The sequence below is a fragment of the Flavobacterium branchiophilum FL-15 genome, from assembly GCF_000253275.1.
GTDB classification, from domain to species: domain Bacteria; phylum Bacteroidota; class Bacteroidia; order Flavobacteriales; family Flavobacteriaceae; genus Flavobacterium; species Flavobacterium branchiophilum.
Map to the genome: position 1 here is coordinate 3,163,185 of NC_016001.1, position 115,343 is coordinate 3,278,527.

General features: G+C 33.0%; 106 protein-coding genes and 1 tRNA gene (2 of these 107 cut by a window edge). 64 read left to right on the top strand and 43 right to left on the bottom strand.

Going from position 1 to position 115,343, the window contains the following annotated elements; genetic code table 11:
* The 4 genes from FBFL15_RS13715 to FBFL15_RS13730 form a co-directional block, all read left to right on the top strand.
* On the top strand, positions 1-34 hold the 3' end of the coding sequence (locus FBFL15_RS13715) for an agmatinase family protein (RefSeq protein WP_014085147.1). It extends 1,049 nt beyond the left edge of the window; 34 of the gene's 1,083 nt are visible here — the last part of the coding sequence; its start codon lies off the left edge, out of view; the stop codon is at positions 32-34.
* Between the two features lie 599 nt (positions 35-633).
* Positions 634-1,947, top strand: a complete 1,314-nt coding sequence (locus FBFL15_RS13720) for an ammonium transporter (protein WP_014085148.1) — start codon at positions 634-636, stop codon at positions 1,945-1,947.
* Between the two features lie 297 nt (positions 1,948-2,244).
* Entirely contained in the window at positions 2,245-3,279 is a 1,035-nt protein-coding gene (recA, locus tag FBFL15_RS13725) for a recombinase RecA (RefSeq protein ID WP_014085149.1), read from the top strand.
* Between the two features lie 12 nt (positions 3,280-3,291).
* The gene (locus FBFL15_RS13730; protein ID WP_014085150.1) at positions 3,292-3,702 is read left to right on the top strand and encodes a hypothetical protein; all 411 of its coding nucleotides are present in this window, start codon (positions 3,292-3,294) and stop codon (positions 3,700-3,702) included.
* Positions 3,703-3,706: 4 nt separating this feature from the next.
* Here the strand turns inward: FBFL15_RS13730 and FBFL15_RS13735 are convergent, their stop codons facing one another.
* The 5 genes from FBFL15_RS13735 to FBFL15_RS16405 all read right to left on the bottom strand — a co-directional run bounded on the left by FBFL15_RS13735 (position 3,707) and on the right by FBFL15_RS16405 (position 9,639).
* Positions 3,707-4,186 carry a regulatory protein RecX gene (locus tag FBFL15_RS13735; RefSeq protein ID WP_014085151.1) on the bottom strand — a complete coding sequence of 160 codons (480 nt, stop codon included), beginning with the start codon at positions 4,184-4,186 and terminating at the stop codon, positions 3,707-3,709.
* A 1-nt stretch (position 4,187) separates the two neighbouring features.
* Positions 4,188-5,438 carry an ABC transporter permease gene (locus tag FBFL15_RS13740; RefSeq protein ID WP_014085152.1) on the bottom strand — a complete coding sequence of 417 codons (1,251 nt, stop codon included), beginning with the start codon at positions 5,436-5,438 and terminating at the stop codon, positions 4,188-4,190.
* Positions 5,439-5,557: 119 nt separating this feature from the next.
* Positions 5,558-6,853, bottom strand: a complete 1,296-nt coding sequence (locus tag FBFL15_RS13745; protein WP_014085153.1) for an OmpA family protein — start codon at positions 6,851-6,853, stop codon at positions 5,558-5,560.
* Positions 6,854-6,880: 27 nt separating this feature from the next.
* Positions 6,881-9,397 (bottom strand): T9SS type A sorting domain-containing protein, encoded by a 2,517-nt coding sequence (locus FBFL15_RS13750; RefSeq protein ID WP_014085154.1) that lies wholly within the window; start codon positions 9,395-9,397, stop codon positions 6,881-6,883.
* A gap of 80 nt (positions 9,398-9,477) precedes the next feature.
* The gene (locus FBFL15_RS16405; protein WP_223302311.1) at positions 9,478-9,639 is read right to left on the bottom strand and encodes a hypothetical protein; all 162 of its coding nucleotides are present in this window, start codon (positions 9,637-9,639) and stop codon (positions 9,478-9,480) included.
* 636 nt (positions 9,640-10,275) lie between these two features.
* Between FBFL15_RS16405 and asnS the strand changes: the two genes are divergently transcribed.
* The 3 genes from asnS to FBFL15_RS13765 all read left to right on the top strand — a co-directional run bounded on the left by asnS (position 10,276) and on the right by FBFL15_RS13765 (position 14,045).
* On the top strand, positions 10,276-11,709 hold the full coding sequence (gene asnS, locus FBFL15_RS13755; RefSeq protein ID WP_014085155.1) for an asparagine--tRNA ligase: 1,434 nt from the start codon (positions 10,276-10,278) through the stop codon (positions 11,707-11,709).
* Positions 11,710-11,785: 76 nt separating this feature from the next.
* A complete protein-coding gene (gene rpoN, locus FBFL15_RS13760; protein WP_014085156.1) occupies positions 11,786-13,252 on the top strand; it encodes an RNA polymerase factor sigma-54 in 1,467 nt (488 codons plus the stop codon).
* Between the two features lie 40 nt (positions 13,253-13,292).
* Positions 13,293-14,045: a LytR/AlgR family response regulator transcription factor gene (locus tag FBFL15_RS13765; protein ID WP_014085157.1), complete on the top strand. Its 753-nt coding sequence runs from the start codon at positions 13,293-13,295 to the stop codon at positions 14,043-14,045.
* Here the strand turns inward: FBFL15_RS13765 and FBFL15_RS13770 are convergent, their stop codons facing one another.
* Positions 14,046-15,416, bottom strand: a complete 1,371-nt coding sequence (locus tag FBFL15_RS13770) for a saccharopine dehydrogenase family protein (protein ID WP_014085158.1) — start codon at positions 15,414-15,416, stop codon at positions 14,046-14,048.
* A gap of 150 nt (positions 15,417-15,566) precedes the next feature.
* Between FBFL15_RS13770 and fbp the strand changes: the two genes are divergently transcribed.
* From fbp to FBFL15_RS13795, 5 genes are all read left to right on the top strand, one after another.
* The gene (gene fbp, locus FBFL15_RS13775) at positions 15,567-16,568 is read left to right on the top strand and encodes a class 1 fructose-bisphosphatase (RefSeq protein ID WP_014085159.1); all 1,002 of its coding nucleotides are present in this window, start codon (positions 15,567-15,569) and stop codon (positions 16,566-16,568) included.
* Positions 16,569-16,681: 113 nt separating this feature from the next.
* Complete coding sequence (locus FBFL15_RS13780; protein ID WP_014085160.1) at positions 16,682-17,044, top strand: hypothetical protein; 363 nt, start codon at positions 16,682-16,684, stop codon at positions 17,042-17,044.
* Between the two features lie 9 nt (positions 17,045-17,053).
* Positions 17,054-17,863, top strand: a complete 810-nt coding sequence (locus FBFL15_RS13785) for a hypothetical protein (protein WP_014085161.1) — start codon at positions 17,054-17,056, stop codon at positions 17,861-17,863.
* Positions 17,856-18,347: a Rab family GTPase gene (locus FBFL15_RS13790; RefSeq protein ID WP_014085162.1), complete on the top strand. Its 492-nt coding sequence runs from the start codon at positions 17,856-17,858 to the stop codon at positions 18,345-18,347. Before FBFL15_RS13785 ends, FBFL15_RS13790 begins: the two co-directional genes overlap by 8 nt.
* Entirely contained in the window at positions 18,344-19,879 is a 1,536-nt protein-coding gene (locus FBFL15_RS13795; RefSeq protein ID WP_014085163.1) for a hybrid sensor histidine kinase/response regulator, read from the top strand. Before FBFL15_RS13790 ends, FBFL15_RS13795 begins: the two co-directional genes overlap by 4 nt.
* A gap of 9 nt (positions 19,880-19,888) precedes the next feature.
* Here the strand turns inward: FBFL15_RS13795 and FBFL15_RS13800 are convergent, their stop codons facing one another.
* On the bottom strand, positions 19,889-20,320 hold the full coding sequence (locus FBFL15_RS13800) for a TerB family tellurite resistance protein (protein WP_014085164.1): 432 nt from the start codon (positions 20,318-20,320) through the stop codon (positions 19,889-19,891).
* A 127-nt stretch (positions 20,321-20,447) separates the two neighbouring features.
* Between FBFL15_RS13800 and FBFL15_RS13805 the strand changes: the two genes are divergently transcribed.
* From FBFL15_RS13805 to FBFL15_RS13815, 3 genes are all read left to right on the top strand, one after another.
* Complete coding sequence (locus FBFL15_RS13805) at positions 20,448-21,041, top strand: HupE/UreJ family protein (protein WP_014085165.1); 594 nt, start codon at positions 20,448-20,450, stop codon at positions 21,039-21,041.
* Between the two features lie 59 nt (positions 21,042-21,100).
* Entirely contained in the window at positions 21,101-21,535 is a 435-nt protein-coding gene (locus tag FBFL15_RS13810) for a deoxycytidylate deaminase (RefSeq protein WP_014085166.1), read from the top strand.
* A 98-nt stretch (positions 21,536-21,633) separates the two neighbouring features.
* Positions 21,634-23,220 (top strand): S41 family peptidase, encoded by a 1,587-nt coding sequence (locus tag FBFL15_RS13815; protein ID WP_014085167.1) that lies wholly within the window; start codon positions 21,634-21,636, stop codon positions 23,218-23,220.
* A 512-nt stretch (positions 23,221-23,732) separates the two neighbouring features.
* On the opposite strand, the gene FBFL15_RS13820 is transcribed toward FBFL15_RS13815, so the two are convergent.
* From FBFL15_RS13820 to FBFL15_RS13840, 5 genes are all read right to left on the bottom strand, one after another.
* Complete coding sequence (locus FBFL15_RS13820; protein ID WP_014085168.1) at positions 23,733-24,473, bottom strand: hypothetical protein; 741 nt, start codon at positions 24,471-24,473, stop codon at positions 23,733-23,735.
* A 156-nt stretch (positions 24,474-24,629) separates the two neighbouring features.
* Positions 24,630-25,307 carry a tRNA pseudouridine(55) synthase TruB gene (truB, locus tag FBFL15_RS13825; protein ID WP_014085169.1) on the bottom strand — a complete coding sequence of 226 codons (678 nt, stop codon included), beginning with the start codon at positions 25,305-25,307 and terminating at the stop codon, positions 24,630-24,632.
* On the bottom strand, positions 25,307-26,110 hold the full coding sequence (locus FBFL15_RS13830; RefSeq protein WP_014085170.1) for an undecaprenyl-diphosphate phosphatase: 804 nt from the start codon (positions 26,108-26,110) through the stop codon (positions 25,307-25,309). Before FBFL15_RS13830 ends, truB begins: the two co-directional genes overlap by 1 nt.
* 1 nt (position 26,111) lies before the next feature.
* A complete protein-coding gene (locus FBFL15_RS13835; RefSeq protein ID WP_014085171.1) occupies positions 26,112-26,348 on the bottom strand; it encodes a DUF3098 domain-containing protein in 237 nt (78 codons plus the stop codon).
* A gap of 59 nt (positions 26,349-26,407) precedes the next feature.
* Positions 26,408-27,280 (bottom strand): cell division protein FtsX, encoded by an 873-nt coding sequence (locus FBFL15_RS13840; RefSeq protein WP_014085172.1) that lies wholly within the window; start codon positions 27,278-27,280, stop codon positions 26,408-26,410.
* A 490-nt stretch (positions 27,281-27,770) separates the two neighbouring features.
* Here FBFL15_RS13840 and FBFL15_RS13845 point away from each other — a divergent pair, with 490 nt between their 5' ends.
* Positions 27,771-31,334: a leucine--tRNA ligase gene (locus FBFL15_RS13845; RefSeq protein WP_014085173.1), complete on the top strand. Its 3,564-nt coding sequence runs from the start codon at positions 27,771-27,773 to the stop codon at positions 31,332-31,334.
* Between the two features lie 86 nt (positions 31,335-31,420).
* Here the strand turns inward: FBFL15_RS13845 and FBFL15_RS13850 are convergent, their stop codons facing one another.
* Together FBFL15_RS13850 and FBFL15_RS13855 are read right to left on the bottom strand one after the other, a co-directional pair.
* Entirely contained in the window at positions 31,421-32,467 is a 1,047-nt protein-coding gene (locus tag FBFL15_RS13850; RefSeq protein ID WP_014085174.1) for a sensor histidine kinase, read from the bottom strand.
* Positions 32,467-33,153 (bottom strand): response regulator transcription factor, encoded by a 687-nt coding sequence (locus FBFL15_RS13855; RefSeq protein ID WP_014085175.1) that lies wholly within the window; start codon positions 33,151-33,153, stop codon positions 32,467-32,469. Before FBFL15_RS13855 ends, FBFL15_RS13850 begins: the two co-directional genes overlap by 1 nt.
* A gap of 238 nt (positions 33,154-33,391) precedes the next feature.
* On the opposite strand from FBFL15_RS13855, the gene FBFL15_RS13860 reads away from it, so the two are divergent.
* The 7 genes from FBFL15_RS13860 to FBFL15_RS13890 all read left to right on the top strand — a co-directional run bounded on the left by FBFL15_RS13860 (position 33,392) and on the right by FBFL15_RS13890 (position 41,374).
* Positions 33,392-33,724 (top strand): T9SS type A sorting domain-containing protein, encoded by a 333-nt coding sequence (locus tag FBFL15_RS13860; protein WP_014085176.1) that lies wholly within the window; start codon positions 33,392-33,394, stop codon positions 33,722-33,724.
* Positions 33,725-33,907: 183 nt separating this feature from the next.
* On the top strand, positions 33,908-34,999 hold the full coding sequence (locus FBFL15_RS13865) for an SPFH domain-containing protein (RefSeq protein ID WP_014085177.1): 1,092 nt from the start codon (positions 33,908-33,910) through the stop codon (positions 34,997-34,999).
* A 23-nt stretch (positions 35,000-35,022) separates the two neighbouring features.
* Complete coding sequence (locus tag FBFL15_RS13870; protein WP_014085178.1) at positions 35,023-36,090, top strand: TFIIB-type zinc ribbon-containing protein; 1,068 nt, start codon at positions 35,023-35,025, stop codon at positions 36,088-36,090.
* A 372-nt stretch (positions 36,091-36,462) separates the two neighbouring features.
* Positions 36,463-37,011, top strand: coding sequence for a DUF262 domain-containing protein (locus FBFL15_RS13875; RefSeq protein ID WP_014085179.1), 549 nt, complete (start codon positions 36,463-36,465; stop codon positions 37,009-37,011).
* 5 nt (positions 37,012-37,016) lie between these two features.
* Entirely contained in the window at positions 37,017-38,024 is a 1,008-nt protein-coding gene (locus tag FBFL15_RS13880) for a DUF3696 domain-containing protein (protein ID WP_014085180.1), read from the top strand.
* A gap of 1 nt (position 38,025) precedes the next feature.
* Positions 38,026-38,889 (top strand): hypothetical protein, encoded by an 864-nt coding sequence (locus FBFL15_RS13885; protein WP_014085181.1) that lies wholly within the window; start codon positions 38,026-38,028, stop codon positions 38,887-38,889.
* A 1-nt stretch (position 38,890) separates the two neighbouring features.
* Positions 38,891-41,374, top strand: coding sequence for a hypothetical protein (locus FBFL15_RS13890; RefSeq protein ID WP_014085182.1), 2,484 nt, complete (start codon positions 38,891-38,893; stop codon positions 41,372-41,374).
* A gap of 79 nt (positions 41,375-41,453) precedes the next feature.
* Here the strand turns inward: FBFL15_RS13890 and FBFL15_RS13895 are convergent, their stop codons facing one another.
* The 3 genes from FBFL15_RS13895 to FBFL15_RS13905 all read right to left on the bottom strand — a co-directional run bounded on the left by FBFL15_RS13895 (position 41,454) and on the right by FBFL15_RS13905 (position 44,544).
* Positions 41,454-42,491, bottom strand: coding sequence for an NADP(H)-dependent aldo-keto reductase (locus FBFL15_RS13895; RefSeq protein ID WP_014085183.1), 1,038 nt, complete (start codon positions 42,489-42,491; stop codon positions 41,454-41,456).
* A gap of 181 nt (positions 42,492-42,672) precedes the next feature.
* The gene (locus FBFL15_RS13900) at positions 42,673-43,638 is read right to left on the bottom strand and encodes an OmpA family protein (RefSeq protein ID WP_014085184.1); all 966 of its coding nucleotides are present in this window, start codon (positions 43,636-43,638) and stop codon (positions 42,673-42,675) included.
* A gap of 141 nt (positions 43,639-43,779) precedes the next feature.
* Positions 43,780-44,544 (bottom strand): exodeoxyribonuclease III, encoded by a 765-nt coding sequence (locus FBFL15_RS13905; RefSeq protein ID WP_014085185.1) that lies wholly within the window; start codon positions 44,542-44,544, stop codon positions 43,780-43,782.
* Between the two features lie 289 nt (positions 44,545-44,833).
* Between FBFL15_RS13905 and FBFL15_RS13910 the strand changes: the two genes are divergently transcribed.
* Positions 44,834-46,636, top strand: a complete 1,803-nt coding sequence (locus FBFL15_RS13910; RefSeq protein WP_014085186.1) for a GNAT family N-acyltransferase — start codon at positions 44,834-44,836, stop codon at positions 46,634-46,636.
* A gap of 497 nt (positions 46,637-47,133) precedes the next feature.
* Here FBFL15_RS13910 and FBFL15_RS13920 read toward each other — a convergent pair whose 3' ends face one another.
* The 5 genes from FBFL15_RS13920 to FBFL15_RS13940 form a co-directional block, all read right to left on the bottom strand.
* Positions 47,134-47,883, bottom strand: a complete 750-nt coding sequence (locus FBFL15_RS13920) for an HvfC/BufC N-terminal domain-containing protein (protein ID WP_014085188.1) — start codon at positions 47,881-47,883, stop codon at positions 47,134-47,136.
* Positions 47,880-48,701, bottom strand: a complete 822-nt coding sequence (locus FBFL15_RS13925) for an HvfB family MNIO-type RiPP peptide maturase (protein ID WP_014085189.1) — start codon at positions 48,699-48,701, stop codon at positions 47,880-47,882. Before FBFL15_RS13925 ends, FBFL15_RS13920 begins: the two co-directional genes overlap by 4 nt.
* A 69-nt stretch (positions 48,702-48,770) precedes the next feature.
* A complete protein-coding gene (locus FBFL15_RS13930; protein ID WP_014085190.1) occupies positions 48,771-49,106 on the bottom strand; it encodes an HvfA family oxazolone/thioamide-modified RiPP metallophore in 336 nt (111 codons plus the stop codon).
* A gap of 220 nt (positions 49,107-49,326) precedes the next feature.
* Positions 49,327-49,524: a hypothetical protein gene (locus FBFL15_RS13935; protein WP_014085191.1), complete on the bottom strand. Its 198-nt coding sequence runs from the start codon at positions 49,522-49,524 to the stop codon at positions 49,327-49,329.
* 41 nt (positions 49,525-49,565) lie between these two features.
* Positions 49,566-50,141, bottom strand: a complete 576-nt coding sequence (locus FBFL15_RS13940; protein ID WP_014085192.1) for a MarC family protein — start codon at positions 50,139-50,141, stop codon at positions 49,566-49,568.
* Positions 50,142-50,393: 252 nt separating this feature from the next.
* Between FBFL15_RS13940 and FBFL15_RS16415 the strand changes: the two genes are divergently transcribed.
* The gene (locus FBFL15_RS16415) at positions 50,394-50,738 is read left to right on the top strand and encodes a hypothetical protein (protein WP_148267924.1); all 345 of its coding nucleotides are present in this window, start codon (positions 50,394-50,396) and stop codon (positions 50,736-50,738) included.
* A 430-nt stretch (positions 50,739-51,168) separates the two neighbouring features.
* Complete coding sequence (locus FBFL15_RS13950) at positions 51,169-53,391, top strand: TonB-dependent receptor (RefSeq protein WP_014085193.1); 2,223 nt, start codon at positions 51,169-51,171, stop codon at positions 53,389-53,391.
* A 54-nt stretch (positions 53,392-53,445) separates the two neighbouring features.
* On the opposite strand, the gene FBFL15_RS13955 is transcribed toward FBFL15_RS13950, so the two are convergent.
* Positions 53,446-53,898: a helix-turn-helix domain-containing protein gene (locus FBFL15_RS13955; protein ID WP_014085194.1), complete on the bottom strand. Its 453-nt coding sequence runs from the start codon at positions 53,896-53,898 to the stop codon at positions 53,446-53,448.
* Positions 53,880-54,434: a hypothetical protein gene (locus tag FBFL15_RS13960; RefSeq protein WP_014085195.1), complete on the bottom strand. Its 555-nt coding sequence runs from the start codon at positions 54,432-54,434 to the stop codon at positions 53,880-53,882. The genes FBFL15_RS13955 and FBFL15_RS13960 overlap by 19 nt, the downstream gene beginning before the upstream one ends.
* Before the next feature lie 462 nt (positions 54,435-54,896).
* On the opposite strand from FBFL15_RS13960, the gene recO reads away from it, so the two are divergent.
* Positions 54,897-55,610 carry a DNA repair protein RecO gene (gene recO, locus FBFL15_RS13965; protein ID WP_014085196.1) on the top strand — a complete coding sequence of 238 codons (714 nt, stop codon included), beginning with the start codon at positions 54,897-54,899 and terminating at the stop codon, positions 55,608-55,610.
* A gap of 7 nt (positions 55,611-55,617) precedes the next feature.
* Here the strand turns inward: recO and porZ are convergent, their stop codons facing one another.
* Both porZ and gdhA read right to left on the bottom strand, forming a co-directional pair.
* Positions 55,618-57,915: a type IX secretion system anionic LPS delivery protein PorZ gene (gene porZ / locus FBFL15_RS13970; RefSeq protein ID WP_014085197.1), complete on the bottom strand. Its 2,298-nt coding sequence runs from the start codon at positions 57,913-57,915 to the stop codon at positions 55,618-55,620.
* Positions 57,916-58,041: 126 nt separating this feature from the next.
* The gene (gene gdhA, locus FBFL15_RS13975) at positions 58,042-59,385 is read right to left on the bottom strand and encodes an NADP-specific glutamate dehydrogenase (RefSeq protein ID WP_014085198.1); all 1,344 of its coding nucleotides are present in this window, start codon (positions 59,383-59,385) and stop codon (positions 58,042-58,044) included.
* 391 nt (positions 59,386-59,776) lie between these two features.
* On the opposite strand from gdhA, the gene FBFL15_RS15860 reads away from it, so the two are divergent.
* The 3 genes from FBFL15_RS15860 (at position 59,777) to FBFL15_RS14000 (ending at position 62,317) form a co-directional block, all read left to right on the top strand.
* Entirely contained in the window at positions 59,777-60,550 is a 774-nt protein-coding gene (locus FBFL15_RS15860) for a THC0290_0291 family protein (protein ID WP_014085199.1), read from the top strand.
* Between the two features lie 91 nt (positions 60,551-60,641).
* Complete coding sequence (locus FBFL15_RS13995) at positions 60,642-61,607, top strand: bifunctional riboflavin kinase/FAD synthetase (RefSeq protein ID WP_014085200.1); 966 nt, start codon at positions 60,642-60,644, stop codon at positions 61,605-61,607.
* A gap of 71 nt (positions 61,608-61,678) precedes the next feature.
* The gene (locus tag FBFL15_RS14000; RefSeq protein WP_014085201.1) at positions 61,679-62,317 is read left to right on the top strand and encodes a queuosine precursor transporter; all 639 of its coding nucleotides are present in this window, start codon (positions 61,679-61,681) and stop codon (positions 62,315-62,317) included.
* On the opposite strand, the gene FBFL15_RS14005 is transcribed toward FBFL15_RS14000, so the two are convergent.
* From FBFL15_RS14005 to FBFL15_RS14075, 15 genes are all read right to left on the bottom strand, one after another.
* Positions 62,310-62,657, bottom strand: coding sequence for an iron chaperone (locus FBFL15_RS14005; RefSeq protein WP_014085202.1), 348 nt, complete (start codon positions 62,655-62,657; stop codon positions 62,310-62,312). The two genes, FBFL15_RS14000 and FBFL15_RS14005, sit on opposite strands and share 8 nt — an antisense overlap.
* Before the next feature lie 5 nt (positions 62,658-62,662).
* Positions 62,663-63,259: a lipoprotein signal peptidase gene (locus FBFL15_RS14010; RefSeq protein WP_014085203.1), complete on the bottom strand. Its 597-nt coding sequence runs from the start codon at positions 63,257-63,259 to the stop codon at positions 62,663-62,665.
* A 90-nt stretch (positions 63,260-63,349) separates the two neighbouring features.
* On the bottom strand, positions 63,350-63,730 hold the full coding sequence (locus FBFL15_RS14015; RefSeq protein ID WP_014085204.1) for a TraR/DksA family transcriptional regulator: 381 nt from the start codon (positions 63,728-63,730) through the stop codon (positions 63,350-63,352).
* A gap of 6 nt (positions 63,731-63,736) precedes the next feature.
* Positions 63,737-67,213, bottom strand: coding sequence for an isoleucine--tRNA ligase (gene ileS, locus FBFL15_RS14020; protein WP_014085205.1), 3,477 nt, complete (start codon positions 67,211-67,213; stop codon positions 63,737-63,739).
* 210 nt (positions 67,214-67,423) lie between these two features.
* Positions 67,424-67,705, bottom strand: a complete 282-nt coding sequence (locus tag FBFL15_RS14025) for a F0F1 ATP synthase subunit delta/epsilon (protein WP_014085206.1) — start codon at positions 67,703-67,705, stop codon at positions 67,424-67,426.
* Positions 67,706-67,780: 75 nt separating this feature from the next.
* A complete protein-coding gene (gene atpD, locus FBFL15_RS14030) occupies positions 67,781-69,292 on the bottom strand; it encodes a F0F1 ATP synthase subunit beta (protein WP_014085207.1) in 1,512 nt (503 codons plus the stop codon).
* Positions 69,293-69,516: 224 nt separating this feature from the next.
* Entirely contained in the window at positions 69,517-71,076 is a 1,560-nt protein-coding gene (locus tag FBFL15_RS14035) for an SGNH/GDSL hydrolase family protein (RefSeq protein WP_014085208.1), read from the bottom strand.
* A gap of 28 nt (positions 71,077-71,104) precedes the next feature.
* Positions 71,105-73,948, bottom strand: a complete 2,844-nt coding sequence (locus FBFL15_RS14040; protein WP_014085209.1) for a TonB-dependent receptor — start codon at positions 73,946-73,948, stop codon at positions 71,105-71,107.
* 105 nt (positions 73,949-74,053) lie between these two features.
* Positions 74,054-75,901, bottom strand: coding sequence for a glutamine--fructose-6-phosphate transaminase (isomerizing) (gene glmS / locus FBFL15_RS14045; protein WP_014085210.1), 1,848 nt, complete (start codon positions 75,899-75,901; stop codon positions 74,054-74,056).
* Between the two features lie 12 nt (positions 75,902-75,913).
* A complete protein-coding gene (locus FBFL15_RS14050) occupies positions 75,914-77,557 on the bottom strand; it encodes a BamH family beta-barrel-assembly machinery protein (RefSeq protein WP_083839267.1) in 1,644 nt (547 codons plus the stop codon).
* 61 nt (positions 77,558-77,618) lie between these two features.
* Entirely contained in the window at positions 77,619-78,425 is an 807-nt protein-coding gene (locus FBFL15_RS14055; RefSeq protein ID WP_014085212.1) for a glycogen/starch synthase, read from the bottom strand.
* 137 nt (positions 78,426-78,562) lie between these two features.
* A complete protein-coding gene (locus FBFL15_RS14060; protein WP_014085213.1) occupies positions 78,563-78,922 on the bottom strand; it encodes a YraN family protein in 360 nt (119 codons plus the stop codon).
* Between the two features lie 13 nt (positions 78,923-78,935).
* Entirely contained in the window at positions 78,936-79,400 is a 465-nt protein-coding gene (locus FBFL15_RS14065) for a DUF2752 domain-containing protein (RefSeq protein ID WP_044032325.1), read from the bottom strand.
* Entirely contained in the window at positions 79,375-79,758 is a 384-nt protein-coding gene (locus tag FBFL15_RS14070; protein WP_014085215.1) for a DUF4234 domain-containing protein, read from the bottom strand. Before FBFL15_RS14070 ends, FBFL15_RS14065 begins: the two co-directional genes overlap by 26 nt.
* A 49-nt stretch (positions 79,759-79,807) precedes the next feature.
* On the bottom strand, positions 79,808-80,764 hold the full coding sequence (locus tag FBFL15_RS14075; protein WP_014085216.1) for a 2-hydroxyacid dehydrogenase: 957 nt from the start codon (positions 80,762-80,764) through the stop codon (positions 79,808-79,810).
* A gap of 481 nt (positions 80,765-81,245) precedes the next feature.
* On the opposite strand from FBFL15_RS14075, the gene FBFL15_RS14080 reads away from it, so the two are divergent.
* From FBFL15_RS14080 to FBFL15_RS14090, 3 genes are all read left to right on the top strand, one after another.
* Positions 81,246-83,165: a M1 family metallopeptidase gene (locus FBFL15_RS14080; RefSeq protein WP_014085217.1), complete on the top strand. Its 1,920-nt coding sequence runs from the start codon at positions 81,246-81,248 to the stop codon at positions 83,163-83,165.
* A 78-nt stretch (positions 83,166-83,243) separates the two neighbouring features.
* Entirely contained in the window at positions 83,244-84,569 is a 1,326-nt protein-coding gene (gene rseP / locus FBFL15_RS14085; protein WP_014085218.1) for an RIP metalloprotease RseP, read from the top strand.
* A 78-nt stretch (positions 84,570-84,647) separates the two neighbouring features.
* Positions 84,648-84,721: transfer RNA gene (locus FBFL15_RS14090), tRNA-Asn, on the top strand.
* Between the two features lie 345 nt (positions 84,722-85,066).
* Here FBFL15_RS14090 and FBFL15_RS14095 read toward each other — a convergent pair.
* Positions 85,067-86,434, bottom strand: coding sequence for a DUF5458 family protein (locus tag FBFL15_RS14095; RefSeq protein WP_014085219.1), 1,368 nt, complete (start codon positions 86,432-86,434; stop codon positions 85,067-85,069).
* A 2-nt stretch (positions 86,435-86,436) separates the two neighbouring features.
* Complete coding sequence (locus FBFL15_RS14100; protein ID WP_014085220.1) at positions 86,437-86,904, bottom strand: type VI secretion system contractile sheath small subunit; 468 nt, start codon at positions 86,902-86,904, stop codon at positions 86,437-86,439.
* 149 nt (positions 86,905-87,053) lie between these two features.
* On the opposite strand from FBFL15_RS14100, the gene FBFL15_RS14105 reads away from it, so the two are divergent.
* The 31 genes from FBFL15_RS14105 to FBFL15_RS14255 form a co-directional block, all read left to right on the top strand.
* On the top strand, positions 87,054-87,473 hold the full coding sequence (locus FBFL15_RS14105; RefSeq protein ID WP_014085221.1) for a GPW/gp25 family protein: 420 nt from the start codon (positions 87,054-87,056) through the stop codon (positions 87,471-87,473).
* A gap of 11 nt (positions 87,474-87,484) precedes the next feature.
* Positions 87,485-89,239, top strand: a complete 1,755-nt coding sequence (locus tag FBFL15_RS14110) for a type VI secretion system baseplate subunit TssF (protein ID WP_014085222.1) — start codon at positions 87,485-87,487, stop codon at positions 89,237-89,239.
* A gap of 4 nt (positions 89,240-89,243) precedes the next feature.
* Positions 89,244-91,688: an AAA family ATPase gene (locus tag FBFL15_RS14115; protein WP_014085223.1), complete on the top strand. Its 2,445-nt coding sequence runs from the start codon at positions 89,244-89,246 to the stop codon at positions 91,686-91,688.
* 11 nt (positions 91,689-91,699) lie between these two features.
* The gene (locus tag FBFL15_RS14120; protein ID WP_014085224.1) at positions 91,700-92,782 is read left to right on the top strand and encodes a hypothetical protein; all 1,083 of its coding nucleotides are present in this window, start codon (positions 91,700-91,702) and stop codon (positions 92,780-92,782) included.
* Between the two features lie 5 nt (positions 92,783-92,787).
* Positions 92,788-93,300 carry a DUF4280 domain-containing protein gene (locus tag FBFL15_RS14125; protein ID WP_014085225.1) on the top strand — a complete coding sequence of 171 codons (513 nt, stop codon included), beginning with the start codon at positions 92,788-92,790 and terminating at the stop codon, positions 93,298-93,300.
* A gap of 10 nt (positions 93,301-93,310) precedes the next feature.
* The gene (locus FBFL15_RS14130; protein ID WP_044032327.1) at positions 93,311-95,584 is read left to right on the top strand and encodes an OmpA family protein; all 2,274 of its coding nucleotides are present in this window, start codon (positions 93,311-93,313) and stop codon (positions 95,582-95,584) included.
* Positions 95,585-95,683: 99 nt separating this feature from the next.
* On the top strand, positions 95,684-96,007 hold the full coding sequence (locus FBFL15_RS14135) for a hypothetical protein (protein ID WP_044032328.1): 324 nt from the start codon (positions 95,684-95,686) through the stop codon (positions 96,005-96,007).
* 19 nt (positions 96,008-96,026) lie between these two features.
* Complete coding sequence (locus FBFL15_RS14140) at positions 96,027-96,848, top strand: hypothetical protein (protein WP_014085226.1); 822 nt, start codon at positions 96,027-96,029, stop codon at positions 96,846-96,848.
* On the top strand, positions 96,845-97,579 hold the full coding sequence (locus FBFL15_RS14145) for a hypothetical protein (RefSeq protein ID WP_014085227.1): 735 nt from the start codon (positions 96,845-96,847) through the stop codon (positions 97,577-97,579). Before FBFL15_RS14140 ends, FBFL15_RS14145 begins: the two co-directional genes overlap by 4 nt.
* A gap of 13 nt (positions 97,580-97,592) precedes the next feature.
* Entirely contained in the window at positions 97,593-98,075 is a 483-nt protein-coding gene (locus FBFL15_RS14150) for a hypothetical protein (protein WP_014085228.1), read from the top strand.
* Positions 98,065-98,520 carry a hypothetical protein gene (locus FBFL15_RS14155; RefSeq protein WP_014085229.1) on the top strand — a complete coding sequence of 152 codons (456 nt, stop codon included), beginning with the start codon at positions 98,065-98,067 and terminating at the stop codon, positions 98,518-98,520. Before FBFL15_RS14150 ends, FBFL15_RS14155 begins: the two co-directional genes overlap by 11 nt.
* A gap of 20 nt (positions 98,521-98,540) precedes the next feature.
* Positions 98,541-99,194 (top strand): hypothetical protein, encoded by a 654-nt coding sequence (locus FBFL15_RS14160; protein ID WP_014085230.1) that lies wholly within the window; start codon positions 98,541-98,543, stop codon positions 99,192-99,194.
* A gap of 63 nt (positions 99,195-99,257) precedes the next feature.
* Positions 99,258-99,923, top strand: coding sequence for a hypothetical protein (locus FBFL15_RS14165; protein ID WP_014085231.1), 666 nt, complete (start codon positions 99,258-99,260; stop codon positions 99,921-99,923).
* Between the two features lie 201 nt (positions 99,924-100,124).
* A complete protein-coding gene (locus FBFL15_RS14170) occupies positions 100,125-100,895 on the top strand; it encodes a hypothetical protein (RefSeq protein ID WP_014085233.1) in 771 nt (256 codons plus the stop codon).
* Positions 100,896-101,073: 178 nt separating this feature from the next.
* Positions 101,074-101,640, top strand: coding sequence for a hypothetical protein (locus tag FBFL15_RS14175; RefSeq protein ID WP_044032330.1), 567 nt, complete (start codon positions 101,074-101,076; stop codon positions 101,638-101,640).
* Positions 101,641-101,709: 69 nt separating this feature from the next.
* On the top strand, positions 101,710-102,402 hold the full coding sequence (locus tag FBFL15_RS14180; RefSeq protein WP_014085235.1) for a hypothetical protein: 693 nt from the start codon (positions 101,710-101,712) through the stop codon (positions 102,400-102,402).
* A 92-nt stretch (positions 102,403-102,494) separates the two neighbouring features.
* The gene (locus FBFL15_RS14185) at positions 102,495-102,791 is read left to right on the top strand and encodes a hypothetical protein (protein WP_148267927.1); all 297 of its coding nucleotides are present in this window, start codon (positions 102,495-102,497) and stop codon (positions 102,789-102,791) included.
* On the top strand, positions 102,748-103,653 hold the full coding sequence (locus FBFL15_RS14190; protein ID WP_014085237.1) for a hypothetical protein: 906 nt from the start codon (positions 102,748-102,750) through the stop codon (positions 103,651-103,653). Before FBFL15_RS14185 ends, FBFL15_RS14190 begins: the two co-directional genes overlap by 44 nt.
* Positions 103,654-103,728: 75 nt before the next feature.
* The gene (locus tag FBFL15_RS14195) at positions 103,729-104,556 is read left to right on the top strand and encodes a TssN family type VI secretion system protein (protein WP_148267928.1); all 828 of its coding nucleotides are present in this window, start codon (positions 103,729-103,731) and stop codon (positions 104,554-104,556) included.
* Between the two features lie 31 nt (positions 104,557-104,587).
* Complete coding sequence (locus FBFL15_RS14200; RefSeq protein ID WP_014085239.1) at positions 104,588-105,706, top strand: hypothetical protein; 1,119 nt, start codon at positions 104,588-104,590, stop codon at positions 105,704-105,706.
* 41 nt (positions 105,707-105,747) lie between these two features.
* Complete coding sequence (locus FBFL15_RS14205) at positions 105,748-106,290, top strand: hypothetical protein (protein ID WP_148267929.1); 543 nt, start codon at positions 105,748-105,750, stop codon at positions 106,288-106,290.
* 3 nt (positions 106,291-106,293) lie between these two features.
* Positions 106,294-107,427 carry a hypothetical protein gene (locus FBFL15_RS14210; protein ID WP_014085241.1) on the top strand — a complete coding sequence of 378 codons (1,134 nt, stop codon included), beginning with the start codon at positions 106,294-106,296 and terminating at the stop codon, positions 107,425-107,427.
* A gap of 7 nt (positions 107,428-107,434) precedes the next feature.
* Entirely contained in the window at positions 107,435-108,343 is a 909-nt protein-coding gene (gene tssD / locus FBFL15_RS15865) for a type VI secretion system tube protein TssD (protein ID WP_014085242.1), read from the top strand.
* Between the two features lie 14 nt (positions 108,344-108,357).
* Positions 108,358-108,948, top strand: a complete 591-nt coding sequence (locus tag FBFL15_RS14220) for a DUF6714 family protein (RefSeq protein WP_014085243.1) — start codon at positions 108,358-108,360, stop codon at positions 108,946-108,948.
* Between the two features lie 79 nt (positions 108,949-109,027).
* Positions 109,028-109,474 carry a hypothetical protein gene (locus FBFL15_RS14225; RefSeq protein ID WP_231847471.1) on the top strand — a complete coding sequence of 149 codons (447 nt, stop codon included), beginning with the start codon at positions 109,028-109,030 and terminating at the stop codon, positions 109,472-109,474.
* 1 nt (position 109,475) lies between these two features.
* Positions 109,476-109,946: a type VI secretion system transmembrane protein TssO gene (locus tag FBFL15_RS14230; RefSeq protein WP_014085245.1), complete on the top strand. Its 471-nt coding sequence runs from the start codon at positions 109,476-109,478 to the stop codon at positions 109,944-109,946.
* Entirely contained in the window at positions 109,936-110,871 is a 936-nt protein-coding gene (locus FBFL15_RS14235; protein ID WP_014085246.1) for a PKD domain-containing protein, read from the top strand. Before FBFL15_RS14230 ends, FBFL15_RS14235 begins: the two co-directional genes overlap by 11 nt.
* Before the next feature lie 2 nt (positions 110,872-110,873).
* Positions 110,874-112,763: a type VI secretion system Vgr family protein gene (locus FBFL15_RS14240; protein WP_014085247.1), complete on the top strand. Its 1,890-nt coding sequence runs from the start codon at positions 110,874-110,876 to the stop codon at positions 112,761-112,763.
* Between the two features lie 2 nt (positions 112,764-112,765).
* Positions 112,766-114,289, top strand: a complete 1,524-nt coding sequence (locus tag FBFL15_RS14245; protein ID WP_050881314.1) for a polymorphic toxin-type HINT domain-containing protein — start codon at positions 112,766-112,768, stop codon at positions 114,287-114,289.
* 3 nt (positions 114,290-114,292) lie between these two features.
* A complete protein-coding gene (locus FBFL15_RS14250) occupies positions 114,293-114,856 on the top strand; it encodes a hypothetical protein (RefSeq protein WP_014085248.1) in 564 nt (187 codons plus the stop codon).
* A gap of 37 nt (positions 114,857-114,893) precedes the next feature.
* A protein-coding gene (locus FBFL15_RS14255; protein ID WP_262493588.1) for an HINT domain-containing protein crosses the window boundary here: on the top strand, positions 114,894-115,343 show its 5' portion. Its footprint extends 204 nt past the window's final position; 450 of the gene's 654 nt are visible here — the first part of the coding sequence; its start codon is at positions 114,894-114,896; the stop codon falls past the right edge of the window.

The window sequence follows — 115,343 nt, forward strand, 5'->3', positions numbered from 1 at the left end:
GGATGTTGGTCAGACGATTCAGTTCAAAAAATAAAAACTTTACATCATTAAAAAAAAAATTTGATAGCGGGATATTTTCGCTATCATTTTTTTTATTTAATATACCATCAAAATAGCTTTCGTTTATACCAACTGTATTTATAATACCAAATATATTTATAAAATAGTCCAAATATACGTAGTTCTTTTAGAAAAAATTTTCAAAAATTATCGTTGCATTGCTGGGCTACGGAACTATTTTTTTTGACTCATTTTTGCGAAAAGAACCAATAGATTGGGCTATTTTTTTATTTTATTTGGTATAATATAGGATACGACCCTTGTAATAGCAAACAAGCAAAGCTGGTTGTTTGTTTGAAAAAAATTTCATAAAAAATCTTGGCTCACATTTTTAAAACTAAATCCAAAAAAACACAAATTAGAGGAAAAAATTAAAAATATTGATGTCAATCCTGTATTAAAAAACACATTGCTTATCAATAATTTAATTTTTTTATCGTTTTTTTAAAGCTACCCTGTAATTTTAAGGGGGTTAAATTTATAAAATAACAAAAATGAAGTCAAATTTTAAATTTATTTGGGGGTGTAGATGGTTTTTTTATACTTTTACCAAAAATTTTAAAACATCACACAATGAGAAAGATTATTTTAAGCGTGATTTTGATCACTTTAATGGTACTAACATTATTTTCAAATGTTTTTTTAACTCCAAGTCCACTTCCAACAGAAACGATTAAATTTGATACTGGCGACACCGCTTGGATGTTGGTTTCGACTGCCTTGGTTTTATTAATGACTCCAGGGTTGGGATTTTTTTATGGAGGAATGGTTGGCAAAAAAAATGTTATCAGTACGATGTTACAAAGTTTTATGGCCATGATTATCGTTACGGTACTTTGGGTTGTTATTGCTTTTGGACTCAGTTTTGGTCCTTCCATCCATGGCATCATCGGAAATCCGCTTCCAAATATGTTTTTTCAAGGTGTTGGTACAAATACAGCATGGAGTCTCGCACCAACTATTCCATTTATGCTTTTTGCATTGTATCAAGCCAAGTTTGCCATCATTACACCAGCATTAGTTACTGGTGCATTTGCAGAGCGAATTCGTTTTTGGGCCTACTTATTGTTTATGGTATTGTTTATTTTACTAATATATGCACCATTAGCACATGCAACTTGGCATCCAGAAGGGATGTTGTTTAAACTAGGCGTTTTGGATTTTGCTGGAGGTACCGTTGTTCACATGAGTGCAGGTTGGGCAGCTTTAGCTGGTGCCATGTTTCTTGGAAAACGTAAAGTACAAAAAGTTAGTCCAGCTCGTATCACTTATGTTTTGTTGGGTACCGGTTTATTGTGGTTTGGTTGGTTCGGTTTCAATGCAGGATCTGCAATGGGAGCCAATGGATTAGCAGTTCAAGCCCTTGGTACTACAACCGTAGCCGCAGCCGCAGCTGGTATGGCTTGGGTGTTTTTAGATAAAATTTTAGGCCATAAATTATCTGCTATGGGAGCATGTATTGGTGCCGTAGTAGGGCTAGTTGCCATTACTCCAGCAGCTGGTTTTGTAAGCTTATCTCATGCTATTTTTATAGGAATAGCGGCTAGTGTAACTAGTAATTTTGTGGTAAGCAAATTCCCTAAAGGGAAAATAGACGACGCTTTAGATGTATTTGGATGTCATGGCGTTGGCGGTATGGTTGGTATGGTTTTAACTGGAGTTTTTGCTTCAAAAGCTGCAAATCCAGCACTAACCGAAGAAGGACTTTGGTTTGGTCAAACCAACTTGTTTTTCCATCAAATCGAGGCATTAATTGGGGTATCTATTTTTGCTTTTACAGCTTCTTACGCTTTATTTTTTATAGTAAATAAAATAACGCCATTAAGAGTAAGCGAAGAAAAAGAAGAACTTGGTCTTGACATTACACAACACGGCGAAAATTTATAATTTGTTATTTGTTTAATATAAAAAAGGGCTTTCATTACAGAAAGCCCTTTTTTATATAAATATTTAAACATAATAATGATATAATAATACGTGTTTTCTAATAAATAATCGATTTAAAAATGAGGGCACAAACCATAAACTTGGTTGAAAAAACAAAACAAACTTCAGAAATATAATTATTTTTACGGATTAAATTAATATATGGATGGACACATAAAAAAATAATATTTTACAAGATAAAAAAATAATATTTAAAAAAAAATCATTAATTTTACTCCAAATAATATCATCAATATAATGGCAGCAAAAGATACAGCAGACAAAACTTCTAACGAAAAAGAAGCAAGATTAAAAGCCTTACAACTTACATTAGACAAGCTCGACAAAACCTATGGCAAAGGAACCGTAATGAAAATGGGCGATCGAGCTATTGTAGAAGTAGAAACCATTTCATCAGGATCGCTTGGTTTAGATTTAGCCCTTGGCGTAAATGGTTATCCTAGAGGTAGAATCATAGAAATTTATGGTCCAGAATCGTCTGGTAAAACTACATTAACATTACATGCCATAGCAGAAGCCCAAAAGGCCGGGGGAATAGCAGCATTTATTGATGCTGAACATGCTTTTGACAGACATTATGCCGAAAAATTAGGGGTAGATATTGAAAATTTGATTATTTCACAACCTGATAATGGAGAACAAGCATTAGAAATCGCCGAAAATTTAATTCGATCTGGTGCAATAGACATAGTTGTAATAGATTCAGTAGCAGCATTAACTCCTAAAAGTGAAATAGAAGGCGAAATGGGCGATTCAAAAATGGGTTTACATGCACGATTAATGTCACAGGCTTTAAGAAAATTGACGGGTACCATTAGTAAAACCAATTGCACTGTATTCTTTATCAACCAATTACGAGAAAAAATTGGTGTTATGTTTGGTAATCCAGAAACTACTACGGGTGGAAATGCTCTTAAATTTTATGCTTCTGTTCGATTAGACATTCGCCGTTCGGCACAAATCAAAGATGGTGAAAACGTTTTAGGTAACAGAACAAAAGTAAAAGTGGTGAAAAACAAAGTGGCTCCTCCCTTCAAAACAGCAGAATTTGACATTATGTATGGCGAAGGCGTATCAAAAACAGGTGAAATATTAGATTTAGCTGTAGAATTTGAAATCGTAAAAAAAGCAGGTTCGTGGTTTAGTTATGGCGAAACGAAATTAGGCCAAGGTAGAGATGCTGTAAAAGCACTAATCAAAGATAATCCAGAATTAGCTGATGAATTGGAAGAAAAAATTAAATTAAAAATCAAAGAAAGTAACGTTAATTAATTTAAAAATAACATGAAAAAGATTTTATTAAGTTTTGCAATCGGTGTTACACTTGTTTCTTGTAGCAAACAAGAACCATACCAATCTATCGAATATTATGATACTTTACCCGTAGAATCTGTAGTAATGCCCACAACATTCAAAGTAGATAGTGTTTCAAACATAACACTAAAATACAGAAAGCCAACAACTTGCTATGTTTATCAAGGATTATATTACGAAAAAAATGGATTTACTAGAACAGTAGCTATAAATACAATCAATTATGAACATGGAAACTGTATAACCGAAACGCAAAACCTCTATGAAACAGCGGTCAATTTTAGACCAGTAGCCTCTGGTACATATACCTTTAAATTTTGGACAGGAACCAGTACAGCAGGAGTAGATCAATTTGCTACTTATCAAGCAATTGTGCCATAATATGTCAAATTGATTGACTTTCAAGTTCTTTTACTTTTTCATAAACCAATTGGCTTTCAAATCCACGACGAAGCAAGTAATCGCAAAATTTTTGCCGCTTTTTTAACTTGTTCTTTTCTGTAATTGAAAGCCAATTTTTATTGGCTATATTATCAAATGTTTGACAATACTCTTCGTCTGATATTTCTTGCAAAGCTTTGTCTATATTGTATTTAGAAATGCCTCTACATTTTAATTCATTCACTATTCTAATTTTTCCCCAATGTTTCATTCTGTGCTTGCCCCTAGCAAAAGCACAAGCAAAACGTTCTTCATTAAGAAAATTATTGGTAATCAAATAAACCAAAATTTCATCGATTTCGATAGTAGTCATTCTCAAATCTAGAAGTTTGCTTACAACCTCCTGATGACAACGTTCTTGATAGGCACAAAAATACTCAAGTTTTTGAATAGCTTCTTTTATAGTTGGAAATTCTTTAGACATCTTACATACCAGTTCTAATAGCTTCCACAGGATCCAATTTTGAAGCAGCAATAGCAGGCAAAATACCCGATATCAAACCAATAATAGCAGCAATCATAGTACCTAAAACCATGTTTTTTGTACTTAAAACAAATTCAAAATCTAAAACATTGGTTAAAATAAGCGTAATAAACCAAACAAATAAAAGCCCCATCATACCTCCAATAATACATAAAATAACTGCTTCAAACAAAAATTGAAAGAGAATAAATCTATTTTTAGCTCCTAATGACTTCTGGATACCAATTAAATTAGTCCGTTCTTTAACAGATACAAACATAATATTCGCAATTCCAAATCCTCCAACCAATAACGAAAACCCAGCAATAATCCATCCTCCAATATTCAAATTAGAAATTATACCATCAAGAAAATCAGTAAACCCTGAAAGCACATTAATAAAAAAATTGTCTATTTCTCCAGTTTTCAAAGCTCTCATGGTTCTAACTTTTTGCGATACATCGGCTTTAAAGGCATCCATATCAATACCCTTTTGAGGTTTAATTAATATTACTGGAGTTAAAAAATCTGCATTATCTCCATAAGTACGTCTCAAAAAATTAGCGGGTATAAAAATAGAAGAATCATTACTATCTCCAAACATACCTTCTCCTTGTTTTTTCAACACACCAATAACTGAAAAACGTTGCCCGTATAATCGAACTTTTTGACCAATTGGATTATAATTTTCAAATAAACTTAAAGCTACATCGTGCCCTAAAACCACTAATGCAGCACCAGAATTAGATTCAGATTCATTATAAAAACGTCCTAATTGAAAATCTAATTTCTGAATATCATCAAACTCGTCTGATACGGGTACAACATTCAACTGATTGACAGTATTAGATTCAAATTTAATACTTTCAGATTTTGTAAAATATTGAAAACAAATATTTTCAGCCAGACTTAAATTATTTTTTAAAAATTGGTATTCTTCAAAAGTAACATCAGGAAATTGTTCTCTTTTCCATTTAGGAATTTCAGAAGGTCCAAATGAAAAACGCATCACATACATGGTGTTTTTATCCAAACTACTTAAATCTTTTTTAATTTTTTTATCTAAAGAATCAACAGCCGCCAAAACAGCTATAATAGAAAAAATACCAATTGTAACACCCAATAAAGATAAAAAAGTACGTAACTTATTATTTCGGAGTGCATTAATAGCAAATCTGAAACTCTCATTTAATAATCTAAGATAAACAAACATATACAAAAATTTAGTATCGATTAATAATAATTAGTATATAAAAAGAAGTTAAAGTTACAAAAAAATAAAAAAAAAGGCTGTGTAAACACAGCCTTTTTTTAAATTTAAATAAGATCTTCTTATTCTAATACTAAAGAAACTCTTCTAGATAAATCCATTCCTATTGAAGATGGATCATTTGTATAAGTTTTATCAATACCTTCGCCTGTAATAGATATTCTGTCAGCAGCAATACCACTTGCTACTAAAGTTTGATACAATTTTTGAGCTCTACGTTCTGACAACTCTTTATTTTTAACATTATTTCCTCGCTTATCAGTATATCCTACTAACTTAACTTTAGCATCAGGATAGAAATTCATAAACTTAATAATATGGAAAATATTATTTGTAGATCCCGCGTTTGGTGTATCTTTATTAACATCATAAAATACATTCAAATAACCTTTATCTGCCAAATCTCTAATTGCATCTGACTTAGTAACAACACCATTTGAACCATTTTCTCCATTAATACCACCTGTAATTGGAGCAGTAATTGCATTACCATGTGAATCAACAGCGATACCAGGAGGTGTATCATTTTGCACATCCAAATAATCTGCAATACCATCTTTATCTGTATCTTGCAACATCGTTTCAAGAGAAGATAGTTTATTAACTGCCGCATCAACTGTAGCAGCAACAGTAGCTTGTTCCACATACCAATCAGCATGTTTCTCTTTACTTCCTAAATAATAAGTTAAACCAACAGAAGTATTATACATTAACCCAGATAAATTATCGCTTCTATTATTTGCAGTATTATCTAAAAAGTTTGAATACCCATCCCATGAATAATGTTGTCTAAAATTAGAAATTGCACTAACATCAGCAGTAATAACAAACTTTTTTGAAACTCTAAATTGTGGAGTAACACCATATATAATACCACCATTATCTTCTGTAGTCTCTTTAAACGGCCCTATTTTTGGAGTTAATTGAGCTACTTGAATACCTCCGTGAAACAACAAACCTATTCTTGATGTAAAACTTTCAAAATTTAAAACTCTACCAACATTAATAACCGTTTGAACACCAATTCTATATTGTATGTTTTCAAAAGTAGCAGGAGAATATGAACCAGATCTGTTATTAATATTATCATATCCAAAATCTAATTTTAAACCAAATTTAGGATTAACCATATATCTAATACCAAATTCATAGTGATTAAACTTTGGGTTTGCAAAATAAGTATTACCGTCTGAATTATTAAAACCAGTCGTAAAAGGCCTTATGGGTTTATTACCACCCGCAGCAACTTCAACAGACCATTGATTGTATGGTTTATCTTCTTTTACTTTTGAATTATCTTGTGCAGTAGCATACTGTCCAAAAGCAATTAATGTAAATGCTATTAACGATTTTTTCATTTTATTATGTAAAGGTTGTAGGTTAAATTATTTTTTATTGATTAATTTTTGAGAAACTATAGAACCATTATCTAATTTAATTTTAACAATGTAAAAACCCTCTGCATAATTAAAAGCTTTCTTTATTGATTTTTCGTTATTAATATTAACAGATTGTAATTTTTTTCCTGTAATATCGTATATTTCAACATTTGTCATAGCTAATGAAGCTGCAATATTTAAATTCTCATCTTTAATAAATGCTAAAACTTGATTAGTGTTAAAAGTATTGTTATCCAATGCAGTATTTTGATATACAACTTCAAATCTATCATCTGTAGATGATGTTGTGGTTGTAAATGTAAAGTCACCATTAGCGAAATCATGATAGGTATTGTTTAATTTATCATGTAAAAACACATTAACTGTACCATTTGCAAATACACCTTCTTGTTCAGTTATTCCTATTTTATAGGTTTCAGCAACTGCTGTTGCAAATTCAGGTGATGAAGTTGAAGGAAGTTTTACTCCAACTGGAACTACATCTGTAGATTCAAATGCTGGACGACCATTAATTGCTAATTTATATATTCCAGATAAAGTGTACATTGAAGTAGCGTTAGCAGAGCCACTTTCTGCATCATATAATCTATCATAACCCGTAGTAGCCTCATTTGAATAAGCTATTAATATTTGACTAAATATACCTAAATTAGTATTTGTCATGTTCAACTTAAATCTATTTCTCTCAAAGTTAGATGTATCATTATTTGTATTTTCATTTGCTGTTCTAAAGAAATTATTATTTCCAGATGTAACTCTCATACAGTTTGTAAAGGTAACATCACCAGCGGTAGTACATCTAACCATAAATCCTTGAGCAGAAGCTATTTTCCCAGAAATTGTTTGAGATATTGGAGATGTATTTACTGATCCAGAAGGATTATAAATTGCATAATCAGCATTTGTGTAGGCAGCATTTATGCCACTTATTGTAGCTGGTGCGGTTTTAGAAGTCCATAATTTAACAAAACCATCAATTTTTGTATTTTCTCTTAAAAACATATCAACATCAATAGCACTTGGATATGGATTTGCTAATAAATTGTAATTTTTTGTACTTGAAGTGAAAGCACTTTTTGTAACCGGAACTACTACATCTCCATTATTTGCAGTTCCTGCAATTTTTAATTTTACTATACCTGTATTACTACCAGCTGTATCAAAAGGTGCAATAGGATTAACCATTGTAATAAAACCTTTACCATTTTCGATAGCTGTCAAAGCTTGCCATCCATAAGTAGCAGACCCATAAGCACCCGTTTGACCTGGTACCCATTTGTATTTATCTAAGAAAACATTTGATGTTGCTGTTGGAGCTGCTGCTATTGCAGTTGTGAAACTTTCAGCTGCTGCTAATTGCGAGAAGAAGTTTGAATTTACAGGTGTACCCCAATAAATATAATCATATCCTCTCATCGCTCTTGATACTTTTGTTAATTCTATTGATGGTGCAGTTGAAGCGCCATTTCTTTGAACTATACTTGCCTCACTTGCTAATATTATTTTGCTTCCACCTGATGTTGTAACTTCATTTACTATTTCTAATACATCTCCATTTGCTAATTTTAAATCTGCATTTAAATTCAATTTATTACATACAAATGATCCTGGTGAATTGGTTGAGCCAGATATTGTAGCAGTTGATTCTAAAGTTGGTACTCCATTAGACCATGCTGATCCATCCCAAGTTGTTGAATGAGATCCTAATGCTACAAGAGTTTGACAAGCTCCTTTTTTTGAACCTAAGGCAAAAAATTGAAATGATGTACCAGACAAATCAATATTCAAGGTAGAAGTTATCGACCCTTTTGATCCAATTGCACTAGCAGCGTTATCAAAGAAATTGTTTGTATCTACAGTTGATGGAATTTGAACCCAATCAGTTCCATTATAACCCACTATAGTAATATCAGATGTAGAAGGTGTTCCAGTAGTCCCAGTTAAATCTGTGGTTAAATTTTCTGTCCAAGCTAATGATAGTTTACCTGTTTTGGTTGCTCCTGTCAATTGTTTGATATCCCAATAACCTGTTGAGGACACTTTTGAAACAGTTCCATCAAAAGTTAAATCTGTGTAAGCAGATGTATAATAAGCCGCCGCAACCTCTCCAGCTACTGACGCATCTACCTTTGCAGGTGCATAAGTAGTAGTCTGTCCAATTTGATAAACAAATGCTGATGCAGTATTGGATTTGGTATAACCGTCGTTAAAATGTGTAGCTACTGATGCAGTTGCTGTTGTTGCTCCATCTCCAAATGATAAAACACCATAAGTAGATGCTGTTCTTGTTGTAGTCGTTGTTCCTGTAGTAGGGTCTGTTGGTGCTACACCAAAATTATAAACTCCAGATTGAACATAAAACAATCCTGAATCGGCTATGTATAAGGTACCATTATTTTGTACTTGAGCCGAAATGTTTTGTGAAGCAAAAATAGCAAGCATTATTAATAAAGCTGGTGAAAAAATTGCTTTTAAATTTGGTAAAAATGTATTTTTTTTCATAATTTTTTTAAGATTAACAGTTGTAAAATATCGAATTATTTAAGTAGGATTTAATTCTTTTTTTTTAAAAAATTATTGTTTTATAATTTACTTTTGTTTTTGTTTAAATTGTAATAGTAAACACCCGCAATTACTAAACCTATTGTTAGCAATAACATAATGTTACCGTCTATAGGAGCTCCTGGTGGAGGTGGTGGTGCATCTGTTCCACCTGGATCTACTTGAGCTTTTAATTCTAACATGTTTAAAAACATGAATAGTGTAGATGCAAATTTCATAAAACTGATTTTCTTTAAAACTTTCATTTGGTTTATTGGGTTTAATATTTTTGAATTATTTACATTAAAATTTAATTTTCTTAACTCTTGTTTATTTTACAATTAATCTGTTGGTGCAAACTTATGATTAATTGCTTATATAACAGGGCAAAGGTATGTTTTTATATTGAATATATAATATATAAATTAACAAGCGTATCAAAAATAAGAATAAATGTTTTCAATTTTGGCATTATCGTTTTATTGGTTACTTGATTTTTTTAAGAAATAATAAAACATATTATAAATTTTACACTTAAAATTCATTTAATCGTTTGTTTTAATCTTTTTATCGATGCTTTTTTTGTCCAAATACACCTTTTTAGCATAATAAATCAATAGATCAATTTCTTGTTTTTTTTTAGATTCTACATTTTAATTTTTAAATTTCATTTTATTATTTTAAAGAATACTATACTTAATTTATTTTATTACTCTTCATTTTTACATTCTCAAATTCATGATTTGAAATAATAATTCAAACTATCCATTTTTAATTTTGAAACAAATGAATTATATTTGCAAAATAATATAAGCAATAATCAAATAAATTAATAAATAATGAAACGTACAAAAGTAAAGGAATTATTGAATAGTACTAGCACCTTAAAAGAAGTTTTGGTAAACGGATGGGTTAGAACTTTTAGAAACAATCAATTTATTGCTTTAAATGATGGTTCTACTATACATAATATACAATGTGTTGTTGATTTTGAAAACACATCTGATACAATTTTAAAAAGAATTACAACTGGAGCTGCAATTTCGATAACGGGTGCTTTGGTTGAAAGCCAGGGCGCTGGTCAAAAATATGAAATACAAGTTGCCCAATTGTCGATTTTGGGTGATTCTGATCCTGAAAAATTCCCGATGCAACCTAAAAAGCATTCATTAGAATTTTTAAGAGAAAATGCCCATCTTCGTGTTCGAACGAATGTTTTTGGTGCCATCATGCGTGTGAGATCGGTATTGTCTTTTGCTGTTCATCAGTACTTTCAACAAAAAGGTTTTGTTTATGTAACTACTCCTATTATAACAGGTTCTGATGCTGAAGGAGCAGGTGAAATGTTTAGAGTATCTGCCCTACCTTTTGATAATACTCCTAGAAATGAATTTGGAAAAGTTAATTATAAGGAAGATTTTTTTGGTAGAGAAACCAATTTGACTGTTTCTGGACAATTGGAAGGCGAAACGTATGCCATGGCCTTAGGACAAATTTATACATTTGGCCCTACATTTAGAGCTGAAAATTCTAACACTTCCAGACATTTGGCCGAATTTTGGATGATTGAACCCGAGGTAGCTTTTAATGACTTGGACGACAACATGGATTTGGCTGAAGATTTTATTAAATATGTTGTAAACTATGCTTTAGATCATTGTTTGGATGACTTAAAATTTTTAGAATCACGATTGATGGATGAAGAAAAATCAAAACCTCAATCGGAAAGAAGCGACATGAATTTGATAGATAAATTGCACTTTGTGAGCAACAATCAGTTCAAAAGGGTTTCTTATACAGAAGCTATCGCTATTTTGAAAAACTGTAAACCAAATAAAAATAAAAAATTCCATTACATTATAGACGAATGGGGAGCCGATTTACAAAGTGAGCATGAAAGGTATTTGGTAGAAAAGCACTTTAAATGTCCAGTAATATTATTTGATTATCCAGCAAATATCAAAGCTTTTTATATGCGTTTGAACGAAGATGGTAAAACCGTTAGAGCTATGGACATATTGTTTCCTGGCATTGGTGAAATTGTTGGTGGCTCTCAAAGAGAAGAACGTTTTGATGTTTTGGTCGAAAAGATGAAAGCCTTAGGTATTGATGAAGAAGAATTATGGTGGTACTTAGATACCCGCCGATTTGGAACCGCAGTACATTCTGGTTTTGGGCTTGGTTTTGAAAGGCTAGTGTTATTTGTTACAGGTATGACAAATATTAGAGATGTTATTCCGTTTCCAAGAACACCACAAAATGCAGAATTTTAATCAATAACATGTTAATAATAATGGTTTTAAGGTAATATTATATTTTGCGTTAAAACCATTTTTTTCAAATCAAGAGATGCTAAAACAGAGTTTACAATTCAAATTATCCCAAAAATTATCTCCGCAACAAATTCAGTTGATGAAATTGGTTCAATTGCCAACACAAGCATTTGAACAACGATTGCTTGAAGAAATGAACGAGAATCCTGCTTTGGAAATGGGTTTAGATGCTGAAGAGCTTTTTGAAAAAGACGAATTTGATAATGAAAATGAGGATTTTGATTATGAGGATAATGAAAATATTGATACGGATGACATTAATATAGATGAATATTTGTCTAATGATGAAATACCTGATTACAAGACTCAAAGTAATAACTATAGCGAGGACGAAGAAGAAAAATCAAATCCATTAGCTTCTACCATTAGTTTTCATCAAGATTTGATTAATCAGTTGAATACCTTTATATTGAGTGATGACGAACGTCAAATTGCAGAATTTTTAGTTGGTAGTATAGACGATATGGGTTACATTCGTAGGAGTATTGCAGATATAGTAGATGACATGGCTTTTACTCAAGCGATATATACCGACGAAAAAACGGTATCTAAAATTATGCAAATCATCCATCAATTAGAGCCTACTGGTGTTGGGGCAAGAGATTTGCAAGAATGTTTGTTGCTTCAACTAAAACACAAAACGCCTACTGAATATGTATCGATAGCTATTGAAATTATAGAAAATCATTTTGATGTTTTTACAAAAAAACATTATGAAAAATTGGTAGCTAAATTTGAAATTTCTAATGAGCAATTGAAAAAAGCCATCTATGAAATAGAAAAATTAAACCCAAAACCTGGAAGTTCCTTTACAGGCAATACAAAAATAACAGAACAAGTTGTTCCGGATTTTATTATTCGTATTCAAGATGAAGCATTAGAACTATCGCTAAATAGTCGCAATGCTCCTAGTCTTCATGTTTCAAAGGATTATCAGGACATGCTTCAAACCTATAAAAGCAGTCAAGACAAATCAGTTGCACAAAAAGATGCGGTTCAATTTATCAAACAAAAATTAGACTCAGCAAAATGGTTTATTGATGCCATAAAACAAAGACAAGAAACTTTGTTTGTTACTATGAATGCCATTATGCACTTTCAGCATGATTATTTTTTAGAGGGCGACGAAGCAAAACTAAAGCCTATGATTTTGAAAGATATAGCCGATATGATAGGTTTAGACATTTCTACGATTTCGAGAGTTGCAAATAGTAAGTATGTAGATACTCCTTATGGGACAAAATTATTGAAAGAATTTTTTTCTGAAGCTATGAAAAATGATCAGGGTGAAGATGTATCGACAATTGAAATTAAAAGAATACTCAAAAATATTATTGCAGACGAAGACAAACACAAACCACTAACCGATGATCAATTAGTAGATATATTAAAAGAGAAAGGCTACCCAATTGCTAGGAGAACAATAGCTAAATATAGAGATGTTTTAGAAATACCCGTGGCCAGAATGCGAAAAAAAATGTAATTAAACATTAAAGCAATTTTTTTAAAATAACCCTTATGGTATGAACAGTTTAAAAGCAATATTAGTTGATGATGATTTTAAAAGCAATGAGCATTTAAAAATTTTATTATCCAATTTTTTTCCAAAAATTGAGTTAGTTGCTGAAACTTTGACTATTTTGGAGGCTAAAAAAGAAATTATTGAACGCAAACCCAATATTTTATTTTTTGGATTAATAAATGAGGAAAATGCCATTGAAGATATTAAAAAAGCCATTGATTTTAACGATATACATTTGATAGTTTTTTCTTATGAAAAAAAACACGCTTATGATTTTTACCTCCATGATGCCGCAGATTTTATACTTAAACCTTTATTAATTGAACAATTGATAAGATCAATTAATAAAGTAGAAAAAAGCATTACAAGAGCATTTATGAATGATGCCAACCTATATTCAAATTCGATTAATTATTCAAAACCTATTGAATTTATTGCAATTTCTACTTTAGATAAAATAGAATTTTTTAAGCTTGATAAAATCATTTTTTGTGAGGCCGAAGGCAAATATACTCGGTTTTATTTTGAGGATGGACAAAAAATATTGTCAAGTAAAAATATAGGTGAATACGAAAAAAATTTAGATAAAAATATTTTTTTTCGCACACATAATACATTTATTGTCAATATAAACAAGGTAAAATATATCAATAAAAAAGAAGGGTATTGCTGCGAAATGATTAATAATATTACTATTCCAATTGCCAAACGGAGGATTGATGAATTTAATAAATTTATCCGAATAAAGGAATAACTATACCATCAAACGATCTGGATTATATCCAATATAAGGCATCTCGGTTTCGTTAAATTGGATTCCAAAATTTTCAAGTTCTGTCAATAGGGGTTCATATATTTCTTTTTGTAAAGGCATTTGCACTCCTACTGTTTTGATTTTACCATTTAAAATTAATAAAGCAGCCATTGCAACTGGCAAGCCTACAGTTTTCGCCATTGCAGTATAAGTTTGATCATCGCCAATGCAAACCATTTTGGAGTCAATTTGTTTTTGTTGACCATCAATTTCATATCCAAATTTATGATACATTACAATCATATCTTTGTCTTCTTCTTTCAATGTCCAACTATCCGATAGTATTTTCTCTAATATTTGAGCAGGTGTAGCATGATGTAGATTTATCAATTTATTGGGGTTAAACAAATCCAATTCTAATAATTTGTCCCACATAATGTCGTCTTGCTCAATACCAAGCACCAAGCGTGTTTTGATTTCGACAGAATCTGAAGGATGATAAGGAAGGAATAAATTGACAAATTCACGGTAACTCATGCCATAAGAGTTTTCTACTTGATATGAATCGTCTGTCATTCCTAGTTGTACAAACATATTCCATGCTTTAGAAAAACCAACTCTTCGAATCGTACCTCTATATAATGTAAGAATCCCGTCTAACCCATAAGCACTTCGGTATTTTAGCGAATCTCTGTTGGCATACCCTTCAAATCTGCCATATCCTTCGACTTCCAAAAATTCTGTTCGTCTAAACAATTTATGATAAGGAATGTATTTGTCTTTTCCTTCTTGTATAAATTTGGCGGCACCTCCTTGACCGGCCAAAACAACATTTCGTGGTGCCCATGTAAACTTGTAATTCCATAAATTGTTGTCCGAATCTGGTGCTACTAATCCACCACAAAAGGATTCAAACAAAATCATTTTGCCCCCTTTTTCACGTATTTGATCAATCACTTTCATGGCGCTTATGTGGTCTATACCTGGATCTAAACCTATTTCGTTCATAAAAATCAATCCGTATGCTTTGGCTTGGTCGTCGAGCATTTGCATCTCGGCACTAATATAAGATGCCGTTACTAAATTTTTTTTAAACAAAATACAATCTTTGGCAATTTCGATGTGTAAATGAGCTGGTAACATTGATATTACAAGTGTAGCAGCCGCAATATGTTGTCTTCTTTGGGATTCGTTTCGAATATCTAAAGCAATAGGTGTTGCATTAGGATGGTTATTCGTTTTTTTTTGAGCCAACTCTAAAGATAAATCAGCTATTACAAGATGTAAATGTTCTGATTCTGATTTATTAAGTAAATACTGTATTAAAGTTGAAGCTGATTTTCCGGCACCAATGATAAGAAGATGTCTCATAATGTTTTAAATATAACACAAATATATAAAATTGTTATAATTTTTGCAAATAAATTTAAAAAAAAATAAATTAAAAAATAATAACCCCATTGTATTGAAAAATATAATTAAAAAAACGATATTTGCCAAACTAACTATAACGATTTCGTAATGGAAGAACGCAACAAAACATTAGGAGAATATATTATTGAAAATCAAAAAGATTTTCAATATTCTACAGGGGAATTATCTCGTATTATCAACTCCATTCGATTAGCTGCAAAAGTAGTTAATTACAAAGTGAATAAAGCTGGTTTAGTGGATATTGTTGGGGCAGTTGGCGAACAAAATATACAAGGAGAAGACCAACAAAAACTAGATGTATATGCTAACGAAGTTTTCATTCAAACACTCATCAATAGAGAAATAGTGTGCGGCATTGCCTCTGAAGAAAATGATGATTTTATAACGGTTTCAGGAGCAGATAATGGGCATAATAATAAGTATGTTGTATTAATGGATCCATTAGACGGATCGAGTAATATAGATGTAAATGTATCTGTAGGTACCATTTTTTCAGTTTATAGACGCATAACACCCGTTGGAACACCCGTAACATTAGAAGATTTTTTACAAAAAGGGGTTTATCAAGTGGCTGCAGGTTATGTGATTTATGGGACCTCTACGATGCTCGTTTATACCACAGGACATGGCGTAAACGGATTTACACTAAATCCAGCCATTGGAACATTTTATCTATCGCATCCCAATATGAAATTTTCTGAAGATGGTAAAATTTACTCCATAAACGAAGGGAATTACGTTCATTTTCCAAAAGGAGTTAAAGATTATATTAAATACTGTCAAACAGAAGAAGGTGATAGACCCTACACCTCAAGATACATTGGAAGTTTGGTTTCAGACATTCATCGAAATATGATCAAAGGGGGGATATATATCTACCCAACAAGCTCAAAATCGCCCAATGGTAAATTACGATTGTTGTATGAATGTAATCCTATGGCTTTTATCGTGGAGCAAGCTGGCGGAAAAGCATCTAATGGCTATCAAAGAATCATGGAAATTCAACCAGATAGCTTACATCAAAGAGCCCCATTTTTTTGTGGAAGTTATAATATGGTAAAAAAAGCCGAAGAATTTATGTCTATTTAGTCAATTTAAGTTTATAAATAAATCCATTTTTTTAAATTGAAAAAAAAAGTTTGAAATATTAATAAAATAGTCTAAATTTGTTTGTAAAAAAAACCCAAACGACAAACAGTAACATGACTAAGAATACCGAAAAAGAAAAATTGGCACAACCAGACCATTCTTTGGAGTCTGCTCAAAGATTAGAGGCCATAAAAAATTTGATATTTGGTGAAAATATTCAACAAATAGATGAAGATTTTTCAAGTATCAAACAATTGATAGAACAACGCAAAGAAGCATTAGAAGATTATATAGAAGCCACCCGAAAAGAACTTCTACAAACAATAGACAACCTATCGACTGATTTGAATATTCGAATAACCGATTTAGAACAAAATTTGTCTGATCAAGTTGCCAATTTAAACCATAAAAAAGTAGATAGAGCTACTCTTGGTCAATTGTTAGTCAATTTAGGTGAAAAAATAATGAAAGACTAATCGTTCGTTATGAATGATGCAGAAAAATTAGAAAAGCTTAAAATCCTCCTACTACAAGAGGACAGGGACTTTGCAAACCAAATTTTTGAAAAATTAAGTTACCTAGAATCTGAAATAAGCGAGGAGGCCCTTTTGTCAAAAAGAGTCGATCCTATAATTGACAAAAAATTAGCCACTTATACAGTAGATATACCCGAAAAGCTTGGGCCTTCCATTACAGAAGCATTGTCCGAACAAATCAAAAATTCACAAGACCAAGTGGTTGAAGCATTGTTTCCCATAATTGGTAAAATGATTAAGAAATACATTCAACAAGAAATTAAAATTTTGTCGGATAATATTAACAATCAGGTGCAAAGGAATTTTTCTGTAAAAGCATTAAAAAGAAAGATAAAATCATTTTTTACTGGCATAAGTGAACAAGAAATTGTATTAAGTGAACAAAATCATCCAAAAATTCAACAATTGTTTATAATTGAAAAAGGATCTGGAATTATATTAGCAAGTCATTCAAAAACAGAAACGATAGACCAAGACATGATTGCTGGCATGCTTACGGCTATTAAAAGTTTTGTAGAAGATGCCTTTCAGGCTGGAAACCAAAATTTGGAAACCATTGAATATGAATTATATACCATTCAAATTCAAAATTTTTCAAACTATTATATTGCAGTCGTGGTATCGGGTAGTTTTAATAATAATTTTAAAAGCACCTTGGAAGATAAGCTGATGACATTTGCAAATTTGCATATAAAAAACAATACCGATAACAAAACCTATATCAACCAACAATTAGTAACCTTTTTTGATCATGAGTAAAACCAAAAAAATAGTACTTACCGGTCATTTTGGTGTAGGTAAATCCTCACTTATAAGACGATTTGTTCAAAATGAATTTTCAGATGATTATCATGTAACCATTGGTGTACATATCCTTAAAAAAACAGTGGCATTAAACAACGACGAAATAACGCTTGTAATTTGGGATATTGAAGGCAAAGACAGTGTCGAAAAAATTAGAAGTTCATACTTAATTGGTACCTCTGGATTCATACATGTAATAGACCCCACACGAGGTCAGACCTTTTCAGAATTGCAAAACGAAATTAAATATTTAAACAAAAGTTTTCCAAAAACACCCATAATTACAGTTTGTAATAAATCAGATTTGATTGCCATAGACGAATTTGAAGCTTTATTAAAAACCAAAAATTTAATAATCGATTATTTTACGAGTGCCAAATTGGGTGAAAACGTTGAAAAAATATTTCAAGAAATTGCCTCTAAAATTACAGCAAAATGATAGACGAAATAAAAAATCAATACTTGTCAAAAATTACACAAGTAATACTTTTAGATAAAAGCGGCCATATTTTAGAGTCTGATGATATTTTATTCAAAGCTTCCAAAACAACATGTATTACAGAATTGCATCCTTTTTTTGAAATAATAATTCAGTCCATCAAAGAAAATTACGACAATATTATTTTTAATTGCATCCATTTAGAAATTGATCAAACAAAAGGGAGCTATGATATCATTTTAAATAATAGTCAAAACAATGCCAATCCATTCATAATTATTGTAGATTTTACAGAGCATTATGAATCATTTCAAAGTATTGCTCAAGAAAAAAACGAGTCTGTTTTAAGTTTTCATTATGAAAAAATAAAAAACGACCAACTTTTAGCCGAAAAAAAATTTAAAGACAAATTTATAGCCAATATTAGCCATGATTTGCGAACACCAGTTGCTGCAATTTTAGGCTTTTTGGAATTATTTGAAAAAGTCAATATCAATACAAGTCAGCGCGACATTATCCAAACGATCAATAAAACTAGTCTTCATTTGAAAGGATTAGTCGATGATTTATTAGACATTTCTAAAATAGAGTCGGGCGAATTTATACTAAAAAACAAGCCGCTAGACCTAAAAGATATGTTTAATCAATTAGAAAAAATATACCTCTTGAAGGCTGCTGCAAAAAATATTGATTTGACTTTTGATATTGAAGAAAAAATCCCAAAAAATATAATTGCCGACAGGGTAAAGTTATTTCAAATATTTACAAACTTACTTGACAATGCTATAAAATTTACAGACGAAGGAAGTGTGAAATTGATGGTAAAAGAGAATTTTAGAAGTTCTGATAATTTAAGTTTAAATGTACAGGTTTTGGATACAGGCATTGGTATTCCTATTAGAAATAGAAATAAAATATTTGAAAGTTTTACTAAATTACATTCAAAAAACATTGATGGTTTAGGAATAGGACTATCTATTGTATATAAAATTGTACAATTGATGAATGGCAGTATCAAAATCCAATCCATTAGAAAAAAAGGTACTATTATTGAGGCAAATATCCAATTGAAAATAGATGTTCAAGTATATTCCAGAGTAAAACCTAAAGAATTAAAAGAATATACCAACGCTGATTTTAAACGTAAATACAATATTTTGATTGCCGATAATAGCGAAATAAATCAGTTATTGATTATGAAAATATTAGTTAATCATGGCGGGTTTTATTTTGATATAGCCGAAAATGGATTGCAAGCAGTTGATTTGTTTGAAAAAAACGACTATGATTGTATTTTGATGGATGTAGATATGCCTTTTTTAGACGGCATTGAAGCGTCAAAAATGATAAAAAATCATGAAGACATCAAAAAATCGAAAACACCTATCATTGCACTGTCTGCAAATCCAAACGATACTGAAAAATTAATTTGTAAGTCGATTGGCATTAAAAACTATTTAACAAGACCTCATACCAAAGACGAATTGTTTGAAAGTTTGTATAAAGCATTAAAAATAAAAGCCCTAAAATAGGGCTTTTTATTATTTATTCATGTGCTCCATTTCGTACATAAATGTTTCGGCATCTACATTTTGATCTACCAAAGACAAGGCTTTGTCAATAATATAATTTACATTGCCAGGTGTAAAACCTAAAGCTAACCCAAATTTTCTTAATAAAACATCTTGATTATCGTTCAATTCATGGTCTTTATGAACCATTCGAGCCAAATCGTACAAACGTTCTAAACGTTGGGCATGTAAATAAGGTGGATTGATTGGAAATTTTAAAGGGTTTTCAAGGATTTCTGCATACTCTGCTTCTGAAATTTCTAATTTTGTTGCCAATCTGTCTAAAAAAGATTGTTCTTCTGCAGAAACTACTCCGTCTGCAAGTGCCACGCGAACAATGGCTGCAAAATGACCTTTATTTCTTTGTTTGAATTCGCTATCGAATAAATCTGAAAATGACATAATATTTGTTGTTTATTAGGCAAAGATAATCCTATTTCGTTTTTAAATAAAAAGAAATGAGCAAAGATTTTTGAAAATAATACAAAATATATTGTATTTTTGAAAACCTATTTAGATGTATCAAAATATGACAGAATTTTACGTATATTTTCAAATTGGTTTACAGCATGTTCTCAATATAAATGCTTATGACCATGTCTTGTTTTTAATGGCACTTACAGTACCTTATACATTTGAGGCTTGGAAAAAAATAGTTTGGTTGGTTTCAGTTTTCACAATAGGACACACACTGGCTTTAGTGTTGTCTGTTTTTGGCATTTTGAATGTTACGGCTCGTTGGATTGAATTATTAATACCAATAACCATTTGGCTTACCGCTTTTTCAAATATTGTCAATTTGGGCAAATCTACCAAAAACAGTAGCAACCACTATCTAACAATGGTTACACTGTTTTTTGGCATTGTGCACGGACTCGGTTTTTCTAATTATTTCAAAAGTATATTAGGGGGTACTACCGTGTCCAAAATAGCCCCTTTATCGAGTTTTGCACTTGGCATAGAGGCTTCGCAAATGTTGGTCGTTTTTATGGTATTGTTAGTTGGTTATTGCGTGCAAACGCTAACAAAATTGTCAAAACGAGATTGGATTTTAACCCTATCGGCATGTATAGTTGGAATTACGTTGCCATTAATTTTGCAAAATGAATTTTGGAAAAATTAACATCAATTGTAAGTGATTAATTTTTATTTTTAACAATACAGCGTCAAGAAAATAGCATTATGAACAATAAAAAACAAATAAAATACGACAAAGCCTATTTGCGAATAGCTAATGAATGGAGTAAATTGTCCTATTGCAAACGAAAAAAAGTGGGTGCTATAATTGTAAAAGACCGTATGATTATTTCAGATGGCTACAATGGTACTCCGTCTGGGTTTGAAAATTGTTGCGAGGACGAAACTGGTTTAACCAACTGGTATGTGCTTCATGCAGAGGCCAATGCTATTTTGAAAGTAGCCGGTTCTACACAATCCTGCCAAGGAGCAACTTTATACATCACCCTTTCGCCGTGCAAAGAATGCAGTAAACTTATCCATCAATCTGGAATAAAAAGAGTCGTTTTTCAAACGGGTTATAGAGACACTTCGGGTATAGATTTTCTTGAAAAAGCGGGTGTTTTAGTAGAACAAATGGACAATTTATCCGAAATCTAAATTTGATTATTTAATTTAAAGACGTCAAAACATTGATAGATACTACTTTTTTATTAAATTTGTTATAATAATATAAAAATCGAAATTTTTTTTAAAAAATGAAAATTAGCCCAAAATACAATCCCATTATAGCCGTACTACTGATTGTAGTGGGTATTTTTATAGGTAGTTTTTTCAATTTTCCAATACAATATCAATATTTTTCAAAAAATCATCATAAAAACAAATTAAACAAGTTAATCCATTTTATCAATAGCGAATATGTAGATGATGTAAACACCGATTCTATAATAGACGAAACCGTAGATAATATATTAGCCAAATTAGACCCACATTCTGTATATATTCCTGCAAAAGAACATTCGATTGAAGCTCAAAACATGAAAGGTGATTTTGTGGGTATTGGAATTAATTTTTATTTATTAAAAGACACTATAGCCGTTATAAAACCTATAGAAAACGGTCCGGCAGCAAAGGCAGGCATACAATCTGGAGACCGAATATTGTATGCAAACAACCAAAAAATATTTGGAAAAAAAATCAATAGCGAAAAAATTTATCATTTATTTAAAGGTCAGACTGATACAGATGTAAAATTGATAGTTTATAGAAAAAATGCTAAAAAAAATCTGGTTTTTAATGTAAAAAGAAACACAATTGCTATCAAAAGTGTTGAAAAAGGATTGCTATTGACCTCTAAAACGGGCTACATCAAAATCAATCGTTTTGCCGAAAAAACCTATAAGGAATTTAAACACGAGTTAGAAGATTTAAAGCAACGTGGCATACAAACTTTAGTAATCGATCTTAGAAACAATGGAGGAGGCTACATGGAAATGGCAACTCAAATTGCGGATGAATTATTGAAAGACCAACAATTGATTGTATTTACAAAAAATAAAAACAACGACATTCAAAAAACATTTGCCACAAGCAAGGGCATATTTGAAACTGGCAATTTATTTGTATTGATCAACGAAAATAGTGCTTCGGCAAGCGAAATTTTAGCAGGAGCCATTCAGGATAACGACAGAGGCACCATAATTGGTCGTAGGTCATTTGGCAAGGGATTGGTACAACGAGAGATGGGTTTTGACGATGGATCGGCCGTTCGGCTCACCATCGCAAGATATTATACTCCTACAGGCCGCTCTATTCAAAAACCTTACAATAAAGGCAAAAAAGAATATTATAAAGATTTTGAAAAACGATTTGAAAGCGGCGAATTGTATGAAAAAGACAATATACATGTAAATGATACCTTGAAATTTAAAACACCAAAAGGTAAAATCGTATATGGCGGTGGCGGTATTGTACCCGATATTTTTGTGCCGCTAGATGGCGAAAAAGGCGACGAAAGTTTGGAATATTTGATGCAATCTGGAATAATTGGACAATTTGTTTTTGAAGAATTGGATAAAAATAGACACGAATTTCAGGGCTTAAAATTTAATGATTTTTTAGAAAAGATCAAAAAAAATGACACCTATATCATTAGATTTCAGCATTTTATAACCCAAAGCGGTACTTCTTTCAATGTACTAAAACGTAAAAACTGGGTGGCAAAATATTTGTATGCAGAATTTGCTCGGCAATTATTCAACGATACCGACGGATTTAAAATATTACTTACAAATGATTTGATGATTCAAAAAATAGTAATTCCAAATAAATTTTCAAAATAAATCAACTTGTAATCATCCTTCTGTTTTTATAGATTTAATCCAAATTTTGTGTTGAAAATTTATTATAATATAAAACTACATTCATGTTTAAATAGGTATGTAAATACATGTAATTTGATGTATTTTTGGTACTCATCAATATGTAAATTTTTATTATTAAAATTATAAATACAGAAATATAAAGCTTACATAATGTAGTACAAAGCAGCAACCCCAAGCGAGAGCGAAATAGCAAAACAAGTGGTTTTTTAGACAAAAAAGTAACCTTGCTTGACTACGCAACTGTTTTATTTTTAACTCATTTTAGCATAAAAGCACCTATACATTGGTCTATTTTATAGACATATTGATTATAAAACCCAAATAAGTCCTAGCGTTCTTGAAAAAAAACAAGTCTAAAGACATAAGCATCTTTGAAATAGTTATACAATTAGCTTTGCTTTATCATATTTTGCTATACAAAAATCGAATTCGACTACTTTATCTTGGCATTTAGGTTTATCAATTTTAATCTATTGTTTTTCAGGTATTGGCACTGCTTCTACACCGCCTTGCATCATCATGTTTTCAAAATCTTTAAATGGATCTACATATATTGTTGTAAAATAGTAGTTGTTTTTTATTTTTTTGGAATCAAATGCCACTTGTTTGAAACTATTTTGATGGTTTGAAATGATGCTAAAATACAATGTTGTTTGCGGATTGTCTAAAATAACCTGTGAAGAAAAACCACCTGTTTTAGGATTAACTGCTACTTCATGTGCTGCACCGCTTACATATATTTTTAACGTTGGAAATTTTTTAGAGTCTAACGGTTTTTTTGTTTTGGAATTGAACAAATGTCCTTTTATGGTAAATTGTATGGGCTTTTGTATCACTCTAGGTACCATTTTTCCAACAACAATAGGCTTGTGTACTTCGGTTTGGGTGTGGTTTGGCACATGTTCTTGTGCTAGACTTTGATTGGAAATCAATACAGAGGTTGCTAAAACGGCGGCATATTTTAGAGGTTGCTGTTTGGGGATTTGTATTGGGCTAATTTTGCGGTCGAGTTGCGAATTTTTGAGTTTGGCACAAATAGATTTTCCTTTATTTTCTGTAAGAAATTGAGTTATCTCGCTATCTGTTTTCTGACTCAAATCGACTACATTTTTGGAACATAATTCACAAAAAATACCATTTGAAGTACTTTGCATGTTGCTTAAATCTGCTTCGCAAGGGTTCACCATCCTGATTTGAAATGAATTTTTCATATAAGTAAAATTTATTTGTTAAAGGTCATATAGTATTAATTGGTGTTTGTTTGTATCAAACAAGTTACAAAAGTCCAATTTATACTGTTTTGATTTTATAGTATATCTTTAAAAAAGATAAACTATTGTTTCAATTGGTTGGGAGTGCCCTAAAATTTATTTCAAATCTTCAATAGTCGATGCGTTTGCTACCTCAAAATCACCAATTTTGGTTCTTCTCAATTTACTTAAATGTGCTCCAGATTGTAAAGCTTTTCCAAAATCAAAAGCAATAGAGCGAATATAGGTGCCTTTGCTGCATTTGATTCTAAAATCGACATGGGGAAATGCTATTTTTGTAATTTCAAATTCATAAATAGTTGTTTTTCTGGAAGCAATTTCAACCGTTTCTCCTGCCCTAGCGTGTTCATACAACCGTTTTCCCTCTTTTTTGATGGCTGAAAAAACAGGTGGTTTCTGATCGATTTCGCCTAAAAAAAAAGTTACTGTATCAAATATTAATTTTTCTGTAATATGGTTTGTGTCAAATACAGCATCGATTTCCGTTTCCAAATCATACGATGGTGTGGTGGCTCCAAGGGTTATAGTACCCGTATATTCTTTAGGTTGTGCTTGTATTTCAGAAATTTTTTTTGTAAACTTTCCTGTGCAAACAATCAACAAGCCTGTGGCCAATGGATCTAAAGTTCCTGCATGACCAATTTTATATTTTTTGGGCAACCGGTAAGTGTTCATCAAATGGTATTTGAGCTTGTTTACCGCCTGAAAAGAGCTCCATTGCAGTGGTTTATCAATCAGAATTATTTGACCGTTTAAAATATCTTCGGCTTGCATTAGCTAACTGTTAATGGGTGAAAATAATGGATAATTAACAACAGAACTCCCAATACAATTCTATAATAACCAAACATTTTAAACCCATTTCGGGTTAAAAAACCAATAAAAAATTTAATAGAAGCATAAGCCACCAAAAAAGCCACAATATTGCCAATAGCTAGTATGCCCAAATTATCTGTATTCAATACTTCGGGACTGTCTTTATATACATCATAAATACTTTTGATAGTAGCTGCCAACATGGTGGGTACTGCTAAAAAAAACGAAAATTCGGCGGCTGATTTTCTGGTTAGCCCCTGTTGCATACCTCCAATAATGGTAGCAGCACTTCGGCTCAATCCTGGAAAAATTACGGCTAATGTTTGGTAGCACCCAATGGCAAATGCTTTTTTGTTGCTAATTTCTTTTTCGTCGTTGATACTCGGATTTTGAAACCAATTATCTACAAAAAGCAATATAAAACCTCCTAATAATAAAATTGTTGCAATAAATACAGGCGTTTCGAGCATGGCCTCTATGTGTTTTTTTAACAATCCACCTATTAATAAGGCTGGAATCACTGCAATGACGAGTTTGATATAAAATTGTATTCTTGTAAAATCAAAAAATTTACGCCAATAAATCACTACTACAGATAAAATTGCGGCCAGTTGAATTACAATTTCAAATAATTTAGTAAAATCATCCTCTGCAATTCCCATAAACGAAGAGGCTATAACCATGTGTCCTGTTGAAGAAATAGGCAAAAATTCCGTTAATCCTTCAATAATGGCCAAAATGAGGGCTTGAAGTAGGTTCATATTATTTGGTTTTTTTTAATATTGAATAAACGGTAATCCCAAATCCTACTAACACTAATGTAGGTGCCAATCTGATTCTTTGAAAATTAAAAACCGATTCGTTAAAAATTTGGGGATCTTGGCTGCCTCCGCCGCTCATCAATAAAAACCCTAAAGCAATTACCGCAAGTCCAACACCTAATATTTTGTAATTTTGACTTTCAAACAAAAACTCTTTTTTATTTTCCTTATCTTTCATTTTTTTTTAATTTTTTAATTTTATTGGTTCTTTTAGATTTTTTTTAGATTTTTTTAGATTTAATATAAATCATCCGTTCGTAAATTCAAAAAACGTTGAGTAGCAAAATAAGTACTAACACCCGTAATTAAAACCCCCATAAGTATAACCCCTAAAAACACATTGGCTATCATCATTTTATTGTCTAACAATCCTAAAGACAAGCTGCTTTCTAAATAAGTTAATGTAAAAAACAAAGCCACAACCGCTAACAAAGCACCTATAAGGCCTAAAGTCATGCTTTTTATAATAAACGGTTTGCGAATAAACCCTTTTGTTGCACCAACCATTTGCATGGTTTTTATAATAAATCGTTTAGAATGAATTGCTAATCGCAACGAACTATTGATTAACAAAACGGCAATAAACGCAAATACTCCGCTTATTACCAACATCCAAAAACTAACTTTTTGAATATTATCATTAACCAAATTAACCAATTGTTTATCATAAACAATATCGGCAACCATTGGATTTTTTCGCAGATAAGTTTCAATACTCAATATGCTTTTTTTATTTACATAACTGGCTTTCAAGTTGATATCGTAGGAGTTTTGCAATGGATTAACACCCAAAAACTGCATAAAATCCTCGCCAATAACCGCTACATGTTGCTTGGCCGCAGCTTCTTTTGAAACATAAACATATTTTTTGACAAAAGCCGTTTTGTTAAGCAAATGCCCAAAGGATTTGATGATGCTATCGTTGGCCTCTTTTTTTAAAAACACTGTCATGGCAATGTCTTCTTTAAAATCGTTGGCAATTTTTCTGGAATTGATCAAAAATAAAGCCAACATTCCTGTTAAAAACAAAACCAAAAAAATGCTCAAAACAACAGAAAAGTATGACGAAATTACCCTTCGCTTTTGAAAGTTGTCAAAAGATGTACTCATAATGAATTAAAATTTTGTGTAAAATTAATAAAGAATTTGATTTAAAACGCTCAAACTTTCTTTTTTCGTGCTTTAAATGTAAATTTGTGCTTTGAAATCGATATAAAGACATATTTTTTTTAATTTTGTTACCGATTTTGAATGCGGTTTTAAATAAAAATCAATTTGAATGCCATGAATATCCAAATTTTAAAAAATGAAAAAAATGAAAACGATCATCCCTATTTAGACAATTGCTTCCATTTTTTAACATCAAAATTATAAATTGATTCTTATGATTTATTTGTATAACTCCAATATTTAGAATGACTATTTTTTTATACAAATATTAAAACACCAATTTATATGATGTGCAACAGAAACAAACCCGATGACAAAAGATGCCATGATGGCTTCGAACTCATGCTATAAAATTGAGATTTGACTTGTCAGCAAAATTTTATTATAACATCAAAAAAAACGTTACCCAAGAGTAACACAAAACAATACTATGAAATATAATCCAAATGAAATTGAAGCCAAATGGCAAAAATATTGGGCAGAACATCAAACTTTTGCTGCTCAGCAACCATCATCGAACAACCAACAACCAAAATATTACGTTCTAGATATGTTTCCTTATCCATCGGGTGCAGGTTTGCATGTGGGGCATCCGCTGGGGTATATTGCTTCGGATATTGTGGCACGATACAAACGCCACCAAGGTTTTAATGTGTTGCACCCACAAGGCTATGATTCGTTTGGACTTCCTGCGGAGCAATATGCCATTCAAACCGGGCAACACCCTGAAAAAACGACCAAAGAAAACATTGCTCGATACAGAGAACAACTAGACAAAATTGGTTTTTCGTTTGATTGGAGCAGAGAAGTACGAACTTCAAATCCAGACTATTACAAACATACCCAATGGATTTTTATCCAATTATTTGAATCTTGGTACAACAAAAACACCGATAAAGCCGAAGATATTACCACCTTAATAGGTATCTTTGAAAAAGAAGGAAATGCAAACGTAAATGCGGTTTGTGATGACAACATTACTCCTTTTTCAGCCGAAGAATGGAACACATTTTCATCGGAAGAACAACAAAAAATATTGTTGCACTACCGCTTGACTTATTTGGCAGAAACCGAAGTGAATTGGTGCCCAGCCTTAGGCACGGTTTTGGCAAACGACGAAATAGTAAATGGCGTTTCAGAACGCGGCGGCCACCCTGTTATTCGCAAAAAAATGACCCAATGGAGCATGCGAATTTCAGCTTATGCCGAGCGATTACTACAAGGACTAGACACCATCGACTGGAGCGACTCCATAAAAGAATCACAACGCAACTGGATTGGGAAATCGGTGGGTGCGATGGTGCGATTTAAGGTTCTCACAGGGGCTCAAGAGGGAGATAATATACCTCACCCCCAACCCCTCTCCAGAGGAGAGGGGGGCGAAACCCCGCAAAAACATTATTTATCTGCTAATCCATTGTATGCTAAAGAACTAGTTGCTAATGCTCGAAATAACAGAAAGGAGTTTACTAATGCAGAAGGTGTTTTGTGGCAAGAAGTTAGAAATTCAAAACTAGGACATAAAATAAGAAGGCAACATTATATTGGCAATTTTATAGTTGATTTTGTTTGTTTAGACAAAAAACTAATCATTGAAGTAGATGGTGGATATCATAATGATTTAGAGCAAAAAGAAAAAGATGAAGAAAGAACGTTACTTTTAGAGCAAAAATATTTTTATAAAGTAATTCGATTCACCAATCAAGAGGTTGAAAACGATTTAAACACGGTTTTAAATACCATAAAAACAGCGTTAAACAATAGAGCGTCTGATTCCGGTTCGGCTCCCCTCTCCTCTGGAGAGGGGCTGGGGGTGAGGTCAATTGAAGTCTTCACCACCCGCCCCGACACCATTTTCGGAGTTACTTTCATGACTTTAGCTCCGGAGCATGAGTTGGTGGCAGAAATTACGACCCCAGAGCAAAAACAAGCCGTTGAAGATTATATCGAAAAAACAGCCAAACGTTCAGAACGCGAAAGAATGGCGGATGTAAAAACCATTTCGGGTGTGTTTACAGGAGCCTATGCCGAGCATCCGTTTACCCAAGAACCGATACCCGTTTGGATTGGCGATTATGTGTTGGCAGGCTACGGAACAGGAGCTGTAATGGCAGTGCCTTGTGGTGATGAAAGAGATTATGCGTTTGCCAATTTCTTTAAAGGTCAGAATGGAATGCCAGCAATTAAAAATATTATTAGCCCAATAAGTCCTAATGGAGAAATTGATGCCTCAGACGATTGCATCAAAGAGGAAGCTTTTGGAAAAAAAGAAGGTTTTGTTTTAAAAAATTCTGATTTTTTAGATGGGCTTGGCTATAAAGAAGCGACTAAAAAAGTTATAGAAGCATTAGAAGACATTGGCGAAGGAAAAGCCAAAGTCAATTATCGTTTGCGAGATGCGGTTTTTTCTCGACAAAGATATTGGGGGGAGCCTTTCCCGGTGTATTATGTAAATGGCTTGCCGCAAATGATAGACAAACAACACTTGCCCATTGTTTTGCCCGAAGTAGAAAAATACCTCCCAACAGAAGACGGGCAACCGCCATTGGGAAATGCAACAAATTGGGCGTGGGACATTGAAAAGTTGATGGTTGTTAGTTGTGAGTTGATAGATAATCAAAAGGTATTTCCTTTGGAATTGAATACTATGCCAGGTTGGGCAGGAAGTTCATGGTATTGGATGCGTTATATGGATGCGCATAATGAAAACGAATTTGCCTGTGAAGATGCCTTGAAATATTGGGAAAACGTGGATTTATACATTGGCGGAAGCGAACATGCCACTGGACATTTGTTGTATTCTCGTTTTTGGAATAAATTTTTGAAAGACAAAGGCTACGCACCAACCGAAGAACCGTTTAAAAAATTAATCAATCAAGGGATGATTCAAGGGTTTGTAGAATCAATATATTTAGAAAAAGCTAAAGGAATTTTTTTTACTCATTATGGGAAAAACAAAATTATTCCTTTATCCGAAGATAAAGTTTATAATATTTTTAGATCATCGGATTATAAGTCCCTAGAAATAAAAGACCTCGCACCTATAAATATACCTTCTGATTTGGTTAATAATTTAGGGAGTGACAAATCTCATCTAAATATTACAGGGTTAAAAAAGTTTATTTTTGAAAATAAAGAATTTCAAAACTCAGTATTTGTTACTAATGAGGGATACCTAATATGTGAAAATGCAATTGAATATTCCTTTTATAATTTTGAAAATGAAAAAATAATAAATTATAGTCATATAAATTCAGATTCAGATATTAATGTTGATATTAATTTCAAATTTCAAACAAAATCAGAAATAGGAAAAATGTCAAAAAGATGGAGAAACGTCGTCAATCCCGATGATATTTGCAATGAATATGGTGCTGATACCTTGCGATTGTATGAAATGTTTTTGGGTCCATTAGAACAAGCCAAACCATGGAATACCGCAGGAATTTCGGGAGTTTTTGGGTTTTTGAAAAAATTGTGGCGTTTGTATTGTGATGACGATAAGGTGCAAATAATTGATGCAGATCCTACCGCAGACATGTATAAAACATTGCACAAAACCATCAAAAAAGTAACCGAAGATATCGAGAATTTCTCGTTCAATACCTCTGTTTCGCAGTTTATGATTTGTGTAAACGAACTTTCGCAACAAAAATGCCATCACCGAGCTATTTTAGAACCTTTGGCACTCTTGATTTCGCCTTATGCGCCGCATATTGCCGAAGAATTATGGTCGGTATTGGGTTATGAAGGTTCGATTTCAAAAGTTGCGTTTCCAAAATTTGAGGAAAAATATTTGGTTGAATCCGAAAAAGAATATCCTGTTTCTTTCAACGGAAAAATGCGTTTTACCTTGAAATTACCTTTGGATTTAACCAAACAACAAATCGAGGAAATCGTAATGGCAGACGAAAGAACGCAACGCCAATTAGATGGAAAAGTGCCAAACAAGGTGATTATTGTGCCAGGAAAAATTATTAACTTGGTGGGTTAATCAAGAAAATGCTAGTATAATCCCTTTTTTTATTAAATAAAATAGATAAAAAAAGGGGTTTATATTCTAGTTGTTCCACTACCCTATTACTTTGAAACTTTAGACAATGTAAAAGTAAATTCAGATCCTTTTCCTAATTCACTTTCTACATTGATTTTTTCATTATGGGCTTCAATAATATGTTTTACAATAGAGAGTCCAAGTCCAGAGCCTCCTTCTGCTCGAGAGCCACTTTTGTCAACTCTAAAAAAACGTTCAAAAACACGTGATATATTTTGCTTGGAAATCCCTTCACCATTATCAGTAATTTTAATGATGATTTTATCATTTGTCAAATGTTCGATAGCAATTTCAGTAGTTCCTCTAGGTTTTCCATATTTGATAGAATTCATTACCAAATTGGTTAATACCTGTTGTATTTTTCCTTTATCGGCTATAACTTTTATATCTTTAAAATATTTTTTATCAAACATCAATATAATGTCTTTTTCAGATGCTTTCATTTCGAGCAAATCAAATACATTCTGAATGAGTTTTACAATATTAAATTCTGACAAATCCAAATTCATTTCTCCGTTTTCCAACTTGGTTATCATGTCTAAATCTTGCACAATATGTATGAGCCTTTCTACTCCAATTTCGGCTCTTTCCAAATATTTTTTACGGATTTGTTTGTCGTTCATTGCACCGTCTAGCAAGGTGGCAAGGTAGCCCTGAACCGTAAAAAGTGGGGTTTTGAGTTCATGAGACACATTGCCCAAAAACTCTCTTCGATAAGCCTCCCTTACTTTGAACATTTCGATTTCGATTTTTTTATCGGTCGCAAACTTTTTTACTTCGCGGGTTAGTGTGGCCATATCAGTTGTTATGGGTTGCGACTGCCATTCCGAGCGGTCCAGGATAGACACGTCGTCATATATTTTTTTCACTCTTTTGTAAATAAATCGTTCCACACGATATTGGATTACAAAAAATGAAAAAAAACCAAAGCCAATTGAAAAAGTAAAAAAGAACGGGTAAGAAAAAGTAAAAAAATAATGGGTTAAAATACAAACCCATAGAGAGGCAAACAGCGTAATATAAAAAGCTGATTTTAGGGCAAATTGATACGATTTTTTAAAATGAAGTGTCATTATAATTCTAATTTATACCCCACCCCTTTGATGGTTTTAAATAAATTTTCGTCGATTTTTTCACGAAGTTTTCTAATGTGTACATCAATAGTTCGGCCTCCAACAATTACTTCGCTCCCCCAAACTTTGTCTAAAATTTCGTCGCGTTTGAATACTTTTCCAGGCTTTGAGGCCAACAAATAGAACAATTCAAACTCTTTTCGAGGCAGTACAATTTCTACACCATCTTTGATGATTTTATATTCCTCTCGATTTATTTCAATACCGCCCACATTGATATTTTCTGTTACTTTTACCTCATCGGTTTTAAATCGTCTTAAAAGTGCTTTTACTTTACTAACCAATAGTTTGGGTTTGATGGGTTTTGTGATATAATCGTCGGCACCGGCATCAAAACCAGCTACTTGAGAATAATCTTCGCTACGAGCCGTTAAAAAAGCAATTACAATATTGCTCAACTCTGGTATTTTTCTGATGTGTTCACAGGCTTCCATACCATCCATTTCAGGCATCATTACATCCATAATAATCAAATGAGGGGTAACTTTCTTGGCCATTTGCACTGCTTCCCTACCATTTGTAGCTGTTATTATTTGGTAACCTTCTTGCGACAAATTGTAACCAACTATTTCTAAAATATCTGGTTCGTCATCTACTAAAAGTATCTTGAGGTCTTTCTTTTTCATTATCAATAGTTTACAAAAAAAACAAAATTTCACACGTCTTTTTTCGATGGTAAATATAAAAAGAAATACGTAAAAAAGACCGCTCTTAACCATAAATTAATATTGCAAACAATTTGTTAATATGGTACTCGAAGGCCTCAAACGCAGGAATTTAAAAAAAATTGTTAAAAAAAGATTTTATTTGGCATTATTATTGAAAATATTTTATATCTTTGTTGTACCCAAATAACACAATATCATGAAAAAGCAACACACAGTATTAATCGTCCTTTTGATTGGGCTCTTTTCTTGGAGTATGAACGCCCAAGACATGAAGTCTTCTCGAAATTCTGACACACCTATTGAAGGATTGAGCTTTTATCCAAACCCTGCTAGTAATGGTAAAATTTACATCAGTTCAAAATCTGGAGCCGATAAAGAAATTACTATTTTTGATGTTCTTGGCAAAGTTGTACTTCAATCCGAATTGACTGCTAGAGAGTTAAACATCTCTAACTTAAACCCTGGTGTTTATATAATTCAATTCAAAGAAGGAGAGGCAACAGCCACCCGAAAACTAATTGTTAGATAATTATTTAATATTTTAAGAAAAAAAGCCAATAGAAATATTGGCTTTTTTTGTGAATCTTATATTATTAAATAAAACTAAATTCCTTGGTGTGATGCTCACAAAAATTCTTTATTAAAAAATAAAGGTACATATTTTGTAATATGTAAAAATAGTTTATTTTTACAAAAAATAAACACTACTAGTATGGGAATATTTGATAAATTAAGAAACGAGTTTATAGACATTATAGAATGTATTGATCAAGGAAGCCAAACAATTGTTTGGCGGTTTGAACGATATCAAAATGAAATAAAAAATGATGCCAAACTCATCGTTCGAGAAGGCCAACAAGCTGTATTTATTAACGAGGGTACAATTGCCGATGTTTTTTTGCCGGGCACATATACGCTAAACACCCAGAATTTACCGCTGTTAAGTACCCTACAAGGTTGGAAGTATGGATTTAACAGTCCGTTCAAAGCAGAAGTGTACTTTGTGAGTACCAGACAGTTTATTGATCAAAAATGGGGTACAAAAAATGCCATTACACTAAACGACGACCGATTTGGTATGCTCGAAATTAGGGCTTATGGCAATTATTGTTTTAGGATAACAGATGCCGGAAAGTTTATCAAAGAAATTGTTGGTACCGAAGGGGTTTTTACAACAGATGCCATTGGCGATCAACTTCGAACCACAATTGTAACCCGATTTACAGATGCCATTGGCGAAGCTAAAATTCCTGTTGAGAGTTATGCTGCCAATTTAAACGAATTATCTCAAACTATTTTTAGTTATATGCAAGATGATTTTGCAGCTTATGGCATGGAAGTGAGTCAATTTTTGTTGGAAAATGTTTCGATGCCCGACGAAATCAAAAAAGAAATTTTTGAATTGAGCCGATTGAACAAAATAGATATCACTAGATTAACGCAATATAAAACTGCACAAGCCATAGAAGCAGCTGCACAAAATCCATCGGGAGTTGCAGGAGCTGGTGTAGGTATGGGAGCAGGTTTTGCAATGGGCAATCAAATGAATCAAGCATTTAATACAGCACAAAACCCAGTGTCGCCTCCACCTTTGCCAAGCAGTATAGCTTACTTTGTGGCATTAAATGGACAACAAGCAGGACCTTTTGCCGAAAGTCAGTTGTTAGACCTCATCCAAAAAGGGCAACTTACTACAGAATCGCTTATTTGGTTTCAGGGTGCTAGTGGATGGCAAAAAGCAGGATTGGTTGCAGCCATTTCGGGATTATTTTCACAATCACCGCCACCATTACCAAACGTATAACTCCTAGTATTATAAAAAAATTTATGGAAATACCATCTACCAATTTAAATACTATTGGTTGTAAAAATTGTGGTGCTTCGTTACAATACAAACCCGGAACTTTTAGTTTGGTTTGTGCCTATTGTGGATCAAAAAACGATATTGCAGTAAATTATCAGCCATTAGCATTATTAGATTATGAACAATATTTGGAAGCCTCTGAAAATGATCATGTTGCAGTACAAAAAATTATTCATTGCAACCGTTGTGGTTCTAGTACAACTACTACAAGCGATGTGCAATCAACACATTGCTTGTATTGCAACAATCCGCTTGTAGCTTCAGCCATTCAAAACGAACGGTATATAAAACCGCAATACATCCTGCCATTTGACGTAGATCAAAAAGAAATAGCAACACTTTTAACTCAATGGGTAGATAGCATGTGGTTTGCACCAGATCATTTGAAAAAAGCGGCATTGTCGCCCCAATATTTAAAGGGTATTTACCTCCCATTTTGGAGTTTCGACCTGCAATCAACCACTCAATATACTGGCGAACGTGGGGAGGAATACACTGTAACTGTTGGCTCAGACGAAAACGAACGCACAGAAGTAAGAACCAGCTGGTACTATACAGAGGGTACCGTGAGGCTTCATCATCAAGAGGTATTAACTGCCGCATCGGGCAAAGTAGCCCAACATTACATAAAGCAATTAGAACCTTGGGACTTAGATGAGTTAGTGGCCACACAAGATGCTTATTTGAGTGGTTTTTTGACAGAAAAATACCAAATTAAGCTTCAAGATGGTTTGGACGCCATCATGGATACTATTGATGCCGCCATACAAGATGGTGTTTACGAAGATATTGGAGGAGACAAACAGCACATTTCGACGATGGATAAGCATTATCAGCATATTAAATTCAAGCACATATTGTTGCCTTTATATGCTTGTTCCTATCCATTTGAAGGTAAAATGTATCATTTTTATATTAATGGAAGAACAGGAGTTGTAGTAGGAGATAGACCATATAGTACAACCAAAATTGTATTGGCCATCCTTTTGGGGCTTATTATATTGTTAATTATTGTAATACTTGCACAATAATTGACATGCGTTTTATTATCAAAAAAATAGCTTTAGCATTGGTCAAAGAAATATCATAATAAAAATTTAACCGTAAATTCTTATAAATTATAAAAATGAGTTTGGTATTTGGAAATATTTCAACCCATGAATCTAAAAATATATGTTGATGGATTGATGATGATTTTTTATCGTTAATGTCCTTTTATAATACTATTAGAACCCACATACAATATCAAATTTATAAAATGACCTACAAAAACATCCGAGAAGAAGCATTGAAAAACAAAGTGGGTGGTGATTGGTTGAATTGTAAATGAAATTGTAAATTAAGGAATATCATTGGTTTAAAATAGATAAAAATACTATTTTTGTAACCTCAAGAATTAGTATATGGAAAACATGGATAAAGAGAATTTTAATGAAATAGAAGGAGAAGAAACATTAAGTTTTGAAGCGAAGGAGAAATTAAACAAACCAGACGAAGAAAATCCTTATCCTTATGAAAATATCAACATTGGGAGAGATAATTTTTCTGCTTTTGAATTGCATAGAAAATATAAAAATGGAGATATTATATTAGTTCAAGAAAAGTCAAATTGGGATTTAATAAAAAAGTCAAAATTCATTGAATCTATTTTATTAGGATTTCCTGTGCCTCTATTTTTTGTTAAACAAAACGATGAAGGCCAATTAATAGTTTTAGATGGTAATGAGCGTCTTAAATCGATTTTTGAATTTATAGAAAATAAATATGCCCTAAAAAATTTAGAAATTTTAAAAAATTTCACAAATTGTTTTTTTAGTAATCAAGACAAAGCTTTTTCATTACCTATCAAATATAAATCAAGGTTAGAAGATGTAAGTTTTTCATTTAGTATTATTAAAAAACCAACAGCTGAAAATATTATTCAAAAATTAATAGAAAGAATAAAAAATTAAACAAAATGATTAACAATTTACAGATAAATGGGTTTAAATGTTTTGATGAAATTGCTATTGATTTAGGAAAAATCACCCTTTTTAGCGGAACTAATTCATCAGGAAAATCTTCTGCTATTCAAGCATTGTTAGTTATGGATAATGCAATTAAAAATCCTACCTCGCCCTTAAATGGCGCTTGGCTCGATTTAGGAAAATTTGATGAGACCAGAAACTTTATTACTCGTCCCAATCAATTTTCTATAAAAATTAATCAAGAAGCTAAAACAAACACTTTTACTTGTTTAGAGAACGAAACCAAACCTGATTTTAATTTCAATTTTGACTTAAATTATCTTTCAGCTAATAGAATTGGTCCTCAAAATACCTATCAAAAAAATTTCGACACTAAAACTTTAATTGGAGAAAAAGGCGAGTTTTTAATGGATTTACTTTATAAATACAGAAATCTCAAAATAGATGGAGAAAGGCAAATAAGCCAAGCAAATGGGAATTTAGAATATCAAGTAAATAGTTGGCTCAAAAAATTATTTAATGTAAAATTAGAACTCGAGGATTTAGGAATTACCAATTTATTGTCTGCAAAATATTCTCAAAATAATAACAAGCAGATTAGACCATACCATATCGGAACAGGAATAAGTTATGTGGTAGGCATCTTAATTTTAGGCTTATATTTGCCAAAAGGAAGCATTTTAGTTGTAGAAAATCCTGAAATTCATTTGCACCCAAAAGCACAATCTGAATTAGCCAATTTCTTTTGTTTTATTGCTAATGCGGGTGTTCAGGTTATTATAGAAAGCCACAGCGACCATATTTTTAACGGCATTAGAAAATCTGTTTTTAATAAAACCATTTCAAACAATGATGCAAAAATTCACTTTTTTGAAATGAAAGACGATGTTTCTGTTAACCATTTAATCAATCTATCTGAAAAAGGTAAGATTTTAGATTATCAAGAAGGATTATTTGACCAGTTTGATAATGATTTAAACGTTTTATTAGGATTTTAATATGGAAGTTTTAATCAACGAATTATCTTTAAATGGACAAAATCAATCTATTCAAGATTTTATCAATACTTCTTTTGTTAGATTTATTGAAATTTTTCAAATATTAGAAAAACAAAAAATATATCCATATAAAAAATACGATTTTTATAATTCTAAAATCACTGAAACTGAAAATTTTCAATCTTTATTTCATTTAAAAAATGTTGCAGGAATTTCTGATGAAATAAAAAAATATAGAACTATTGCTGATAAATGCTTGTCTGAACCCTTTTGGGAAGAAAATCAACAACATGATTCTAATAAAGTTTATTTGTATAAAAATCAAAATGTTAGCAATACTTCAATAGCGGAAGCGTTTGAACGAAATGCAACTTTGCTTTCGTTTGTTCCATCTGATTTTAATGAAAAACAAATTGAAGTTTCAAAAGAAAATCAATCTAAAAATCTAATTAATTTCAGCGATAAAAAGCATTTATTGGAAACTCTTTATGAAAATAAACTGCTTAATTTTCATCTGTTTTGTTTAAACTATTTTAGAGGAACTAAATTAAGTTTTGAAAATGTGAATTTTGAAAAGTCTTTTAATAAAATTAATGAAAGGAATGATGAAATAGCTTATTTGAATTCATTTTTATCATTTATTGAAAAATCTTGGGGAGATATTTTGGCACAAGGCGGAAAAGGTAAAAATAAAGTAGGCTTAGCATACAGTAATTATCACGATCAGAATTATTTTACAAATTATAATTGTACTTCAGATATTTATAAATTTGACGCTACATTAAAAGCAAGAGTTTTAGGATATAGAGATAAAGATGTTTTTTATGTTTTAGAATTTGATACAGACCATAGATTAAGCGATTAAAATGAAATACAAAAACATCCGAGAAGAAGAACTAAAAAACAAAGTTGGAGTCGATTGGTTCAAGGGTTTTGACACTACAGAAATACTTGGTAATATTGATTTTACGGTGTTTCCAAAGCAAGATTATATGTTTGGAAGAGTGCCACTACTTTGGGCTGAAGCTAAAACAGGCAACTTTGATGTGGTGGCTATGTTTGTACAGTTGATTTTAACAATTGGCAAGGCTAGAACTTTTGACAAAACCCTTCCGCCTGCTTTTCTAGGTGCGTTTGATTTCGTGAAAATGGCTTTTGTTCCGTATAGCCATGTGCAAGATATTTTTTATCTCAATGATTTCAACTGGAATGTGACGCCCAGCAACCACGAAACCAAAGAATTTCAACTCATTAAAGAGCGAATTGAAGCCACACTAAAAGATAAAACCTATATTTTTGATTACGAAAAAGAGGCAAATGAACTACATACTTTTATTAAAAACAACATTGCCAATGCTACCACAACTTCCAAGTTAAAAATTGATAAAAACAATTTTATCCCTATTTATTTGCGATGGCTAGAAGTTATAAAACCCATTATCGATGTCAATTGGGACGACCTGAAAAAAGCGAACATTTTGGACAGCGATTTCTATTTGGCTGATCTTTTTGTGGATGACAATGACACCAATGAAATTGACGACGACACCACCATTAGAGACAATTTGTTTGTGGTTTTTCAAAATCAAGGGTATAAAATTGCCAAAGAAAACCTGCGTCAAATGTTTGATGCCTCCATCAACATTAAAAGCAAAGAAACGTATCAAAACTTTTGGAAAATTTATAAACGCCCACCCATCAATGAATATCACGATTATTTTATTGAAAGAAGGGATTTATTAGTACCACAAGACATTCGCGAACGAAAAGGGGCATTTTTTACCCCTCGTATTTGGGTAGAATTGTCCCAAAAATACCTCACCGATTATTTAGGCGAAAACTGGCAAGAAGATTATTTTATTTGGGATTGTGCCGCAGGAACAGGAAATTTATTAGCGGGTCTCAACAACAAATACCACATTTATGCCAGCACATTAGACCAAGCCGATGTAAATGTCATGCACGAACGCATAGAACACGGTGCCAACTTGCTGAAAAACAACGTATTTCAATTTGATTTTTTGAACGACGAATTTTTGCCCATTTCCAAAGGTGGTAAAATGCCCGATAGTTTGTATGCAATTATCACCAACGAAGAAAAGAGAAAAAAATTAGTGGTATATATCAATCCGCCGTATGCAGAGGCTACTTCATCAAGAACGGTTACAGGTACAGGCGAAAATAAAAGTGGTGTTACTACCAATTTTAAGATAAATGAGTATTTTAAACCTAAAATTGGTGCTGCTACTAATGAAATTTTTGCTTTGTTTATGGCAACAATATACGAGAAAATTCCTGGGTGTATTTTAGGTCAATTTTCCAAATTAAAATTTGTAAATGGTTCCAATTTTAAAAAATTCAAAGACTATTTTTTAGCAGAATATGGTTGTGGATTTATAGTGCCTGCTGAAACATTTGATAATGTGAAAGGAAAATTCCCAATTGGTTTTACAGTTTGGAATACCGCAAAAAAAATTAAAATAAAAACCATAAAAACTGATGTATTTGATAAAAAAGGGAATTATAATTCAAGCAAAAATTTTTATGGGGCATTACCAGATAGTATAAATAAATGGATAAAGTTATTCGACGATAAATCAAAAATGGGCATAGGTTTTATGGAAAATCCTGCTCCTGATTTTCAAAATAACAATTTTTTAACTTTTACATTACAGATTGGTACAAGACACGTAAATTATTTTTCATTTAAAAGAGACAATTTAATTCAAGGGTTAATTTATTTTTCTGTTAGAAATTGTATTGAAGCTAACTGGATGAATGACCGAGATCAATATTTATACCCAAATGACGGTTGGCAAAAGGATAAAAAATTTCAAAACGATTGTTTAGCTTTTGCACTTTTTCATGGTCAAAATAGAATTTCTAGTAAAGATGGCACCAACCACTGGATTCCTTTTACAGAATATGAAGTCAATGCACAAGCGAAGTTTGAAAGTAATTTTATGACCGATTTTATAAAGGGAAAAATAGCGCCAATAGAAGATGTTATAACTATTTTTACTATTGTTACAGAGCCAAAGGCTCATTATGAAGTTCCTTTAAAATTCTCTGAAGTAGCAAAGTCTGTTTTTGATGCGGGTCGTGAGTTGTGGAAGTATTACCATAAAACCATTCCGCACAATGCTCCTGCTTCGGGTGCTGGTGGTATTAATGCTTCATTATACGATATAAGAGCATATTTTCAAGGCAGAAACGACAAAGGCAGAATGAACTCCAAAAGCGATGATGTTACTTATATGGAATTGATTGGTAATTTGCGGGAAGCACTTGCTATTCTAGCCGATGCCATCAAGCCAAAAGTGTATGACTATGGGTTTTTGAAGGAGTAGTTTTATGTACCCAGCCAGGAGTTATAATCCAAGACTGGGTATAAAAAACCAGTTAGAAATTGGCAGTTGTTTTGTTATATTACGGGGCCGGATTTGAAATTTGAGCATGAACGCTGTCTATTGCCATCAAAATGTCGTTTGATAAGTCAACGTTGATGGACTTGATGTTTTGGTCGAGTTGTTCCAAACTTGTGGCACCAATAATGTTAGCCGTTACAAAGGCTTGTTGGTTTACAAATGCTAGTGCCAAGTCGGTGAGGGTAAGCCCAAAGTTTTGAGCTATTTCCAAATACCGTTTGGTTGCGGCCGTACTTTGTGGGCTGCTGTATCTGGCATATTGAGGAAACAAGCTCAATCTAGCTTTTGGATGGCTTTCGCCCGTTAGAAATTTGCCCGTAAGTACTCCAAAACCTAAAGGCGAATAAGCTAAAAGCCCTACATTTTCTCGAATACTCATTTCGGCAAGTCCTACTTCAAAAGACCGATTGAGCAACGAATAAGGATTTTGAATGGTTTTGATACGAGGCAACTGAAAGGTTTTGCTTTCTTCTAAAAATCGCATCATGCCCCATGGTGTTTCGTTTGAGAGGCCTATGTGTCTTACTTTTCCTTGTTTTATAAAATTTTGTAGCGTTTCCAATACTTCGTGAATGTTGTCTGTCCAGGCATCGTCTTGAACTTTGAAGCCTAGCTGTCCGAAGCAATTGGTTTTGCGTTCGGGCCAATGCAGTTGGTAGAGGTCCAAATAATCTGTTTGCAAACGGCTAAGACTTTGATCGAGAGCCAATTGCAATGTTTTGGGTGCAAAATCCATGTTGTTTCTCATAAAGCTCAAACCAGGATTTGGCCCTACAATTTTAGAAGCCAAAACCACTTGGTTTCTTTTGCCTGATTTTTGTAGCCAAGTACCAATAATTTTTTCGGTGCTGCCAGAAGTTTCTTTTCTAGCTGGAACGGCATACATTTCGGCAGTGTCTATAAAATTGATGCCTTTTTCTAATGCAAAATCCAGTTGGGCATGGCCTTCGAGTTCGGTGTTTTGTTCGCCAAAAGTCATTGTGCCAAGACATATCTTGCTCACTTCTATATCGGTTTGGGGTATTTTAGTGTATTTCATTTTGATTGATTAAAATTGAATGTTTGGGTTCATTATATGATAGCTATGGGGTTACTGTACTCTTAAAAGTGTATGAATGGTGCTGAAGAATTGAAATGGGTTGCCATTATTTGGCTACCCATTTTAGGCCTGTTTTATATTGTATTACAGGCTAATTGTTGCAAAAAAAAGGCTTCAAAACTCAATTCAGTTCGTTCAACATTTTGGAAATTTCGTCTAATTTTGGGGTCAATATAATTTCGATTCGTCTGTTTTTGGCTTTACCGTCTGGGGTGTCGTTGCTCATAAGCGGTGCAAACTCCCCTCTACCAGCAGCGGTAAGGTTTTCGGCTTTGATGGATTTATTTTCTGTTAATATTTGTACAATTGCGGTGGCTCTTTTGGTAGATAAATCCCAGTTGTTTTCGATTTGTCCCACAGGACTTCCAAACTTGTCATTGTCGGTATGGCCTTCTATGAGTACGGCAATTTCGGGGTTTTGAGCTAAAATTTTTCCTACTTCTACGACTGCTTTTTTACCTTCGGACCCTACAGCCCAGCTGCCTGTTCCAAAAAGCAATTTGTTTTCCATGGATACATATACTTTGCCGTTTTTTTGTTCAACCGTTAGGCCTTTGCCTTCAAAACCATTTAGGGCTTTGGAGAGCGATTCTTTGAGTTTTTTCATGCTGGCTTCTTTGGCATTTATCAGGGCTTCAAGTTCTTGAAGTCTTGTGGTGTTTTCGGCCAAATCGGATTTGGTTTTATTGAATTTTTCTTGCTCGTCGGCAAGGGCTTTTTCTTTTGCGTCGAGTTGGGCAAGCAAGTCTCTGTTTTTGGCCATATTGGCTTTGATGGATTCGTCGCTGTTTTTTTCGAGAGATTTATAGGCTTCTTGCAGGTTTTTAAGGTTTTTTTCGGAGGTTGCAAGATCGGATTGTAGTTTTTTATGTTCTGCTTTTAGTTTGGTTAATTCGTCTTGGGTTTTGGCAAGAGTATTTTCGAATTGGTTTTTTTGTTGTTGTAAAAGGTCTGTAAAATCGACTAATTTACGGTTTTCTTTTTTTAAATCGGCATATTTGCTTTCTAAGTCTTTATAGGTTTTTTTTGATACACAGGCGGTTGCAAGTGTTAATAATAGTAGTGTTAGGGTTGTTTTTTTGATCATTTTGAAAGGGGTTTTTGTTTTATTTATAATGAATATGCTTTATTGCAGAGGTGCCACTAGCCCAGACAGGAACGACATCCTTTTGTTTTTTTCTTTAAAAAACAAAAGATATAGTGGATGGCTGGAAATAGCTCCAAAAGATTATACATCGATTTCGACTACAATGGGGCAATGGTCGGAGTGCATGGCCTCTGGGAGTATAACGGCTCTTTTGAGGTTTTGTTGCAAATTTTGGGTGGCCAGGTGGTAGTCTATCCGCCAACCTTTGTTGTTGCCTCTGGCTCCTGCTCTGTAGCTCCACCACGAATATTGGTGTGGTTGTTGATTGAAATGCCTAAAAGTGTCTATAAAACCTGAATTTATAAAATGGTCTAGCCAAGCTCTTTCTTCGGGTAGAAAACCCGACACGTTTTTATTTCGAATGGGGTCGTGGATGTCGATGGCTTGATGGCAAATGTTGTAATCGCCACAAATTAAGAGGTTTGGGACTTGGGTTTTGAGTTGGTCTATATAGGATTTGAACTCGGCCATGTATTGAAATTTGTATTCCAATCGGTCGTCGTTTGTACCAGAAGGCAGGTAGAGGCTCATGATAGAAATGCCCTCAAAATCGGCTCTGATGTTTCTACCTTCAAAATCCATGTGTGCAATGCCTGTTCCAAAAACGACATTTTTTGGTGCTGTTTTCGACAAGATGGCTACGCCGCTATAGCCTTTTTTTTGAGCTGGGAAATAATATTGATAAGGATATCCCGCCAATGTTATTTCGGCTTGTGGTATTTGATCGGTTGTTGCTTTGATTTCTTGTAAGCAAATCACATCGGGATTGGCCTGTTGTAGCCAAGTGATAAAACCTTTGTTGATGGCGGCCCTAATGCCGTTTACGTTGTATGAAATAATTTTCATTTTTTATATATTAATTTAATATTTTTATTAAAAAAATGTAACTTTGTGTATTTTGATGTATAAATTATGTGTTTTAAATATGAATTGAAGCCTATACAAACAATGGCGACAAGGCATGGAGTATGGTTGATTGTGTTATTTGGATAGCAGCAACCTAGATACTAATAAAGTTCAAAAGTAATAAAAAAGCAAGCAGTCTAAAAAGAAAAAGTGTAATAATTTAAAATGTTAGTTTGAATTTGATGTTTTTTTTTATCTTTGTTTTTTGCTAAATAAACTAAAAGATAATATGGGATTAGTTACCGCTAAAGAAGTTGCAAAGGCAATAAATACTGATAAATATGGAGTTTTCGGAACTTTTTCGGGTTGGTTATTGATGAAAATTTTAAAAATTTCGACCTTAAATGATATTTACGACCGCAACAAACACCTTTCGGAGGTAGCCTTTTTGAATGCAATTTTGGATGAATTTCAAATAAGGTTTGAAATTCCTGAAGAAGATTTGAAACGATTGCCAAAAGGAGGTGCCTATATCACGATTTCCAATCATCCGCTTGGCGGTATAGATGGCATTTTGTTATTGAAATTGATGTTAGAACGAGAGCCTAATTTTAAAATTATAGCTAATTTTTTGTTGCACCGCATCGATCCGATGAAGCCCTACATCATGCCCGTAAATCCATTTGAAAACCACAAAGATGCTAAGTCGAGCGTGGTGGGTATTAAGGAAACTTTTCGGCATTTGAAGGAAGGCAAACCGCTGGGAATGTTTCCGGCGGGCGAGGTATCTACTTACAAAGATGGCAAGCTTATGGTGGACAAACCATGGGAGGAAGGGGCGATGAAAGTGATTAGAAAAGCACAAGTGCCTGTTGTTCCTATTTATTTTCATGCTAAAAACAGTTGGCTTTTTTATATTTTATCAAAAATTAGCGATAAGTTTAGAACCGCTAAACTGCCCTCTGAATTGCTGACACAAAAACACCGTGTGATTAAAGTTCGGATAGGAAAACCCATTTCGGTTGCCGAACAAAATGACTATGAAACGATAGAAGAATATAGTGAGTTTTTGAGAAAAAAAACCTATATGCTTGCCAATCCATTTGACAAAGAAAGTAGGTTGTTGAGTACACCCAATTTGAAAATACCACGTAGTCCAAAAGAAATTGTTACTCCTGCAAATCAGGACAATATGGTGTCGGAAGTGTGCAAGCTACGTACTACAAATGCCCGATTGTTGCAAAGTAAAAACTATGAAGTGTTTTTTGCAAGAGCAGAAGAAATACCAAATATACTGCACGAAATTGGCAGATTGAGAGAAATTACTTTTAGAGAAGTTGGCGAAGGTACCAATAATTCTATAGACATTGACCGATTTGACACCTATTACCACCACATGTTTTTGTGGGACGAAGAAGCACAAAAAGTGGCTGGGGCCTATCGAATGGGGTTGGGATCTGAAATATATCCAAAAATGGGTATGGATGGGTTTTATTTGAACGAATTGTTTCGATTTGAACCAGAATTACACGATATGATGCACAAATCTATCGAAATGGGTAGGGCTTTTATCATCAAAGACTATCAACAACGGCCAATGCCTTTATTCTTGCTTTGGCGTGGCATCATGCACACTACATTGCGGTATCCCGAGCATAAATTTTTGTTGGGCGGTGTAAGCATTAGCAACCAGTTTTCGGATTTTTCAAAATCGTTGATGATTGAGTTTATGAAATCTAATTATTATGACCCCTATATTGCACAATACATTCATCCAAAAAAGGAATTTAAAGTAAAACTTAAAGATGCCGACAAGGATTTTATTTTTGATGAAGTAGAATGTGATTTGAATAAATTTGACAAAATTATAGACGAGCTAGAACCCGGTAGCTTGAGACTTCCTGTATTGATAAAAAAATACATCAAACAAAATGCCCGTTTGGTAGCTTTTAATGTAGATCCGCTGTTTAACAATGCCGTAGATGGCTTGATGTATATTCGAATTGCAGACATACCCGAAAGCACCATGAAACCTGTAATGGAAGAGTTTCAGGCCGAACTCGAACGCAAAATTAGTGAAAAAGAAGTGTAATACAATATGAGCTCCTGCAACTAGTATTTTTTCGAAGAATATATTGGTTTTCAACTATTTTTAAACTTGGTTCATTCTTGTATTTGTGGCTTTTCGAATTCCATTTCAAACAAAAACGCAGCGTAAATCAAATATACATATAAAATAGCCCAATCTATTGGTTCTTTTTTGTTAAAAAATGGCTCCATTTCGGAAGTGTCTTCTCTATAAAACAAAAAATCAAAATCTGTCAAACAATCAAAAAAATAAGCCAATTTCAACAACGATTCCAAACTAATTTGCCCCGTGGTTTCAAAGCGTTATAAACTTACCAACGAAACACCTGCTCGTGTGGCTACTTCCTACTGCTATACCGTCTTTTTCTAATTCTTCAAAATCATAAGCTAGAAAGGCAATTTAAAAATCATTGCGTAATTTACCATAATAGTAAAGTCCGCAACATTTGATGTCAAATTTCGTAGAACAACTTCAACAAAAAAACAGGTTTTTTACCCCGCTTAGGTTTTTTTATACCCCAAAATCATACTTTTTGATTGTGCAAAAGCAATAAAATCCTTTACAAATGTTGTTGCTTTTTCTATATCTTTTTCATATTCAATAAACGTTTGAATAAGGTCGTTCGTTGTAGTGTCTTTTTCATGAAGGGCAAGCAACAAGGCTACTACGGGATAACTCAAATCATGAAACGCTACTTGCTTGGTTTCAAAATTTCGATGAATAGCAACAAAATATTGGCCTTTGTCTGCCTTTGTAATTTTTTTAATTTTCTTCTGATGAATGGGAAATGATAAAGGCAAAATCCGAATTTCTGGATTGGGAACAACAATATCTTGATTGGAGTTTGACTTTGTTTTAAACGCTTCAAAAGGCAAGTCTTCCATCATAAAAACTTCAATTTCGAGCCATTCATATTGCAGCAATTCTTGAATAAAATCAAATTCTTTTTTGAATGGCAGTGGGTTTTTTTCATAATAGTCGCAAAACTCTTGTGGGAGTTTCCAAACTTGTGGGGTTTGGCATTGATGATTTTCAAAAAAATAAGACACCATTTTTTTCCAACGCTTTTTTCCAACATGTTTTCTAGTCAAAGGAAAAGCATTTTTGAGGGTGTCCTTCACCACATTAAAAACCAACCGACGGTATTGAAAAGTGTGTTCCTGAATGCTTGTTTCGGGTTCGTTTACACCTGTTCTACAGTAATTTCCCAAATCCATTTGAAGCGAAAAAGAATGGCTTTTAGTTGTCATAACGTATTGATTTTTAGTGCATTATTTTTAATTTTTCGCAAATTATCCAGTTCCAATTGCAAGTCGGAGAGCGCTGGAATATTAAAATCCCTTTCAAGCAAAATGGGAGTATTTGGAGCAATTTTCGGCAAAGTATAGGCTAAAAGTTCAAAAACAGGATCAATAATTGCGGCACCGTGGGTGTCTATAATTAAGCGGTCGTTTACCTGAAAATGCCCCGCAATATGAAGGTATTTGACTTTTTCTAAAGGCATTTTCGAGATAAAATCTTTTTCATTATAGCCGTGATTAAAGGCATTGACATACACATTGTTCACATCAAGCAGGAGTTCACAACCAGCCCTTTCGACAATTTCATTTATAAATTCGGCTTCCGTCATTTCGGCTTTCAAAACGGTATAATAACTCCCGTTTTCCAAAATAAGTTGTCGCCCTAAAATATCCTGAACTTTTTGGATATTTTCTACCACTTTGTCTATGGCTTCTTGTGTAAACGGAATGGGCAACAAATCATACAAATGGGCATTGTCTATTTTAGAAAAGGATAAATGTTCTGAATACAAAACCGCCTGTGTTTCGTCCAAAAATTGCTTGACTTGTTTGACAAAAGCCACATCAACCCCTTCTGGACTGCCCACAGACAGCGACAAACCATGACAATACAAAGGATATTTGTCCAATACTTTGTATAATTCTCGCTTCCAATAGCCGCCAATGCCAATCCAATTTTCGGGGGCAACCTCAACAAAATCAGGTTGTAAATCAGACGAATTTAAAAATGCCGATGAAAATTCTTTTCGATACCCAATGCCTACCATTTTCTATGTGTTTTTATAAAAATAAAAAAATCGGTACCTTTGTAGGACACCGATTTTTCTATTTTCAAATTAGTTTGCTGCTTTTGCAGCTTCTTTTTTAGCTTTTTTTTCGGCTTTCTTTTCTGCTTTTTTAGCTTTCTTTTCTGCTTTTTTATCGCCACATTTGCCTTCGCCGCACTTTCCTTCACCACATTTGCCTTCTTTGCCTTTGTGTGCTTTGGTTTCAGCTTTTTTGTCTCCACATTTAGCTTCTGCTGCTTTTGTTTCTACTTTTTTATCGCCGCAAGTAGCTTCCACTGTTGTAACTTCACTTGCAGTGTCATGTACGCTAGCATAAGTTGTAGTTGTTCCCATTGTAAATGCGCTTAAAGCTAAAGCACCTACTAAAATTGATTGTTTTTTCATAATAGATTTTATTAAATTAATTTGTAACGACAAATATTTACTTTTACAGTAAATCCTATTCTCGAATACCAAATGTATAAAAAAATAAGCTCGTTTGCCTTTTTTTTATACATTTTTTAACTATTGTACTATCAAAAAAAAAGATACAAGGTAACATTTATATTGATGTGTAGCACGTATTTATTATAAAAACCTTTATTGAATTTATTTGGAATAAAAACTAACTTTTCATTTTTTCAGCAATTGATTTTGACATTTTAAATATCAACAAAATCAAAACGGCACAAATCGAAGCCAATATGCCAATCAAAGCAGCTAGGCTATCGCCTTGTGTCAAATTTGAAAAATCCAACAAAGTCGTGCTATAAATAATTAAAGTGCCAGCCAATGCCAACAGGATATAAGTAAAGATTTTCATAGTTGTTTACGTTTTAGGACGTAAAAATAATAAAAATCTTTTTAAATAAACAAGGCTTTAACATTTGCAGCAAATAATTTAACAGCAATTGCCAAAAGTACAATCCCAAACACTTTCCGAACGATACTTAAACCCGTTTTTCCGAGTATTTTTTCTATCTTGGCAGACGATTTTAAAACAGCATAAACCAATAAAATATTAATAAAAATACCAATAATAATATTAATTGTTTCAAACTCTGCCTTTAATGACAATAAAGTTGTCAGAGTTCCTGTACCAGCCACCAACGGAAAAGCAATAGGCACTATAGAGGCCGTGTGGGCCTCATCATCTCGATACAGATGAATCCCTAAAATCATTTCCAAAGCCAAGAAAAACAGTACAATAGCTCCTGCCACCGCAAACGAATTGACCGTTAGCCCTATTATTTTTAAAAATTGATCGCCAATAAATAAAAACAAAACCATAATAAAAAACGATGCAATCGACGCTTTTTCTGATTGTATATGCCCCACTTTGTTTCGCAAACTTACAATTATTGGCACACTCCCAATAATGTCTATAACAGCAAAAAGTACCATTGTAATGGTAAAAACTTGTTTCAAATCGATATTCATAATCTGTTTATTTTATTAGGTTATTGGGGGAAATTTGAACCAATCAAATTCACTTGGTTTCTCATGCTTTTAACATTACATTTTTTGCAAAATTATTGTATTTTAATCAATTACAAACAGCGTTTCAAGCAATTTTTTTTCGATTTATCATTTTGGCAACGGTTATTTTCAAAAAATTACACTTCTTATCAAAATTTAACATCATTTTTCATAACTTTGCATTTTAATACACCACACATCGACACTCAAAATTTGAAAAAATTAACTCAAATATTAGGTTTTTTCTCGGCTATCATAATACTTTCTTCCGTATTATTACAGTCGATAGACCAATTGGAGCATTTTCAATTGCTTCGTGCCGAAAAAAATTGTATCCACAAGCTACACTCAAAATCCGAATGGACCCACAAACACCATTCTTTCGACTCGTGTTTAACCTGCGATTTTGCTTTTCAACCGTTTACAATTGTAAACCACTCCCCTATTTTTCTCATTGCAAATCTGCATTTTTACAAAAATAGTGCTACTTATCAAGTGGCTTCTTTCTTTTGTTTCAATGGCATTTCCTATTCTTTAAGGGGGCCACCTGTTTTATAATCATATCATCTTTATTTTTGGGCGTTACCCACAAGGGGTCGGGCTTTTCGTTGCAATCTTTTTTGTTTTTTAAAAGAAAAAAACAAAAAAGGATTTCCACTGCAATCCCTAACGCATCCGTGCTAAAAAGAAGGTGTCGATTCTTACAAACAATCCCATTTATTCCAAATACTATTTCTCTTCATAATTTAAAAAAAAATAGATTGGGAGGTATTGTAGGTGTAATTGGGTGTTGTTTGGTCAAAATCTATTAGAAAGTATTTCAAGTACTATGCTAATCCATATCAATGCTGACGATTGTTTATATTATCAAACTAAGCTACTTGAAGGTTTTTGCCATTTATAGCTATTTGACTATCAAACACTTACAACACATGCCTTATATGATTTTCAAAACATATCAAAAAATTTTATTTATAAAAATATCAAAATGAAAAAATTCTTAAACTTACTTTGTTTTATTTACGCTTCAGTACTTTTGGGACAAACCACTGTTTCGGGTGTGGTTACCAACGGCCAAAACCAACCTGTCAATGGTGCTCAAATCACGATTTCAAAACCATATACAACCCTGACAACTAACAATAAAGGCTATTTTGAAACCACCATTACCCTAGATCAAAATGCCACAATCAGTTGTAGTGCCATACATTATGAAACACAATCAAAAAAACTCGACATGGCACAACAAAACACTATTGTCAATTTCAAACTAACCGAAAGTTTTTTCCAAATGGACGAAGTCGTTGTATCAACTGCTTTTCAAAAACTGCAATCACAAAACGTCATCAAAGTAACACACCAAACCACCAAATCTATGCAACAAAAAGGTGCTACTACACTTATCGAAGGTGTGGCCTCTGTACCAGGTGTAACGCAAATTGCTACGGGTACGTCTATAGGAAAACCCGTTATCCGAGGGCTAAGCGGCAATAGGGTTTTGGTTTACTCGCAAGGCATTCGAGTAGAAAACCAACAATTTGGCGACGAACACGGACTTGGACTCAACGATGCTGGGATAGAAAGTGTAGAAATCATTAAAGGGCCCGCCTCATTATTGTATGGGTCGGATGCACTTGGGGGTGTTTTGTATTTTAACCCCGAAAAAATGGCACTCCCAAAGGAATGGAAAATCAATTTTAACCAAAAATGGTTTTCAAATACTCATGGAAGCCATTCTACACTAGGAGTAAAAACAGCCACCGAAAAATGGTCGTTTTTGGCTCGTGCAAGCCACAACAGCCACGCCGATTATAAAATTCCAGAAGGCCAACGCATAACCAACTCTCGATACAACGAATCCGATTTGAAAGCCGCCATTGGCTACAAACACCGTCAATTGTCGAGTGTTGTTCGTTACAATTGGAACAAACTAGACATCGGATTGCCTTATTTTGATACAGATAATCAATCACTTAGCAAAAAAACAACTTTTCCAAAACAAGCCGTTACCAATCATTTGTGGAGCATTAATAACACTTTGACCTTTACAAAGTCGGTGCTAGAATTTAATATGGGTTATATAGCCAATCTTCGAAACGAATTTGAGGATAGTGATGTAGCCCTGTTGAACATGAAATTGCAAACGTTTAATTATGATCTCAAATACCATTTGCCCAAAATAAAAAGGAATGGAGCTACACAAATAGAAACCATTATTGGCATACAAGGCATGAGCCAAACCAATCGTAATTTTGGAGAAGAATTACTCATTCCAAATGCCAAAACAGTTGATTTTGGTATATTGGGTACCACTCACATCGAATGGAACAAACAGGTTTTGGAAGGGGGTATCCGATTTGATAACAGACAAATTGATACCGAAAACCATGGCCCTTTGTCCGAACCAGGAAGCTTTGAAGCCTTAAACAGACGATTTGATAGTTGGAACTTTTCCTTAGGCTACAAAACCCATGTCAATAAATATTTGTTGCTGCGTGTGCACTTGGCTTCAGGTTTTAGAGCTCCAAATTTGGCCGAATTAACATCAAACGGCATCCATGAAGGGACAAACCGATACGAAATAGGAAATGCCCATTTGAAAAACGAACAAAACATTCAAACAGATTTGAACTTAGAGTACCAATCCAAGCATTTTGAGTTGTTTGTTAATGGTTTTTACAATGGTATTTCAAATTTTATTTACATTTCGCCTTTAGGAATCGATATTGAAGACGCTCCTGCATTTGAATATACACAGGCCAATTCTCGTTTATTGGGAGGCGAAGTGGGGGTTCACTTTCACCCACATCCGTTAGATTGGTTACACTTTGAAAGTAGTTTTGAAACCGTAAATGGCAAATTACAATCTGGTGCTTACTTACCCTTAATTCCAGCCAACAGATGGAATAATACCTTGAAGGCTGTATTGAATCCTAATAAATGGTTTACAGAGGGTTATGTGTTTGCCAATTGGCAAACCACTTTTGCTCAACATAATGTACATGCTTTTGAAACTCCTTCAAATGAATATTCCTTATTGAATTTTGGATTTGGAGGCAAAGTACCTTTAGGAAAATCCTTTTTAAATTTGCATTTGAATATAAATAACATGTTAAATACCAGCTACATAGCACATCTTTCAAGACTAAAAACGGAGGGTATTCCAAATATTGGTCGAAATTTTTCGGTTGGAATAGATTGGCAATTTTAATAGTTAAAAGTCAAAAAAAAAAATGAGCTTGATTGATTTCAAGCTCATTTTTTTTTATCCTATTTTGTGCATAGCCTTTACTTTATCAATATATTCTGAAGGGGTCAAATTAGTATGCTTTTTAAATATACTGTTAAACGTAGCCTGATAGGAAAAACCCGCACGAGTGTGTATCTCTTTAATGGAACTCGTTTTGTAGTTTTGATTTTCAAATTCCTGAACCACTTGTGTAATACGGTAAAAATTGATCAATGCTTTAAAATTTTCATATTCGCTACAATTATTAATTGCCCTAGACACATACGTTTCATTAGAACCTAAATCTCTAGCTAATAAATGTAAGTTATAATTGGTGTTTTGAAATGGTTTTTTGGTTTCCATAAGCTCTATAATTTCTTTGTAGAGCAATCCATACTTGTCATCTGTTTTGTAGTTATAACTCTTTTTTTCTGTATTAAAATGGAAACTATTGTCGATGTCGGTAATATCTATATAGTCATCGGCCACATTAAAAACTCCAATTTCGTGGCGGTTTCGATGTGTACCAGTATCAGAGTCAAAATCATCACACAAGTTAAAAATAAATTGCTAGTCATTTTGTTTTGATCGGTAATATTGATGAGTTCTGCCGTTTGAATATTCATTTTGATAAATGCAGAAATAGACGGGGTAGCAATTAATATTAAGGCAATAACAAATAAATAGACCAACATGGTTTTGGTATTGGTATATAGATACAAAGAATAGCCCAAAAGCACAAAAAACAATATTTCCATTGGGAACTTGTCCCAAGACAAAATAAAATTTATTAGACAAATAATATTATAAAACGTAAAAGAAAGAATTAATCTTTTCCTGATTTCAACTTTTTTTAGGGCATAGTAAATAGCAATATTTAAAATTAACAAAGAAAAAGTTAATTTTGTAATCAATAACTGTTCCGTAAGTATATCAAATAGGGCTTTGAATACAATAATACTGGATACAATTCCAAAAAAATTAAATAAAAACTTATCGTTTTTATCATCTAAATTTGTTTTCATAATAGTGTAGGTAAATGTAGGATTTGGTAAATTTGATGTAAAATTAATATTTTAATTCAATTAAAAGGCGTTTTTTTTTGAAAAATATTTTTTTTAATTTATTTTAATATTTTTTTGTAAATATTTTAAATTATTAAGTATTTAAATATCAATTTAAATTACATTACTAATACTTTAATAAAATATTAATAACACAAATGTATTTTAATTTATACTTTTATTTAATAATAATTCTATTTTAACCCATTTTTTATGGTTATCATTTTATTTCAATTTACCAAATTTTTAATTTGTTCTACTTCAAATTAGTACTTTCTTAAAACAATAGATGCTCAAATTTTTTGAAAAAGATTTGAAAAAAATCATAAAAAATGCAACCAAAAAGGTTTCATTTAATTTGACATAAAAAGGGCTTCTACAACATTTATTTATACATTTGTAGTTCATAAAAACAACTTTATTTTGCAAATCAAAACCAAAGCCCTTGTACTAAATAGTATTAGATATAAAGAAAATAGCCTGATTGTGAAATGCTATACTTTGTCCGATGGTTTGAAATCATTTATAGTTCGAGATGCTTATTTTTCTAAAAAAAATGCCCAAAAAAAAGCATATTTTCAGCCGTTAACCCTTTTGGAAATAGCGTATAATTTTAAAAACACAGCACAATTACATTATTTCAAAGAAATCAAATTGGCTTATTTTTTTCAATCGATCAACAGCCATATTTATAAAAGTGCTATGGTCATGTTTTTGTCTGAAATATTGAATTTTAGTATTCATGAAGAAGAAAAAAACGAAGATTTATTTGTTTTTATAGAAACTGCATTGGTTTGGTTTGACCAACACCATGATTTTTCCAATTTTCATTTGATTTTTTTATTAGAATTGTCAAAATTTTTTGGCTTTTATCCCGATATTTCCGAGATGGAATACCCTTATTTTGAACTGACTGCTGGTACGTTTTCGCCTTTTCAGGCGATTAGCTCGCTTTCGCTACACGAAACGCTGTTGTTCAAAAAATTGGTCTTACTGAAATTTGACCATGACACTAAAGTTTTTCATCATTTAGAACGACAACAGTTGCTTAAAATTTTGGTCCATTATTATGCTATTCATTTAGAAGGGTTTAGAAAACCTAAATCGCTCGAAGTTTTAAAACAAATTTTCGAATAACGCTTTTTTACCTGATAATCATTACTTTTTTCACCTTTGTTTCTAAGCCGTCTTGTGCTGCTACAAATATCAAATACACCCCCGATGCTACCTTGTATTTGCCAAATGCCGTTGTATCCCACTCAATAGTACCACCTTCAGAGGTGGTTTCGTGAACAAGATTACCTTCTATGTCTGTTATTTTAACATTGGCTTTACTCAACAAACCACTTATTTTGACTGTCCCCTCAAATTCTGGCCTCACTGGGTTTGGATATACATACACGTTTTCTAAATTGTCGCTTGCCTTTGTCGAAGTTCCTTTGAAAGACACCAAACCATTATCTGTTGCAAAAAATACTTCGCCTGTGGTGCCATCAATTTCAATGTCGAGTATGGCGTTGCTTGGCAATGGTGAATTGTCTTTTGTAAAATGGTAAATGGTTTCTTGACCGTCTGGCGAAACCAAAAATACTCCAGATTCTGCCGTTCCTACCCATTTTCTATTAGCGCCATCAACCACTATATCTTTTATAAACTGTTCATAAAATAATTCCTGAGCTAAATTGTCTTCTAAAATGATTATCGATGCGGCTTTGGGTTGTACTTCGGTTGTAAAATCGTCTATGCTATACAACACCCTCAAACCATTAATAGTGCCTATCCACAATTGGTTTTTGTTGTCTAGTGCCACACACCTCACGTCTGAATTGGGCAAATTTCCTATATTGACATCATTGGTGAGTTTTTTAAATTTTGGGTTGGCATTTTCGTTATATGCAATAACACCATCTTTGTAAGTAGCAATCCATTTTGTGCCATTTTTATCTATCACAATGTTGTTATAATCACTCTGTAAAAAGTCTGACGAAATGGGTTCTATCGACACACTTTGCCAGGTATTACTAGCATTTTTTATTCTTATTGCATTTTTAATTCTCGATACAGACACCCAAAAATTACCTGATTTGTCAAAGGCACCTCCGCCAACACGGAGATCGCTTGGAGCGTAAGAATTTTCTAAACCACTGTTTTGACTATTGTATAAAATGACGGGTAAATCATTGTCAAATTTTAAAATTCCAGAATAATAACAGCTAAAATAAACTTGTTTTTTATTAGTCGGATTGACCGCAATATTTGAAATGGCTTTGGCATTAAACAAAGACGAATTAGGAATATCTTTCCATCCGGAATCAGAAAAATTACTTACAGGATAACCCGCGTCTAGTCCGTCAGCATTATAAGTATAGGGATTATAATCTGAACTATAACCACCATATACAGCCCAAAGCTTGTCTGACTGTGCATTGAGTCTAAAAATAGCATTTCGATAAGGGCCATTTGGTGTGATATTGGCTACTGCACCAGTAGTGCCCAAGACGGTAAATAATCCACTCTTGGTTGTTCCAATGTATATTGTATTGTCTTGAATGGTTGCTACCGTAAAAACAGGGTTGTTATTTGCAATATAACTGCTTGGTATATTGTATAATAGCTGAAAAGTTGCATCAAATACCAAAACTTTGTTTGATAATGTAACTATAAGGTGGTTGCTTGCCGACCTAAAATCGATGACTTGTCCACCAACACCGCTATATAAATTTGCCCAATTTGTACCATTCCATTTGTATAAATTACCGTCGGTATTGGAGGCTACCAACTGATTATTTACAACTTCAACACCATTCCAATAACCGCCATCAAATACTTGCCACTGGCTAAAATCATTAAGGTTTGGATTGGTCAAAATGCCTTTTTTGATGCCATTCGATTGGGTAACGGCATAGAGTGCTCCGTTGTATATGGTGGTTTGCAAAACTTCTTGATAATCTGTTAAGGTAGAACCTAAAAAATAGGTGTCGCCAAATTCCAAGTTATTTAAAAAAAATTGGACTATGCCAAATTTACATGACACATAGACTACTCCATTTTTTTCGTACAAATGGTTGATTTTTTTTAATGACGAAGGAAGCTGTTTTTGGATGATTCCAATGGCTTTATATACCGATCCGTCGTTTTCATTGACAACGGTTATTAAGCCATTTTCATATCCAATGATGGTTTTTTTTAAAGACTCTGAATAACATATTGCCGCTATTTTTTCGCCAGAAAGCCCCTCAATAGTCGTTGTTTTTTTTATTGCAGCTGTTGTTATATTTTGACTAAAAACAGCATTATTTGTAGATGCAATGACATTGGTTGCTGATTGTGTAATATCGACAATATTATTGTATGAAAAATATCCTTTCCACGAATTGTTGTTTTGTGCAAAAGTGTATTGTATTGATAAAATCAAAAAGCTGTATAGCAATATTTTTTTCATATTGTTTCAAAAAAAAAGGAATTACAAATATACAATAAACGCAATAAATAACGATTTAATATAAACACAAAAAAAAATGCTCTCTGATAAATGAATATAGAGAGCATTTTCAAACAAAAAAATCAATTAAACAACACCTTGAGCTAACATTGCATCGGCTACCTTTACAAAGCCGGCAATATTGGCTCCTTTTACATAATCAACATATCCGTTGCCATCGTTGCCATATTGCAAACAAGACGCATGAATGTTGAGCATTATATTTTTTAATCGTTCATCAACTTCTTGAGCTGTCCAACTCAATCGCAACGAATTTTGAGACATTTCTAAACCAGAAGTAGCCACACCACCAGCATTTGAAGCTTTTCCAGGGGCAAATAATATTTTAGCGTTTTGAAAAACCGTAACTGCTTCAGGAGTTGAAGGCATATTGGCTCCTTCCGAAACACAAATACAACCGTTTGCAACAAGCAATTGTGCTTCAGCTTCGTTCAACTCGTTTTGAGTAGCACACGGCAAAGCAACATCACAGGGTACTTCCCAAGGGCGTTGGCCAGCAACATATTTGGCATTGGGATACTTGTTCAAATAATCAGATATTCTGGCTCTTTGAACGTTTTTTATTTCCATGATATGGGCTAATTTTTCGGCATCAATACCTGCTTCGTCATATATATAACCTGCAGAGTCTGACAAGGTAACAACTTTTCCTCCTAATTGAGTGGCTTTTTCGGCAGCATATTGTGCTACATTTCCTGAACCTGAAATCACAACTGTTTTACCTTCAAAGGTTTGCCCTTTGGTTTGCAACATACTTTGAGCAAAATAAACATTTCCGTACCCTGTGGCTTCAGGTCGAATTAACGACCCACCAAAAGAAATACCTTTGCCTGTTAACACACCTGTAAATTCGTTTCTCAACCTTTTATATTGACCAAACATATAGCCTACTTCTCTACCACCAACACCAATATCGCCCGCAGGCACATCGGTATCGGCACCAATATGTTTAGATAATTCCGTCATAAAGGCCTGACAAAAACGCATAACTTCATTGTCTGATTTTCCTTTTGGATCAAAATCAGCACCTCCTTTTCCCCCACCCATTGGCAAAGTAGTTAAACTATTTTTGAAGGTTTGCTCAAAGGCTAAAAATTTTAAGATACTTAAATTTACTGATGGATGAAACCGAATACCTCCTTTATAGGGTCCAATGGCCGAATTCATTTGTATTCTATAACCTCTGTTTACTTGAGTATTTCCAGCATCGTCTGTCCAAACTACTCTAAACATAATGATGCGTTCAGACTCCACCATGCGTTCCAAAAGCATTTTGTTTTGGTATTTTTGATTTTGTTCAATAAACGGAATTACAGTTTCTGCAACTTCCTTTACTGCCTGCATAAATTCAGGTTCGTTTTGATTTTTTTGGGCTACTGCTTCAATAAAAGCGTTGATAGTTTGCGACATATTTCTATATTTTATTAATAAATATTTGAATGAAAACGTTTTCGTAATAAAATACAAATATATGAAATTTTTAAAAAATACCACGTTTTTTATTTTTTTTATTTTTAAAATGCACTTTTTTTTAGAATATGATAATACAAATATCACTTGCAGCTTTACATCATTGAATATCTTGTTTAATATCAATCAATTATATTTATTATTGCTGTTAAAAATGCCAAAAAAAACAAAATTATCTTGTTAATGATCTTTTAATATCGATTAACGACATTTTTGTAATTGTTTTAACGCAACTTTCAAGCTTTTTATCGTTTGAACAATAAAAAATTTTCGTCTTTAATTTGTTTGTACCTAAATTTATTTTATATTTGTATAAATAAAACAAAAAAATATGTTTCATCACAAAAAATATTTCTTCATACTCTTTTTTATTGCTTTCAATTTCCATTCGAAAGCTCAAAGTACAGTTAGTAAAAATGGCTTATATCACGATATAGGTGTCATGACTGGAGGTATTGTTTTTCAGTCGGATTATTTACAAAAAAATCCATTTGGTTTTCAAACAGGAGCAAATGGTTATTCGTTTGGGGTTTTGTATTATTTAGATTCAAACACCAATTACAATAAAATTAGCCAATACCTCAAATGGCGAGGAGAACTAACCTATATTGCTGCAGACTTACAACATACGGGTAAATATGTAGATATTTCATTACAAAGTACAACTGCCAAACAATTGCGAGCCATGAGAGGTACTGTTAGTGGCATCAACTTAGGAACGCAAGTAGAATATTATCCTTTTAAGAACGATGATTACAATTATGCCACATTTGCTCCTTATGTTAGTTTGGGAGCCATGATTAGTGTACAAAAAACAAAAGCATGGTCTATTTTGGGCAATATCAATGACGTCAACGTAACGCCTACAAAATACATCAATGCCTTTAGAAATGAAAGTGTTATCTTATTTTCAGCTACCACGAGTATTGGAACTAGAATAAAAATAAACAATAAAAATTCATTGTTTACTGAAGCTAAATTTCAATATTATTTTTCAGATTGGGCAGATGGTTTAAATCCAAATAGTGCCATTTATAAAGAAAACAAAAGCAACGACATGCTTACCTATATTAATATTGGTTATATTTATTCGTTTGATAATTAAAATAAATTACATTTGTACCCTTTTTTAAAGCTATTGTTTTTTACAATAGCTTTATAAGGTACAGATTCAAATAATAAAAAACACCTAGAAGTTGGAAGTATATCAATCGTTTTCAAGTTTTAAGTCCAAAAAACAAACTGTAGTAACTATTGGAATGTTTGATGGAGTACACCTTGGACATCAAAAAATTTTATCCAAAGTAACTGCCAATGCTCAAGAAATGGATTGCGAAAGTGTAGTATTGACTTTTTTTCCGCATCCAAAAATGGTTGTACATCAAAATACCAACGTACAACTTCTTAATACCATATCTGAAAGAATCCATTTGATAGAAAAAACCCAGATTGATCATTTAATTATCCAAAAATTTGATTTGGAATTTTCTAATCTTTCTGCCTTAGATTTTGTTCAAAATATATTAGTAAAACACCTTAATGTTAAGAAAATAATTATTGGTTACGACCACCGTTTTGGCAAAAATAGAGCAGCCAACGTGGATGATTTAATCGCTTTTGGTCGTACATTAAATTTTGAAGTAGAACAAATATCTGTTCAGGAAATACAAGATGTAGCCATAAGTTCTACAAAAATTAGGCAAGCCATTATGGATGGCAATATCAGTTTGGCAAACCACTATTTAGGATACCCCTACCAGTTACAAGGAACTGTAATAAAAGGTAATCAAAAAGGGAGAACTATTGGTTTTCCTACGGCCAATGTTCAAGTAGCTGAAAACTATAAGATGATTCCAAAAAACGGTGTCTATATTGCCCGTGCTCGGATAAACCACAAAATGTATAATGGTGTAATGAATATTGGAACTAGACCAACCATAAATGGCGTTGATTTAGCTATCGAAATACATTTGTTTGATTTTGATTCAGATGTTTACCACCAAGAAATTGAAGTGTATTTATTACAAAATTTACGAGACGAAATAAAATTTGATCATTTTGAATTATTAAAAAACCAAATTGCATTAGATAAACAATTGGCAATAGATTATTTTGACAAAAAAGCATCTAAAAATAGTATAGAACACCACCTCGAAAATTAACATTTGTTCAAGTATAAAAATGAGGGCAATGTAAATTAAAATCAATATTTTTGAAAAAATAATTGAGAAAGATGTTTCAAACCAAAAAAGAGTTATTGTTTATTGTTTTAGCAGGGATTTTTATAACAAATGCTGTAGTTGCAGAATTAATTGGAGGAAAATTAATTCAAATAGGCCCATTTGTAATGAGTATCGGCATCTTGCCATGGCCCATTGTTTTTTTGACTACCGATTTAATTAATGAATATTTTGGCGAAAAGGGTGTGCGAAAATTATCACTCATCACAGCTGGGCTTATCATTTATGCTTTTATAATACTATTTTTAGCCCTATCTGTGCCTGCTGCAAAAGGCATAAGTCCTGTTACAGACGAACAATTTCAGAGTGTATTTGGTCAAAGTATGTGGATCATTGTTGGGAGTATTGTAGCATTTTTGGTGTCGCAATTTATTGATGTTAGTGTTTTTTGGTATTTTAAAAACAAAACGGGACATACAAAAATATGGCTTAGAACGACTGGTTCTACCGTAATTTCGCAGTTTTTTGATTCTTTTATTGTTTTGGGAATAGCATTTTGGTTGCCTGGCAAAATGACTTTTGAAACATTTATCAGCTCGGCACTTACGGGTTATGTTTTCAAATTAATACTTGCTGTTTTACTTACTCCTATAATTTATGCTGCACATTATTGGATAAAAAAAATTATTTGATATTCATTTGATTTAGCCTAAAAAGAACCATTTTTTTTACTAATTCCAATGGAATTTCTTCAGAAAACGGAAATTGTATAGCTCCTTTTGAAGTTTTGAACGCTGTTAATTCGTCCTGAAAATGAACAATTACTGCTGGTGAAGGATAAAAACCCAAATGATTTTTGAAAGCCGCATAATGCACAATATTTTTTTCGTATTTGAATGTAGGAATGCCATAAGCCATTGTTTCAGAGGCCATTGGCAATAAATCCTGCAAAAATATTCTGAATTTTTGAAGGACATTTTGTTTTTCAACTGGTAAATTTGAAAGATAGTCTTGCACCTCGAGCATATTCATAATAATTAATCGTTTGAAAAAGCTTTTTTATTAAAAACAATCAAAATACCTACACCTGTAGAAATGGCTACATCGGCAATATTAAAAATAGCATTAAAAAAAGTGAACTCTTTTCCTCCCCAAATAGGCAACCACGAAGGCAAATTGCCATGCCATATTGGAAAATAAAACATATCTACAACTTTGCCATAAAACCATGTACCATAAGGGTTTGGGCTACATAATGTTGCTACTTTTCCTAAACTGTCATCAAAACAAACACCATAGCAAACAGAGTCGATAATATTGCCAAAAGCCCCTGCCAAAATACAAGAAATAGCAACTATTAGGTAGTTTGATGCCTTTTTTTGAACCGCATCCCAAAGCCAATAACCAATACCGGTTACAGCAAATAATCTGAAAATAGTTAAAATTAATTTACCATACATACCAGGGATTTGAGTACCCCATGCCATTCCTTCATTTTCGATAAAAGAAATTTTAAACCACTGAAAAACAGTTACTTCTTCTCCTAATATGAAATTTGTTTTAACATATATTTTAGATAATTGATCGACTAACAAAATTAGTATAACTATGCAATAAGCTTTCTTGAGATTCATTTTTTTTTAATTTGAGTTGCAAAAGTAGTATTTTTAAAAATAAAAAACGCTCACAACGGAGCGTTAATTATGATATAATTTTGTTAAAATTTATCTTTGCAAGTTTTTGGCTTCCATACTCATAGTAGCATGTGGCACAATCATTAACCTTTCTTTTGAAATGAGTTTTCCTGTAACTTTGCAAACCCCATACGTTTTGTTTTCTACACGAAAAAGGGCATTTTTCAAATCACGAATAAACTTTTCTTGCCTAATTGCCAATTGCGAGTTGGCCTCTTTGCTCATTGTTTCGCTACCTTCTTCAAAAGCTTTAAACGTTGGACTTGTGTCGTCTGTACCATTATTCAAATCGTTCATATAAGCACTTTTGATTAAATCCAAATCGGCCTGTGCTTTGTTTATTTTCTTGATAATTAATTCTTTAAACTCAGCTAAATCAGCGTCTGAGTATCTTACAATTTCTTCAACCATTTTGAATTATTTAGATATTAATATTTTTGTTTTGATGTCATCAAACTCAATTTCTATGCCATTTTCTAATTTTTCTTCAAAATTTAGCATTTTTGTCAAAGTTTCCGATTTAATATAGTCTGCATTTTTTAAAACTGCGGCTTCTAATACAACATTTTTTTCTAACTGCACTTTTATTTTATCGGTTACTTCAAATCCAGAATCTTTACGTATATTCTGAATTCTGTTTACTAATTCCCTAGCAATTCCTTCTTTTTTTAACTCTTCTGTAATAGTAATATCCAAAGCAACTGTTATCCCATCGGCATTAGCAACCAGCCAACCAGCAACATCTTGAGATGAAATTTCTACATCTTCCAAGGATAAAGTTACCCTTTTTTCGGCAATTACAAGCTCAATTGTTCCATTTTTATCTAAAAAATTGATTTGATCGGCAGTAAAATTTTGTATCTCCTTAGCAATCAGCCCCATATCTTTGCCAAATCGAGGGCCTAAAGCTTTGAAATTTGGTTTAATTTGCTTGACTAATATGTCAGCATCATCATTTAACAATACTATTTCTTTTACATTTACTTCTGCTTTAACCAAATCAGAAATTGCCAAAACTTCTGTTCTAAAATGTTCATCTAAAATCGGGATCATAATTCGTTGCAAAGGCTGACGTACTTTTATCATTTCTTTCTTACGAAGTGATAATACTAATGACGAAATGGTTTGGGCTTTTTGCATTTTGCTTTCCAACGATTGATCAACTACATTTTTGATAAATTCTGGAAATTTTGCCAAATGTACACTTTCAAATTTTTCGGTATGGGTAGCTTGTGTCAAATCTCGGTACAATTGATCCATATAAAAAGGAGCTATAGGTGCCGATAACTTACTGATACTCAACAAACAAGTATATAAAGTTTGATATGCTGCGATTTTGTCTTGTGCATATTCACCTTTCCAGAAACGTCTTCTGCACAAACGAACGTACCAATTACTCAAATTTTCTTGAACAAAATCAGAAATAGCTCTAGCTGCTTTTGTTGGCTCATAATCAGCATAAGCCTCATCCACCACTTGAGTTAAAGTATGCAGTTCCGACAAAATCCAACGGTCTATCTCTGGTCGTTCTTCAAGTGGAATTTCAGCTTCGCTATATGTAAAGCCGTCAATATTGGCATACAATGCAAAAAATGAATACGTATTATAAAGCGTTCCAAAGAATTTTCTACGTACCTCTGCAATACCCTCCAAGTCAAATTTCAAATTATCCCACGGATTTGCATTGGAAATCATGTACCATCGGGTAGCATCAGGGCCATAATCAGCCAAAGTAGTAAATGGATCTACCGCATTGCCAAGACGTTTTGACATTTTTTGTCCGTTTTTGTCTAAAACCAATCCGTTTGAAACTACATTTTTGTAGGTTATTCTGTCAAATACTAAAGTGCCAATTGCATGAAGAGTATAAAACCAACCCCTAGTTTGATCCACTCCTTCGGCTATAAAGTCAGCAATCGGAGGAATTCCCCCTTCGGGGGTTAGGGGGCAATTCTCAAACGGATAATGCCATTGTGCATAAGGCATTGCTCCCGAATCGAACCACACGTCTATCAAATCCGTTTCACGTTGCATTGGTTTTCCAGAGGCAGAAACCAAGGTAATTTCGTCCACCACATTTTTGTGTAAATCTACCAAATCATAATTGGATTCCGACATATTACCTATTTCAAATCCAGCAAACGGATTTGTTTTTTGAAAACCAGCTGCGATGGATTGCTCTATTTCGTTGTATAATTCTTCCACAGAACCTATGAGGATTTCTTCTTGCTTGTCTTCGGTTCTCCAAATTGGCAACGGAATTCCCCAATATCTTGAACGGGATAAATTCCAATCGTTGGCATTTTTCAACCAATTCCCAAAACGACCTTCGCCAGTTGCTTTAGGTTTCCAGTTGATGGTTTCGTTCAAATCGAACATTCTATCTTTGATTTCGGTTACTTTGATGAACCAAGAATCTAATGGATAATATAAAATGGGTTTATCAGTTCGCCAGCAATGTGGGTAACTGTGTACATATTTTTCGACCTTAAAGGCTTTGTTTTGTTCTTTTAATTGGATCGCAATTTCCACATCGGCCGAACGTTCTGGTGCTTCACCATCGTTGTAATAGTCGTTTTTGACGTATTTGCCTGATAAATTACCAAGCCCCGAAACAAATTTTCCTTGCAAATCCACTAAAGGCACAGGATTTCCGTTTTCGTCAAGGACTAACATTGGCGGTACTTCTGGCGTAGCTTCTTTGGCCACTTTGGCATCATCTGCTCCAAAAGTTGGCGCGGTATGTACAATTCCGGTTCCATCTTCGGTAGTTACAAAATCTCCTGCAATTACTCTAAAAGCATTTTCAGGATTTTGATACGGCAAAGCCAATGGCATCAATTGCTCGTAACGAATTCCAACTAAATCTGAACCTTTACATTCGGCTAAAATCAAAAAGGGAAGCCCCCTAGCCCCCGAAGGGGGAATGTTTGAAGTAAAAACAGCTGCCTTTTCTTCAAATGCTTCGATGGTTTCTACTTTTTCAAATGTTTTTCCAGCAAATTGTTTGCCTACTAAATTTTTAGCCAAAACCACATGTATTGGTTCAAACGTATATTGATTGAAGGTTTTTACTAATACATAATCAATTTTTGGCCCAACTGTTAATGCTGTATTTGATGGCAACGTCCAAGGCGTAGTTGTCCAAGCGAGGAAAAAAGCCTCCCCCATCCCCTCCGAAAGAGGGGAGCTAAGACCGAATGCTTTTGCGATATCGTTGGCTGTTCCCCCTTCGTGGGTTAGGGGGCTTTTGAATTGTGCCACAACCGTTGTATCCGTAACATCTCTATAACTTCCTGGCTGATTGACCTCATGCGAAGACAATCCTGTTCCGGCTTTTGGCGAATAAGGTTGGATGGTATAGCCCTTGTACATCAAATCCTTGTTGTAAATTTGTTTGAGCAACCACCATACCGATTCCATATATTTAGATTTGTAGGTGATATAGGGGTCTTCCATATCGACCCAATAGCCCATTTTTTCGGTCAAATCGTTCCAAATATCTGTGTATCTCATTACGGTACGTTTGCACGCTTCGTTGTATTGTGCTACAGTGATGGTTTTACCAATATCTTCTTTGGTGATGCCGAGTTCTTTTTCGGTACCCAATTCTACTGGCAATCCGTGGGTATCCCATCCCGCTTTGCGTTTTACTTGGTAGCCTTTTTGGGTTTTATATCTACAAAATATATCTTTAATTGCTCGTGCCATCACGTGGTGAATGCCTGGTAAACCATTTGCCGAAGGCGGCCCTTCAAAAAACACGTAAGGAGGATTTCCCTCACGAGTACTTACTGTTTTTTCAAATATTGTTTCTTTTTTCCAAAAATCCAGCACCTCTTCTGCCGATTTTGGCAAGTCAAGTCCTTTGTATTCAGTAAATTTTGCACTCATTTTATTGTTGTCTTAAATCAATGTGCGAAAGTAGTGAATTTTCAATTTTTATTATAATCAAATAGTAAAATATTTTACATATAAAACTAATTGTTTTTAGAACACCCGTTTTTTCTCCTTCAATAAATAAAAGGAAGTAGTTTATCGAAATTTTAGAACAAAAAAAAGCCAAACAAAACAGTTTGGCTTTTTACTTGAAACTTTATTGATTTAGTCTGCTAAAACAATAATTTTGTTGTCTTTCATTTCGATTGTTCCAGAAGAAATGGTCAAGGTATAATTTTGATCATTCACTTTTTGAAACAAATGTGCGGTTTCTTTATAGAACTTGAAACTAGGAGCTGCTATGGCAACAATACCTTGCTTAAGAATAGAAACTATTGGTGCGTGATTGTTTAAAATTTGGAAACTACCGTTGGCACCTGGAACAGATACTGAGGTTACTTCGCCTTTAAACAAAGAGGCTTCTGGTGATACTATTTCTAAAATCATACTTTTTATAGTTGATAATTAATAATTGACAATGGATAATTAATTGCCAACTATCAATTGTTAATTGTATATGGACTATGCTTCTGCTAACATTTTTTCACCTGCTTCAATAGCATCTTGAATAGACCCTTTAAGGTTGAATGCTGCTTCCGGCAAGTGGTCTAATTCTCCGTCGATGATCATATTGAAACCTTTGATGGTATCTTTAATGTCAACCAATACCCCTGGAATACCTGTAAATTGCTCAGCAACGTGGAATGGTTGAGATAAGAAACGTTGTACACGACGTGCTCTAGAAACGGCCAATTTATCTTCTTCAGAAAGTTCTTCCATCCCAAGAATTGCAATAATATCTTGTAATTGTTTGTATTTTTGAAGAATTTCTTTTACTCTTTGAGCACAGTCATAATGGTCTTTTCCTAAAATTTCTGGCGTTAAGATTCTTGATGTAGAATCTAACGGATCTACTGCTGGATAAATACCTAACTCGGCAATTTTACGAGACAATACTGTTGTAGCATCCAAGTGAGCAAATGTTGTTGCTGGTGCAGGGTCTGTCAAGTCATCCGCAGGAACGTAAACGGCTTGTACAGATGTAATGGAACCTTTTTTGGTAGAGGTAATACGCTCTTGCATGGCACCCATTTCGGTAGCCAAAGTAGGTTGGTACCCTACTGCCGAAGGCATACGACCTAAAAGAGCCGATACTTCAGAACCTGCTTGAGTAAAACGGAAAATGTTATCTACGAAGAACAATACATCTTTACCTTGATCTGAACCTGCTCCGTCACGGAAATATTCAGCAATTGATAATCCAGAAAGTGCCACACGAGCACGAGCTCCTGGTGGCTCATTCATTTGACCAAAAACGAAAGTAGCTTTTGATTCTCTCATTCCTGGTTTATCTACTTTAGCTAAATCCCAACCTCCATTTTCCATAGAGTGCATGAACTCTTCGCCATATTTGATAATTCCAGATTCTAACATTTCACGAAGTAAGTCGTTTCCTTCACGTGTTCTTTCACCAACACCTGCAAATACAGAAAGTCCTCCATGACCTTTTGCAATATTGTTAATCAACTCTTGAATTAATACTGTTTTACCTACTCCAGCACCACCAAACAAACCAATTTTACCTCCTTTTGCATAAGGCTCGATCAAATCGATTACTTTAATACCTGTAAATAAAACTTCTGAAGAGGTAGATAAATCTTCAAATTTTGGAGCAGGACGGTGAATAGACATTCCGTTTTCGCCCGTTTTTGGCAAATCGCCCAAACCATCAATAGCGTCTCCAATTACATTAAAAAGTCTTCCATAAACATCTGGTCCAATTGGCATTTTGATTGGGTCTCCAGTTCCTACTACTTCGTATCCTCTACTCAATCCGTCTGTAGAGTCCATCGAGATTGTTCTTACTGTATTTTCACCAATATGTGATTGTACTTCTAATATTAATTTAGTACCATCTTTTTTGGTTATTTCCAATGAATCATAAATTTTTGGAAGTTCAACATCTTTACCGTTGAAAACTACGTCCACTACTGGACCAATGATTTGCGCAACTTTTCCTATTACTTTTGACATTACTTATGTGTTTTATAAATAGCTATTCAGGTTTGATTTTAATCCCTCTTTTTGAGAGTGCAAATATAATTTTTTAAAATAGAAAAATCAACACTTTTTATATAAAAAATTAACAAATAATCGAAGTTTGGATAATATTGCTTAAAATTCTCTAACAAAACCGTCTAAAAACACAAATCCATCATGAAAAACATGATGGATTGATGAATTATTCTTAAAAAATGTTAAAGAGATGCGGGAAATAAAATTCTATATTTTCCTAAATCTACCCCTTTAAAATTAGAACCATATTTAGTATTGATGGCTTCCAAAAACTTGTTGGCTATCAAGGCATAGCCTCTTGGGCTAGGATGAATACCGTCTAAAGAAAACGCTCCACCAGTTACATAAGTAGAAAGCATTGTAAATCCGTTGGCGGTATATCCTGTGGTAGTGGCTACTTGATTCAATACGGCATTGGCATCTACAAAAGCTAATCCTTTTGCAGTAGCAATACTACGAATAGCGTTGTTGTATGCGTCGGTTGCTGTTTTTACTTCGGCTACTTCTGATGCTGTTAAAGTGGTATTGTCTGCCATTGGATAAGAAACACCAATTGTATTGAAAGGTGAAGGTGCTCCTGTTTGGGTAGTTCCAATAACTGTACGAGCCGTTAATAGGATGTAATCTTTTGTTGCTGTTGCATTGCTAGCATGTCTGGCCTGACCATACAATCCGCCTAGAAAACCTGCGGTTGCTGTGGGATATCCTGCTGCTGTTAAGGCACTTGTGATTTGAGTTGCAATGTTTAACAAGCTTTCGTCTTTGATTAATAAAGGGTTGCTATCGTCTGTTGCAGCATTGCCATCATCGGCCTTTAATGTTGCAAAACGTGTTGGCAAACCCGCTGCTGTTAAGGCATTATTGATGCCTCCAAATAATTGGTTTAATTGGGTAGCACTTGCCGCTGGCAATCCTGGTATGGCATTTGTAGGAACAGTAGTAAAATAAGGTACCGAAGTTACATAAGGAATGTTTGACACTACTCCTTTTGCACCATTGGCAGTAAGGGCAGTTACTAAATTATTATAGACACCCGCAAAAAATGTTGGGTCGGTAATATCGCTTCCGCCATACGTTGCAGGATTCATGTTGCCTGTTTGGTTTACACCTGTTCCGCCAGAAGTAGCATATCCTAATACATCATTGTTACCTATCCAAAGAGAGAAAAATGTTGGGCTTTGAGCTACTGCATCGTCTATTACTTTTGAAGTAGCCGACGATGCAAATCTTACGTAATAAGGATTGGCCTGACCAGTGGCTATACCTGCCAAACTGCCATAACCTGGTGCTAATAAATGATAACTTTTGGCACCTGGAACTCCTAAATTATTAAAAGGCCCTGTTAAATGGTTGGTCAATTCGGTTGTTGGTGTGCCAGAGACTGGTACAGGTCCTGTTCCGTTAAAATACAATCTTGGTGTTTGAATCATGGTGCCACCAGCAAGCATGCCTCCAATATTGTCTGACATGTAAGGGGTTTTGAAGTCGCCACCTCCAACTAATGCAAATTGTTGAGCCAAAATATTAGGATAAGATCCTTCTTGTCCTGCTTTAAATAAGGCACCATCGCTATAACCCGCACACAAGGAATTGCCTAATGCTACATATTTTGAAAAATTTGCAGAACCAGCCGTTAAAGGGCTTCCATCGATAGAATTGGCATCTGTAACAACATCGTCTGAATTATTACAAGCTACAAAGGTTAATGAAACCAAAAATAGCCATTTGAAATTTTTTATCATGATATTAATATTTTAAAATTATTAAAAATTATGGGTTGATTGTCCAAGACACAAAATATTGTTGTCCAATAAGACCCGCTCCAAAAACTTGGTTGTATTCTTTCCCACCTAAATTTGATGCTCCAACTTTTAAAGTTGATTTTAGTTTGGTAAAGTTATAATTAATTTGAGCATCTATTACAGTAGCAGCGTCAATCATTCCGTCAAAGAAAGTAGATTCCCATTTGTATTTGGTATTGTATCGTCCGCTCACATTAAATCCAAAATTTTTAAATAATTTATCGTTGCTGATAGATACTTTTGCTTTGTGTTTTGGTGTATTGAAACCAGCTTCAAAACTAGGATCTAATGATTGATCAAAATTGAATTGAGCATAATTATAATTGGCACTCAATTCAAAATCTTTAATAATTTTTTTAGACAAACCTACACCAAATCCAATAGATTCTATTTCGATATCCGTATTGGTATAAAGTTGGTAAACTCTAGTGTTTCCATTAGTTAAAGCATGCAAAGATTGTGTGCTTAAATCAGTAGCTGGGTTTCCAGCTGGATTTGGACTATTTACAGCTGTACCATAAAAAGGAGCAACAACAATTAAGTTACCTAAAAAGTTGTTGTAGATATTGTAATAACCATTCAAATCGATATTGATTCCAGCCAATTGTCCTCTGTATCCTAATTCAAATGCTTTAACAGTTTCTGGTTTTACACCTGCCGCATTTGATTTTTTTAGCAAAGCTGCTGCTGCTGCAATATTGGTAGGTGCCAAAGCTGAAAAAGCTTGAACAGATGTTGCCGTATAAGAATTGTTATAAGCATTTAAACCCGTCATGACTACTGTTGCACCTCCAGCAAAATCCTGACCATGATTATTAACGTCATTTGCTACTGGCAAAGTTTCTGTGAAACGGGTTAAGTTGTCAGGAGCAGAACCTACTAATACCGAGCTACCTACGTTGAAACCAATATATTGATCTTGAGTAGATGGGTTTCTAAAACCTGTTTGGAACGATCCTCTAAAGGTATGGTCTTTCTTTTCGCCTGCTGTATATACAGTAGAAATTCTTGGAGAAAAGCTTCCATCAAAATTTTTAGATTTGTCATAACGAACAGAACCTGTTAATTTTAAGCGGTCTTCCATTAATTTTTTTTGTAATTGAGTATAAACTCCATATTCTGAATAATAGATTGGTCCATTGGCATCGGTATAAATTCTACCAAAAGAATTCAATTGATATTCTCTATAAGATCCTCCAACTTGTATTTCAACTGGTTTAAATAAATCTTTGAAATTATAATTGGCATCCGCATGGTATATTCTTGAGTTATCAACAAGTTTTGATCCTGTTAATACATCTGGGTCTGCAATTACTTGATTAAAAGCATTGGTAAAAGCAGTTGTTCCAGGAATCAATCTACCGGTGTCGGCTACGTTTCTTGCAGCAGCATGGGCTTGATCTGGTGTTGCACCGCCTAGAGTGGCTTGAACATAAGCACCCGCATATTGACCAAACCAAGTACGGTCGTCTTTCCATTTTCTGTTTACGTTGATAGCAGTAAACAACATATCATAAGAGCGTCCACCATCTTCTGTTGTAGTGTAACCTCTTACAAAAAAGTTTTTACCTTTTACTTCTATTTTATGTTGTTGCATAAAAAAGCCATTCAAATAATAACGATTTGCTCCTTGATAAACGGTGTTTCCAAATCCAAATTTACTTTGCCAAATGATTTCAACATCATTTGCCCATGGCTTGAAATGCAAAGAGAAATCAATTTTAGCGTTTCGTACTTTGTTATCTGTAATTTCGGTTTCTTTATACCCTGTTCTACTCACGTTATAACTTGGCAATAAATTTACAGCCGATGCAGGCAACAATCCCAAAGCAGCCAATGATTGTCCTACTCCTTTTAAATTTGTAGAAACCTCATCTCCATATACATTAATTCCGTTATAGTTATAATAACTTCTGTCTTTGCCAGAAATATTTCCATCATCATAATTTGTTGCAAACCAATCTGTTCCACTTAAAAAAGTAAAATTGGCTTTTGCAGCAAAATGTTTGGTAAACGCATGTGCTACTCTAACGCCGTAATCATAATATTCGTTTGCACCTGCGGCTTTTTGATACGTTTGACCAAATTTTGCATAAGCTCTAACACCCTGACTGGTAAAAGGGCTTTTGCTGTTCATAAACAAAATTCCATTGAACGCATTGGCACCATACAATGCAGATGAAGCTCCTGGTAATAATTCTACACTTTGCACGTCTATTTCAGATACTCCAATCATATTACCAATAACAAAATTGAGCAATGGCGATGAGTTGTCCATACCATCAACTAATTGCATAAAACGGGTGTTGGCAACAGAGGCAAATCCACGGGTATTGATAGACTTGAATGACATACTACTGGTATTCATTTGTACTTCTTTCAAGTTTTCTAATCCGTCATAAAACGATGGAGAAGCTGTTTTTTTAATGTCACGAATGCTCATTCTTTCGATAGTAACAGGCGACTCTTTTACTTTTTCGGGAGTTCTAGAAGCCGATACTACAATTTCTTCTAGTTTTGTTTCTTCGCTGGTTAATTTTACAGTAACTTTTTGATTGCTACTAGAAACAGCAATTGACTGTTGGTTATACCCAACACTGGTAACAACCAAAGTTAATGGTGGTTTTTTACTGGTTTTTAAAGAAAAATTTCCATCAGCATCGCTAATGGTGCCTGCGGCTTCGCCTGAAACTTTTACATTAGCTCCAGCCACAGGATTGTTGTTACCGTCTGTAACAACTCCAGAAATTGAAGTTTGAGCAAATGAAAAGCTACAAACAAACAATGACAAAATAAATAAATAGACTTTCATTTTTTTGATTTTGATAGTTAAGGAAGCCAAATTACAAAAAAAAAGTTAAATTCATAAAAAAAGCGAGAAAAAATTTCTCGCTCTTCAAAAATATTTTTTTTAATGCTATTCTACCGTAACAGATTTGGCCAAATTTCTTGGTTGATCTACATTGCAACCACGCATTACTGCAATATGATAAGACAACAATTGTAAAGGTATTGTGGTGAGTAATGGCGATAAAGCATCTGACGTTTCTGGTATTTCTATTACATAATCTGCCAATTCTCTTACTTGCACATCGCCTTTGGTTACAATTGCAATAATTTTACCTCGTCTGGATTTGATTTCTTGTATATTGCTTACCACTTTTTCATAATGTCCTAATTTTGGTGCTATAACAATTACTGGCATTTGTTCATCAATTAAAGCAATTGGGCCGTGTTTCATTTCGGCAGCAGGATAGCCTTCTGCGTGTATGTATGAAATTTCTTTTAATTTTAAAGCACCTTCTAATGCTACAGGAAAATTATAACCACGCCCTAGATACAAACAATTTGTTGAGTCTTTGAAAACCGCAGCAATTTCCTTGGCTTTTTCATTAGTGTTTAATGTTTCTGTAACCTTTTCTGGAATCAATTCCAACTCTTGTAAATATCTATGAAAATCTGAATTAGACATTGTTCCTTTTGCTTTTGCTAGTCGCAATGCTATAAGGGTTAAAACGGTGATTTGAGTTGTAAAAGCTTTGGTAGAAGCCACCCCAATTTCTGGTCCAGCGTGGGTATATGCCCCCGCATTGGTTTCTCTGGATATAGACGAGCCTACTACATTACATACACCAAACACAAAAGCCCCTCTTTCTTTTGCTAATTTAATAGCTGCTAATGTATCGGCTGTTTCGCCAGATTGTGAAATTGGTATCACAACATCACCTTTGTTGATTATTGGATTTCTATATCTGAACTCTGATGCGTATTCTACTTCAACAGGTATTCTTGCAAACTCTTCAATAATGTATTCTGCAACCAAACCCGCATGCCAAGAGGTACCACAAGCGATAATTAAAATACGTTCTGCATTTAAAAATTTTTCCAAATTATTTTCAATGCCCGACATTCTAATCAAACCTTTGTCTGCATGCAATCGGCCTCTATAAGTATCTCTAATTACGGCTGGTTGTTCATAAATTTCTTTCAACATAAAGTGGTCGTAACCCCCTTTTTCAATTTGTTCTAAATTCAATTGCAACTCTTGGATATTAGGATTTACGAGAGAATCGTCTTTTATTTTTCTAATTTTCAATGGTTTCTTTAAACGAACAATAGCCATTTCTTCGTCTTCTAAATAAATGGCATTTGACGTATATTCTATAAAAGGTGTGGCATCTGATGCAATAAAATATTCGTTTTCGCCTACACCAATAGCCAATGGGCTACCTAAACGGGCTACAACCATTTCGTCTGGTTTTTTGATATCAAAAACACATATAGCATAAGCACCAACCACTTGATTAAGAGCAATTTGCACTGCTTTTCCAAGTTTTAAATTGTCTTTTTTCTGAATTTCTTCAATTAAATTTACCAATACTTCGGTGTCCGTATCAGAATGAAAATGGTAACCTCTTTTGATCAATTCTTTTTTTAGAGGTTCATAATTTTCGATAATACCATTATGAATGATGGCCAACTGCCCCGAATTGGAAACGTGTGGATGAGAGTTTACATCGTTGGGTACACCATGAGTGGCCCAGCGGGTGTGGCCCATTCCAATATTGCCATTTAAGGTAATAGCGGCCATTGATTTTTCTTCTAAATCGGCTACCTTTCCTTTAGTTTTACATACTTTTAAGTCGGTGCCGTCATACAACATCACGCCAGCACTGTCATAACCTCTGTATTCTAATCGCTTAAGTCCTTTGATTACAATAGGATAAGCTTCTCTATGTCCGATATAACCTACGATTCCACACATAAATTTTAAGTTTTATTCTGGTTTTGTATAATAAATTTGGAGTTTTACTTTTTTGTCTTCGGCTACATTGGTACCTGTACCCCAAAGTACGGTTCCAAGAGGGTTCATTACTGAATTTTTTGGAAAATAGTACAAGCCTCTTTCAGCTGGAGTAGCCACTAACCAACTTGAATAAGCTGGAACGCTCTTTACTTTGTTCATACTCGAATTGGCAATGGCCTGACAAACAGATAGACCTAGTTTTCCAATTGTTTTACTGTTTCGAAGTTGTGCTATAGTGGAGTCGTTTTTTACAATATTTTTAATGTAATTTGTAACTCTGATTTTGTAGCTTAATCCTTTTCCATTAGCATCTTTTTTAATAATTCCGCCATATACAGATTTCGCATAATTGGTTATATTACTTGTAGTGATATCCGAACTATAATCTGCAATAGGTCTTTTGCTATTGACATCATAAAGGTATATTCTGTTTGGTTCTTTATCGGCATTGGCCATATCGGTATGGATATTGAATACCAAGTTGGCCTCGTTAATGAGCCAATGTTTGTTTTTTACATTATTTTGAATTTCGGTCAAAGTGGCATCTGAAATATCTAAATAAGCAACAGCGCCCGAATGTCCTTTTAAAACCAATTTGTCTGAATCGCCATCCAAATAACTGCCTAATGACCCTGTATTTGTTTCATCAAATAAGTTTACCGTATTGCCTGTCAAATTAATGACTATTGATTTATTGAGTTTTGTAGCATCAGTTGTAGAGGTTGCTTCGTGGTAATATGTTGTAATGTTTCCTTTTGCAAAATTCATCAAAGCCATAACTTGGTTGGTGCCTAGTTGTTGTGATTTGAAATACAGCCCTTTAAAAGCTTGCATAAAATTGACATTGTTGGCTAAATTTGTTGTGGAACTTGCTTGAAACAATAGCGAATTAAAAAAAGCTTTGTTCAAATGTAGTCTCATGCCAGGAGCTATATAAGTTGTGGTTGCGGCAGTAGTCCCAACAGCTGCTGTAGTTAATTTGTATTCTTTTTCGCTAAATTGAAATTGAGTATTTTCGTTGGTGTTGGTATCATCATTCAATTTAATACCTTTGTTACTATCAAATATTGGATCTTGATCGGTATAAAAATCTTGTTTTTCTTGCAAATTGGTACTAATGCTTTTTTCGGCCAAGAAATATTTATTTTCATACACTCCTAAATCAATTTTATGTGATTTGTCGCCATAAATAGAATCTAAGGTATAGGTGTGTGAACCGTCTGTATTGGTAACTACGGTACTGTTTACAAAATAAGGGATATACAATACTACGCTATCAATGGCTCTGGAATTGACTATTTCGGTAGTCAAATCGATAGTTGGAGCTACACTTGCAAGTTGTACTTGTGAAACAAAATTAGCAGTTGTTGTACCAAAAACAGTGTTCTTATAAACACCTAAAGCATTGGTTTCTAAATTATTAGAAGCCATAATGCCTGTTTTTCGGGTAGCGGCTTGAATGCTATAAGAAGTTGGTTCAAAGGCATAGTGTCCATCGCCAACTAAATCTGTGCCTGTAGAAGTATAATCTTTATCGCAAGATATTAAAAAGCTTGTAATTGTTAAAAATAATAATGTTTTTAAAAACTTGGTATTCATCATTGTTATATTCATTTTTTTTTCAAAAAACTAATTTATATTTAGTATTTTTGTTGTTTATCTCATGGAAAGGTTGCTATTTGACCTCTGTTTTATAAAAATTTGTATATACATCAGTCATTTTATCTTTCGGGGCGAAAGGTAAGAAAGGTATTTTTGAAGTTTCTATAAATTTTGTTAAACTTGTCGATAAATTATCTGTTCCAATTACTACGGCATCAGAATGTAAAATTGCGGTTTTAAGAATATTTTCGTACGTTGGCAATTCTAATTCGGCTATGCTTTTTTGAGGGATGCCATCAAACATCATTTTTTGTATCAAATTGACATCCAACGTTCCATCAAAAGATTGTGCATATACAGAGGTAACTATTTTAGTATTTCCAAATAATGCTTCGTCTTTATAATAATGTTTCATATATATTGGTAGCAAACTAGCTAACCAGCCATGAACATGAATAATATCGGGTACCCAATTGAGTTTTTTTACGGTTTCGACAACACCTTTTGCAAAAAAAATGGCTCGCTCGTCGTTGTCTGGAAACAAAACTCCTTCTTCGTCTGTAAAAGTAGCTTTTCTTTTAAAATATTCATCGTTATCTATAAAATAGACCTGAATACGCTCTTTTGGTATAGATGCCACTTTGATAATCAAGGGCATATCGGTGTCATTTACCACCAAATTCATCCCCGACAGTCGAATTACTTCGTGCAATTGATGTCGTCTTTCATTAATATTTCCATATCTTGGCATGAAAATTCTGATTTGTCCGCCTTGGTCGTTTACCATTTTTGGAACATCATACGAAGTTATAGAAACTTCATTTTCAGCCAAATACGGAGACACCTCAGATGATACATATAATATCCTCTTATCTTCCATAATTGAATTTGCTTTTATTTTATTGACCATAAAATTCACGGCAAAGTTACAAAAAAAATCTTGTTTTTTGGCATCCTACTTTATTTAGTAATAAATTTGTTTGAATAGGCCAATAAATATGGTGCTTGAAAGGTTATTTAAAAATGATAAAAAGCATCTTCTAAATGTTCTATTTCATAATCTTCGCCGTTTTTGTGTATGGCAACAATGTCAAATCGAACTGTAACATCTAAGTTTTGTGCTATAACATATTCGTTTACTGCCCGAACAAGCAATTGAATTTTTTTGGGTTTTACAAATTCTTGTGGCAATCCAAAGTCTAAACTCGATCTGGTTTTGACTTCTACAACGGCCAAGACATCTTTTTTTTGGGCAATAATATCTATTTCGGCTTTTTGATACGTGTAGTTTGTGGCCTTGATTTGATAGCCTTGTTTTTCTAGATACGAAACGGCCATTGCTTCGCCAGCTTTGCCTAAGTCGTTGTGTGCTGCCATGCTTGTAAGTTGTTTATTTCCAAATACTTTGCTCTAAAATAGATTCCATATTATGTTGCTGAACAAAAATAATCAATCGAATGATGTGGTAAATACCTAATGTATATGCCATAATTACAGCTATTTTTTTGTTATAAAAATAAGTATCAAAATAGGATTTGCCTGTTATTAATTCGGTTGTTAAGGTAACAATTGCTATGATGCAAAACAAGATGGCAAAAGGGCCAAACAAATGGTATTCAAGACTTTGCCAAACATTACCTTGATAAAAACAAACCAACGATTTGGTAATGCCGCAACCTGGACATGGGAACCCCGTAAGCATTTTCAGGGGGCAATAAGATTGTTTGTTGGCCAAGTCGCTACCTTGATTGAGCCACATAATGATATACGGAACCATCAATGTAATGATACATCCAATGATTCCGTAAATTTTTATTTTTTTCTTATATTTAATTGTACAATCTGTTGATATCACCTTGAACAATCATTGCGGCAGCATAAGGAAAGAGAAAGCCTAAAACCAATAATAGTACGCTTTGATCTTTGCTTAGCTCGCCTGTTTTTTCATATACTTTTGGTAAACCTTCTTTGCCAACTACATAATAAAAATAAATGTGGACAGGTGGACAGCAACCCGATAAGATAGCGACAGGTTGCGAAATCACTTCTCTTTGAGCTACTGCATTGATTACTTCGGACACTTTGATGTTCCAATAAATGAGGTACAAACCACATGTTAGGATACTAAATACTAGTACCAAGACAGGATCTACTTTAAATACGGGAATGTTGTTTTGAGGCACATTCCATTTTTCGGGTAATTCGTTTTCCATAGTTTTTTAGATTATTGTTAATTTTTTTGTAAAAATAAATAAAAAATTATTAAATACAATATATAGTCTTAATTTTTTCGACAATTGTTTGGGCTAATTTTTTGTGGCTTTCAAAAGTCCATCCTGCAATGTGAGGGGTTAGCAAAACGTTTGGCGTTTTCAACAAATAGTCGAATGCGTCTGGAATTTGGGATTTATCGTTGTGAAAGAGGGTTTCAAAAGACAATTTTTCGTATTCTAAAACGTCTAACCCCGCTCCTAAAATTTTTTGTTTTTGCAAAGCCTCTACTAAATCATGTGTAACCACATTTTTGCCCCGCGAGGTATTGATAAGCCAAAAAGGTTTTTGAAATTGGTTAATAAAAGTGGTGTTTACCATGCCATTTGTTTGAGGTGTCCACGGGATATGCAAACTCAATACATCTGTTTTTTGTTGAAGCTCTTGCAAGGTTACTTGTTTGGCATATTGGTCGCCTATGTTGTTTTGAATGTCATAACAAAGGGTTTCTACGTCAAAACCTTGTAGTTTTTTGGCAAAAGATTTGCCCATATTGCCATAACCTATAATGCCTACGGTTTTGCCATCTAGTTCGTGTCCTCGATTGGTTTCTCGGTGCCAGTGTCCTGATTTTATTTCAAAATCGGCCCGATTCAAATGATTGAACAAAGACAAAATCATGCCCAGCGTATGCTCGCCAACGGCGTTTCGATTGCCTTCTGGTGCGGCTATTAGTGCTATATTTTTATTTTTGGCATGTTCTATATCGATGCTTTCTAGCCCCGCTCCTACCCTAGCAATAAATTGTAATTGAGTGGCCTTGTCTATAAATGAGGCATCTATTTTGAAGCGACTGCGAATGATGATACCCTGATAATCTGCTATTTTGGATTCTATTGCTGTTTTTGAGGAGGTGTAATCCTGATGGTTATGAAAACCCAAAGCCTCTAGGCTGTCCCAAAGGATAGGGTGATTGCTGTCTAAATGTAATATATTGATGTTTTTCAAAATAAGTCAAATTATAATAGTCCAATACAAATGTAATCAAAAATCAAAAAACACTTAATGATTTATTTAAAAATTATTAACACTGCTATTGATTTTTAAAGGAGTTAATACCAAATATGCAAATAAAATAGCCCAATCGAAGGCCGTTTTGCGTTAGGGATAACTGTGGAAATCATTTTTTGAAGCCCCCCAGCCTCCAAAAGGGGTGTTGTCTTGCACGAATATAGTTTATGAATGTGGTAATCAAAAAAGATTTTTTCACAATATTATATTTCTTTTGGAGTTCAATGAACGTGGTTTGAAACGGATAGTCCGCCCCTTGGGGAACGCCCAAAAGTTGTTTTTTGAAATAGTTGTTTTTTAATAAAATATAGCCTATATTTGTATCAAATTGACAAAATTATAACTTAAATATTCGTTTGAAATAAATATTTAATCAAAGTTAAGTCAGTATTCAATTTACGTAATTTATTCTACCTATATGAAATATTATTATTTTTTAGTACTTTTATTAAGTATTCAAGGGGCTTACTGCCAAAACACCGAGGAGTCCTTTGAACAATTGGTTGAGGCCGAAATGAAATCGGCCGCCAAAAAACAACACATTACGGTTAATACCAATACTGCCAATTATGATATTACGTATCATAAATTAGAATTTACAGTAAATCCTTCTGTTTTGTTTATTTCAGGAAAAGTTACCACTACTTATACAGCACTAACCAGTATGAGCAGCATTACATTTGAGTTGTCTAACGTACTGACTGTGAGCAGCGTTGTTCAAAATGGTACTTCGCTTGGATTTACTCAAAACACCAATAACGAGTTGGTTATAAACTTGGCAACCAGCCAAGCTGCAGGCACTAGTAGAAACATAGAAATCAACTATTCTGGAACGCCAACGACAACAGGTTTTGGTTCTTTTATCAAAAGTACACACGCTGGTACTCCTGTTTTGTGGACATTGTCAGAGCCCTTTGGTGCCATGGAATGGTGGCCTTGCAAACAAGATTTGAACGATAAAATTAACAGTATTGATGTGTATATTACGGCTCCGTCGCAGTATGTGGCTGTTTCAAACGGAGTAGAACCCGAAGCTCCAGTGGTGGTGGGTACCCAAAAAACAACGCATTTTAAACATCAATATCCAATTCCTGCTTATTTGATTGCCATAGCGGTTACCAATTATACTGTAGTCAATCAAACATCTGGTACGGGAGCCAATGCTTTTCCTATTGTTAATTACATTTATCCAGAAGATGTAGCCTCGGTTACACCTCAGCTTGATCAAACCCCATTGATACTGGATTTATTCAAAAATTTATTTGAAATATACCCGTTTCATAACGAAAAATATGGTCATGCCCAATTTGGTTGGGGCGGTGGCATGGAGCATACAACCGTTTCGTTTATGGTAAATTTTGACAGGCAGTTGATAGCCCATGAAATGGCCCACCAATGGTTTGGCGACAAAATAACTTGTGGCACCTGGAAAGATATATGGCTCAACGAAGGGTTTGCTACTTACTTGGCGGCATTAGTATATGAAAATTTTGATGGGCAAGCTGAATTTATTGCCTACAAAAACCAAATTATTGGCAATATTACAGCGGCAAATAATGGTGCTGTATATTTGACCGATGCCGAAGCTACAAATGTAAACAGAATATTTAGCAGTAGATTGTCTTATAACAAAGGAGCTATGGTTTTGGAAATGTTGCGTTGGAAATTGGGCGATGTTGTTTTTTTTCAGGCCATGAAAAATTATTTGGCAGACAGCAATTTGGCTTACAATTATGCCGTTACTGCTGATTTTAAGGCTCATTTAGAAGCTGTTTATGGCAGTAGTTTGACCGAATTTTTTAATGATTGGATTGTAGGACAAGGCTTTCCAAAATACAACATTGTGGGTCAGGTCGTGAGCAACTCGCAAATGCAATTTACCGTAAATCAAACCAGCTCGCATACAAGTGTGCCTTTTTTTGAAATGCCATTGCCAATAAGGGTTTATGGTGCCAATGGTGAAACCCAAGATTTGGTGCTAGACCACACAACAAACGGCCAAATATTTACAAAAAATGTTAATTTTCCTGTAATAGCTTTTGATTTTGATCCAGACCGCCATCTTATTTCCAAAAACAATGTAACTACACTTGCCAATTCAAGTTTTGATATTTCAAACCACATTTCGATATATCCAAACCCAGCAAATGAGGTGCTCAACCTTAAAATGCCCGATAGTTTTAGGTTAGAAAAAATAAAAATATTCAACGCTCTAGGGCAAAATATCATGGAAAGTACAAGTCCAAAAATAAACCTGAGCGGGGTGAGTTCTGGGGTGTATCATATAGAAATTATAGGTTTTGGAGGTGTTTTTCATAAAAATTTCATAAAAAAATAATCCTTTCAATGATATTGTGTAGATAATAAATTGAAAACCTTATTTTTGCACATTAAAATTAAAAAAAACAATCTCATAATGATACAATTAGGACAAATCCTTTTTATACTTTCGGTTTTAGTGATACTTCACGAATTTGGGCACTATATAGCGGCCAAAATGTTTAAAGTAAGAGTAGAAAAATTTTACTTGTTTATGGATCCGTACTTTTCGCTATTTAAGAAAAAAATTGGCGAAACAGAATGGGGCATTGGGTGGTTGCCGATGGGTGGCTATGTAAAATTATCTGGCATGATAGACGAAAGTATGGACATGGAGCAAATGAAGCAAGAGCCACAGCCATGGGAATTTAGATCGAAACCAGCCTGGCAACGCTTAATTATCATGCTTGGTGGTATCATAGTAAATATATTGTTGGCTTGGCTAATTTATACTGTTTTGTATGTTAGCGTGGGGCAAAAATATATTTCTACCGAGGCATATCAAAAAAATGGACTAACATTTAGCGAAGTGGGCTTGAAAGCAGGATTTAAAAACGGAGATCAAATAAAATCTGTTGATGGTGTGTATCAACCAAGGTTTAACAGAATGCAAATTGACTTACTTTTAGGAGATAAAATAATTGTTGAAAGACAAGGTGTAGAAAAAACAATTGTACTAACGGATGAAAACAAGCGAGATATACTGTCTAAAGAAGGAGCTGATTTTATGCGTTTTAGAACCACATCAGCCGTAATAGATACCGTTTTTTCCAATTCTGAAGCACAAAAAGCAGGACTTCAAAAAAATGATAAAATTTTGGCATTAAATGGTAAAACATTTCAATATTTTGACGAATTGCAACATGAAATTTTAAAAATTAAAAATGATAGTTTGGTTTTAAAAATTGAACGCAACAAACAAATTATAGACATAAGAGCTAAAACAAATGCCAAAGGCAATTTAGGATTTAAAAATCATGTTAGCGAACTAGAAAGCTTTAAAATAACGAAGCATTTAACAATTGCAGAAGCATTTCCAATGGCCGTAAAAGAGTCTTGGGAACAAATCAAGTATAATGTAAAACAATTTAAATTGATATTTAGACCCAAAACAGAAGCCTACAAACACGTAAAAAGCCCCATAGGCATTGCTAGAATGTTGCCAGACGAATGGGACTGGGAGTTTGTATGGGGATTTACAGCCATGTTTTCTGTTGGGTTGGCATTTATGAATATACTTCCAATACCTGGATTAGATGGAGGCCATGCCCTATTTACAATAGCCGAAATGATTACGGGCAAAACTTTGAACGAAAAAACTATGGGCGTTGTACAAACCATTGGAATGGTTATCTTATTGAGTTTGATGGCATTAACATTTGGTAAGGATATATACCAATGGATTATGGAAAAATTTATATAATTTTTTTAAAAAAACATTTGGAAATGTGGTTTTATGTTGTATCTTTGCACCGCAATAAATGTGAAACACATCGCAAATTCCTCCTTAGCTCAGTTGGTTAGAGCATCTGACTGTTAATCAGAGGGTCCTTGGTTCGAGCCCAAGAGGGGGAGCAAAAAATCCTAATCAGAAATGGTTAGGATTTTTTTTGTTTAAGATTTTAAATACCTACGCTAAAATCTAAAGCAGTATTATACCAAATATACATATAAAATAGTCCAATCTACTTGTTCTTTTTTACTAAAATCATTCATGAAAAATAGTTCCGTAGCCCTGCTATGCAACGATTTTTTTTAAATTTTTTCTAAAAAACAACTACGCATCTTTGGACTATTTTATAAATATATTTGGTATTAATTTAAACGTAAAGTTAAGTGAAATGTTTTGATTTCTTTAAGTGATTGAAAATTAAATAATTAATAAAAAGGCTGTACAAAAATACAGCCTCCATTTAATCATTAAACTTGCTTATAATCGCTATGCCAAACGGCGTCTTCGGGGCCATCACCTTTGTGACCGTCTAATTGAATTACAAAACTTTTTGCTGGAAAATAAGGAGTGATATGAATATCAAGTAAAATTCTATCTTTTTGAGTTTTATCTTGTTCTATTTTCATCACTGTGAATTTTTCTATCAAATTAGTTGGGCCTTTAATGCCATCTAAAAATTTAATAATCTGACTTCTCAAATCGGCTTCGGTTCTGGTGGTCCAGTTTTCAAAAGCTCTACGGTTTAAGAAATCGAATAATACTTTTGTAATATGATCAAAGACTCTTACCACAGAATAGGTTTGCAATCCTAAATTATCTCCATTGAATAATGTTTTTGCAGAGAATGCCATGATTTTGCTATACTCATTCACCATTGGCACCAGTCCCATTTTTTCTAATTCGGAAATTTCACTCTTTTTAAGATCAAAACGCACGCTTTCTACTTCGTTTAATCCTCCAAATTTTTTACCAGCTACCACTTGCGACATCAAAGTTTTGTATAATTTTCCAGCCAAAGCTGTAGAGGGCGGTACATATAAATGTTCATCTTCTTCCACTTCATCTACTCGGTTTCTACCTAATAAATAGTTACAAGTCATAATCGTATTGGATTTATAAACATCGCCACCCGTATGATTGGCGTTAAAGAAAATGTCAATTACATCATCTGGAGTTTCCAAATCTTGAAAATCGGTTAATAATACGGCTTTGTTTTCATGGGCAATTTTCGACCATTTATCCAAAATAGCATTGGAACCCAAATATCCTGGAATTGAAAGAATAGAATAGTTTTTTCTTAAATCCAATCGGTCAAAATTTTGCTTCAATTCATTCGATATATAATCAAAAAACAAGGTATTGTCTAAGTCTTTCAATTGGGAAAGATCTGCATTTACAATAGTTACATTTTTAATTTTATCGCTTTCGGTATTTTTATAAAAAAGTGCCACACTTCTATAAGACGTTTCTAATTCTTTTGTGGTTTCTAAGGCATACTTTAGGTTGGTATTCAATGTTTTTTTGGCTAATTCGGCTTTTTTATTGGCCGATGCAATCATCGATTCTATAGAATCACTATTTTTTAATAAAGTGATCCACAAATCCAGTTTGTTTAGCAAATTGTTTCGTTCGCCTTCCCATTGTAGATCATTCAAAAAAATGTTTTTTCTAGCTTTTCTGTTAGGGCTCATGTTGGATAATCCGTCGATTACATTTTCTAAAAATGCAAATCCACCATATTCATCTAATAAGTGAGTGTTGCTAATAATTGGGTTGTCAATCAATTGATTTTCAATTACTTCTTGTGTTTTTTGTTCTTTGTTTGGAGTTGCCATAATTAATTTTGTGCTTTTTGTTTGGACGAATTGATTTCATTTTTTGCAATTTCGAGCATTTCAATAATCGCTTGCTTTACCGCAGGATCTTGAATGGCTTTGATTAAACCTCTATTGCTCGATAATTGTTTTACAATTTTATAGGCTTGCTCATTTTCGGTACTTAATTTGCTCAAAAACGGGCTGTTTTCTTTGATTGATTTGGCTCCAAAATCGCCTAAATTTTTAAAGGTCATCGATTCTTTTAAATTTGAACCATCTTCTTTAGTAAATTCGAGTGCTACATTGGGTTTAAATTTTTCAAAAACTTCTTCAACTGTTTTCAAATCATAAACTGCTTCTGGAGCAACAGGCTGTTCGTTTGTAAGCTTTTGAACAAGTAGGGTTCTATTTGATGGAATGTCAGCAATAGCTTCGTTTGCATCCACTTTTACTTCGTTTCCTCCAATCCCATAATTAAACATACTCATAATATTTGTGTTTTAGTGTTAATATTAAGTAAAATTAAACAAATTATTTGTAATAAAAAAATTTTTTTTTATTTTTTTTATTGTTAGTTTTGTTATTTTGGAATACATTTGGTTTTAATTATTAATGAATACATATAATATAATATAATATGAAATATATAAAATACCCTATATCATTCGACTCTTTATTGAAAGGGGTAAATAAAATTCAATGTGAAATTCAGGAGTCTATCGCTTACAATATTATGTTAATTGTAACCACATCATTTGGCGAAATTCCAGAGATGCCCAATTTTGGATCCATTATTTGGGATTTAGAGTTTGATCAACACATCAATAGAAGAACATGGGAAGAAACGGTGAAAAACTCATTGTTTGATTCTATTTCAAAAAACGAACACCGTTTAAATCTTACAAGTGTGGTAATCACTTTGGATGAAGTAGAAGATAATGAATTGAAAAACAGTATTAGAAGAAAAGCCAATATAATAGTAAAAGGAATCATCAAAAATAGTTTGATTCCTTTTAATTTTCATACAAAATTAAATATCAGTCCCATTTCGCAATAAATTAGGAACAAATGAAAGACAAAAAATTTATCCAAATAAAAAACAGAATTCACAAACAGTGTTTAGAATTATGGGGAATTGACGATTTAGAAATGGCCGATCCATTGATTATGATGTTGCTGGATGTCATTATTTATGAAGTATATTACCTCAATCAAGAAGTTATTGATTCCGATGCTAAAATTATTGAGCGTGTTGCTCAGCAAGTAACGCCAAATAGCTGGAGTTTGCCTATGCCAGCCCATGCCCTTGTGAGTACTATTACGAATAACGGCATTACTATTATTAATGAAGAAACCGAATTTTCTGTTAAAAATAATTTGAATCACAATACTAGTACTGCCATTTATTTTACGCCTTTTACAGAAGAAAAAATTATTGAAGGTTCGGTTAAATTTCAGTATTACGACAATTATTTGTTGTATAATAATGCTGTTGAAGTTTTAAAAAATAAAATTTCAGACTATAAAGTTTGGATAGGAATTGATTGTGCTGAGGCTATTTTAACAGATTTAGAAACGCTGAAAATCACTTTTCTTACCAATAATTCATCGCTCGACCATCTATTAAAATTGGTTGAAATTAGAGATGTTAACGGTACTATAGTAGAAAAAACGAACGAAAATTTCAGCGAAGTAGCAGACAACAAACATTATACAGAAAGTATAAAAACACATTACAGCAATTATATTTATAAGCTAATCTTACAACCAGAAAATTTGGTTTATAAAAACATTTTAGAGCAATTTTCCATCCAAAAAGAAGACATCAAATGTGGTGAAGCCCAACTGAAAGTCGTTTGGCTAGAGCTTACTTTTCCTGAAGTTTTTACCAAAGAAGAATTGGACAAAATAACCATTGCCATTAACACTTTTCCAGCCATCAACAGAAAACAAAACCAAATTACCCACCATTTAAGTAAAGATGGGCGCTTGTTTTCTATGAAAGGCACTAGCGAATCTCACTTTTTAGATGTTCATACTATTACTGATGAAAAAAACAATGCTTTTATAGACAGTATAAAATTTCCAATAGATGCCACTCAAAACAATACCTATACCTTGTTTCATGGCGGATTAGAAAACTATGACCCTCGAAATGCTAAATTCTTCCTTAAAAAATTAGCCCGAGTGTTACGAGAAGATGTCAGTGCTTTTTCGAGTATCAATGCCGATTATATAGACTCAACCATGGCACGAATTAGCGAAGAAATAAACGCTATTGAACTTAAAATTAACATCAGCTTTAGTGATATTAACAACAAAGACGATGTGTTTGCACTAATCAATACTACCGAAAAAGTAAATACGTTATACTGTTCCTACTGGACATCGGAAGGCGAACTGGCCAATGGTTTTAAAAAAGGCACCATTTTAAAACAAGCTGTTGTGTCCGAATTAGTGTCTGAAAAAACCATTCTTCAAACCACTTCAATGGGTGGCATATTCCGAACTGATAAAGCCGAAAAACTCATCAATATGCGGTATGGTTTTTTAACCAAAGAACGTCTTGTTACCACTCAAGACATCAAAGCAGCCATACAATTTTATTTGAGAAACACCACCAAAGAAATCACTATTAAAGACGGGGTGGGAATAAGCTCAACCAAGAAAAAAGGACTTTTTAGAACCATTGATGTTGCCATAACCTTAGAAAACGAAAACCAACTGGAAACCAACAGCAAACAAAAAATGGAACGCTTTCTAAAAGAAACATTGGAAGAACAATCGGTTATGAATATTCCTTATCAAATTACAATCAACTAAAACCATGAACGAATTAAATTATAGTCCCAGTTTAGTAGCTGCCATCAAATCGGCAAAATCATTAGCCATACAAGATGGTCAAAGTACTTATGGTGTGTCCCATCTTGCCCTAGCTTTATTATATGCACCAACAGGTTTGGTCGAGGTACTTCGTAGTCTTTCTAAAGATATTGAATACATCAAAGAATGGTTTGATGTGCGAAGAGAAGTTTATACCTCAAACCCGTCTAATGATAACATTATCATAGCCGACGAAGAAGTGGAAAAAATATTCAACGAAGCCAATTTTAATAAAATTAGATTAGGCTCGGATTATATAGATGCTTTTTCGGTATTTATTGCCATTACAAAACCAGGTTTGGTATATAGCGACCAACAAATTGATGGACTAAACTTGAGTGAAAAAGAACTTTTAAAACATTTTGGACTGCGAAATAATCAAAAAACAGTAACGCTTTTAAACGATTTAAGTGATGGCGATGAGGTAAAGGAAACCATCGAAATTCCGTTTTGCGAATCCATATATAAAGAAAGTATCATTCAGGAAGGAAAGACCATTATTGGTCGAAATAAAGAAGTTCGTCTTTTATTGGAAAATATTGAACGATATGAAAATCAAGGGGTTTTATTGGTGGGTGAATCGGGTGTTGGAAAAACCAGCATCATCAAAAATTGGATTGCCTATTTGCACGAAACCGATGTGAATTTTTTTGAAGAAACCATGGTGTTGTCTTTAAATACTTCAAAATTAATGGCAAATTGTGCCAATGAAAACGAAATTTCAAAAAAACTAATCGAAATTTTTGAACGCATTACCAAAATAGGACAAAGCATCCTTTTTATAGATGATATTCAGGTGATTTTAAATGCAAATAACTCCAAATCGAATGCGGTAATTTCTATTTTGAACACCCAACTTACGGAAGGAAGCATTAATATTATTGCTACTATTGATGCCGATTCGTATCGAAAATTGATTGAAGGCACCCGCATCAGTAGTAAACTCGAAACCATAATGGTAGAAGAGTTAGAACATTCACTTTTGTTGGAATGTTTAAATCTATACAAACAAAAATTAGAAAAACATTATAAAATTGAAATTCTCGACGAAGTAATTTCTGAAGCTATTGGTCTTTCCAAACGTTTTTATAAAGAGAAAAAATTGCCTTACGGAGCCATTGATTTAATGGACAGAACAGCTTCGGCAGTAACAGTTTCCAACAATAATTCATTGGCTGAAATTATAAAATTAAAAGAAGATATTGCCGATTGTGATGCCAAAGATGAAAGCAAAATCAATCTTTTAAACAAAGAAATTTACAACCGAATTAGCAGTGTGGTTTTGGGCAAAATAGACGCCGTTGAAAGCAAAAAGAAGGATAAGAAAGCAGTAATTACACATCAAGACCTTGAAAAATTAGCAAACGATATTGAAGAAATTGCCAAAGAAAAATTTGTAAAAATTTCCAAACAAGAAATCATGGCAGTGGTTTCAAATGCAACAGGGATTCCGCTTGGAAAAATCAATTCGGGCGAAAAAGAAAAACTGCTCACCATTGAAGACAAATTGCAAGAACGAGTAAAAGGACAAGCCCACGCCATCAAAACCTTATCGGAAGCCATCATCGAATCGCGAAGTGGATTGAGCAACCCGAAGCAACCCATCGGCTCTTTTTTCTTTTTGGGACCAACTGGAACAGGAAAAACAGAATTAACCAAATCATTAGCAGAATTACTGTTTGACGATGAAAATGCAATGATTCGTTTTGATATGTCCGAGTTCAAAGAAGAACATTCGGCAGCACTTTTATATGGAGCTCCTCCAGGCTATGTAGGCTATGAAGAAGGTGGAATGTTGGTCAATAAAATCCGTCAAAAACCGTATTCTGTGGTGCTTTTTGATGAAATTGAAAAAGCCCATTCTTCGGTTTATGATGTGTTTTTACAAATCATGGACGAAGGAAAAATTCATGATAAATTAGGGCGAGAAGGTGATTTTTCCAATGCAATTATCATTTTTACCTCAAATATCGGTAGCCAATGGATTCAGGAGCAGATAGAAAACGGTCATTTGCCCACATCCAACCAATTAATTGACATTATGAGTAACGATTTTCGTCCAGAATTTTTAGGTCGTTTAACCGAAGTTGTACCCTTTGCTCCAATCAATATCGAAGTAGCAAAATCAATTTTCAAGTTGCATTTAAGTCGTTTGCAAGAACAATTAATTGCCATAAAAAACATCTCCTTTGAATTGTCTGATGATGCCTTGGAATATTTAACCAACAAAGGATTTTCAAAAAAATACGGTGCTCGCCCCATTGCTGGAGTAATTCGAACGTATTTAAAGAAAACCATTTCAAAATTGATTGTTTCTGAAGCCATTTTAGAAAACGAATCGATTGTTTTGGATATAAAAAATGATGAATTTATTTGGGAAAAGAAGTAAAAATTTGTTTTATGAGCATTATTAAACCCTTTGTAAAATATTCTTTAAAAGAAGGTGACACAGTAGAAAGTGTTGCCAAACAATTTGATGTTAGCGTTAATCGGCTAATCATCATGCACGACATTTGTGTAGAAATGCACGATAAAATAAAAAGCCCAGAAAATGGTTTTCCAAAACATTTGACGGAAATATTTATTACTTCAGAAACTTTAGAAGATTACACAAAAAAACAGTTAATGTTAAGGCATCGTACCCCTAAAATAATATTTTATAGACCCACAAATAAAAAATTAGAATATGGAGTTCAATTTACAATAATTGATAATGATGCAGTTTCAATATTAAAATTTCAAACGAGTATCCAGTATATAGAACGAACAGAAGATAAGTTGAATTTTATATTAGCAATAGACAGAACATCAACAACTTATTTTAATGACGAAGATGCTTCAATTATTGCCGATGAATTGGCTGTATTAACTGCATCGGTTCTTTATCCGCTACAAATTATTGCAACGGGATATGGTCAATTTATTGGATTAAACAATTATAAAGATATTTTAAAACGATGGGAAATTGTTAAAGAAAAGATTCTTAAAATTTATGAAGGCGAATGGATAAACAACTATATCACTTTAAACGAAAGCACGCTTGCAGATGAAAATTTACTGTTTCAATCACTACAAAAAGATTGGTTTTTGGCAGCTTATTTTAATGCTATTTACACGGATCATACTAATGAATACGCTATAGAAAGAGCTATTCATTTTCCTGTAATTGCTCAAATAAGTCCATTGCAGTTTACCGTAAATCAAACTCTGAACGAATATCTTGATGACAATGGCAATGTAGTAATTGAACAAAGAGGAACATTATCAGACGATAGAAACAAAGAAGATTTAGAAAATAATTTGAATGAAGCTATTTATGGTTTGATGCATCCAGAAGATAAAAAAGCAAATGGAACTTTTATTTCCAAATATTTTTTAAACCCAACAAATAATTTAATTGATACTTTATTTATTGCCTCTTCAATTGAATTAGATAAACCACAAAAAATTGAAATTGTGATTTCAAAAATTGATAATAATTAACAATTATGAGCGAGAAAAGTATAGTAGTACAAGGTGCCAAGCTAAAATGCAAGTTTAGCGAAGACCCTAGCAAAACCGATGTGTTGAAGGTAAAAACCCATTCAAAACATTATGCCAATGACAAAGAGGGTAGGGATAAATTGATTGCCACAACCAAAGACATTGGGCAAACTATGGAAGCCAACACCTTTGGTAAATGCAAAAAACAGCCCCTACCCTTTGGGCAATACAAACCCTGCCAAGCGGTAATTACAGAATGGAAGGATTTTTATGAAAAAGTAACGCTATCCAACCAAGGGAAAATTCTGTTGGAAGACAGCAAAGCCACTTGCCCCATTGGCGGACCCGATTGTATTGAGGTAGATTTTCATGGGCAAAAAACCGAAGCTTCCAGTCAAAATGCCAAAAATGCCAACCCACAAGTACAAGCACAACTCAACCCTATGGTAAACCTAAAAGATATGGAAGAACAGCCGAAGCATGAAGGAATAGAAGACAGTTCAAACAGTAGTAACTAATTTAAGAAATATGGCAAAAGGAGTAAAAAAAATAAAATGGGTACCAAGAGAAAATGATGCAAAAGTTTTCCCAAAACTTTCTATAGCTAATAAATTATTGGCAATAGAACCCGACAAATTTGCTTGGTTTGAAGTAAGCGAGTGGGAAGATGGCACTACCCAGCAAGACAAAAGGAAAGACATTACTTGGATACGGCAAGACAAAAGTAATTATATCATAGGGCAAAAAACATTGCCCAGCGATAATTTTTATGGAGTAAGGTTAACCAAAAAACTCAGTGGGCCTTATACCTACTACCTAGAAGCCAGCTCCACTGGAAAACCTGATGCTACAAAAAATAGAGGTTTGAAATATAGAGGGCATTGCCCCGAAAAAATTGTTAAATGCGGTTGGAGTAAAACCAAAGGCAATACCGATTTGACCAATCAAAATGATAATAATCATGGATTAGCTTATGGTGAAGCAGTGTATTTGCACATGGAGACCGAAGGGTTAAACGGGGCAAAACTTATCGTAGAGGTTTGGAACGAAATGTTTAAAGGCGATTATAAAATACGAGAAATATATGATGCTGAAGTATTAGACGGCGAGGTCAACCTCAAGATCCCCAATACCCATCTTTGGAGGTCAGATATTAGTATGTTGCAAGAAAACGAAGAATTTTATGTAAAAGTAAAAACCCCCTCTGGCAGGTATATTACCGATGGCAATAAAGAAACCGAATTTGACAAATATCTCAATATTAAAAACAAAATAGTAACGCCAAAATTTGAAGTGCCAAGCAACCAAACTCCTCTAAAGATTGGCGAAAGTGGAAAAAATCATGAACGCTACGAACCTTGTAAGTTTGATGCCATACAAATAAAAGATACAGATGCAGAGAAAAAACCTGTTACCGTAACCGTTTTTGAGGGAGGGAAAAGCAACGGGAAAGCCCTTGAAAAAGTGAGACATCCTGCAGAAAAAGTAACCAAATCAATACTTTTTGAGTTTGATTCAGCTGTAATAAGTACGGAAGGTCAAAAAGTATTAAATAATGTTTTACAATTTTTGTTAGAGAACCAATATTCCGATTTGCATCTTAGCGGCTATGCCTGTGTAATAGGCAAAGAGGCATATAACCAGCCATTATCCGAGAGACGCGCCAATGCGGTAAAAAAGGTTCTGGCTGATGGCAAGTTAGACCCAAGCCGCATCCTCGCAAAAGGTTATGGCGAAGCCTATCATAAAGACGGAGTTACAACCCCAAAAGCAAACGATAACAAAACTGGTGCAGACAACATAAAACACAAAACCAAAACAGAAAATGTTAATGCTCGCCGCGTTGATGTTTCATTTACATTTTATGGTCATGATGCCAATACAATGGTTTATGAAACCATAGCACCATCCGTTACGACCAAGAAAGAGTTAGAAATAGAAATCATAGGATTTGATACCAAAAAGTGTTTTCAAGAAAAGATAAAACAACACAAACAGCTAACCCGTGTTATAGACATTGGCCAAATAGAAAATGATGGTAATGATGTAGTTCAAAAATTTGAAGCTGCAAAGTTTTCAGTTAAAGTATATTCCGACTTATCTGCTTTCAATTTGTTTCCGTTACAATACATTTGGCCAGCAAGTACCACGCCTAATAAGGTTTATATACATACACACTCTTGCCGTTGGTACTCCAACCCAAGTAATGCCACAGTGTTGATAAAGGTTTATCCTGATATTAAGTGGGAGTTGGCTCTTGAGTTTATTATTAACGCTTCAAACTATAAGGCAGCCAATATGCCTGCTGGATCTACTTTTCAAAAGCATAATGAAAAAGCTAGAGAAGTGGGGTATAAGCGATGGCAGATGAATGAAACAGGTAAAGTACCTATTTCGATAGGTATTGGTTTATCTGCCGAATGGAATGACGGAAAAACAAAAAGAAGTTTTACAAATGAATTTGAAGATAGAATAAAAATAGTTGCAAAAGTAATTTCTGGTGCTATAAATATATTACAAGAAGCTATAAATTACGTTCAAAGTGCTGCTAAGACAACTGCAATTCCTGTGGGGTTCGATATAAGATACCCAAAATTTACAGTAGTTGGAAAATGGTATTTAGGCAGAATAAACAACTTACCTACCTTAAATACAGTTGGTGAAGTTGGTTTTGGCTTTAAACCTTTAATAGGGGCAGAAGTCGTAATTGATATTATTGGACTTGCAATTGCAGCTAGTTCATACGCAACAACTGGCAACCCTGCGGCTGCTAGAATAATAGGACAATGGAGAAACAGTTAAGACAAATTAGGAGCTTCGGTAACCTTTACAGCTACTTTTTATGGAGAGTTAGAACTAATAGTCGATGCACTTAAAATAGATGCACTTAATGGGATTGATATGCAAGGAAAATCAACCATAGGAGGCAAAATGGGAGTTACAATTAAATTTGAGATGGAGGGAGAACTAGGCAAATCAAAAAATAAAGTTAAAAAACCTATTTTAAAATTTAAAGCAGCTCTAAAAGCAGATGCATATTTTGGAGGTGATTTTATTTTTGATTCGGATAAGAAGGGATTATTTATAAAGCCTGTATTAAAGTTTTCAGGTGTAATGCTAATTGGAGAAATTGAGGGTGAAATAGGCTGGTGGAAATCTAATTTTAAAATTGAAGAGAAAATTATTGAAGAAAGCATAAAAGAATTAGGCCAAACATATTTTTAATATTAAACAAAAAAACATTATGAATAAATTTGAAAAACCATATTATACAGTTGATCCAACAATATATTGTTCAGGATCTATATTAGTAAATGATGTCCCTGTAATTGATTGGTACGGGATAGAAACGAAAGAAGGTGGTTTTGGAGGAGGAATTCCCATTAATCATGTACTGCTTCAAACAGGCATATACAAAGTAGTAGGCAAAATGTATCCTAGACATGGTAACAAAAAATTGACAGAAGAAGAAATTTTGTATATTGATTTTTATTGTGCAGAAGGCATTATAGGTAAAACTAAAGAAACACGAATTTCTTTCCATCCCAAATTAGAATCCCCATGGGATGGATTGAGTGAGAACATCAATTATCCTTATTTTGAAATTGCTACCGAAATAGAAGTAGAACTTCCGTTTGTATTAGACGGCTGGCAAAACTCGGTAGATTTATTAAAAATAGACGAGAAAGAATTGTTCAATAAAGTTTTGGCTTATTATAGACAAATTCATGCCATACTCAAAGAACATAATGCTGTAAAATTTTTAGAAATTTCGCAAGAGAAAATGAAATTGCAAGAAACAGCATTTTATTTTGACGAAGCAAGAAAAGAAAGTTTTAGAGAGGGTGCATTAGCATTATTTAATCAAAATTTAGAGGTAGAACCAATCATAGAAGGTGAGTTAAAACTAGAAGTAATGGGTTACGGCAAGTTAGTCCGACTTATAAAAAAAGATGGTAGCCAACCGCTACAATTCAAGAGTCCTGACACTAAAAAGCAAAGTAATGTAGAACTCGAAGTAAAACTCCACATGCGTAGTATTGAAAAAGGATTTAGTATAATATGACAATTATGGGCTTCATCATATTTTCAATATTAATATTTTCTCTTTATCTATCTTATAAAATTTTTATTAAGTTATCAAACAAAAAATATAATTATGAAGACTTTTTAAAGTATAAAAAAGAATATAATGAGTTTATAATTGAACCATTTGATTATGATTCATATTTAAAAATGAATCAAAAAGATGAAAACATTTTTGTTAATATTGCACAATACTTGTTTACATTTTTATTAGTTGTGATAATTAATTCATTATTTATTATTTTGTCTTACTCTTTTTATTGGAAAAAAACATTCAAAACTATTACAGAGAATAAATATGAATCAGAGGTTGTAGGATATGCTATTGAAACTTCAACTTCTTATACATTTAGTAAATTAGGAAGCAAAATTTTAATTTATTACCCAAAAGTAAGATTTATCAACAAAAATGGAATTGAAATTATAAAACAATTAGACGTAGGGAGTAATATAAAAGATAAATATAAAATTGGCAAAAAAGTAGTATTCACTTATAACGAAGGAGATGAATATATAAATATTATTAACGTTGATTGGATTTCTATAATAGGAACTATTTTTATCAGTGTAAATTCTTTTTTTTCATTTTTAGTTTCCTCATATCCTTTAAACCTAAATTTCAAACAAAGAATCACTAAGTCATTTTATTTTGGAATATTAATATTAAGTTTGAATATAATATGTATTCTAATTTTATATATTCAAATGTAAACATTATTGTAATATGCAAAGAAGAAAATTTATTAAGCAAACCACTCTCTCTGTTTTAGGAGTTGGGTTTATACCTCATATTTTATCATGCTCTGGCAAGACATTAGAAATAAGTTCATTAATTGGAAAAACAAACCAAGATTGTACAAACTTTAGTAAAGAAGGAAATGATTTTTTTTCGTATTATGCATTAGAAAATCATTATACCCATGAATTTATTAAAGGAGACAAGGCGTTTTTGTTTGAACAGGAAGACAAAATTATAGGATTCACAATAAAAGAACAAGGCATTTCTGAGGTAGAAAATTATATGGAAAAGATAACTTCATTATATGGTACGAAAGTAAAAGTTATAGATAATATTTTTGGAACTGAATATCTTTGGAAAACAAAAAATAAAAATATTAAGTTTTGTTATACAAAACCTTATGAAGGATTAGAACAAAATATGCATTATAGCGAATATTCTCCAAGTAGTAAACTAATTGTATTTTAAATTTAATACAGCAGGAAAATCAAAAGATTCAAAATTTGACATAAAAGCTGAGAAAAAGCTAAAAGTAGAATTAAAAGTAGGTTTGAAAATCAAAGGAGAAGCTGTTATAGCTGTAATCAAAGTAGAAGCTTATTTTGAGGCTTCGGCAGCTGGTAATGCCTCTGTTACATTTGGACATGGAATAAACTATGATGAAAAAGGACTGTATTATAGGCCAAAACTTGGTTTTGATGGTCTAAATGCTGAATATCTTGTTGAAATTAGTGCTAACTTGGCAATAGAAATTGTTAAAGACAAGCATAATGTTAAGGAAAGTAGAGGTGGAAAACATGAAATTGCAAAAGGAGAATATAAAAATATAATACCCCCTTTTGATGTCATTGAAAATTTGGCTAAATTATTTGATGTTGAGCCTAAGATTCCATTAATAATAAATGAAGATTAATAATTAAAAAGAAAATGAAAATGAAATATTTTATAATTTTTTTCACAGGAATGCTTACATTAATTTCCTGTACAGGGCAAAATAAAATTGATATTGAGACTATAGACTATAATCAAAATTTTATCAATTTTTTTAAAGAGAAAGATATTCAAAGAAAAATATTTGAAATGGAAGATGTATGGACTCATCTTCCTGTAACTTATACCTATGAAATAAATAAATTTAGATTTGGTGAAATAGATTTTAAGCTAGAATCAGAAATAAAAGGAGGAGATGACAAATCAGCATCTACTGTTAAGTTTTTTTGGAAAAATCAAGACATGACCATTAATAAAACAGAAGGCAAAATAATAGGCATTGAAGTATCCATAAATAATCTTTCTGAAGCTGAAAACTTAACAGATTACCTTAAAAAAAAATACGGCAAACCAGAATTACTTATTAATTTAAAGGAACCAAAAACTAAAAAAAATGCAATAATAATGGGGGTTGAAACGTATTATTGGGAATTGCTAAATAACGATTATTCTATAATTTATAATAAAAATTATGGAGAATCATTTAATCAGCAAAATTTACACGGACTTCTCTTTGTAATTAAAAAAAATGCAACAGTAAATTTATACGGTGAAGAAAAAAATGTAATAAAAAAAATGATATCATCCTTAAAATAATAAAAAATTAGAAAAATATGAAGGAGTTTGCGCAAGGAATATATTAATTAAGAAAGTTAAGAAATGAAAAAAGCAAAAATATTAGTGGTCGGTCTCGTTTTGATAGCATTACAATCATGCAACTCCCAAACAAAAAAGAATGTAGAAGATAAAAAACAAGAAGTGGAAAAACATACACCTGTAGCTGTTCCGTTTGATTTAGCCAATTTAACATTAAATGAAAATATAAATGATATTTTGACAGCTGTTAATTTATCAAAAAAAGACACAATTAATGCCGATTTCACTACTTTACTAGGTAATGAAAAGTTGGTTTTTGGCTCAGATAAAGCACTGATTTTTAATGGAGATAAGCTATCAGGGAAAAATGGTTTAGGAACAAACAATGTTATCTTTCATTATGGCAAAATTGATAAAGAAATTGGACCGCTCTATAATGAAAAGGAAGATGTTGTAGGAATGTGTCAAATAAATTTATATGATGAAACAACTTCTACTAAATTACTAAATTCACTTTATCTAAAATTGAACAAGCCAAATGATGTATATATGTTGAAACCAATTAAATCTTATTTGTGGATAAAAAATAATATTTGTTATTTCTATTTTACTAAAGATGCTGATGATTTTTATAGGGTTCTATTCATATTTAAAAAGAATGATAATGAATGGACTAATTTTATTAGTCATTTAGGTTTTGGTATTTCGAATTTAAAATTTAATAATTAAGTTATTTGATATAATTTAAAAAAGCATTTGTAAGAATGAAGAAGAAATTACTTTACTTTCCTATAGTTATTACTTTGATAATAGGCATAGGTGTTTTGCAGATAAAATATGGCAATGAGACACTGTTTTATTCATTCTTTTACAACAATGCATTAAAAAAATTATTTGATGATTATTCAAAAACACTAACTAAAAAATAAAATGACAGAACCATATTACACAATCGATTTTAGTGCATCAGCGTGCATGTTCGAAATCAGAGTAAACGATTATCCAGTAGTAACAATGAATATTGAAGGTCAGGCTGCAACCAATATTCCAATAAATTTTGCTATATTGGAAAGTGGATTACAAACAATATCTTCAAAACTACTTCCAAATCTTGGCGAAACACAATTAAATAGCAAAGCAGAACTTAAATTTGATATCAAACTTTTTGATGTTTCTAATGATTTCGTCTTTGATAAACAATTTGGAGAATATCAATCAGAACCTATTGATAATAAAAAGCCTCCAATTGTATCTTATACCAATACTTTTCAAGCCATAGTGCCATATAAACTAGATGCGTGGCAAAAAAGTAAAAATTTAAGAGATATTGAATTTTGTAAAATGAAACTAGATGCAGCTTATAAAAAGATAACCAAAATCATAGAAAATGGTAATTTTGAGGAGTATAAACAGCTTATTTCTAAAAGAGAAAATAATATGGTTACTTCAATGTATTTGTCAAAAAAAGAAGCAGAAGGCAGAATGATTGGATTAATAAAAGATTTTAATTCAGGGTTTAAAGTACAGCCAATTTCAGATGATTGCGTAATGATGTTCTATGCAAATGATAGAGTTGCTGCATTAAAAAAGACGAATGGTGAACCTGCTTTATTTTTATTTAATGAAGAAACACAAGAAGAGCTTATGCTAGATTTATCATTCCATATCCCAGAAGGCAAAACAGAATTTGAAGTAATTTAAAGATGTAATACAAATGAAGTTAGTACACATTATAGGTTTTATTCTATTCAATTTATTTATTTGCTTTACAATAGCAAAAAGGATGAAAAACAGTGGATGTTTATCATTTGGGTTTATTTTTTTACTGGTTTTTTCTGTATATTCTCTTTTTTTAAGTTGTTCATATATGTGTTATAGTATGTCTAAACAGTACCTCCTTGGCGACACTTATACCGCAAAGATAATTTCATATAGAACTTATACAGAGGAAAGAACGGACTCAAATGGAAGAGGCTCATCAAGGACTCGTTATGTTACGCTTCACGCACCTACACTAGAATTTATAGACAAAAAAAATGACACGAAAAAGTTAGAATCATCAACCCATTCTGGAGATGAACCAACGATTGGTGAGCAAATTAATATTTCATATTTAGAAGGAGAATCAACCGTAATCGAACACACTTTTTCTAGTTACTTTGGCCTATTTATAGCTTTTTTATTTTCTGTAATTTTTGGTTTTTTCTCAAAAGCACTTACAGCTTATGCTTTTGGTAGCCAAATGAATGGCTATTTAGAAACATTTGGAAAAGGTATGCTGTTTGGAGTTAAAATAGGATTAGTTGCTTTTGAAATTGCTTTAATCTATTCTTTGTATAAGATTTTTACGAATCAACTAACAACTCCTATTTGGGTAACAATTTTTGTTATAATTTGCATTTCGGCATTACTCCCTGCAATATATATGTTTTATAGAAAAAAATAAATGGAACAACCGTAAAGGAAAACATGAAAAAACAACAGGATATAGTACCAAAATAAACTTAATTTAAAAATGAGAAAATTAACCACAATAGCCATGATTTGCATCTTAATGCAAAGCTGTAATTCACAAATAAAAGATTTGGCAAAGATCAATTTTACTGAAAAAAGCGATACTTTTTTTGATAATATTCCTAATGAACATAAAGAAAATAATTCCATAATAGACTATAATTTATATAATGCTTACGATACTGAATCAGAAAAAGCACTTTGTTTTAACGGGATTGATTTAAGTGGATATAGAGATAAAAAAGGAGAATTTGGCACTAATTATGTCAGCTTTGAATTTTCAAAAAAAAATAAAATACTCAATTATTATTCTGTAGAATTATTCAATAATAAAAATATAAGTAAATTAATAGAAACCCTAAATAATAAAATAGGAAAGCCTGCTTACATCAGAATGCTTTTATCTAAACCAAAAAACAGCAATCCTGATGCTTTATTATGGGAAGATAGTACAAGCTTTTACACATTAACGAGGGCTACACAAAACCATTCTACCTTTATCGTTTTTAAAAAAAACAATTTATTAATTCGTAAAAACATTCTTTCTGCAGGTGATTTCCAATATTACGGTGATTATTTAGACTATTTAGAAGAAAAAAACAAGACAAACAAACAAATTTCTTATTATCAATACGCAAAAATTATGAAAAATGAGGGAACTGATTATTATATAAATAACTATGTTAAACCTTAATTATTTTGAAAACAATCATCTTATTAGCATGCATATTAATGCAAAGCTGCAACTCCCAAACAAAAAAGAATGTAGAAGATAAAAAACAAGAAGTGGAAAAACATACACCTGTAGCTGTTCCGTTTGATTTAGCCAATTTAACATTAAATGAAAATATAAATGATATTTTGGCAGCTGTTAATTTATCAAAAAAAGACACAATTAATGCCGATAATATAGTAGAAGAGATAAACAAACAAGTAAAGCATTATGATAAAGAAGTGATGTACAAATTTAGAATTGAAAGCAAATATGCCTTTGTAGAAGTTTTAATAAATGATATTCCTGTATATAAAAACAAACCAGATGAACCTAGACACCACCCAAATAAAAAAACAAGTAAACTCTAATCTTAGAGCCGAAATTTTGTTTTATGAATTGCAACAAATTCTTAAAACAAATAATCATGTCTTTGTGAAATTTGTAGGCGTTTCCAAAAGAAACCAATCCAAAGATATTGTGGATATTTCCACCATTTTATTTCAAGACGAAACAGGATATACCAATGAAGCGGTAGTGCTGCATTTAACAAAAAACAGCATTTATCATAATTTGCCCGAGTTGCTATTTCATCCGTTGAGTATTAGCAATGCCACAATGTCTAATAAAGAAATTGTAAACGAAGTCAAAAAAAACAAGGAAATAGAAGAATCTACTTTAGATTTTTTTATGCCTTTGGACAATGAATTATTCAAGCTAAATACCAAATTATTAAACCGAAGTCTTCATTTATTTAATGATAACAACGCTTTGTTTTTTAACATTCTTGACGAGCTTTTAGCCGTTGATTATGAGTTAAGTAGCCGTCAAAAGCAGAACTTGTTTTTATTTCTGTGCGAAGGCGATAAACGAAAAGAAAATTTACCAGAATTGGAACAACTTTTAAGTTTATTACTGGAAAATCCTGTGAAAATGAAATATAAAAAACATGTAATCAATCAATCGCCCTATTTAGGATTAGGCAATGCTGTTTTAGGCTTTGATTCAGGGCTTTGTGGTGCATTTGAAAGCGAAATTGACGATTTAGAAGTAACCCTATTTCTTGATGGATCAATAGATTACGATATTTTGACAAAAAAAATTGATTTAACCAAAAAAATAATAGAATTTTTTGTAATTTCGTGTCGAAAAATTCACATTTTATTTTTTAACAATTATCAATTAGGCATAAAATTAAACGAAAACTATTTAGGAATTAACACCATAATTTAAACCATGACCACACTACTTCCATTTTTTTTAAAGTACCTTTTGGCACCTTTTTTAATTCTGATAATTTCTTTTATTATGGGGCAATTTTCAGCCATAAAAGTAAAGATTAAATCAGCCATTATCTTTGTGCTTTGTTTTTCAATTTTAATAGCCATTACCAGTTTATTTGCTTTTTTCAACAACGAATTTATTTGGTTTGGATTACTATTTTCCATTCTTTATTATATTCTTTTAGGCATTGGATTGTTATATTACATGAATACCAATTTTTTTAAAGGCATAGGAATTATGGAATCATTGCTTGGTAAATTTTTCATTTTCCTAATAGTAACCATTTTATCTTGTTGGATCTACTATTTAGTATTCAATTTAATCGCTATTTCTAGTTATGTTCATTATATTATGTTTACTATTTTATGGGTTTTTGTCCCGTTTTTGTTTTCAGAACTAAAGCAAAAATACGTAGCCATTCCATACCCGTTTTACCAATCTTGGAAAGTTGGAACTGGACGTACAGACAATGAATATTGGGACAACATAGACAAGTTTCATTTGATGCAAGTTTCCATAAAAATCAAAAAAAGAAGCGACTCAGAATTTTTCTCAAAATTTGATGTAAAAATAGCACAAGAAGTAAATCTGGGCAGTTGGTTTGATAAATTTATTGAAGATCAAAACTATCGTTTTCCAAATGACGCCATCGAAACCAATGCAACCGATGAAAACATGGGCTGGATATTTTACACCCCAAAATACTTTAAATTTCCACTGTTCATAAGAAATTTAGACCCCACAAAACCTATTGCCGAAAGTAACATAAAAAATAAACAAGTGATTTTTGCTAAACGGGTTTCGTTGAATAATGAAGATGATACAAAATTGGGGGAGAATGACGATGTTTAAAATGATAAAAAAATTATAAAACATTTATAATATGACGCAGCAAAAACTTTTAGATATATCTACAATCAATTCCAACTTACGGACGGCTCTTTCGTTTAGTGCCTTTGATTTTAACACGAACAATGCACAAAGTGTTGATGCGTGGGCATCTGGTAGCTTAAAAAGAAATATTGAGAGCCAAATGAATTCTTGGGCGCAAAATCTAGTAGCAAGTAATAATTGCTGTGGAGAAGATCCTCCAGGAAGTGGTTTTAAAATTACTTTTGGTTTACAAATCAATTTAGACTACAAAGTTCGTTTAAAAGCAAATGTAAATCTTGGGTTTGGGCAACGTTCAGGTAACTTTGCAGGAACTGCCTCTTTACATTTATCGGCATATAATGGTGGATTAGGTGTTGGAATAGGTAAAAAAGATTTAGTGGTTGATATAACAGCAGCTGCAAATATTGTGGTGGGATATGGCGAAGGAATACCACTTCAATCCTATTCTTTGAACTACAATTCGCCTATTCCAATGCTCAATAACTTTAAAGGTTCATTAAGCTATGGTCAACTATTTACATGGAACTCTAAACTATATGAACGCGATTTTTCTTTTAGTGATTTACAACGAGAAGGTATGATTGGCTTCAGAATTGGCGATGTAAATGTTAGTTCTAATAATGATACCAAAAGATTATATATGGGCGGAGGAACAGACAAAGGTTGGACAGGTGGTATCTCTATTGTAACCCCTTTTGCCGAAGTTGGATTTCAAGATTTTTCAGGGGATTATTTAACCCAGACGATGGATGAAAATGGGAAATCCATTGATGTTAAACAAGAGGTTAATAGGGATGAGATATTAAAAAAAATCGAAGAAATCAAAAAATTAGATATTGATAAAGAAACCAAAAAAATAAAAATAGCAGAAAAAGAAACCGAATTAGCAAAATTAGTTTTTGATAACCCTTATCATCAACAAACAGATTATCAAAAAAATCTCAACAAAGCTTCTACCTATTTTAGAGTAAATAATAATGGCACAAACATAACTCTTGATATTATAGGCGAAGCATGGTTTCAAAACCTTATTCATAAAAAAATAAAAGATTTTAAATTTGAATATCAACAAAAAAAAGTAGAATTATGGGGTGGTATTTCAAAATAAATGAAGTTGCAAAAAAATATAGAATACAAAAAATACTACTTTTGCTTATTTATTGTTGTATTAATTTTTCTTGCGTTTCATTAAAAAAGTTAGAGCAAAACGACAAACAAGTTACTTTAACAAAAAGTAATTTAAATTTATTAAATGGAACTTATCAAAATAATAACGAAAATTATGATATTGAATATGAATATTTTTGGGGAAGTTTTTTAAGATCTAGTGAATTTAAAAAGGCATATTTATTAGCAAATAAGGGTAAACGTAATTATATAGTGTCAATAAATGTAATTTCTGAAAAAAAAATAAATATAGAAATTAGTATTAACGGTGAAGTTATAAAGTCAAAAATAATTAAAGGAAAAATAAAAAATGGTTATTTTGAACAAAATAGAAAATTATTTACAATCCCAGCTTTGTTAGTGAACGTTTTTCATAACTCAAAGTTAAGAATTGGGTTGTTAAATAATGGAAATATTATTACAGATAAAAAAAGTATCGAATTTGGAACATATTATTTTTTTTATCCTTTTTTAGAAAAGAAAAATTATATTAATCAAGAACACATAAAAACACAAACTCAATAACAAATGAAAAACACATACTTACCCATTAATTGGACAGACGGAGTAAAGCTCACAAAAGACCATTTTATCAACAACTATTTCAATTTTGTAGCAACCGTTAATGATTATACAAATGTAAGGTTGAATAATTACAACTACGGAATAGTTGATGAAGCCACGGATACATCTTTTGAAATGGAAACAAAAGCCAATAATGCTAACTTGGAAGTTTCCTTAAAAAAGTGTCATTGTATTGCCAAAAACGGACACTTAATTGTTTTTAATGCCGACATTTATGGCGAAGACTTTCCGCAAGCCTCTTTGTTTGGGTCTAGTTTAGACCCCAATGCAAACGATACGTTTTATGTAATTGTATCGGTAAATCCTTTTAACTTAATTCCTGTTGGTGTTCCGGACCCCGAGGTGGTACCACTTCATCATCCAAATGCTGCACCTGAAATAAAACTGCACATCATCAATAAAAACGAGGTAAATCCTAATTTTTTGGAAGGCTATTTTTTAATTCTAAAAAAATATAACTTTAAAAACGGTGTGTTTGATGAAGATACAAAATACATCCCATCTGTTTCAAAACTCAAAAACAACAAACTGTTGATTGATTTTAATAAAAATGCCACCATGGAATTGGAACAAATTTATGACTTTTCCATAAAAATCCATAAAAAGAACATTCATAATTCAATGAACAATAAATTGGTATTAAACACCTTTAGTCTTTGCGAAAAAATTATTGGTTTTTATACCGATGCTATTTTCTTTTTAAGAAATAGGGCTTTAGAAGAACCGCCCATTTTTATGCTGGAAAAAATGGTGATACTTTCTAATAGTTTAATGGCAACATTAGCATTAATGGACGAAAAAGAAAAAGAAATGTTGTTGCAATATTATTATGAATGGGTAGATATAAAACCATCGGAATTATTACAGGTAATTTCTCAAACTAATGGAGCAACTTATGACCATAACGACATTTATGTAACCTTGCAAAAAACAGATCAATTTATTGGAATAATAAAAAAACTATGGAAAAAACTAAGCGAATTAGAATACATAGGCGTTAGAAAAGAAAACATTGTAATTAGCGAAGAAACAAAAACCGCAGCTCCAAAAAGTAGAACTTGGTCAATTTTAGATTAATATTAGTATGATTTCTGCGAAACTATATATTTTAGGAGAAGAACGAGAATTACTTTGGATTAGCACAAATTATTTCAAAGGTACGAGAGCAGATGGTTCACTAACAAGCGAAGTAAATGGAGGGTTGTTGACATTATCTTTTGTTACTCAAGAAAGCGATGGGTTGTTTTTGGAAAATATGACAAAAAAAGTTAAAAATGAAACAGATAGAATGGAAAAAGGCAAAATACATTTTTTTGAGAATGGATTCAATGATGTACCAGCCAAAAAATACAAATTTGAAGATGCCTATATAATTCAATTTTCTGAAATATTTACTACTTATGAAACAGGAAGAATGGAAACTATATTAACAATTTCTCCTGCAATTCAAGATTATGGTAAACAAGTTATAAAACCTTGGCAAATATCTTGGCTTCCACCTAGTGAAACTGCTTTTTATCAAACGGCAAAGGCTACTGAAATAAAAGAAGAAAAAATAGTTGATGAAAATCCATGTGATTGCACAACTGCTGAAAAGGATAAATTGCAAAGAGAGGTAACAAATAAATGCAAGGGTGGAATTATGAAAAAATGCACTGATACAGATAATTGCGGCTCTTTAATTTCTAAAGAAGCCCAATTTAGAGAGTGCATGAATGCTCGGATAAAGATTAATACAAAATGTTTTAAAGGAGGTGATGCAGGACATAAATTACAAGTACAACAAGCAATAAACGGAATGATCAATTGCCAAAATTTAGCGATATTAAAATGTAAACCCAAAGAACCAACAAAACTTCCTGTAATTGACGAGAGTTTAAAAGAAAAAATTTCTAGATTAACAGGATTAACAGGAACAGCACTTATTATCTATATAATTTTATCTGAAGGAAGTAGGTTGTTTCCTCCAAGAAATTTAGTACCAATTCCATAATCAAAAAAAACAATATGAAAAAAGAAACTTTAATAGACGAAATAAAAAAAGCATTTGAAAATGAAAAATATCCTGGGGATAATAATTTAGTCTATAACAATTCAAGAGAACACTATGAATGCAATGAACTAAAAAATCAGTTTATTGGAAAAAAGTGGGTTGAAATTACAAATGAATTATTATTTGAAAACAAAGATGCCTTACCATTTTTTAGTAAAGAAGGATTTAAATATTATTTGCCTTCGTTTATGATATATATAATTAACGATTATTATGAATCAGATACACTTTCTGACAATTTAATTAGTATTCTAACCTTGCCTCAAGAAATCGATTTAGCAATAATGGCCAAGGATATTAATAAATTTGAATTAAACAAAAAAGTGCCTGAATTTGATTTTGAAAAGTATTTATATGAGCAATTAGAAACAATTAATGAAAGAGTTAAAGATTTTATATGTCAAGTAAAGTTAATCAATGTTGAACAAAGTAAATTAGTGCTAAAATTTTTACAATTTTTGCAAAATAATTATCCTAGTGAATATATAAACAATCCTGTGAAACCTCAAACAGCAATAGATAGATACTGGTTTCAATTTGAATAGTAAAATTAATATTAATAAAAAAAACATGATTCCATTAAATCAACCACAGATAAAAGAAACAAAACGTAGTTATTATATTATGTTTTCAATCACCTTTTTGTTTATATTTTCATGCTTAGTCATCACGTTAGTAACCGCCAACAAAGGCGTTGCAGAGCTGGAACAAAAGCATAAATATTATAACGATATTGTAGTTAAACAAGGCGAAATGAATTTAATTTTAGACGAAATTCTAGTGCAATTAAATGATTTGCGTTTTAAAGACAGAACTTTAAATGAACGCAAAAACCTACAATCATTAATCAATGAAAAAAGGTTTATCATCAATGCCGAAATTCAAAAAACGAAAAAAGATTTGAATAATCCGTTTACTTTGTATGAAGAATTTTTGTTGGAAATACAGCAAATTCAAACCAAAATAGATGTTTTAAAAGAAACCGAAGGGCTTTTTGCAATTAACAAAAAGCAACTCGAAAAGTGCATCGAAAAACAACAGGAAGAGATTAATAAATTAAATAAAAAATAAAATGAGTAAAGCAGTTGAAATAGACGAAAGTTACTGGAAGAATATAAAATTTAATTTGATATTTTTTGCATGTTGTTGTGTGATATATATCATTGTAACCAAGTTTTTATTAAAAACACCCGAGTTTGATAATACGGAAATGTTAAGCAGAATCAACGATTTTGAGAAAATTCAAACCCTTAAAAATGATTATACAAAAAAATCGCAAGAAATTTTTAAAACCATTGACACCATAAAATACGATGTCAATCAAGTGCAGCGAATTGATGAAATAAAAAGATACATTGCCGATTATAAACAACCTTATAAAGACAATGAATTTCATTCGTCCTATAATTTTTGTTTGATTGGCGGAAATATCTTGAATGTTTTTTTAGAATTAAATCTTGAAAAAAGCACTTTAGAAAAAAACAATACGTTGATTGAAACCAACCTTAACGAATGTAAAGCCAACTTTAAAGATGAACATTAACAATAAAACAAAAGCCTATATTTTAATTAGTATTGTTGCAATATTACTACTTATCGCCTTGCTATTTCCGTTCAATAAAAAGCTGAATAATTTGGACTATTTAATTTTAGACTCCAACAACAATCACTTGTTTGAAAACAACGAAAAATTGCAATTTAAAATTAACGATTCTACTTTATTAGAAGGAAAAAAAGCAGTTTGGTATTTTGGAAACGGCGATTCAATCGTGAGCAATAAATCGGTAACTTATAGCTTTACCCGAAACGGTAAATATTTGATTACGTTTCGTGTAGATGATAAATTTGATTTCTCCAAACAAATTAACATTGTCAACAACAAGTATTTTTCTGCTTACGACTCTATCCCAAAAGTGTTTTGCGAAGATTTTGCTTATGTAGGCGAAGAAGTTGTTTTTTCGAGTTATGCTCCAGGTTCCACAAAATGGTATTGGGAATTTGGCGAAACAGGAACTATAGATTCTTATGAAAAACAAGCCATTTATAAATTTACAAAACCTGGCACTTATACGGTGCAATTAGAAACCGATAAAACAAAATATCCCATTACAAGAGATATTGAAATTTATCCATTGTACGAAGCATTTAAAGAACCCGAAAAAATAGATTCAACCAGTATCATTACCAACGACATTAAAAAAAGACTACAAATTATTGCAGGGTTGAGTGTCAATAATCAGGCAGGTTTTAACACACAAGTCAATTATTTGAAAAAGAAATATTTTTGTCACGACCTTTCAAAAATTGTGGTGATAGTCAATGAAGAAAAATACAACGATTTTTTAAGCTATTGCCAAGGATTACACTATTTAGGAGGAAAATCGACCCTAATAAGCGATGTAAAAATAGATACTGTAAAGTGTTTCAAAGAGATAAAAGTAACACAAACATTGAAAAAAGCGAAGTAATTATGATAACACAAAAAATAATTTTCGGAATAGACCGTAAAGAAATCTCACACTTTACGTCAATAGAATTGCACCAAACCATCAACGACCACCATACTTTTACAATCAAAGTACCGCATTCAGTTATAGAAAAACCTCGGGCATATACCATGCAAAATGCTCAAAATTGGTTGGGAAAAGTGGTGCATATTCAGCTAGAAAATAAAAATAATTTTTTGGGTATTATAACAGATATTGGTTATGAATTAAACAAAGACCTCGTGGGCAATCAACTTGTTTTAAAAGGTTATTCTAAAACCATTTTGCTCGAATCGGGTCAAAAACTACATTCTTGGGAAGATACCACTTTGCAAGATATGATTAGAGAAATTATCAAACAAGGTGCGGGCGAACAACTACAAAACGACATTCAACCCGAGTTTAACGCTAAAAACAATTCAAAAATTGATTATCAAACCCAATACATGGAAACCGATTTTCAATACATCCAACGATTGGCAAAAACCTACAACGAATGGCTGTTTTATGATGGCGAAAAACTGTTTTTTGGAAAACCTAAAGACATCAATACAAAAGAAAAAATAAGCCTAACTTTTAACCAAGATTTATACACTTTTAATTTGAATATTCAAGCCAAGCCTGTTCAGTTTGGAGCGTTTACCTATAACGAAGATAGCAACAAACTCTACCAAGCCAAAACCCAAGATAAGGTAGAAGGACTGCCTTTATTAGGAGAAAAAGCCTTTGAAGTTTCAGAAAAGTTATACAACACAACCTCTTTTGAATACGGACGATTTTCTACAGGCTATGATGGCAATTTAGAAATGGCACTTAAAAGCCGCCAAGAAGCCACCATGGCAGATGCTAATTATGTTACCGCCACAAGTAGCAATAGCAAATTAAAAATTGGAACAATTGTTACCATAAACGCTTTTGAAGAAAAAATATTGTCGCCGCTAGACTCTCGTTGGAATCCCAACAAACCTTTTTTTCAACTAGAGTCAATTGGGCAATACATCATTACCGAAATAACCCACAAAGCCACCGATATTGGCGAGTATGAAAATAGTTTCAAAGCCTTGCCTGCTTTCATTAAAAAACTGCCCGAACCACAAATAGCTTTTCCAATAGCCGAAACCCAGCAAGCTATAGTTATAGACAACAACGACCCAAAAAAACAAGGACGTGTACGTGTGCAACTACAATGGCAACAAGCCAAAAACCTACGCTCGCCATGGATAAGAGTAATGACACCCGATGCTGGTAGTAGTAACGAAGTCTCTAAAAACCGAGGCATGGTTTTCATTCCAGAAGTGGGCGACCAAGTCATGCTGGGCTTTCGCTACAACGACCCCAACCGTCCGTTTGTATATGGTAGTATGTTCAACGGCACAACAGGTGCAGGCGGCAAAGAAAAAAACAACATCAAAAGTTTGAGTAGCAAAAGTGGCAACATCATCAAGCTCGACGACAACAAAGGAAGCGTTTATATTTCAGACAAAGGAACAGCAAACATACGGTTTGATGGTGCTGGAAATGCGACTACTAATGCTAATGTTAATCACAATATTAACGCAGGAAATAAACATTCTATCAAAGTAGGAGCAACAAAAGAACAGCCACCTCAAACAACTTTGGCAATGAATGCCGATGGTAGCATTGTTTTAGACGGAAAAACAAGTATTACCTTAAAAGTTGATGAAAACACCATTACATTAAACAAAGAAGGCATAAAAATAAGCTCGGCACAAGGTACTATCGATTTAGAAACATTAGTTGGAGCCTTAAAAATTGTAAGTGCAGGGGCATTAGATATAACAACAGATAGCGAACTTACCGTTAAAGCTGGTCCAAGTGCACACATTTCTTCTGGAGATACTAATATTATGTAGCCATGGACGAACTAGAATACATCACCAAAGATGCACTAATGATGTGCGACCAAGGCGGAGCTCCCGATTTTTTTAAGCCAACCTACAACGACAAGGTAAAAATTCACGGTTGTTTGGTAGCTACCACAAAAGATGCCGTGCCTTTGAGCAATATACCCTCTTTTAAGATTTGCAAAGTAACACAAAAGCCTTGCATGCCAGCTACTGTACCGTTAACATGGCAAGACACTTGGCAAGTAAAGATAAACGGCAAAAATTCATTAATTGGCAAAAGCACTTGCCAATGCCCCATTGGAGGCAAAATAGAATTTATGACCAGCGGACAAGTACCCATGCCTGCCGATGCCATGGCAGAAGTAAAAGAAATGCAAGAGCAAGCCCAGCGAGAACTAGACGACAGTGGCAATGGCGATAGCATAGGCGAAGCAGGCTTTGCCGAAGGACTAATACCCGTGTGGGGAAGCGGTAGAGACCTTATAAACGACATACAAACAGGCGATGGTTTGGGAGCCGTTATGAACGCAGGATTTCTAATTTGGGATGTTGCCTCCATAGCCGCAGGTTGCGTTACATTTGGTGCTGCAACAGCAGCCATGCAAGGAGCAAAAACAGGACTGAAAGCCACCTTAAAAGCTGGCGGTAAAGTAATAAAAAATTCCGCTTTGAAAGCTTTAGGCAAAGTTGGATTAAAAAAATTAAGCAAAGAAGCCCTTAAAAACAGTATTGATGATGTAGCCAAAAAGCTCCTAAAAACCTGCGTTTTCGCTTGTTTTCCAGCAGGAACACTCATACAAACCCAGCACGGCACAAAACCTATTGAAGACATACAAATAGGCGACCTCGTGTGGGCGTATGACGAAGACACTAACACCACAGCCCTGCAACCCGTAGTGGATATAATGGAAAACGAAACCGACCACACCATAAGCCTCTACACCGAAACCGAGGTTATAGAAACCACCGCCACACACCCTTTTTACACCCAAGACGGCTGGAAAGATGCTTCTGAGTTACAAGCAGGCGACCAAATAAAAACCCAAAACCACGAAAATGTAGAAATAACAGCCACTCAATTTAATTACGAACCCAAAAAAGTATATAATTTTACGGTGGGTAATTTTCACACATATTTTGTGGGGTTGAGGGCTTGGTTGGTGCATAATGCAAAAAAATGTGTAAGTAAAGTTGTTGAACAAGTTATTAATTGGTCTACGAAAAGCACCAAAACATTTGGGCATGCTTTTTTAAAACATGGAGAGAAAAATTTAAAAAAATTAATAGAGATTGCAAGGCAGAAAAAAATCCCCCAAGGAATGTGGAAAAATAATGAACAAGCGGCTGAGATTATAAAGAAAAATTTTGATAATCTTATAGAAGGAGAAAATATTATTGATATTCCAAAAGGGATAGGGCAAGTTATCAATCCAGATGGAAGTATAATCGAAGCCACGAAGGCAATTGTAGTAAAAAATGCAGATGGAGCAACAAATATATTAACAACCGCATACCCAAAAATAATACCTTAAGATATGAAATTTGATATTATATTACCAATCGCATTTAGCAAATTAGAAAACTTTGAATTTGAAATGTATGAAGAGGATTCCCTAATAGAAGCATTATCTATTGTTGAAAATGCTTTAGATGAAATTGAAGGCAGCAAATTCTACTTTAATGCTTTAAAAGAAATTTGGAATGTTACTGTTTTTGGAGATTTTTCAGTTTTTTTAGAACAATTACTAAAAATAGTAAGTGTGATTAAAGAAAAAAACGACTCTTATATTTTAGATTTTTATGAGGTGGGAACAAACAGAAAATTATTACTAAAAGTAATAGATAAAGATTTTATAAAAATAGAAAATGCTTCAATAAACACATGGAAAAATTCTAATATTGAAATAGTTGAAAAAAACATACTCTATAATGACATCAAAAATTTCGTAAAAAAAATTAGGAATTCTATAAACATTATAGCTCCTGAAATAAACACAATAGAAGTACTCAATAGTTGGTATTTGGAGATATTGGGAGATAATCCATCAAAAGAAGAGCAACAAAAACGTCCACCAGGCACTTTTTCAGTTTTCGATTAATTAGTTTCAAAATAATAAAATAAAAAAGTTCTTTGACATAGCCACCGCCACACACCCTTTCTACACCCAAGACGGCTGGAAAGATGCTTCTGAGTTACAAGCAGGCGATAAAATTAAAACACAAAACCAAGAAAATATAGAGATAAAAGACACAATATTTAATTACGAACCCCAAAAAGTTTATAATTTTACCGTGGGTAATTTTCATACCTATTTTGTGGGTGCGTTGGCGTGGTTGGTGCATAATGCTGGGAAGTGTTTGTCTCAACTTGCAAAAAATGGGTTAAAATATGCACAAGATATGTTGAGGGGAATTGAGTTCAATAAAATCATGAGCAAAAAAATGGGTGCAGAATATGTGCATGAATTATGGACGTTAGGCATGAAAGGTAGAGTAGATTCTTTCCTTAAAGGAGGTGGAGAAGTCATAAGCCGAAAAGCAACCCAACTAGCCGAAATAACAGAAACCACCGCAAAAAAATATATT

Bases quoted from the DNA above. Each gene is read 5' to 3' on its own strand.
- FBFL15_RS13720 (WP_014085148.1), top strand. From the start codon at position 634: ATGAGAAAGATTATTTTAAGCGTGATTTTGATCACTTTAATGGTACTA.
- recA (WP_014085149.1), top strand. From the start codon at position 2,245: ATGGCAGCAAAAGATACAGCAGACAAAACTTCTAACGAAAAAGAAGCA.
- FBFL15_RS13730 (WP_014085150.1), top strand. From the start codon at position 3,292: ATGAAAAAGATTTTATTAAGTTTTGCAATCGGTGTTACACTTGTTTCT.
- FBFL15_RS13735 (WP_014085151.1), bottom strand. From the start codon at position 4,186: ATGTCTAAAGAATTTCCAACTATAAAAGAAGCTATTCAAAAACTTGAG.
- FBFL15_RS13740 (WP_014085152.1), bottom strand. From the start codon at position 5,438: ATGTTTGTTTATCTTAGATTATTAAATGAGAGTTTCAGATTTGCTATT.
- FBFL15_RS13745 (WP_014085153.1), bottom strand. From the start codon at position 6,853: ATGAAAAAATCGTTAATAGCATTTACATTAATTGCTTTTGGACAGTAT.
- FBFL15_RS13750 (WP_014085154.1), bottom strand. From the start codon at position 9,397: ATGAAAAAAAATACATTTTTACCAAATTTAAAAGCAATTTTTTCACCA.
- FBFL15_RS16405 (WP_223302311.1), bottom strand. From the start codon at position 9,639: ATGTTAGAATTAAAAGCTCAAGTAGATCCAGGTGGAACAGATGCACCA.
- asnS (WP_014085155.1), top strand. From the start codon at position 10,276: ATGAAACGTACAAAAGTAAAGGAATTATTGAATAGTACTAGCACCTTA.
- rpoN (WP_014085156.1), top strand. From the start codon at position 11,786: ATGCTAAAACAGAGTTTACAATTCAAATTATCCCAAAAATTATCTCCG.
- FBFL15_RS13765 (WP_014085157.1), top strand. From the start codon at position 13,293: ATGAACAGTTTAAAAGCAATATTAGTTGATGATGATTTTAAAAGCAAT.
- FBFL15_RS13770 (WP_014085158.1), bottom strand. From the start codon at position 15,416: ATGAGACATCTTCTTATCATTGGTGCCGGAAAATCAGCTTCAACTTTA.
- fbp (WP_014085159.1), top strand. From the start codon at position 15,567: ATGGAAGAACGCAACAAAACATTAGGAGAATATATTATTGAAAATCAA.
- FBFL15_RS13780 (WP_014085160.1), top strand. From the start codon at position 16,682: ATGACTAAGAATACCGAAAAAGAAAAATTGGCACAACCAGACCATTCT.
- FBFL15_RS13785 (WP_014085161.1), top strand. From the start codon at position 17,054: ATGAATGATGCAGAAAAATTAGAAAAGCTTAAAATCCTCCTACTACAA.
- FBFL15_RS13790 (WP_014085162.1), top strand. From the start codon at position 17,856: ATGAGTAAAACCAAAAAAATAGTACTTACCGGTCATTTTGGTGTAGGT.
- FBFL15_RS13795 (WP_014085163.1), top strand. From the start codon at position 18,344: ATGATAGACGAAATAAAAAATCAATACTTGTCAAAAATTACACAAGTA.
- FBFL15_RS13800 (WP_014085164.1), bottom strand. From the start codon at position 20,320: ATGTCATTTTCAGATTTATTCGATAGCGAATTCAAACAAAGAAATAAA.
- FBFL15_RS13805 (WP_014085165.1), top strand. From the start codon at position 20,448: ATGACAGAATTTTACGTATATTTTCAAATTGGTTTACAGCATGTTCTC.
- FBFL15_RS13810 (WP_014085166.1), top strand. From the start codon at position 21,101: ATGAACAATAAAAAACAAATAAAATACGACAAAGCCTATTTGCGAATA.
- FBFL15_RS13815 (WP_014085167.1), top strand. From the start codon at position 21,634: ATGAAAATTAGCCCAAAATACAATCCCATTATAGCCGTACTACTGATT.
- FBFL15_RS13820 (WP_014085168.1), bottom strand. From the start codon at position 24,473: ATGAAAAATTCATTTCAAATCAGGATGGTGAACCCTTGCGAAGCAGAT.
- truB (WP_014085169.1), bottom strand. From the start codon at position 25,307: ATGCAAGCCGAAGATATTTTAAACGGTCAAATAATTCTGATTGATAAA.
- FBFL15_RS13830 (WP_014085170.1), bottom strand. From the start codon at position 26,110: ATGAACCTACTTCAAGCCCTCATTTTGGCCATTATTGAAGGATTAACG.
- FBFL15_RS13835 (WP_014085171.1), bottom strand. From the start codon at position 26,348: ATGAAAGATAAGGAAAATAAAAAAGAGTTTTTGTTTGAAAGTCAAAAT.
- FBFL15_RS13840 (WP_014085172.1), bottom strand. From the start codon at position 27,280: ATGAGTACATCTTTTGACAACTTTCAAAAGCGAAGGGTAATTTCGTCA.
- FBFL15_RS13845 (WP_014085173.1), top strand. From the start codon at position 27,771: ATGAAATATAATCCAAATGAAATTGAAGCCAAATGGCAAAAATATTGG.
- FBFL15_RS13850 (WP_014085174.1), bottom strand. From the start codon at position 32,467: ATGACACTTCATTTTAAAAAATCGTATCAATTTGCCCTAAAATCAGCT.
- FBFL15_RS13855 (WP_014085175.1), bottom strand. From the start codon at position 33,153: ATGAAAAAGAAAGACCTCAAGATACTTTTAGTAGATGACGAACCAGAT.
- FBFL15_RS13860 (WP_014085176.1), top strand. From the start codon at position 33,392: ATGAAAAAGCAACACACAGTATTAATCGTCCTTTTGATTGGGCTCTTT.
- FBFL15_RS13865 (WP_014085177.1), top strand. From the start codon at position 33,908: ATGGGAATATTTGATAAATTAAGAAACGAGTTTATAGACATTATAGAA.
- FBFL15_RS13870 (WP_014085178.1), top strand. From the start codon at position 35,023: ATGGAAATACCATCTACCAATTTAAATACTATTGGTTGTAAAAATTGT.
- FBFL15_RS13875 (WP_014085179.1), top strand. From the start codon at position 36,463: ATGGAAAACATGGATAAAGAGAATTTTAATGAAATAGAAGGAGAAGAA.
- FBFL15_RS13880 (WP_014085180.1), top strand. From the start codon at position 37,017: ATGATTAACAATTTACAGATAAATGGGTTTAAATGTTTTGATGAAATT.
- FBFL15_RS13885 (WP_014085181.1), top strand. From the start codon at position 38,026: ATGGAAGTTTTAATCAACGAATTATCTTTAAATGGACAAAATCAATCT.
- FBFL15_RS13890 (WP_014085182.1), top strand. From the start codon at position 38,891: ATGAAATACAAAAACATCCGAGAAGAAGAACTAAAAAACAAAGTTGGA.
- FBFL15_RS13895 (WP_014085183.1), bottom strand. From the start codon at position 42,491: ATGAAATACACTAAAATACCCCAAACCGATATAGAAGTGAGCAAGATA.
- FBFL15_RS13900 (WP_014085184.1), bottom strand. From the start codon at position 43,638: ATGATCAAAAAAACAACCCTAACACTACTATTATTAACACTTGCAACC.
- FBFL15_RS13905 (WP_014085185.1), bottom strand. From the start codon at position 44,544: ATGAAAATTATTTCATACAACGTAAACGGCATTAGGGCCGCCATCAAC.
- FBFL15_RS13910 (WP_014085186.1), top strand. From the start codon at position 44,834: ATGGGATTAGTTACCGCTAAAGAAGTTGCAAAGGCAATAAATACTGAT.
- FBFL15_RS13920 (WP_014085188.1), bottom strand. From the start codon at position 47,883: ATGACAACTAAAAGCCATTCTTTTTCGCTTCAAATGGATTTGGGAAAT.
- FBFL15_RS13925 (WP_014085189.1), bottom strand. From the start codon at position 48,701: ATGGTAGGCATTGGGTATCGAAAAGAATTTTCATCGGCATTTTTAAAT.
- FBFL15_RS13930 (WP_014085190.1), bottom strand. From the start codon at position 49,106: ATGAAAAAACAATCAATTTTAGTAGGTGCTTTAGCTTTAAGCGCATTT.
- FBFL15_RS13935 (WP_014085191.1), bottom strand. From the start codon at position 49,524: ATGAAAATCTTTACTTATATCCTGTTGGCATTGGCTGGCACTTTAATT.
- FBFL15_RS13940 (WP_014085192.1), bottom strand. From the start codon at position 50,141: ATGAATATCGATTTGAAACAAGTTTTTACCATTACAATGGTACTTTTT.
- FBFL15_RS13950 (WP_014085193.1), top strand. From the start codon at position 51,169: ATGAAAAAATTCTTAAACTTACTTTGTTTTATTTACGCTTCAGTACTT.
- FBFL15_RS13960 (WP_014085195.1), bottom strand. From the start codon at position 54,434: ATGAAAACAAATTTAGATGATAAAAACGATAAGTTTTTATTTAATTTT.
- porZ (WP_014085197.1), bottom strand. From the start codon at position 57,915: ATGAAAAAAATATTGCTATACAGCTTTTTGATTTTATCAATACAATAC.
- gdhA (WP_014085198.1), bottom strand. From the start codon at position 59,385: ATGTCGCAAACTATCAACGCTTTTATTGAAGCAGTAGCCCAAAAAAAT.
- FBFL15_RS15860 (WP_014085199.1), top strand. From the start codon at position 59,777: ATGTTTCATCACAAAAAATATTTCTTCATACTCTTTTTTATTGCTTTC.
- FBFL15_RS14000 (WP_014085201.1), top strand. From the start codon at position 61,679: ATGTTTCAAACCAAAAAAGAGTTATTGTTTATTGTTTTAGCAGGGATT.
- FBFL15_RS14005 (WP_014085202.1), bottom strand. From the start codon at position 62,657: ATGAATATGCTCGAGGTGCAAGACTATCTTTCAAATTTACCAGTTGAA.
- FBFL15_RS14010 (WP_014085203.1), bottom strand. From the start codon at position 63,259: ATGAATCTCAAGAAAGCTTATTGCATAGTTATACTAATTTTGTTAGTC.
- FBFL15_RS14015 (WP_014085204.1), bottom strand. From the start codon at position 63,730: ATGGTTGAAGAAATTGTAAGATACTCAGACGCTGATTTAGCTGAGTTT.
- ileS (WP_014085205.1), bottom strand. From the start codon at position 67,213: ATGAGTGCAAAATTTACTGAATACAAAGGACTTGACTTGCCAAAATCG.
- FBFL15_RS14025 (WP_014085206.1), bottom strand. From the start codon at position 67,705: ATGATTTTAGAAATAGTATCACCAGAAGCCTCTTTGTTTAAAGGCGAA.
- atpD (WP_014085207.1), bottom strand. From the start codon at position 69,292: ATGTCAAAAGTAATAGGAAAAGTTGCGCAAATCATTGGTCCAGTAGTG.
- FBFL15_RS14035 (WP_014085208.1), bottom strand. From the start codon at position 71,076: ATGATAAAAAATTTCAAATGGCTATTTTTGGTTTCATTAACCTTTGTA.
- FBFL15_RS14040 (WP_014085209.1), bottom strand. From the start codon at position 73,948: ATGAAAGTCTATTTATTTATTTTGTCATTGTTTGTTTGTAGCTTTTCA.
- glmS (WP_014085210.1), bottom strand. From the start codon at position 75,901: ATGTGTGGAATCGTAGGTTATATCGGACATAGAGAAGCTTATCCTATT.
- FBFL15_RS14050 (WP_083839267.1), bottom strand. From the start codon at position 77,557: ATGAATATAACAATGATGAATACCAAGTTTTTAAAAACATTATTATTT.
- FBFL15_RS14055 (WP_014085212.1), bottom strand. From the start codon at position 78,425: ATGGAAGATAAGAGGATATTATATGTATCATCTGAGGTGTCTCCGTAT.
- FBFL15_RS14060 (WP_014085213.1), bottom strand. From the start codon at position 78,922: ATGGCAGCACACAACGACTTAGGCAAAGCTGGCGAAGCAATGGCCGTT.
- FBFL15_RS14070 (WP_014085215.1), bottom strand. From the start codon at position 79,758: ATGGAAAACGAATTACCCGAAAAATGGAATGTGCCTCAAAACAACATT.
- FBFL15_RS14080 (WP_014085217.1), top strand. From the start codon at position 81,246: ATGAAATATTATTATTTTTTAGTACTTTTATTAAGTATTCAAGGGGCT.
- rseP (WP_014085218.1), top strand. From the start codon at position 83,244: ATGATACAATTAGGACAAATCCTTTTTATACTTTCGGTTTTAGTGATA.
- FBFL15_RS14095 (WP_014085219.1), bottom strand. From the start codon at position 86,434: ATGGCAACTCCAAACAAAGAACAAAAAACACAAGAAGTAATTGAAAAT.
- FBFL15_RS14100 (WP_014085220.1), bottom strand. From the start codon at position 86,904: ATGAGTATGTTTAATTATGGGATTGGAGGAAACGAAGTAAAAGTGGAT.
- FBFL15_RS14105 (WP_014085221.1), top strand. From the start codon at position 87,054: ATGAAATATATAAAATACCCTATATCATTCGACTCTTTATTGAAAGGG.
- FBFL15_RS14110 (WP_014085222.1), top strand. From the start codon at position 87,485: ATGAAAGACAAAAAATTTATCCAAATAAAAAACAGAATTCACAAACAG.
- FBFL15_RS14115 (WP_014085223.1), top strand. From the start codon at position 89,244: ATGAACGAATTAAATTATAGTCCCAGTTTAGTAGCTGCCATCAAATCG.
- FBFL15_RS14120 (WP_014085224.1), top strand. From the start codon at position 91,700: ATGAGCATTATTAAACCCTTTGTAAAATATTCTTTAAAAGAAGGTGAC.
- FBFL15_RS14125 (WP_014085225.1), top strand. From the start codon at position 92,788: ATGAGCGAGAAAAGTATAGTAGTACAAGGTGCCAAGCTAAAATGCAAG.
- FBFL15_RS14130 (WP_044032327.1), top strand. From the start codon at position 93,311: ATGGCAAAAGGAGTAAAAAAAATAAAATGGGTACCAAGAGAAAATGAT.
- FBFL15_RS14135 (WP_044032328.1), top strand. From the start codon at position 95,684: ATGCAAGGAAAATCAACCATAGGAGGCAAAATGGGAGTTACAATTAAA.
- FBFL15_RS14140 (WP_014085226.1), top strand. From the start codon at position 96,027: ATGAATAAATTTGAAAAACCATATTATACAGTTGATCCAACAATATAT.
- FBFL15_RS14145 (WP_014085227.1), top strand. From the start codon at position 96,845: ATGACAATTATGGGCTTCATCATATTTTCAATATTAATATTTTCTCTT.
- FBFL15_RS14150 (WP_014085228.1), top strand. From the start codon at position 97,593: ATGCAAAGAAGAAAATTTATTAAGCAAACCACTCTCTCTGTTTTAGGA.
- FBFL15_RS14160 (WP_014085230.1), top strand. From the start codon at position 98,541: ATGAAATATTTTATAATTTTTTTCACAGGAATGCTTACATTAATTTCC.
- FBFL15_RS14165 (WP_014085231.1), top strand. From the start codon at position 99,258: ATGAAAAAAGCAAAAATATTAGTGGTCGGTCTCGTTTTGATAGCATTA.
- FBFL15_RS14170 (WP_014085233.1), top strand. From the start codon at position 100,125: ATGACAGAACCATATTACACAATCGATTTTAGTGCATCAGCGTGCATG.
- FBFL15_RS14175 (WP_044032330.1), top strand. From the start codon at position 101,074: ATGTCTAAACAGTACCTCCTTGGCGACACTTATACCGCAAAGATAATT.
- FBFL15_RS14180 (WP_014085235.1), top strand. From the start codon at position 101,710: ATGAGAAAATTAACCACAATAGCCATGATTTGCATCTTAATGCAAAGC.
- FBFL15_RS14190 (WP_014085237.1), top strand. From the start codon at position 102,748: ATGAACCTAGACACCACCCAAATAAAAAAACAAGTAAACTCTAATCTT.
- FBFL15_RS14195 (WP_148267928.1), top strand. From the start codon at position 103,729: ATGGGGCAATTTTCAGCCATAAAAGTAAAGATTAAATCAGCCATTATC.
- FBFL15_RS14200 (WP_014085239.1), top strand. From the start codon at position 104,588: ATGACGCAGCAAAAACTTTTAGATATATCTACAATCAATTCCAACTTA.
- FBFL15_RS14210 (WP_014085241.1), top strand. From the start codon at position 106,294: ATGAAAAACACATACTTACCCATTAATTGGACAGACGGAGTAAAGCTC.
- tssD (WP_014085242.1), top strand. From the start codon at position 107,435: ATGATTTCTGCGAAACTATATATTTTAGGAGAAGAACGAGAATTACTT.
- FBFL15_RS14220 (WP_014085243.1), top strand. From the start codon at position 108,358: ATGAAAAAAGAAACTTTAATAGACGAAATAAAAAAAGCATTTGAAAAT.
- FBFL15_RS14225 (WP_231847471.1), top strand. From the start codon at position 109,028: ATGTTTTCAATCACCTTTTTGTTTATATTTTCATGCTTAGTCATCACG.
- FBFL15_RS14230 (WP_014085245.1), top strand. From the start codon at position 109,476: ATGAGTAAAGCAGTTGAAATAGACGAAAGTTACTGGAAGAATATAAAA.
- FBFL15_RS14235 (WP_014085246.1), top strand. From the start codon at position 109,936: ATGAACATTAACAATAAAACAAAAGCCTATATTTTAATTAGTATTGTT.
- FBFL15_RS14240 (WP_014085247.1), top strand. From the start codon at position 110,874: ATGATAACACAAAAAATAATTTTCGGAATAGACCGTAAAGAAATCTCA.
- FBFL15_RS14245 (WP_050881314.1), top strand. From the start codon at position 112,766: ATGGACGAACTAGAATACATCACCAAAGATGCACTAATGATGTGCGAC.
- FBFL15_RS14250 (WP_014085248.1), top strand. From the start codon at position 114,293: ATGAAATTTGATATTATATTACCAATCGCATTTAGCAAATTAGAAAAC.